Raw genomic sequence first — 115,343 nt, 5'->3', positions numbered from 1 at the left:
CGGGACAGACCCCCACCACGCCGCCGTTCAGTCGGGACGAACTCGTCGAGTTGGACGAGGCACTGACCGCGGCAAGCGAGAAGGCGCTCGTCCGGTTTTCGGTCTACATCGGCGATCTCGGTGCCGATCCGGTGGCCGACGCGCGAGCCGTGCTGGCCAAGGCGCCCGAGCCGGCCCACGGTGCCCTCATCGCGGTGTCGCCGAATACGCACGACGTCGTCGTGGTGTCGGGTAGCGCCGTGGCCGATCGAGTCAACGACCGGGTTGCCGGACTCGGCGTCACCGCTGCCATCTCCAGCATCCGCCAGGGCGAGCTCATCGATGGACTGGTGTCCGCGCTGCACGTGATGGCCACCGCCGCCGCCGCGATCTGAACCGCTCAACCTTTTCGCTCGCTGGTTGAGCCCTCCGCTCGCTGGTCGAGCGCGTCCGCCCGCTGGTTGAGCCGTCCGCCCCGCTGGTTGAGCTTGTCGAAACCACCGCTGGTCGAGCGCCTCCACCCGCTGGTTGAGCTTGTCGAAACCACCGCTGGTCGAGCGCGTCCGCCCCGCTGGTTGAGCTTGTCGAAACCACCCGGGCACGCTCGACGCGGTTTTGGGCACGCTCGACAGGGATCTCCGCCCGCTGGTTGAGCGCGTCCGCCCCGCTGGTTGAGTTTGTCGAAACCACCCGGGCACGCTCGACGCGGTTTTGGGCACGCTCGACAGGGTTCTCCGCCCGCTGGTTGAGCGCGACCGCCCCGCTGGTTGAGCTTGTCGAAACCACCCGGGCACGCTCGACGCGATTCTGGGCACGCCCGACGCGATTTTGGGCACGCTCGACGCGACGGAGCGGCGCCTCGCGGGATGAGGTTCCCCGCGCGACGCCGCTCCATTCAGCAGCCCGCCGGGTTCAGCTCGCGTCGAACTCGCGTGCGGCCAGCGACCTTTCCACTCCGGCTCGGCCTTCGGAGATCAATCGTTTGAGGGCGGGGGCGTGGTCACCATCCAGGAACTCGTCGGCCTTCGTCAACGCCTCGCTGCTGATATCCCACGAGGGGTACAGCCCCACCACCACGGTCTGGGCGACCTCGCTGGAGCGGCGCGCCCAAATGCCGGGCACCGCGTCGAAATACTTGTCGACGTAGGGCGCGAGCAGTTCGCCCTGACCGGGGCGATCGAAGCCGGCCACCACCGCGCGGGTGTAGATGTTCGAGCGGGTGTCGTCCTCCACGGCCTGCGCCCAGGCATCGGCCTTGGCCTCCGCCAGCGGTCGCGCGGCCCGGGCCGTCGCCGCCTGCCGTGCGCCCGCGGCCGTGTTGTCGCGTTTGGCCTCCGCGTCGATCACCGGTGTGTCGTCGGCGTCGCGATCGATCGCGCCCGCGGTGGCCAACGCCTGCACCAGCTTCCACCGCAGGTCGGTGTCGACGGTCAGGCCGCCCAGACCGTAGTCGGCCGGATCGTCGCCGTCCAGGATCGACTGCAGCATCTGGGTCTGATCCTCGTTGACCGCGCCCGAGAGCAGGGTGCTGACGAACGCGAGCTGGTGATCGGAGCCCTCATCGGCCTGCTGTGCGAGCTCGAGCAGGCGTGCGCTGAACGCGGGCCGGCCGGTGCTCGCCGCCCACACCGGGTCGGCGTAGGCGTTGATCGCGGTGGTGGCCTGCAGCAGAACTCGTTGCACCACACCGATTTCGGTTTCGGCGGCGATGCCGCGCGACACCAGTTCCACGAAGTCGCGGGCCTTCATCTCGGCTTGGCGCGTCATCTCCCAGGCCGCCGACCACACCAGGGTGCGTGGCATCGATTCGGTGATATCGCCGAGCCGTGTGGTGGCCGTCGACAGCGAATCGGGATCGAGCCGGACCGAGGCGTAGGTGAGGTCGTCGTCGTTGATCAGGATGAGCTTGCCACGTGCGACGCCGACCAGGTCGGCGACATCGGTGCGGTCACCGGAGACGTCGAGTTCCACGGTGTGCGTGCGAGTCAGCTTCCCGGAATCGTCGTCGTCGTAGACACCCACCCGCAACCGGTGGACACGGGTGTCGCCGGCACCCGGTGTGGCGCCCTCCTGCACGATCGTGAAACGGGTGAACGCGCCCGAATCGTCGAGGTCGAAATCGGGCCGCAACACGTTGATGCCGGTGGTCTTGAGCCACTGGCTGCCCCAGTCCGACAGGTCGCGGCCAGACGACTTCTCCAGCGCGGCAAGCAGATCGGAGAATGTGGCATTGCCGAAACGGTGCGATTCGAAGTAGTCGCGCAGGCCTGAGAGAAAGTCCTCGAGGCCGACGTAGGCGACCAACTGCTTGAGGACCGACGCACCCTTGGCGTAGGTGATGCCGTCGAAATTGACTTCGACGGCGGCGATGTCGGGGATGTCGGCAGCCACCGGATGGGTCGAGGGCAGCTGATCCTGCCGGTAGGCCCACGACTTCTCGACATTGGCGAAGGTGGTCCACGCGGTGGTGTATTCGGTGGCCTCCGACTGGCACAGTACCGATGCGAAGGTGGCGAAGGATTCGTTGAGCCACAGGTCATCCCACCACTTCATGGTGACCAGATCACCGAACCACATGTGTGCCATCTCGTGCAGCACCGTCTCGGCGCGGCGTTCGTAGTTGTACTTGGTGACGCGCGAGCGGAATACGTAGTCCTCGAGGAAGGTGACCGCGCCCGCGTTCTCCATGGCGCCCGCGTTGAACTCCGGCACGAACAGCTGGTCGTACTTGCCGAAAGCGTAGGGGATGCCGAAGTTCTCGTGATAGAAGCCGAAACCCTGTTTGGTCTCGGTGAAGAGCCGGTCGGCATCCATGAACTCGGCCAGCGACGCACGGCAGTAGATGCCGAGGGGAATCGTGCCGTGATCGTCGGAGTAGGAATCGGTCCACTCGGCGTACGGGCCGGCGATCAGTGCCACGAGATACGTGCTCATCACCGGGGTCGTCTCGAATCGGTGCACACCTTCGGTGATCGACTCGGTGGGCGCGTTCGAGATCACCTTCCAGTCCTCCGGCGCGGTGACGGTGAGGGCATAGGTGGCCTTGAGATCGGGCTGGTCGAAGCACGCGAACATCCGCTTGGCATCGGCCGTCTCGAACTGCGAGTACAGGTAGACCGAGTCGTCGGTGGGATCGACGAAGCGGTGCAGCCCCTCGCCGCTGTTGGAGTACGCGCAGTCGGCCACCACGGTCAAGGTGTTCTCCGCGGCCAGATCCGGCAGGGCGATGCCGACCGACTCGTCGAAACCGGTGACGTCGAGTTCGGTGCCGTTGAGGGTCACCGAGGTCAGGGTCGGCGCGACGAGATCGATGAAGGTCTCGGTGCCCGGGGTGGCGGTGAAGGTCACGGTGGTGGCCGACCGGAACGTCTTGACGCCCGCGGCGCCATTGCCGTCGGTCAGGTCGAGCTCGATGTCGTAGTGGGACACGTTTACGGTCGCCGCGCGTTGGGCGGCCTGGTCTCTGGTGAGGTTCGGAGCAGTCACAGTTGCCAGCTTAACGCCGCACGATGAGGCGGAATCCTTTGATGGCGGCGCTGGTTGAATGAGCCGAAGGGGACGAACAGAGTCCCGATCCGTTGCGGCGCGAGAGTCGATTGTGACCCCGACGCGCCGGACTACCGAGAGGATGAACACATGTCGGGAAATCGCGTGGACTTCTGGTTCGACCCGCTCTGCCCCTGGTGCTGGATCACGTCTCGTTGGATCCTCGAGGCCGAACAGGTCCGCGACATCGACGTCAACTTCCACATCATGAGTCTGGCCGTGCTCAACGAGGGCAAGGACATCCCTGACGACTATCGGGAAGGCCTCAAGGATGCGTGGCGTCCCGTGCGCGTGCTGGCTGCGGCCGCAGCGCAGAAGGGCGATGACATCCTGCTTCCCCTCTACACCGCGATGGGCACGCGTATTCACAACCAGGGCAACAAGGATTTCGACGACGTTATCGCCGCCGCACTGGCCGAGGTGGGTCTCGACCCCGCGCTGGCGAAGGCCGCCGACAGCACCGAATTCGACGAGGAGATCCGCCGCAGCCATCACGAAGGTATGGACAAGGTGGGCGAGGACGTCGGTACCCCGACCATCCACGTCAACGGCGTCGCCTTCTTCGGTCCGGTGCTCTCCCGGATTCCGCGCGGGGAGACTGCGGGCATGGTGTGGGACGGCGCGGTGGCGATGGCCTCCTACCCGCACTTCTTCGAGCTCAAGCGCGGCCGCGACGAAGACCCCGCATTCGACTGATGCCAACCGATCCGGGCGGCCGGCACCGCGCGGTGCCGGCGCGCCGGGTCAGATCCGTGGGGGTGGTTCGAGTCCGTTGGGCAGCCATCCCGCCGGCACCGCCGACGGGGGCGGCGGCGTGGTGATCGGTGTGGTGTTGCCGCTGCCCGCACCGCGCACGACCGTGCGGGGCCGGAAGAAGAGGGCGCCGGCGCGAGTGCGGTCGCGCAGCGCCGCGGCCCGCCACGTGAGCACCGGATGCGTCGACAACAGATTCACCACCCACACGAAGGGGCCCTTCTCGTGGGTGGCGCGGTCGGCGAACTCATCGAAGTCCACGGCCGAGAGCATGTACTTGCCCGCCGAGAGCACACCGATGGCACCCGGCGCTCCCGACGGCTGGGTGTAGTACCCGAAATTGTCGGCGGTGTACTCCTGGGCGCGTGAGAGCGCCGATCCGAGCACGGGGATGCGCATGGCCACGCCGGTGGCCAGCAGTCGCCAATAGGACACGTGGCCGGCGGCGATATGGCCCACCTCGTGTCCGATGACGAAACGCAGCGCGTCGGGATCACGGGATCGCCCGCCGATCTCGAACAGGTCGGAGTTCACCACCACGAACCGGCGGAAACCGTGCCCGGAGGCGAATGCGTTGATCGCGCCGTTGCCGAGCACCACGTAGGCGTCGGGTACGTACTCGAGTCCGTAGCGCGCAGCCGCGTCGACCACCATGCGGTAGCCCTCGGGGAACTGCGTCGGAGTCATCTGCACGCCGTTGACCCGCGGCGAGGCGTAGGTGATGCCACGGATGAGGAACAACAGCAGCGGCAGGGCCAGCACCAGCAGCACGTACTGACTGAGGCTGCCCTGCATGACCAGCAACACGATCACCGCGTATCCCACGACGGTCAACAGGATCAACAGCACCAGCAGCGGGATCTCCCACGGGTGCAACCGCGGTTTCGACGCGTAGCGGGCAGGTGCGAGCCACCGTCGGTTCGGGTCGAACGGCGGCGCGGCCGGGTCGTCGGCGTCGGCCACACCGGGCACATTGGGGATCGGCGAGGAGGCGTCCACGCCACCAATCTATAGTGACGCCATGCGCGTCTATCTCGGTGGAGATCATGCCGGTTTCGAACTCAAGGCCCAGATCGCCGACCATCTCACCCGTTCGGGTCACGAGGTGATCGACTGCGGCGCCCACGTCTACGACGCCCTCGACGACTATCCGGCGTTCTGCATTGCGGCCGCACAACGGACTGTCGACGATCCGGGCAGTCTGGGAATCGTGCTGGGCGGCAGCGGGAATGGTGAACAGATCGCGGCCAACAAGGTCAAGGGTGCGCGCTGCGCACTCGCGTGGAGCGTGGAGACCGCACAGCTCGCGCGCCAGCACAACAACGCACAGCTGATCGGCATCGGCGGCCGTATGCACACCACCGAGGAGGCGCTCGCCATCGTCGATGCCTTCGTGACCACGCCGTGGTCGGAGGAGGCGCGTCACCAGCGGCGCATCGACATCCTCGCCGATTACGAGAAGACCGGGGTCGCACCCGCCCTTCCGGAATCCTGACCGGCGGTCTGATCCGCCCGGGTTTGATCCGCCACCGTGCCCGAAGGTCACACCCTGCACCGCATCGCGCGGCGCCAGCAGCGGTTGTTCGGGGGTCGACGGGTGCGCACGAGCAGCCCTCAGGGACGGTTCGCCGACGGCGCCGCCCTCATCGACGGGATGATCTTCGCCGGCGCTGATGCGTGGGGCAAGCACCTCGTGCAGCGTTACCGGGACGGGCGCCGGCACCAGTTGGTGCACGTGCACCTCGGTCTGTACGGCACGTTCACGGAGGTGCCGGTGCCGATGCCCGACCCCGTCGGTGCGGTGCGGCTACGCATCGAGGGAGATGAGTACGGCGTCGACCTGCGGGGCCCGACCGCTTGCGAGCTCTACACGCCCGCCGACCTCGACGCACTCACCGCGCGCCTGGGACCCGACCCGTTGCGCAGCGACGCGGACCCGGAGCGCGCCTGGCAGGAGATCGCCCGGTCACGACGCCCGGTCGGTGCGCTGCTCATGGATCAGAAGGTGATCGCCGGCGTCGGCAACGTCTACCGCGCCGAGGTGCTCTTCCGCGCGGGTATCGACCCGATGCGACCGGGCCGCACAATCGCTCGCGACGAGTTCGATGCGATCTGGTGCGATCTCGTCGAACTCATGCGGGTGGGCGTGCGTCGCGGACGCATTCATGTGGTGCGACCCGAGGACGACCACGGTCCGGGTTCGTATGCGCCGAACCGGCCGCGTACCTACGTGTACCGGAGGGCGGGGGAGCCGTGCCGCATCTGCGGCACGCCCGTGGCCGTCGCCGATCTCGAGGGGCGCAACCTGTACTGGTGCCCGGTCTGCCAGCGATGAACGCGGCGCCGTTGCGCCGAAGGTGAGGTCAGTGGCTCTCGGCGCGCTGCGCCATGATGAGCAACTCGTCGCGCTGAGTGCCGGCCGGGAGACGGTTGATGCGGCTGTAGAGGTGGCGGCGCTGGAGTGCGGAGGGAATGAGGCGTGCACGGATGCGTGCGAAAGACATGGGTACTGCTGCTTTCTCGGTTTCGTTCGTCTTGCTGTGTCGAGGTCCCGCTAGTGGAACCCCGTCTCAATCCATTGTTCGCGTTACATTTGTGTTAATCAACCTGGTCGGATGTGATTCGGCCAACGTTTTGTTGCGTGCTGAGCGCGCATTCGGCGCAGATCACAGCCAACGTTCAGCGTTGTGCGCGGGCGCTCTCATCCGCGCCCACCCACAATGGGCTCATGCCCACGGACTCCGCCCCGATCACCGTGCTCGCCGTGGGCGGCACCGGCGAGTCGTTCGACGCGGACACCCGCACCGAGGTGACCGGTATGCTCGAGTCGGTGACCGCCGACCTCGATGAGCGGTTCGTCGCACGCTGGGTCGGATACCCCGCCAGTTACGGGCCGGCGCCGCAACGCGTCGGGATCAGTTACGCACGCAGCGTCGAGATCGGCGTGAGTCGGCTGGCGGATGCCTTCGCCGCGACCGAGGGGCCGGTGGTGCTGATCGGATACTCCCAGGTTGCGGTGGTGGTGCGCACCTTCGCGCACAACCTGTCCGCACGTGCCGACCCTGGCCTGCACAGGCTGTGCGCCTTCGGATTCGTGGCCGACCCCCACCAGCCCCCTGGCGTGGTACCGGGATGTGATGGATGGGGCGTGGCCGGCGCGGGACCGTCGCTGCCGTCGACGGTGCCGGCCTGGTGGGTGGGTACCGCCGACGACATGATCTGCAATGCAGAACCCGACTCACTCATCCGCGACGTCGCCGATCTGACCGGGGCAATGGAATTCCACAGTCCGGTCGCGTGGCTTCGCCACATGTGGCAGACGCTGCGCGACAACGCTTTTCAGAACGCCGCTCGAACCTCGATCTCGCCGGCCCAGTGGCGTCGCGACGCCACCAGACTGCGTGCGGCCTATTGGTCCGCGCGCCGGTATCTGCCCGCGCTGATCGTCTGGCGCAGTCTGGTGATACGCAATCCGTCCGGCGGACGGCACACCTCCTATCGGTCCGAGCCGTATCGGCGGTCGGTGACCGATCCCGACACCACGGGCTGTCAGGCGCTTGCGCGCTGGTTGCAGGTGATCGCGACGTTCGACGGATATTCGCGTCTCGAGTCGTGCGAAACTCCCCGCTGAGCGACACTGATCTAGGCCCGATGGGCGGCCATCGGTGAACTCCAGCGGAAAGACGTGCACGTGGATCATTTCGACATCGTTGTCATCGGGTCCGGACCGGCCGGGCAGAAGGCGGCCATCGCTGCCGCGAAGCTCGGCAAGAGGGCGGCGATCGTGGAACGTCGCGACATGGTGGGCGGGGTGTGTATCAATACCGGCACCATCCCGTCGAAGACGCTCCGGGAGGCCGTGCTGTATCTGACCGGCCTCAATCAGCGGGATATGTACGGGCAGTCGTACCGGGTGAAGTCCGACATCACGGTCGGTGACCTGTCGGCGCGGACCATGCACGTGGTCGGCAAGGAAATCGACATCATCCAGAATCAGTTGGCGCGCAACAACGTCACCATGCTCATCGGCAGTGCGTTCTTCGTCGATCCGCACGAGATCGCGATCGAGGACGCGACCGGCGACCTCAAACGTGTCCGCGCCGACAAGTTCGTCGTGGCGGTGGGAACCCGGCCCGCCCGGCCCTCGACCGTCGAGTTCGACGGTGTCACGGTGGTCGATTCCGACCAGATTCTCGATCTCGACCGCGTACCGAGTTCGATGGTGGTGGTGGGGGCCGGTGTGATCGGCATCGAATACGCCTCCATGTTTGCCGCGCTGGGCACCAAGGTGACCGTGATCGAACAGCGTCCGGCAATGCTCGACTTCTGCGACCGGGAGATCGTGGAGGCGCTGCAGTATCAGCTACGTGAGCGCGGGGTGACCTTCCGCTTCGGCGAGCAGGTCAACACCGTGGAGACCCATCCCTCCGGGACGCTGACCATCTTGGCGTCGGGCAAGAAGATCCCCGCCGACACGGTGCTGTATTCGGCTGGGCGACAAGGTGTTTCCGACGAACTCAAGGTCGAGGCCGCCGGTCTGGTGGCCGACAAGCGCGGTCGGCTCAGCGTCGACGAGAACTTCCGCACCGACGTGGAGCACATCTATGCCGTCGGCGACATCATCGGTTTTCCGGCGCTGGCGGCGACGTCGATGGAGCAGGGGCGGCGCGCCGCCTACCATGCCTTCGGCGAACCGGTGGGGGACACCGACATGACGATGCAGCCGATCGGCATCTACGCGATCCCCGAGATCAGTTTCGTGGGCCGCACCGAGGATCAGCTCACCGCCGACAACATCCCGTTTGAGGTGGGCGTCGCCCGCTACCGTGAACTTGCCCGCGGCGCGATCATGGGCGACTCCTACGGCATGCTCAAGCTGCTCGTGCACGCCGAGGACCGCACGCTCCTCGGTGTGCACGCCTTCGGCAGCAATGCCGCCGAACTCGTCCACATCGGTCAGACCGTGATGGGCCTGGGCGGCACCGTCGACTACCTGGTGGATGCGGTGTTCAACTATCCCACCCTGGCGGAGGGTTACAAGGTGGCCGCCCTCGACGCGTCGAACAAGATGCGGGCGATCGCGCGGGTACGCGCCGAGGGCAAGCAACTGGGTCTCGACGCCGGGGCGCCGGTCTAGCGGCCCTGTTCTACAGGGTCACGTTCATCGGAGTGACATTCCAGATGTCCGTGCAGTACTCGGCGATGGCACGATCCGACGAGAACTTGCCGCTGCGCGCCGAATTGAGGATCGACATCCTCGACCAGCGGTCGTGGTCGAGCCAGGCCTCGCCGACCGCGGCCTGGGACTCCATGTAGGAGCGGTAGTCGGCGAGCACCAGGAACGGGTCGTCGAAGACGAGGTTGTCGACGACGGGGCGCAGGATCTCGGTGTCGCCGTGGGTGAAGTGACCCGAGGCGATCAACTCGAGTACCGACGCCAGTTCGGGATCGCTCTCGATGTACGACATCGGCCGATACCCGTCGCGCTTGACGCTCTCCACCTGATCCTCGGTCAGCCCGAACAGGAAGAAGTTCTCCGCGCCGGCTTCCTCACGGATCTCCACGTTGGCACCGTCGAGCGTGCCGATGGTCAGTGCGCCGTTGATCATGAACTTCATGTTGCCGGTGCCCGAGGCCTCCTTACCTGCCGTGGAGATCTGTTCGGACAGGTTGGCGGCCGGGTAGACGAGGTGGGCGTTCTGCACGTTGAAGTTGGGTAGGAACACCACCTTCATGTACCTGTTCACCACCGGATCGGAGTTCACGGTGTCGCCGATGGCGGTGATCAACTTGATCATCCGCTTCGCGAAGAAGTATCCCGGTGCCGCTTTGCCGCCGAAGATGTACACCCGCGGCGGGATCGTCATGCCCGGGTTGTTCTTGAGCTGCTGATACATGCTGACGATGTGCAGCGCGTTGAGGTGCTGTCGTTTGTACTCGTGGATGCGCTTGACCTGGACGTCGAACATCCAGGTGGGATCGAGCTCGATGCCGGTGACACCGTGGACGTACTCGGCCAGCCGCCCCTTGTTGTCGCGCTTCACCGCACGCCAACGCTCGCGGAACGACGGATCGTCGGCATGGGTTTCGAGACCGCGCAGCCGATCCAGGTCGGTCAGCCAGCCCTCGCCGATGGTCTCGTCGAGCAGTTCACGCAGACCCGGGTTCGACAGGGCCAGGAATCGCCGCGGCGTCACGCCGTTGGTGACGTTGCCGAACCGCTCGGGCCACATCTCGTAGAAGTCGTGAAGAACGCTCTGCTTGAGCAGCTCCGAATGCAACTCTGCGACCCCGTTGACCGCATGACTGCCGACGGTGGCCAGATGCGCCATCCGGACGCTCTTGCCGCCCTCTTCGCCGATCAGCGACATCCGGCGGACCCTGTCCTCGTCGTCGGGGAACCTCTCGCGGACCTCGGCGAGGAACCGGTCGTTGATCTCGTAGATCAGTTCCAGATGTCGCGGCAACGCCTCGGCGAAGATCCGCAGCGACCAGGTTTCCAATGCCTCCGGCAACAGCGTGTGGTTGGTGTAGCCGAAGGTGGCGACGGTCAGATCCCAGGCCTCGTCCCACGGCAGTTTGTGCTCATCGATGAGCAGTCGCATCAGCTCGGCCACCGCGATCGACGGGTGGGTGTCGTTGAGCTGGATGGCCCACTTGTTCGGAAGGTCGGCGAGGGTGAGGTGAGCACGTTCGATGTGGATGCGCAGAATGTCCTGCAGCGAGCACGTCACGAAGAAGTACTGCTGCAACAGCCGGAGCCGTTTACCCGCCTCGGGTTCGTCGTTGGGGTAGAGCACCTTCGAGACGGTCTCCGACACCACCTCGTCGTCGACGGCCTTGTAGAAGTCGCCGGTGTTGAAGGCGTCGAGGGCGAAGGATTCGACGGCGCGGGCACTCCACAGGGTGAGGGTGTTGCACGTGTTGACGCCGTAGCCCTGTACCGGAGTGTCGAACGAAGTGCCTTTGAGCACGCGCCCGGGCACCCAGCGCACCCGGAGCTTGCCCGACACATCTTCGTACTGCTCGGTGTGCCCACCCCAGTTGACGAAGTAGCTGGCATCGGGTTTCTCGATCTCCCAGGGGTTACCGTGCGCCAGCCAGTTGTCGGTCTTCTCGATCTGCCAGCCGTCGCTGATCTCCTGCTTGAAGATGCCGAACTCATAGCGGATGCCGTAGCCGATGGACGGCCGTTCCAGCGTGGCCAGTGAATCGAGATAGCAGGCGGCCAGCCGACCGAGGCCGCCGTTACCCAGCCCGGGCTCGGGTTCGCAGGCGATCACCTCGTCGAGGTCCTGGCCGAGATCGGCCAGCGCCGCCCGGGCTTCGTCCTCGATGTTGAGGTTGAGGAGGTTGTTGCCGAGCTGCGGACCCATCAGGAACTCCGCCGACAGGTAGCAGGTCACCTTGTTCGACAGGTCGAGCCAGTCCTGCGTTGTCGACATCCACCGCTGCTGCATGCGATCGCGAACCGCGAGTGACAAAGCGCGGTAATAGTGTTCGGGGCCGAGGACCGCCGCGGGGCGGGCGATGGAGTAGGTGAGGTGATCGGAAACGGCGGCTTTGAGCGCCGCCACCGTCATTCCGGTGCGCGTCTGACCGGTCGGGCCGGTCACGGTGGCGTCCTCGGCAATGGGGCGAGCGGTGTCGGTCACTGGCATCTCCTGGTCGCGGGCCGACCCGACGTGGGTCTGCGGACAGGCAAGTTTGTCACTCTCGTATTACAGGCGGCGTGCGGTCGGCGTCGCCGACGTTAACTGCAACCGAATGTGTGGATACCGGCAGCTCACACAGTGAATCCGGGGTGATGTGCGACCCCTGGACAGGGGACAGAAAGGCGTCACCCCGCCGGCCGAATCGGCCGACGGGGTGACGTCGAATGTGCGGAGGCGTCAGTTGCCGTCGTACCGACCGCCGACCGTGCCGCGCACCACGATCGGGCTGCCCTGCGGGATGGTGTTGTACACCCACTGGCCGTTCTCGGTGCTGACGTTGATGCAGCCGTGGCTCACGTTGCTCTTACCCTGCTGGGCCACCGACCACGGTGCGGCATGGATGAAGATGCCGTCCGACGACATGCGGGTCGCCCAGTAGACGTCGGTGCGATAACCCTCGGGGGAATCAACCGGCACGCCGTAGGTGGAGGAGTCCATCACGATGTGCTGGTACTTCTCGCGGGTGTAGTAGACGCCGTTGGGGGTCGGATGCGCATCGGAGCCCATCGAGATCGGCATCGACTTGACGAACTTGCCGTCCTTCCACCAGTAGATGGTGTGGTCCTTGTCGGAGGCCAGCGCGATCCAGCCGGTCGAGGTCTTGACGTTCGGGATCGCCGGGACGCCCGGGGTCTCCTCGGTGGTGGCCGGCGGCTGCGGCTTCGGCGTCGGCTTGGGGGTCGTCGGCGGGGTCGGGGTGGGCGGGGTCGGCAGACCCGGCACGTTGGGCACCTCGACGGGGGGCAGACCCGGGATGACGGTGACCGGAGTGGCCTGGGCGATGGCGGGCAGCGCCAGTGCGACGGCCACAACGCTGATCACGGTCGCGACGAAACGACGGGCGATCCCACGACGGTTGCGGTGTGACGGGTTGATGTTCAGCACGGAAGTTCTCGGACCTTCGCTGTCGGGACAAGGAGGCTGTCGGGACATTAGCGGGCGCGCGCTCATGCTGCGCCGCGATCCCATCGTTACACAACCGTTGCCTTCGGTCCAAAGACCGGGAGTCCTCTCGCGGAGATCGCTGTCGCACATCGGCGCTGCGGAATCTCAAAACCAAAGGTGGCGTCGTGTATCGCGAATTGATGTGACAACCGTCACAGTGGAATCGATGAACCCGGTGATCTCGTCGCGGCGTGACCGCCACTCATGCGGGTTGCGGATGCTCCGTGCGGAGGTGGACCGCGGGTTCGGCGCACGACTCGTCGCGACAGACGAGCATCACGTCGATCCGCTGGTGTCCTTCATCGGATCGCACGACGTCCTTGCGGACGAACATGTGGGCGCCGCAGGTCGGGCACTTGCGCTGACTCTTGATGTGACTTGACGACATGACCCGAGATTACGCCGATTGTGGCCTGGATCACACCACCGTGGGATGTGGGTCGCGTCAGTACTGCGCGCAGAGGCTCACCTGTGTGTTGCCACCCGCCCCGGTCAGGTCCCACCGCAGGTAGGACGCATCCGAGGCGGTGGTACGCAGTGAGAGCCAATGGCCGGGGATGACCAGGCCCTTCCACTGTTCAACCCAGTAGCAGTCGTGCCCGCCGATGCAGAACGGTCCCACGCACACGCACTCCCACATGCTGACGGTGAAGGTCGCGTTCCGTGTTCCCTCCGAACCGACCATGGCGATACCGGTGGCGGCGTTGACCCCCCACTGCGTTCCGCACACAGCCCAGTCCCAGCCCTGAACGCACGACTGCGAACCGTTGCAGAAGGTGTTGCGAAACCACTGCTGTTCGCCGGAAGTGAAGACGCCGATGCCGTCACCGTCGCTGCCCGTGCGTTCGCCTGCCTCCTCGGATGCCACGTCTGTCGGAGGGGCGATCTGGCTCGGCCGTGCCGGGATCTGTTCGACGGCCTGCCCCATCTCCACGGTGGCCCGCATCCCCGAATCGAACTCGAGGAGTTGCAGGGCGTGGCCCGTGCCGAATTCCATCGACGCGCGCACCCGTGGTGCCCGGGTACGACGTTTGATCCCGCTGCTCATGATCGACTCCTTGCGTGTTCGACGAATCGGATTCGACACGATGGTCGGCCCCGATGGCGGTCTCATACACGAGTGGATCTCTACTCGATGTGGCGCGGAGCGAGCCCGCAGGCCGGCGTCCGGTACTCGCGTGGCGGGTGAGGAGAAGATCGGCAACCGGGGCCGGAATCGAAAACGCCAGGCCGAGAAGGATTCTCTGGCCTGGCGTCCCGAGCGAGCGGGTGACGGGAATCGAACCCGCGTAGCTAGTTTGGAAGACTAGGGCTCTACCATTGAGCTACACCCGCGTGCGCGCCTCGCGGCGCAGCGCATGTGACTGTACCCGGTGAGTGCGTCGGATCCGAAATCGCTGCCGCGGCCGTTTCGCGGGATCGGGCCGGTGAAACGGCGGAGGCGAATTCGGTGGTACGGGCGCCGCCACGTACTATCGTTCGTTGGCCCTGTTCGTGCGCTGATCTCGACGCGCTCGGAGACCTGGTGGGCCCGCCGGGATGTGGCGCAGCTTGGTAGCGCATCCGCTTTGGGAGCGGAGGGTCGCAGGTTCAAATCCTGTCATCCCGACTAGAGATGGAAAGCCGTCCGTACGTCACGGGATCGCGCGGGCGTCTGACGACACTCGGACACCGTAGACGTCACGACAAGCAGATATAAGGAGCATTCAGGCGTGAAGAGCACCGTCGAGCAACTGAGCCCGACCCGGGTGAAGCTCAATGTCGAGGTCCCCTTCGACGAACTTTCGGGCGATTTCGACCGGGCGTACCGGTCGCTGGCCCAGCAGATCCGGATTCCGGGTTTCCGCCCGGGCAAGGCTCCGGCAAAACTGATCGAGGCCCGGGTGGGGCGCGATTCGATCCTCGCCCAGGTTGTCAACGAGGCGCTGCCGGGTAAGTACTCGGAGGCCGTCGCCGAAACCGACACCAAGGCGATCGGTCAGCCCGAGATCGACCTCTCCGAGCTCAAGTACGGCGAGAGCATCACCTTCACCGCAGAGGTCGACGTCCGGCCCGAGATCGAGCTTCCCGACTATTCGACGCTCGCCGTCGAGGTGGACGCGCTGGCCGATGACGAGACCGCCATCGACGAGCAACTCGAGGGGCTGCGCGCCCGGTTCGGCACCCTCACCGGTGTCGAACGCGGCGCGCAGGACGGCGACCATGTCTCCATCGACCTCGCCGCCAGCGTCGACGGCGAACCCGTCGAGGAGGCGTCGACCGAGGGGTTGTCGCACGAGGTGGGCTCCGGACAGCTCATCGACGGCCTCGATGAGGCGCTGGTCGGCATGACCACCGGCGACACCAAGGTGTTCAGCACCAAGCTCGTCGCGGGGGACCACGCCGGCGAGGACGCCGACGTCACCGTCACGGTGAACTCGGTCAAGGAGCGCGAGCTGCCCGACCTCGACGACGAGTTCGCCCAGATGGCCAGCGAGTTCGACACCGTCGACGAACTGCGCGAGTCGATCGCCGAGCGTGTCGAGCAGTCGAAGAAGGCCGAGCAGGCCAACGCGATCCGTGACGCCGTGCTCGAGAAGCTGCTCGACACCGTCGACATCCCGCTGCCCGAGAACGTCGTCGCCGCCGAGGTCGACGGTCAGCTCGAACAGGTGCTGCACAGCATCGGCCACGACGAGGCCGTGCTCGCCCAGCTCCTCGAGGCCCAGGGCACCACCCGCGAGAAGTTCGAGGCCGATGCGCGCGAGTCCGCGGAGAAGTCGGTACGCACCCAACTGCTGCTCGATGCGATCGCCGAACAGCAGGACACCGAGGTCAGCCAGGATGAGCTCACCCAGCAGATCCTGTTCCAGGCGCAGCGCTACGGGATGGCACCGCAGGAGTTCATCCAGCAGCTCACCCAGGCCAATCAGGTGGGCGCGGTGTACGCCGACGTCCGGCGCGGCAAGGCGCTCGCGAGCATCGTCGGCGAGGTGACCGTCACCGACTCCAACGGTGACCCCGTCTCGACCACCGAGTTCTTCGGTACCGCCGACGAGGTCGACGCCGACGAGGCCGCCGAGGCCGACACGGACACCGACGACAGCAAGGACGCCTGACCCCGGGCATCGCGAAGGACACCTCAGCACAGCCGGATCCGGGCCCCCCCGGGTCCGGCTGTTCTGCTCTCAGCGAAGCAGCGTGTCCTCGGGAGTGTCTGCCGCGACCGATTGGTTAGTGTCGGTGAGGACAAGACGACGACCACAGACAAGGCGGGAACCGTGAGCAAGCCGACCATCCACACACCCTCGATGAGTTCAGGAGTCGCCGGGCTGAACCTGAGCGACTCGGTGTTCGAGCGGCTGCTGCGTGAACGCATCATCTTCCTCGGCACCCAGGTCGACGACGACATCGCCAACCGGTTGTGCGCACAGATCCTGCTGCTGTCGGCCGAAGACCCGACCCGCGACATCAACCTCTACATCAACTCGCCGGGCGGATCGGTCACCGCGGGCATGGCCATCTTCGACACGATGGAACTCGCCGAATGCGATGTGGCGACTTTCGCGATGGGCATGGCCGCGTCGATGGGACAGTTCCTGCTGGCCGCCGGAGCCCCGGGTAAGCGTCACGCGTTGCCGCACGCGCGCATCATGATGCACCAGCCGTCGGCGGGTATCGGCGGCACCGCAGCCGACATCGCCATCCAGGCCGAGCAGTTCGCGGCCACCAAGAAGGAGATGAACCGGCTCAACGCCGAACACACCGGCCAGCCGCTGGAGAAGATCGAGGCCGACGCCGACCGCGACAAGTGGTTCACCGCGGCCGAGGCGAAGGACTACGGGATCGTCGATCACGTGATCACACGTCCGACGGCGGTGACCCCCGCGTGATGCGTGAACCCGCCCGGTCGTCCGTTGTCCCCGCTCGCACCAACCTCACGGAGCATGCCATGACCCCCGCCAGCTTCCTCAACTCGCTGCCCGCCGACGTCGCCGCCGGAATCCCCGCGGCCGCCCTCGCGGTCAAGGGGATCGAGGCCCGCTACATCCTTCCCCAATTCATCGAGCACACCCCGAACGGTCAGCGCCAGTACGACCCGTACGCGAAGCTGTTCGAAGAGCGCATCGTCTTCGTCGGCACCCCGATCGATCAGACCGTCGCCAACGACGTCATGGCGCAGCTGCTGGTGCTCGAGTCGCAGGACCCCGACCGTGACATCACCATGTACATCAACTCGCCCGGCGGCAGCGTGCCCGACATGCTCGCCATCTACGACACGATGCAGTACGTGCACTGCGACATCGTGACGGTGTGCCTGGGTGAGGCCGCGTCGGCCGCCGCGATCCTGCTGGCCGGTGGCACTCCGGGCAAGCGTGCGGCGCTGCCCAACGCCACCATCCTGATCCATCAGCCACGCACCGGCGGGGCCTATCAGGGACAGGTGTCCGACCTGGAGATCCAGGCCGCCGAGATCGAGCGGATCCGCAATCGGCTCGACGAGATCCTGGCCCATCACACGGGACAGGCGCCGGACAAGATCCGCAAGGACACCGACCGCGACAACATTCTCACCGCCGACGCCGCCAAGGAATACGGCATCGTGGACGAGGTGTTCGAGTATCGGAAGAAGTCGCTCAAGAAATAGGCGACACGCCCGCGACATTTGTCTTTACCGGTCGAAGTTCTCCCGACGCCCGGGTACCGTCGGACTATCGGTCGTGTCACATACGGGTGAGTTCGCCTTGTCCGTCAGCCCGCCGAAGGCTTCTGTTGCGGCGACGTCCGGGTGACCACAACGGAAACACGACACAACGAGGAAGTAGGTACAGCACGAGATGGCGCGAATCGGAGACGGTGGCGATCTGCTCAAGTGCTCGTTCTGCGGTAAGAGCCAGAAGCAGGTCAAGAAGCTCATCGCCGGTCCCGGCGTGTACATCTGCGACGAGTGCATCGACCTGTGCAACGAGATCATCGAGGAAGAGCTCGCCGAGAACGGCGATGTGAAGCTCGACGAACTCCCGAAGCCCGCGGAGATCCGCGACTTCCTCGAGAACTACGTGATCGGACAGGACACCGCCAAGCGGACACTCGCGGTGGCGGTCTACAACCACTACAAGCGGATTCAGGCCGGGGAGAAGAAGGACTCGCGGACCGGCGAGACTGTCGAACTCGCGAAGTCGAACATCCTGATGCTCGGCCCCACCGGCTGCGGCAAGACCTACCTGGCGCAGACCCTCGCCAAGATGCTCAACGTGCCGTTCGCGATCGCCGACGCCACCGCCCTCACCGAGGCCGGTTACGTCGGCGAGGATGTGGAGAACATCCTGCTGAAGCTGATCCAGGCCGCCGACTACGACGTGAAACGCGCCGAGACCGGCATCATCTACATCGACGAGGTCGACAAGATCGCCCGGAAGAGCGAGAACCCGTCGATCACGCGCGACGTGTCGGGCGAGGGTGTGCAGCAGGCGCTGCTGAAGATCCTCGAGGGCACCCAGGCGTCGGTGCCGCCGCAGGGTGGGCGCAAGCATCCGCATCAGGAGTTCATCCAGATCGACACCACCAACGTGCTGTTCATCGTGGCCGGTGCGTTCGCGGGCCTCGAGAAGATCATCTCCGAACGAATCGGCAAGCGCGGCATCGGTTTCGGCAACGAGGTCGCCAGCCGCGACGACGTGGACACCACCGACCACTTCGCCGACGTGATGCCCGAGGACCTGATCAAGTTCGGGTTGATCCCCGAGTTCATCGGCCGCCTGCCGGTGGTGGCCTCGGTGACCAACCTGGACAAGGAGTCGCTGGTCAGCATCCTGTCCACGCCCAAGAATGCGCTGGTGAAGCAGTACACCAAGCTGTTCGAGATGGACAACGTGGAACTCGAGTTCTCCCACGACGCACTCGAGGCGATCGCCGACCAGGCCATCCACCGCGGTACCGGTGCACGCGGGCTGCGCGCCATCATGGAAGAGGTTCTGCTGCCGGTGATGTACGACATCCCGAGCCGCGACGACGTCGAGAAGGTCGTGGTGACGGCCGAGACCGTCAACGACAATGTGTTGCCGACCATCGTGCCGCGCACCGACAGTTCCAGCGAGCGCCGCGACAAGAGCGCCTGAGCGGCGCCCACGCCGGATTTCGTCAACCCGACGCCCCGATGCGGTGCTGTCACCGACACTGGTCGTATGACTGACACACACGGGCAGATGGCGGGAATCGTGCTGGCGGGCGGGCGTTCGCGCCGCATGGGCTCCGACAAGGCGGCAATGGACTGGGACGGCGAACCGATGCTCGCCCGAATCGTCGGAGTACTCGCCCAGCGCTGTGATCCCGTCTTCGTGGTGGCTGCCGAATCGTCGCCCGCCTACCGATTGCTGAAGGGGACCGGTGGGCCCGAGGCGATCTGGGTCACCGACGAGGAACTGGGCGCCGGCCCGCTGGCCGGGCTCGCCGCGGGGCTGCACGCAGCCCACGGTGCCGGTCGGGCACTGGCGTTCGTCTGCGCCACCGACATGCCGCTGATCTCCCCGGAACTCATCGACGAACTCGCTCGCGGGGTCACCGAGTCCACCGGAGTGGTGGTGGCACGTGAGGCCGGCCGGGACCATCCGATGGCCGGCATCTACCGCACCTCGGATGCGTCCGTGGTCACGCGATTGGTGGACTCCGGCGAGCGCCGGATGACCGCGGCACTCGATGCGCTGGCCACCCACCGGGTCGCGGTGAGTGAGCCGGACTGGCTGACCAACGTCAACGCCCCCGAGGACGTCCACCGGCTACGGGTCGCGGCACCGGCGTTCCCTAAGATTGTGGGGTGATCACTCCCGACTCGACCTCGTCGCTGCCGAAGTCCTGGGATCCGGCCGAACACGAATCCCGGTTGTATCAGGACTGGGTGGACGCGGGTTACTTCACCGCCGACGCCACCAGCGACAAACCCGCATTCTCGATCGTCATCCCGCCGCCGAACGTCAACGGTTCGCTGCACATGGGGCACGCCTACGAGCACGTCCTGATGGACACCCTCAGCCGGCGCGCCCGTATGCGGGGATTCGAGGTGCTGTGGCTGCCCGGCATGGACCACGCCGCGATCGCGATGCAGACGATGGTGGAGCGCAAGCTGGCCGACGAGGGTCTCACCCGCGACGACCTCGGCCGTGACGCGTTCATCGAGCGGGTGTGGACCGAGAAGGCCGAGATCAGCGGCAACATCGGTGAACAGATGCGGCGCCTCGGCGACAGCGTCGACTGGACCCGCGAACGCTTCACCATGGACGAGGGCCTCTCCCGTGCGGTGCAGACCGTGTTCAAACAGCTCTACGACGAGGGCCTGATCTATCGGGCCGAACGACTCGTGAACTGGTCGCCGGTGCTGAAGACTGCGGTGAGCGACATCGAGGTCAGCTACGCCGATGTCGAAGGTGAACTGGTCAGCTTCCGCTACGGTTCGCTCGACGACGCGCAACCGCACATCGTGGTGGCCACCACCCGGCTCGAGACGATGCTCGGCGACACCGCGATCGCCGTCCACCCCGACGACGAGCGCTATGCGCACCTGATCGGCACCGAACTCGACCATCCCTTCGTCGACCGCACGATCCCGGTCATCGCCGACGACTACGTCGACCCCGAGTTCGGCAGCGGAGCGGTCAAGATCACGCCCGCCCACGACCCCAATGACTTCGCGATCGGTCAGCGGCACGGACTGGCGATGCCCACGATCCTCGACGAGTCGGCGCGCATCGCCGGCACCGGCACCGTGTTCGACGGTATGGACCGCTTCGAGGCGCGCGTCAAGATCCGTGAGGCGCTGGCCGAGCAGGGGCGGATCGTCAAGGAGATCCGGCCCTACCTGCACAGCGTCGGACATTCCGAGCGCACCGGTGAACCGATCGAACCCCGCCTCTCGATGCAGTGGTGGGTGCAGGTGGAGTCACTGGCGAAGGCCGCAGGCGATGCGGTGCGCGACGGATCGACCGTCATCCACCCCACGTCGATGGAACCGCGCTGGTTCGCGTGGGTCGACGACATGCACGACTGGTGCATCTCGCGACAGTTGTGGTGGGGACACCGCATCCCCATCTGGTACGGCCCCGACGGTGAGGTGGTGTGCCTGGGCCCCGGCGAGGAAGCGCCCGCCGGGTACACGCAGGAAACCGACGTGCTCGACACGTGGTTCTCCTCGGGACTGTGGCCGTTCTCCACGCTCGGCTGGCCGGATGAGACCCCCGACCTCGAAAAGTTCTATCCCACATCGGTTCTCGTCACCGGCTACGACATCCTGTTCTTCTGGGTGGCGCGCATGATGATGTTCGGCACCTTCGTCGGCAAGCGGATGGCACCGGGCAATGAGGTCCCGTTCCACAATTTGCTCCTGCACGGCCTCGTGCGTGACGAACACGGACGCAAGATGTCGAAATCGCGGGGCAACGGCATCGACCCGCTCGACTGGGTCGAGCGCTTCGGGGCCGACGCGTTGCGCTTCACCCTGGCCCGCGGCGCGAACCCGGGCGCCGACCTCTCGGTGGGCGAGGACCACGCCTCGTCGTCACGCAACTTCGCGACCAAGCTGTTCAACGCCACCCGCTTCGCGATGATGAACGGCGCCACCACCGGGGAGTTGCCGCAGGCGGCCGAACTCACCGTGGCCGACCGCTGGATTCTGCAGCGCCTCGACGAGGTGCTCGCCGAGGTGGATGCGGGTTTCGACTCCTACGAATTCTCCAAGGCATGCGAGGCGCTCTACCACTTCGCTTGGGACGAGTTCTGTGACTGGTATCTCGAACTGGCCAAGGTGCAGTTCGCCGAGGATGACGAAACACGTGCGCACACAACACGACTCGTTCTCGGTGCGGTGCTCGATCCGCTGCTGCGGGCGCTTTCGCCGGTGATGCCGTTCGTCACGGAGGTGCTGTGGAAGGCGTTGACCGGCGGTGAGTCGCTGGTGATCGCCGCCTGGCCGCAACCCTCGGGTGTGCGCGCCGATCCCGCCGCCGTCACCCACATCGACGACCTGCAGCGGCTCGTCACCGAGGTGCGCCGGTTCCGCAGCGATCAGGGGCTGCGTCCCGGCCAGCGGGTCAGCGCCGAGATCGACGGCCTCGAGGCCGCCGGACTCACCGCGTCGAGGGCATACCTGGATTCGCTGGCGCGCCTCGACCCGGCGGGCGAGGGGTTTGCGGCAACCGCCACCGTCGACGTCCGGTTGTCGGCGGCGACGGTGACCGTCCGCATCGACACCTCCGGCAGTGTGGATGTGGAGGCCGAACGCAAACGCGCCGCCAAGGATCTCGCCGCCGCGGAGAAGGAACTCGCGCAGACCACCGCGAAGCTCGGTAACGAGCAGTTCCTGGCCAAGGCGCCCGATCAGGTGGTCGCCAAGATTCGTGACCGCCAGCAGGTCGCGACCGAAGAGGTCGAACGGCTCGGTGCCAAGCTGGCCGCGTTGGGCGGATCGTGACCGACGACAACACCGACAACGATCGGGACTTCTCCGATCCGGACGACGACGACGGGCCGATCTTCACCGCCGAGGACATCGCCGGGTTCGAGGGCAACGACGTGGAGCCCGATCCGATGGATCTGGCCTCGCTGCTGACCGACGACGACCCGCAAGGCGAGCCGCCCCTGCTGGTGACCGACGGTCCGGCCGATCTGGCCGAACTCGCCGACCTCGAGGCCGAACTCGACACGCGGTGGCCCGAGACGCGCATCGAACCGTCACTCACCCGAATCTCGGCGCTCATGGATCTGCTCGGATCGCCGCAGCACGCCTACCCGGCCATTCACGTGGCCGGCACCAACGGCAAGACCTCGGTCACCCGGATGATCGACGCCCTGCTGACCGCGCTGCATCGGCGCACCGGCCGATACACCAGTCCGCATCTGCAACGCGTCACCGAGCGGATCGCGGTGGACGGCCATCCGATCGGCGCGCGGGCCTACGTCGACACCTATCGTGACCTCGAGCCGTACATCACGATGGTCGACGATTCGTCGACGGCCGCGGGCGGACCGCGGATGAGCAAGTTCGAAGTGCTCACCGCGATCGCCTACGCCTACTTCGCCGAGGCCCCGGTCGACGTGGCCGTGGTCGAGACCGGGATGGGTGGACGCTGGGACGCCACCAACGTGGTTGACGCGACGGTGGCCGTGATCACCCCGATCGCCATGGACCACGCCGATTATCTGGGTGATTCGCTGGCCGCCATCGCGGGGGAGAAGGCCGGGATCATCAAGCGCGCCAAGGACGATCTGGTGGTGACCGACCCGGTGACCATCCTGGCGCCGCAGCCGCCCGCGGTGATGGATGTACTGCTGCGCGAAACCGTCGACAAGGGCACCATCGTCGCGCGCGCGGATTCGGAGTTCGCGGTTCTCGACACGATCACCGCGGTCGGTGGACAACTGCTACGCATCCAGGGACTCGGCGGCGTGTACGACGAGATCTTCCTTCCGTTGCACGGCGAGCACCAGGCGGCCAATGCCGCGCTCGCGCTGGCCGCGGTGGAGGCGTTCTTCGGCGCCGGACCCGACCGGCAACTCGACGTCGATGCGGTGCGCACGGGATTTGCATCGGTCACCAGTCCGGGGCGCCTCGAACGGGTGCGCAGCGCCCCGTCGGTGTTCGTCGACGCCGCGCACAATCCGCACGGTGCCCGCGCGTTGGCGCGGGCACTCGCGGAGGAATTCGACTTCCGCCGGCTTGTCGGGGTGGTCGGTGTACTCGGCGACAAGGACGCCGAGGGCGTGCTCGCCGAACTCGAACCGGTGCTCGACCAGGTGGTCATCACCAACAACGGGTCGCCGCGCGCACTGGACACCGAGACGCTGGCCGAGATCGCCCGAGAGGTGTTCGGTGAGGAGCGGGTCGCGGTGGAACCGTTCCTGCCCGATGCGGTGGCGACCGCGATCGGCCTGGCCGAGGAATCCGACGGCGAACCGGTGTCGGGTGCGGGCGTGGTGATCACCGGTTCGGTGGTGACCGCCGGTGCCGGGCGCACCCTGTTCGGGAAGGACCCCGCATGAGCTCTCCCGACGAGAACGCCACGGCGCCACAGCGATTCACCCCGCCGGTCAACGACCCGTGGAAAGGTTTGCGCGGCGTGATGGCCGGCACCCTGATCCTCGAGGTCATCGTGATGATCCTGACGTTTCCCATCGTGGCGCGGGTGGGCAACGGCATCACCTGGGTGTCGGGAAGCTACCTCGCCGTGGTGACCGTGCTGCTGATCCTCGCGGCCGGGCGGCAGGGCCGGCCGGGAGCGCTGCGACTCGACCTCGGCCTACAGATCCTGGTGATCGCCGGGGGAGTGTTCCACTGGTCCATCGCGGTGATCGGTGTGATCTTCCTGTTCGTCTGGCTCTACATCCGCTACATCAAGATCGACGTGGAACGGCGGATCGAGCGCGGCCAGTTACCCGGACAGCAACCCATCGACGGCTGAGCGTGCCGGTTTTGCCCGGCAACATGCGGTTTGTCGGAGTTCATGCGGCACAACGGGATTCGCTACAGTGGCGGGCGTGATCGCGAGTCGAGTAGCCGTATGAGTGACCTCACCTATCCGCAGGCGGTGGTGATGGGCCTGCTGCAGGGCGTCACCGAACTGTTCCCCGTGTCCAGTCTCGGTCACTCGATTCTCGTTCCGGCGTGGCTCGGGGGGAACTGGGAACGACTCGTCACCGAGTCCGCCACTGCCGGTCACACGCCGTTCCTGGCGTTCGTCGTGGCGTTGCACGTGGCCACGGCCGTTGCGCTGATCATCTTCTACTGGCGCGACTGGGTGCGGATCGTCACCGGGCTGATCTCATCGGTGCGCCGCCGGCGCGTCGACACCGACGACGCGCGGCTGGCCTGGCTCATCATCGCGGGCACCATCCCCGTGGGGATCGTGGGTCTTCTCGCGGAGAAACCCCTTCGGGTGCTGTTCGCCACGCCGCTCGCGGCATCGGTGTTCCTGTTCCTCAACGGACTCGTACTGCTGACCGCTGAGTTGCTGCGCCGCCGCAGATCGGCGGCGGGTCGGCACTCGCTCTCGGACAACGACCGGGCCGCAACGGATCTGACGATGGCCGAAGGCGCGGGTATCGGCAGCGCGCAGATCCTCGCCCTCTTCCCGGGCATCTCGCGCTCGGGTGTCACGATCTCGGCGGGCCTGTTGCGTCGACTCGATCACGAAGATGCCGCGCGATTCGCCTTTCTCCTCGCCACGCCGGTGATCCTCGCTGCCGGTGTGCTCAAGATCCCCGAACTGTTCGGCCCCGAGGGTCAGGGCATCGGCGGGCAGGTCCTCGTCGGATCGCTGTGCGCGTTCCTGGCCGCACTGGCCGCCGTCGCGTTTCTGGCGAAGTACTTCCACACCCGGACGCTCTATCCGTTCGTCGTCTACTGCCTCATCGCAGGCGGGATCAGCATCGTTCATTTCGCCTGAGCGCGAGTTGCCGCCATCGAAGATCCGGTGCGCAACCGTTACCCGTGGGGGATTCCCCGCCGGGCCGGAGTCTGTGACAATACGCACACCCGGGGGTCGTATTTGTCTGTGTTCTCGGGTTCACCGATGCCGATCCCGAGGAGCCGTGTGAGCGCCGCGATTGCCGTTCGTCAGCCCAGCCGAGGCACAATTCGCCGCCTGCCGGCTCTGCTCGTGATCGCGGCCGCGTGGTCCGCCGCGCTGTTCGTCGGCGTCGGCGCTACGGAAGCAGCGCCCCCGGCGCCGACGGTGTCCGAAGGTCCCGAGGTGGGTGTTCCGATGCCGACGCCACCGGGCGGGTACAGCTACCTCGCCACGCGCGGCATCACCGAGCGGGTGGCGACGATGAAGATGCCCGAGGCCGTCGCCGCGCTGCCCGTTCCGGCCACCTACCGGGCGGCCAACCTGGCGTTCGCGGCGCAGTTCGATCGGGCGACGGCGGCAGCGGTGGCCACTCCGGGCGCATGTCTTCAGGTGGTCGTCAGCCCGCAGACCACGCCGGGCAACCTGTTCGACTACGGATTCTTTCCGGTCGCGGAACAGTACTGCCCTCGATGATCGATTCAACCCGCGCCGTCGTAGCCCGGCGCGGTGAACGAGTCGATACAGTGTGCTCGTGACTGAACGGACTCTCGTACTCATCAAGCCGGACGGCGTCGCCCGAGCCCTGGTCGGAGACATCATCAGCCGGATCGAACGCAAGGGCCTCACCCTGGTGGCCATGGAACTCAAGACGGCAAGCGACGACGTCGCGCGCGGCCACTACGCCGAGCATGAAGGCAAGCCCTTCTATCCCGCGTTGCTGGAGTTCATCACCTCGGGACCGTTGGTTGCGGCGGTTCTCGAGGGGCCGCGCGCCGTCGCGGCATTCCGGCAGATCGCCGGTGGCACCGACCCCGTCGAGAAGGCCGTCCCCGGGACGATCCGCGGCGACTTCGCGTTGAGTACGCAGAACAACCTGGTGCACGGCTCGGATTCGCCGGAATCGGCCGAGCGCGAAATCGCCCTCTGGTTCCCCGCGCTCGAGCGCTGACCGACTCGGGACACCGCTCGCGCGGCGGCACCCGAACGCCGCCGCCGCGCGCAATCACGCATAGCTTGCGGGAAGCAACCCGCGGTGTGGGATACTTGTCCAGTTATCGCGAACACACTTTGTTCGCGAGGACACCGATGGAGCCCGGTATCCGGGGCGAGGTCGCCGACAACATCGGCATTCGCCACGGTACGCAGCCTTCCCCATCGATGCCGATGAGTCGACGTCGTCGGCGAGCTCAGTGCTCGTCGGGCCGCGACCACCGGAGATGGCGTGGACGGTGAAACGGACCCCGTCACCCAGCAAGAGCGCTTCGCAGTCGCAGATCACCGAGCGGCGAGGGCGCGCAGACCACACAACACCGGTCCGCACGGACCGGGACACACGACAGACCCTCGCGTGGCCGCGGAGATTGACGCGCCCGGGGGTTCGAGGAGACACGAGTGACCGACAACGGGTCGCCGGCTGACGCGAACGCAGCGTCGGATCCGGCACAAGATTTTCCCAGCAAGCTCCGTGTGCACGCGCTCGCCCGCGTCCTGGGGCTGACCAGCAGGCAGGTGCTCGCCCACCTCGCCGAACTCGGCTGGCACTCACGCAGCCCGCAGTCGAGCGTCGAACGCGACGTCGCGCAGGCGGTGGCTGCCCGGGTGCGCGACCACGTCGAGGTCGATGAATCGGCCGTCGCGGTGGAAGAGGCTCCTGCGCGGGCAGATTCCGACGCACCAGCGCAGCCAGATTCCGATGCACCAGCGCACACATCTTCCCCGGCGTCACCCGCGGGGGACGCCTCAACAGAGGTGTCGCCGGCAGATGGTGGGGAAACATCCACCCCGCAGACCGCCGACGCGCCGTCGCTGTTCTCGGCGATCGAGGTGCCCGAACCGGTGCCACCGCAGGCGTTCGAAGATGCCGCGGCGAGCCCGTTGTTCCTGCAACCGACCGCTGCCGAGGTGGCTGCGGCCACCAAGCCCGCCGCGAAGCCGGACCAGCAGAAGCCGGACCAGCAGAAACCCGATCAGCAGAAGCCCAATCAGCAGAAGGCAGAGTCCCAGGACAGGGCGCCACAGGAGAAGCCGTCGCAACAGAAGGCGACGGTCGAGGGCGACGAGGCGGAATCCGCGGCGGAGAACACCGACACCGACGATGACTCGTCGGGCAATGGCCGCAACCGCAAACGTCGCCGGGGACGCCGGGGTCGCGGGCGCGGGCGCGGGGACCAGAACGAGCGCACCGACTCCGGCGACGACCAGGAGAGTGACGCGGGCGAGCAGAGCGGCGCCGACTCGTCGGACAATGAGCGCGACGAGAGCAGCGATTCGCCTGCGCGACCGTCGGGCAAGCGACGCAAGAAGCCGTCGAAGGCGGGCGCCGACGCGGACTCCGCCGACACCGACGATGAGCAGAGCGATTCGTCGGACACCAATGAAGACGGCTCGGCAGACGGTAATGAGGCCGATGGGGAGGGCTCGTCGTCGAAGCGTCGTCGCCGCAGGCGTCGCCGCAAGGGCGGTGCCGAGGCCGAAGAGGGCTCGCCCGACGATCCGCCGAACACCGTGGTGCACGAGCGCGAACCCCGGAGCAAGCGCGCCAGGGACGAGGTTCAGGGCATTTCCGGTTCCACACGTCTCGAGGCCAAGCGTCAGCGCCGCCGCGACGGCCGTGACGCCGGACGTCGCCGCCCGCCGATCCTGAGCGAGTCGGAGTTCCTGGCCCGTCGCGAGGCCGTCGACCGCGTGATGGTGGTGCGCGAACGCAGCGCCAACAACCTTCTCGCCCAGCCGTCCGGCGACGGTCATGCCCACGCCACCCCGATCGAGGACTACACCCAGGTGGCTGTGCTCGAGGACGGGATTCTCGTCGAGCATTTCGTCACCACCGAGACGTCGTCGTCGATGGTCGGCAACATCTACCTCGGCCGCGTGCAGAACGTTCTCCCGGGCATGGAGGCCGCCTTCGTCGACATCGGCCGCGGCCGCAACGGGGTGCTCTACGCCGGCGAGGTCAACTGGGACGCGGCCGGACTCGACGGCGGCTCCCGCAAGATCGAGCAGGCACTCAAGCCGGGCGACAACGTGCTCGTCCAGGTGAGCAAGGACCCGGTGGGTCACAAGGGTGCCCGGCTGACCACTCAGATCTCGCTGGCCGGGCGGTATCTGGTCTACGTGCCGGGTGGTTCGTCGACCGGCATCAGCCGCAAGCTTCCCGACGTCGAACGCAAACGGCTCAAGCAGGTGCTGGCGAAGCTGGTGCCCGAGGATGCCGGGGTGATCATCCGTACCGCATCCGAGGGCGTGAGCGCCGAGGATCTCGGTGCCGACATCGAGCGCCTGGAAAACCAATGGAAGTCCATCGACGACGCTTTCCAGAAGGTGAAGAAGGGCTCCGGCTCTGTGTCGCCGCGCGCGCTCTACGAAGAACCCGACCTGCTGGTGCGGGTGGTCCGCGACATGTTCAACGAGGACTTCAAGAAACTCGTCGTCGAGGGTGACAAGGCGTGGAACCTGGTCGAGGGCTACGTCAGTTCCGTGGCGCCCGACCTGATGGACCGCGTGCAGCGATTCGAGCGTCCGCACGCCGACGCCCCGGACTCGTTCGTGGTGCACCGCATCGACGAACAACTCGCCAAGGCGCTCGATCGCAAGGTGTGGCTGCCCTCGGGCGGCACGCTGATCATCGAGCACACCGAGGCCATGACGGTGGTGGACGTCAACACCGGCAAGTTCACCGGATCGGGCGGCAACCTCGAAGAGACCGTCACCCGCAACAATCTCGAGGCGGCCGAAGAGATCGTCCGGCAGATGCGGCTGCGTGATATCGGCGGAATGATCATCGTCGACTTCATCGACATGGTGCTCGAGTCGAACCGCGACCTGGTGTTGCGTCGCCTGACCGAGGCGCTCGCCCGGGACCGCACCCGCCATCAGGTGTCGGAGGTCACCTCCCTCGGGCTGGTGCAGATGACGCGCAAGCGGTTGGGCACCGGCCTGCTGGAGGCGTTCTCGACCACCTGCACCACCTGCGGTGGCCGCGGGATCATCGTTCATTCGAGTCCCGTGGAGATCCGGACCGAGGACACCGACCGTGCCGATGGTTCGGGGTCCAAGCGGTCGCGGCGCGGCAAGAAGAAGAACGATCAGCCCGAGCCCAAACCCGCCCCCACGCACAACCCGTCCGAACACCCGATGTTCCGGGCGATGGCCGCCCACTCCCACGACACCGACTCGAGCGTGCCCGAAACGGAGTCGAGCGTGCCCGACACCGCATCGAGCGTGCCCGACACCGGGTCGAGCGTGCCCGACACCGGGTCGAGCGTGCCCGACACCGGGTCGAGCGTGCCCGAAACCGGGTCGAGCGTGCCCGAAACCGGGTCGAGCGTGCCCGACACCGCGTCGAGCGTGCCCGACACCGGGTCGAGCGTGCCCGACACCGGCGCGGTGAAACGCCGTCGGCGGGCAGTGCGACGTGCCGCGTCTCCGACCACGACGTCCCCCGAAGTGGTTTCGGTGACCAGTCCGGCGCCCGCCCAGCCGCTCACCACTTTCGGCCCGGTCTCGACCGAGACGGCGCCGGTGGCGGTGCGGCGGCGTCCACGGCGACGCACCGCAGGGCGGCCCGCGGGTCCTCCGGTGGAGGATTGACCAGCCAGGACATGGTGGGAGCGAGTTTGACCCGACGGCGACCGGTCCCGTAATCTTGTTTGGTCGCCTTCCGCGGCGGGTTCGAGCTGTGCCGGTAACGATGCACGGTTCTCGAGACCAGCGGACAGGCCCTCTGGTGTGAACCGTGAGCATCCCGGGCTGAACAGCTCGATGCCGTGCGGCCCACACCGGGACGCACACACCCACAACGCTCGTGCGCGACAACCGCGCCACGAGCCCGAGATGATGAGTAAGAGGACAGCTTCGATGGCAACGTACGCGATCGTCAAGACCGGCGGTAAGCAGTACAAGGTCGCTGAGGGCGACATTGTGAAGGTCGAGAAGATCGACAGCGAGCCCGGCAGCACCGTGAGCCTGCCCGTGGCCCTGGTCGTCGACGGGTCGACGCTCACCACCGACGCGGACAAGCTGGCCCAGATCGTTGTCACCGGCGAAGTGGTCGAGCACGTCAAGGGCCCCAAGATCCGCATCCACAAGTTCAAGAACAAGACCGGCTACCACAAGCGCCAGGGTCATCGTCAGAAGCTGACGGTCCTCAAGGTCACCGGTATCAAGTAGTTTCCGACTTTTTCAGGAGGACTGACACATGGCACACAAGAAGGGCGCGTCCAGCTCGCGCAACGGTCGTGATTCCAACGCCCAGCGGCTCGGTGTGAAGCGCTTCGGCGGACAGCAGGTCAGCGCCGGCGAGATCCTCGTTCGTCAGCGCGGCACCAAGTTCCATCCCGGCGTCAACGTCGGCCGTGGCGGCGACGACACCCTGTTCGCCCTCGAGGCGGGCGCGGTGGAGTTCGGCACCAAGCGTGGTCGCAAGACCGTCAACATCGTTCCGGAGACCGCTCAGGCCTGACCGAGCGGACCTTCGAGAGCATGAGCTCTCATCACAGGGCGGGCAGGGGCATACGCACCCGGCCCGCCCTGTTGCTATTGGTCGGGTAATTCTGACCACAACGTGGTCGCCGCAGGCGGCCGGGAAGTAGGACGTCATGTCGCGGTTCGTCGACCGGGTGACCATTCACGTCGCCGCGGGCAACGGGGGCCACGGCTGTTCGTCGGTGCACCGGGAGAAGTTCAAGCCGCTCGGCGGACCCGACGGCGGCAACGGAGGCAACGGCGGATCGGTGCGCCTCGTCGTCGACCCGCAGGTGCACACCTTGCTCGACTTCCACTTCCGCCCGCACGCCAAAGGCGGCAACGGTAAACCCGGAATGGGCGACAACCGCGACGGTGCCAACGGAGAAGACCTGGTGCTCGCCGTACCCGACGGCACCGTGGTACTCGACGCGGACGGCACCATCCTCGCCGATCTGGTGGGGGAGGGAACGACGTTCGACGCCGCGCAGGGCGGTCGCGGCGGACTGGGCAACGCCGCGCTGGCATCGCGGGCGCGCAAGGCGCCGGGCTTCGCGCTGCTCGGCGAGGAGGGGCAGCACCGCGACCTGGTGCTCGAACTGAAATCGGTTGCCGACGTGGGGCTCGTGGGATTCCCGTCGGCGGGCAAGTCGTCGCTGGTGTCGGTGCTCTCGGCGGCCAAACCCAAGATCGCCGACTACCCGTTCACCACGCTCGCCCCCAATCTGGGTGTGGTGCAGACACCTGGTGGGGTCTTCACCATCGCCGACGTGCCCGGCCTGATCCCCGGCGCGTCCACCGGCCGCGGACTCGGTCTGGAGTTCCTGCGCCATCTCGAACGCTGTGCCGTGCTCGCGCACGTGGTCGACTGCGCCACACTCGAACCCGGCCGCGACCCCGTCTCCGACATCGACGCGCTCGAGGCGGAACTCGCCGCCTACCAGCCCGCCCTCGACACCGATCACGGACTCGGCGATCTCGCCGAACGGCCACGTGTGATCATCCTCAACAAGATCGACGTGCCCGATGCGGCCGAACTCGCCGATCTGGTGGAACCCGAACTCGCCGCACGCGGCTGGCCGGTGTTCCGCATTTCTGCGGTCACCCACCAGGGGCTCAAAGAGCTGACCAATGCGCTGTTCGCGATGGTGTCGGAATACCGTGCGGCACATCCGAAACCCGCTGCGCGACGCGCCGTCATCAGGCCCAAGGCGGTCGACGACTCCGGCTTCACGGTGGTCCCCGATCCGGCCACCCCCGGCGGGTTCATCGTTCGCGGTACCCGACCCGAGCGCTGGATTGCGCAGACGCAGTTCGAGAACGACGAGGCCGTCGGCTATCTGGCGGACCGGCTCAATCGACTCGGCGTGGAGGACGAACTGGTCCGTCTGGGCGCGCAGCCCGGCGCGCCGGTCACCATCGGCGAGATGACCTTCGATTGGGAGCCGACCACTCCGATGGGCGACGACGTCCCGATCACCGGACGCGGCACCGACATTCGCCTCGACTGCTCCGAGCGGGTGGGCGCGGCAGAGCGCAAGGAGGCCCGTCGGGTGCGACGCGGCCTGCACGAGGACCCCGAAAGCGACGAGCTGTGAGCGACGTCCGCGAATCGATCGCCGGTGCCCGCAGCATCGTCGTCAAGATCGGCTCGTCGGCCCTCACCGACCTCGATCACGGCCTCGACCGCGACCGTCTCGACCGGCTGGCCGATGCGCTCGAAGCGCGGATGCGGGCCGGAACCGACGTGATCGTGGTGTCCTCCGGCGCGATCGGCGCAGGCATCGCACCGCTGGGACTCAAAAGGCGCCCGACCGATCTGGCCACTAAGCAGGCGGCGGCGAGCGTCGGGCAGCTCGCGCTCGCGCACGCCTGGGGCACCTCGTTCCACCGCTACGGACGCACGGTGGGCCAGGTGCTGCTCACCGCCGACGACATCTCCAATCGCGCACACCACGCCAACGCGCAGCGGACCCTGGACCGGTTGCGCACCCTGCACGCGGTTGCCGTGGTCAACGAGAACGACACGGTGGCCACCAACGAGATCCGCTTCGGCGACAACGATCGCCTCGCCGCGCTGGTGGCGCACCTGGCGGGAGCCGACGCACTGGTGTTGTTGTCGGATGTCACGGGCCTCTACGACGGCGATCCCCGCACGGTCGGTCCCGACGGCCGGCGCGCGCGGCTGATCCCTGAGGTCACCGGACCCGACGACCTCGACGGTGTGATCGCCGGATCCGGTGGCGTACTGGGCACCGGCGGTATGGCGTCCAAGCTTGCCGCGGCACGGCTTTCGGCCGATGCGGGCGTGCCGGTGCTACTCGCCGCGGCGTCCGACGCCGACAAGGCGCTCGCCGACGCCTCGGTGGGCACGGTGTTCGCCGCCAGGGCAGAACGATTGTCGGCCAGGCGGTTCTGGGTTCGGCACGCCGCCGACGCGCGTGGGCAGATCATGCTGGACGAGGGTGCGGTGACCGCGGTGTCGCGCAGGCGCCGCTCTCTGCTCGGCGCAGGGGTGGTGGGTGTGCGCGGACCGTTCTACGACGGCGATGTGGTCGAATTGGTCGACACCGGCGGCGTGGTCCGCGCCCGGGGCGTCAGCAGCTACGATTCCTCCGACGTGGCCCGGATGGTCGGTCGATCCACGTCGGAACTGCCACCGGAACTACATCGGCCGGTGATTCACGCCGACGACCTGGTGGCGCTGTAGTCCTCGGTCACCTGCGTGAGCCGAGAACTCCATGCGGGCAACACCGTTGCGCAATAGTGGTCGATCTTGAGTTCGGCGATGTCGTCGGCGCGGGTGGCGCCGCGATTGATGACGACCAGCGGTTTACCCGTGCGGTGCGCGTGTCGGGCGAAACGAAGACCGGACATCACCGTGAGCGACGACCCGATCACGAGAACTGCGTCGGCCTCGTCGACGACGGAAAATGCCTGCTGAACAACGTCTTTCGACGCGTTCTCGCCGAAGTACACGATGTCGGGTTTGAGGACACCGCCACACACTGCGCAGTCGGCGACGACGAATTCGCTGGTGTCGGTGAGGGTCACGTCGGCGTCGGGGGCCACTTCGATGGCACCGCGACCGGCCACTCGGTCGGCGAATCCGGGATTGAGCACCTCGAGCACCTCGGCGAGACGCCGGCGGGACATCACCGCGCCGCAGTCGAGGCACCGCACCCGCCCGTAGCATCCGTGCAGTTCGATCACTCCGCGGGTGCCGGCCTTTGTGTGCAGCATGTCGACGTTCTGGGTGATCACGGTGCTCAGGCGACCATTGTGCTGCAGGTCGGTGAGCGCAAGGTGCGACGCATTGGGGCGGGCGGCATCCATGTGCCGCCACCCCAGATGATTACGTGCCCAGTAGTGACGCCGGAACTGCGGCGACGACAAGAACATCTCCAAGGTCATCGGCGTGCGGACCGGGGCGCCGGGACTGCGGTAGTCGGGGATGCCCGAGTCGGTGGAGATGCCCGCGCCGGTCAATGCGACGATCCGGCGTCCGTCGAGCACACGCCGCAGTCGCTCGATCCGGTCGTCGAGATCCGGGTCGAGCGGGGTCGGTTCGGCCGGTGTCCAGCCGATCTGTAACCGCGTGCGCACCCTTTCCAGGGTAGGGCAGAATGCCGTGCCGCCGTGGCGCGCTCAGGCTTCCGCGTGCCTGCCGTTGGGCTGTTCGGGCACGGTGACCAGCGGATACACGCCGTTCTCGTCGTGTACCTCGGTCCCCACGACGGGCGGATTGAACACACACAGCATGCGCATCTGTGTCTCGGCGGTCACCGTGTGCCGCTCGTGACCGTTGAGCAGGTACATGGTGCCCGGACCGAGGGGATAGGTCTCGCCGCTCTCCCGGTCCAGAAGTGTCCCCTCGCCTTCGACGAGCCACACCGCCTCGACGTGGTTGGCGTAGTGGAACTCGTTGACGCTGCCGGCGTTGATGGTGGTCTCGTGGAACGAGAATCCCACGCGGTCGCCCCCGAGCACGATGCGCTTGGACACCCAATTCCCCTTGGGGTCGGCGACTTCTCGCTCCGTGCCGGTGATCTCGTCGGTGGTGCGAACGATCATGCGATCACCGCCTCCACGGAATCGACCAGAATGCCGAGTCCGCGATCGAGTTCTTCGGTTGAGATGGTCAGTGGCGGAAGGAGTTTGACGACTTCGTCGGATGGTCCGGACGTCTCGGCGAGCAGTCCCGAGCCGAAGGCATGCGCGCAGACCTTGGCCGCCGACGTCGCCTCGTCGAACACCAGTCCCCGAACCATGCCCCGGCCGCGGGTCGACAGACCCTGGTGCCGCGCGGCGAGGGTGGAGAACACCTCGTCGATCTGACGGCCCTTGCGGTGGACGTCGCGGGTCAGCGCGTCGTCCGACCAGAACTGGTCGATGGCCGCGGTCGCGGTGACGAAAGCCGGGTTGTTGCCGCGGAACGTTCCGTTGTGTTCGCCCGGCGCCCAGACGTCGAGGTCACGGCGGATCAGGACCAGGGCCATCGGCAGGCCGTACCCACTGATCGACTTGGACAGCGTGACGATGTCGGGCGTGATGCCGGCCTCCTCGAACGAGAAGAACTCGCCCGTCCGGCCGCAGCCCATCTGCACGTCGTCGACGATGAGCAGGATGTCGCGGCGGCGGCACAGATCGGCCAGACCCCGCAACCATTGCGCGCGCGCGACGTTCACGCCACCCTCGCCCTGCACGGTCTCGACGATCACCGCCGCCGGCGTGTTGAGGCCGCTGCCGGAGTCGTCGAGCACCCGCTCGAACCAGCTGAAGTCCTCGACCGTGCCGTCGAGATAGTGGTCGAACGGCATCGGAGTCGAATGCACCAGCGGCACACCGGCTCCGGCGCGTTTCATCGAGTTGCCGGTCACCGACAACGATCCCAGCGTCATGCCGTGAAAGGCGTTGGTGAAGCTGACGATCGACTCACGTCCGGTCACCTTGCGGGCGAGCTTCAGTGCCGATTCGACGGCATTGGTCCCGGTCGGGCCGGGGAACTGCACCTTGTAGTCGAGATTTCGCGGAGCCAGGATCTTGTCCCGGAACGTCTCGAGGAACCGGCCCTTGGCCACGGTCGCCATGTCCAGGCCGTGAGTGATGCCGTCGCCGGAAATGTATTCCAGGAGCGCCTCTTTGAGGATGGGGTTGTTGTGCCCGTAGTTGAGTGCTCCGGCACCGGCGAAGAAGTCGAGGTACTCGCGTCCCTCGATGTCGGTGATCCAGGAGCCGCGTGCGCGGCCGAACACCGTCGGCCAGTTGCGGCAGTAGCTGCGAACCTCGGATTCGTTGTCGGTGAACGTCGAGTCGTCGATCGTTGTGGTGATTGACTTCATGGAGAATCCTCCGATGTGGAAGTTTGGTGCTGAAGGAACTCGGTGCCGCGCAGACGTTGAGCGGCGGCCGGCGTGGTGACCGACCCGTCAGCGTGCGACGGTCACCGGTTCGAGCAGATACAGGTCTTCGCGCTCGTGCGAGTCGGGGAAGTCGCTCGCGCCGAACAGTTCGCGCCGCGTGAGTCGGAGTCCCCGGTCACGTGCGACGGACGCGAAAAGACGTTGTGAGCCAACGTTGTCAGGACTGATCGTGGTGTGCAGTGCCGTCATCCAGCTGCTCTCGACGTGGTCGAGGAGCTGGTGCAGCATCGTTGCGGCGATGCCGTGTCCGCGGTGGGAATCGTCGACGGCCACCTGCCAGACCATGAGTGTCGACGGTTCGGAGGGCCGGCGATAGCCGGTGACGAAACCGATTGGGCGGCCATCGACTTCGGCCACGATGGAGGTGGCCGCGAAGTCGTGACACCACAGCACATAGGAGTAGCTCGAGTTGACGTCGAGAACCGCTGAGTCCGCGGCGATCTCCCAGAGTCGGGTGGCATCGCTGCGTGCGGGCATGCGGCAACTGACGGTGAGGGCGGGCGAGGACATGCTGGCGAGAGACGGGCTCATAACGTTTGCGACGTTAACAACGCGTTTCGGCGGAGTCACCCGGCTGGGCAAATCGGACATCAATATGCGGCGCTTTGCCCAGTTCAGTCCACTATTGTGACACGCATCACGTCAGCCTGCGGCCGGGCGTCGATGCGGGTCACGTTCGGCGGCGGTGCCGGGGCCCGACGATCACACCGCCGAGCACAATGGTCCGAATGACGAGGATCATCGCCGGAGAGCACGGGGGACGTCGGCTGCGTGTGCCCGATGCGGGAACGCGCCCCACGTCGGATCGGGTTCGCGAATCGCTGTTCAACGTGCTGACCGCACGGACCGATCTCACCGGCGACCGTGTCCTCGACCTCTACGCGGGATCGGGGGCACTCGGCCTCGAAGCGCTCTCCCGCGGTGCGGCGTCGGCCACCTTCGTCGACAACCGGCGGCAGGCGACACGCGTGGTCACCGGCAACCTGCGCGATCTCGGCCTCGTCGGCCGCGGACGCGTGGTCACCGGCGCGGTGTCGGCATTCCTGGCCACCGCACCGTCGTCGGACGAACGCATCGACCTCGTCTTCTCCGATCCGCCGTATGCACTCGGCGCGCCCGAGGTCGACGACGACCTGCGTCGCCTCGCGGCGGGCTGGCTGGCACCGGACGCGCTGGTGGTGGTGGAGCGCGGTGTGCGCGGCGACGCGGTCACCTGGCCCGACGTGTACGAGCAGGTGCTGTCGCGAACCTATGGGGACACCCGCGTGGACGTGGGTAGGTTTACGCCATGACAACGGCCGCGATTCCCGGTTCCTTCGATCCGTTCACGCGGGGACACCGATACGTCGTCGAACGCGCCGCAGGCTGCTTCGACGACGTGGTGATCACCGTGGTGGTCAATCCCAACAAGCGCGGCCTGTTCGGCGTGGACGAACGTATCGCGCTGATCGAGCAGGACTGCGCCGACCTGCCGAACGTGCGGGTGGACCGGTGGACCGGGCTGCTGGTGGACTACCTGACCCACGAGAACATCCATGTGCTGGTCAAGGGACTGCGCTCGGCGATCGACTTCGACTACGAAACGCCGATGGCGCAGATGAACAGGGAACTCGCCGACGTCGAAACCGTCTTTCTGCTGACCGATCCACGCTTCGCACACGTGTCGAGTTCGCTGGTGAAAGAGGTGGCCAAACTCGGTGGCGACGCGTCTCCGTATCTGTCGCCGCACATCCATGAACGGCTGCTGGCCAACCTGGGCGGCGAACGCAACGCCTGACACAAGAGTCACGCGCGACACGCCCAACTCATCATCCTCCTCAATCACAGCGACCTCATTCGGCACAATGGTCACATCAGTTTCAGATGGGACAAGAGTCCCGCACACGAGCAGATGGCAGGCGCCGGATTGGGGTAGCTGTGTACCGGGTATTTGAGGCTCTCGATGAACTCGTGGCGATTGTGGAGGAGGCTCGCAGCGTCCCGATGACCGCGGGCTGTGTGGTGCCGCGGGGTGACGTGCTCGAGCTGCTCGACGACATCAAGGACTCGATCCCCGGTGAACTCGACGACGCCCAAGACGTGCTCGACCAGCGGGAGACGCTGATCGGTGACGCGCGGGACCACGCCGACACCGTCATCACCAAGGCCGATTCGGAATCCGAGGCCGTGCTCGCACACGCTCGTGCCGAGGCCGACCGCATCCTGGCCGACGCCAAGGCCCAGGCCGACCGGATGGTCGATGAGGCGTCGTCGCACGGAAAGTCTCTGGTGGACGACGCCACCGGTGAGGCCCACCGCCTGTCGACGAGTGCGGCGCGTGAATTCGAGGCCGTCACCGGTCGCGCGCGTGCCGAGGCCCAGCGCACCGTCGACGCCGCCAACAGCACCTACGACAAGTCGGTGGCCGACGGCATCGCCGAGCAGCAGCGACTCGTCTCCGAGACCGAGGTGGTCGCGGCCGCGAAGTCGGAGGCCGAACGGATCATCGACGCCGCCCACGCCGAGGCCGACCGCCTGCGCGGCGATTGCGACGTCTACGTCGACGAGAAGCTCGCCGACTTCGAGGAGATCCTGACCGGCACCCTCCGTTCGGTGAACCGTGGGCGTCATCAGCTTCGCACCGGCGCGGGAATGCACGACTACGTCGAGTATCCGCGCAGCGTCGACGAGGAAGCCGCAGGCCGCCGCACCCACGGCGACCAGGCACGGGGCGCCGGATACACCCGCGACCAGGGTTCGCCGCTGGCCGTGTGATCGGCCGCTCGACGGGCGTGTCGCGACACCGGACGAATCGGCAACCCGGGCGTATCGTGCAGATGTGGCCGAGAATGCAGTGAATCCTGGTGCGCCGGCATCGCAGCGCGATCCCTTCGTCCTCGACATCCGATCGCTGGGGCGCCGGCCCGGAACGATGTCGGAGGTGCATCGCACCGTCGTCACTCCCGAGCGCATCGGTGTCGAGATGATCGGCATTCCCGCAGGTTCGGAGGTCGATCTCGACATGCGGCTCGAGGCGGTGTCCGAGGGCGTCCTGGTCACCGGGACCGTCTCCGGTGACACCGACGGACAATGCGCACGGTGCCTCGAACCGATCGACGGCACCGTGACGGTGTTCCTCACCGAACTGTTCGCCTATCCCGACAGCGAGACCGAACAGACCTCCGACGCCGAGGACATCCACCGCATCTCCGACGACCGCATCGATCTCGAACAGTCGGTGATCGACGCGGTGGCGCTCGAGCTGCCCATGTCGCCACTGTGCAGCGACGATTGCCCCGGCCTGTGCACGGTGTGTGGCGTGCGACTGGCCGTCGCCGAACCCGGGCACGGACACGAGCTGATCGATCCCCGGTGGGCGGCGCTGACCGAGAGGTTTGGCACGTCCGCCGACGGCGCGTCACAGTCTCCCGGTTCCGACACCGACCGGGTGGCCGGAGAGGCAGAGTCGCGGGGCCCGGAGTGACCGACGCCGCCGATCTGCTCGACGCCGTGGGCGCCACGATTCCCGACGATCTGCTCACGCTGGCCCTGACCCACCGTTCCTATGCGTACGAGAACGGCGGACTGCCCACCAACGAGCGTCTGGAGTTCCTCGGTGACTCCGTGCTCGGCGTGGTGATCACCGAACGCCTCTACCTGCGCTATCCCGACCGCGCCGAAGGCGAACTCGCCAAGATCCGGGCGAGCGTGGTCAACATGCACGCGCTTGCCGACGTGGCCCGGGGGTTGGGGCCCGGCGGCCTCGGCCGTCACCTCTTTCTGGGGCGGGGCGAGGAGATGACGGGCGGACGTGACAAGGACTCGATACTCGCCGACGGCCTGGAATCGCTGTTCGGTGCGATCTATTTGGCGCACGGTCTGGAGGTGTCCCAGCGGATCATCCTCGCGCTGTTCGATCCGGTGCTCGACAGGGCCGGCGACCTCGGTGCGGGCCTCGACTGGAAGACCTCGCTGCAGGAGCTGGCCGCCGAGCGTGGCTACGGGCCGCCGCAGTATCAGATCTCGTCCACCGGACCCGACCACAACAAGGAGTTCACGGCGCATGCCGTGGTGGCCGGCGAACAAGTGGGCGACGGTGTGGGCCGCACCAAGAAAGAGGCCGAGCAGAAAGCCGCTGCGCTGGCCTGGCAGACACTCACCGAGCGTGCCTCGGCTCCCGGTGCCTGAACCAGCAGATGCCTGAACTGCCGGAGGTCGAGACTGTCCGTGCCGGCCTCGAACAGCACGTCACCGGCCGTCGCATCACCGGCGTCGAGGTGTTGCATCCGCGCGCGGTGCGACGTCAGGTCGGGGGCGCACCCGACCTGGTCGGCAGGGTGACGGGCATGACCATCGGTGCCGCCCGGCGCCGCGGGAAGTACCTGTGGCTCGACCTGGTGACCCCCGACGGCCGCGACCACGAGGCTCTGGTGGTCCACCTCGGGATGAGCGGGCAGATGCTCATCGCGAAGGTGGGCGCGCCCGATCACACCCATCTGCGGATACGGGCGACGCTCGACGACGGCAACGAGTTGCGGTTCGTCGATCAGCGCACCTTCGGCGGGTGGCATGTGGACGACTACGCGCCGGCCGACGACATGCTTCCCGGCGAGTCGGACGCAATGCCCGCCTCCATCGCCCACATCGCACCCGACCCGTTCGATCCCGCCTTCGATCGCGATGCCGTGGTCGGCCGTATCCGGGCCAAGCACACCGAGATCAAACGTGCCCTCCTCGACCAGTCGCTGATCTCCGGTGTGGGCAACATCTACGCCGACGAGGCGCTGTGGCGTGCGCGCCTGCACGGCGCCCGCCTCACCGACGGAATCTCCCGGGCCAAACTCGCCGAACTGATCGACGACGCCACCGCGGTCATGACCGATGCGCTCGCCGCGGGCGGAACCTCGTTCGACTCGCTCTACGTCAACGTCAACGGGAGGTCGGGCTACTTCGAACGGTCCCTGAACGCCTACGGCCGCGCCGGGGCCCCCTGCCGTCGATGCGGATACCCGATGCGGCGCGAGGAGTTCATGAACCGGAGCTCCTACTATTGTCCGCGATGCCAGCGGCGGCCCGCCGGACACTGAGCGGGGCGACCTGCCGGACACTGAGCGGGGCGACCTGCCGGACACTGAGCGGGGCGACCTGCCGGAACAATCCGGCCCTGTCCGCGTTGGTTGCAGAAGCAGGTGGCCCGCACGCCCACCGCCTTGTCGAGACCGAGACGAAGGAGTCGTCGCCACGATGACCACCGACCCGACCGCAACAGCCACCGCCCCCGCCGTCGAGGCCGCGCACACCGACCTGTGGGTGCAGCGCACCGGGACCCGGCGTTACACCGGCAAGAGTTCGCGGGGGGCCGAGGTACTCATCGGTTCGCAGGATGTCGAAGGCGTCTTCACGCCCGGGGAACTGCTCAAGATCGCGCTCGCCGCGTGCACCGGAATGTCGTCGGACCGGCCCCTGGCCCGTCGCCTCGGCGACGACTACGACGCCACCATCAGGGTGTCCGGTGACGCCGACCGCGACAACGAGGTGTATCCGCATCTCGACGAGGTGCTCGAGGTGGATCTGTCCGAACTCGATCCCGCCGCCGCCCAGCGGCTGCTGGTGGTGGTGGAACGCGCGGTCGATCAGGTGTGCACCGTCGGCCGCACGCTCAAGGCGGGGACCAGCGTGGATCTGCGGATCGAGTCCGAGTGACATGAGCGGTCAACAGGCCCCGACCCGGCTCACCGCCTACGTGCACGGACACGTGCAGGGGGTGGGCTTCCGGTGGTGGACGCGATCGCGTGCCCTCGAACTCGGGTTGGTGGGATCGGCCACCAACCTGTCCGACGGCCGGGTCCTGGTGGTGGCCGAGGGGTCCCGGGACGCCGTCGAAGCCCTGCTGAGTTGGTTGCGGTCCGCCGACACCCCTGGTCGGGTCGATCTCGTCGTGGAGCGATTCGACCCGGCGCGTGGTGATCTGCACGGATTCGCCGAACGCTGAGACTCACCCCCGCCGGAGGCGGATTGATCAGCCGCAGCGGGCAGCGGATCCGCTCCGGTGAGTAGTCTGTACGGTCGTGCACCTCAAGAGCCTGACCCTGAAGGGCTTCAAGTCCTTCGCGTCGGCGACAACGCTGCGGTTCGAGCCCGGGATCACCTGTGTGGTGGGCCCCAACGGCTCGGGCAAGTCCAACGTCGTCGATGCGCTGACCTGGGTCATGGGTGAGCAGGGGGCCAAGGCGCTGCGTGGCGGCAAGATGGAAGACGTCATCTTCGCCGGAACCTCCGGCCGGCCGCCACTGGGACGTGCCGAGGTCACCCTCACGATCGACAATGCCGACGGGGCATTGCCGATCGAGTACTCCGAGGTGTCGATCACCCGGCGCATGTTCCGCGACGGCGCCGGGGAATACGAGATCAACGGCAACTCGTGCCGGCTGATGGATGTACAGGAACTGCTGTCGGATTCGGGCATCGGTCGCGAGATGCATGTCATCGTCGGTCAGGGCAGGCTCGCCGCCATCCTGGAGTCGCGCCCGGAGGACCGTCGTGCCTTCATCGAAGAGGCCGCAGGCGTGCTCAAACACCGTAAGCGCAAGGAAAAGGCGGTCCGCAAGCTCGAGTCGATGCAGGCGAACCTCGACCGGCTCGGTGACCTCACCGCCGAGCTGCGTCGTCAGCTCAAACCGCTGGGCCGGCAGGCCGAGGTGGCCCGCCGCGCGCAAACCGTGCAGGCGGACCTGCGCGACGCCCGGTTGCGCCTGGCAGCCGACGATCTGGTGACGCGTCGGACGGAGATGGCCGAGCACACCGCCGTCGAGGACGAGATCCGCACCCGCCAGGACGAGGTGACCGCCGAACTCGACGCGGTCAACGCCGAGCTGGCCGCCCACTCCGACCACCTCGCACAGGTGACCCCAGCCGCCGCGGAGGCAGGGCAGGCATGGTTCCGGCTCTCGGCCCTCGCCGAGCGCGTGGACGCCACCGGTCGGGTGGCCGCCGAACGCAGCCGCTACCTCGACGAGCCGACCGTGACCTCCAGCGGCCCCGACCCGGAGGACCTCGAGCGGCAGGCCGAGGAGGCTGCGCTGACCGAGGCCGAACTCGCCGAGGCGACGACCTACGCCGCCGAACACCTCGAGGGGGCCAAACTCGAACTCGAGGAATGCGAACAGGTGGCCGCCGAGGCGGAACGAGCGCACCTGGCCGCGGTCCGGGCAGTGGCCGACCGCCGCGAGGGACTCGCCCGGCTCGAAGGTCAGGTGGAGAGCCTGCAGACCAAGGCCGACGGGATCGAGGCCGAGGCCGCTCGGCTGACCGCGGCGATCGCGGCGGCCGCTGAGCGATCGGAAAAAGCTCAGGCGCAACAGGATTCGGTGACAACGTCGCTGGGTGAACTCGAGGCGTCCGAACAGGGTCTCGACGAGCACCACGAACGCTGCGTGACGGCGCTGAACCTCTCGAACGAGCGGGTGGCCACCCTGCAGACAACCGAACGAGAGGCCGAACAGCAGATCGCGTCACTGACCGCACGCATCGAGGCGCTGTCGGTGGGACTCGAACGCAACGACGGCGGCGCCTGGCTGATCGAGCACGCGCCGGACGGTCTGCTCGGACCGATGTCGGAACTGCTCACCGTCGAGCCGGGTTTCGAGACCGCGATCGCGGGTGCGCTCGGTCCGGCCGTCGATGCCATCGCCACCGTCGACGGACTCGCCGCGGTGCGGGCACTCGAAGCGCTCAAGAGCGGCGACGGCGGTCGCGCCTCGCTGATCCTCGGCGGGTTGCCGGACACGCCGGCCACTCCAGAGGTCACGTTGCCCGACGGCGCCCGATGGGCTGCGACGGTGGTGTCGTGCGCCTCGTCGGTCCGCGGGGCCGTCGATCTCGTGCTGGCCGACACCGTGATCGTCGATGACGCCGCCACGGGTTTGCGTCTGGCCGGCGAACACCGGGTGCGCACGGTCACCCGCGACGGGGACCGGATCGGTCCCGCCTCGGTGGAGGGTGGTTCGTCGCGACGTCCCTCGATGCTGGAGGTGCAGTCGGCCATCGACGCGGCGACCGCCGACCTCGCTGCGGCGCGCCGGAACAGCGAACAGACCGCGGCGGCCCTCGAGGGAGCCCTGGTGGAGCAGCGCGAACGCCGCGAAGCCGCCGAGGAGGCGCTCGCCGCGCTGCACGAGTCCGACGCCACCGTGGGCACGGCCTATGAACACCTTGCCCGGTTGGGCCAGGAGATCCGCGCCGCCGAGGCCGAGGGCGAACGCCTGACGCGACAGCGCGACAAGGCCGAAGAAGGCCGGGCCGACATGCTCGACACCCTCGCGCAGCTACGTGAGCGGCTTCGTCTGGACCGCGACGAGACAGCGACCGCTGCGGGCACCGGCACCGACGCCGACGACGCCGGGCATGCGAACGAGCGGACGGCCGCCGCTGCGGCGGTGGCCGCGGCCCGCACCGGCGAGATGGAGGCGCGGCTGGCGCTTCGTACCGCAGAAGAGCGACTGACGTCGGTGCGCGGTCGCGCCGACTCGCTGCGCCGGGCGGCACAACGCGAGCGGGATGCGCGAGAGCGCGCCCGCCGCCAGGACGAGGCGCGTCGTGCCGCCGCCGCGGTGGCGGCCGATGTCGCGGCGGCTGCGGCGGAAGTCTCCGAGCGTCTCGTGCGGGCCGTGGCCACCGCGCAGGCCGGGCGCGACGAGCTCGAACGGATCAAGGGTGAGCGTTCCCGGACGGTGGAGGGACTCACCGAACGGGCCACGCACCTCACCCAAGAACTCAACGTGCTGCGTGACGCGGTGCATCGCGACGAAGTGGCCCGCGCGCAATCGGCGCTGCGCATCCAGCAACTGGAGGAACAGGTCCTCGAGAACTTCGCGATGTCGCCGGACGACCTCATCGCCGAGTACGGCCCGGAGGTCCCGATGCCGCCGTCGGCCCTCGAGGTGGCCGAGTACGAACAGGCGAAGGCCCGCGGAGACCTCGTGGTGGCGCCCGCACCGATGCCCTACGACCGTGCCACCCAGGAGGCGCGGGCCCGCAAGGCGCAGAAGGACCTCAACACCCTGGGCAAGGTGAACCCGCTGGCGCTCGAGGAGTTCGCCGCCCTTGAGGAGCGCTACAACTTCCTGTCGGCGCAACTCGAGGACATCAAGGCGGCACGCAAGGATCTCCTCGCGGTGGTCGAGGAGGTCGACGCCCGCATCCTGCAGGTGTTCACCGAGGCCTACGCCGACGTGGAGCGCGAATTCGAGCAGGTGTTCGCCACCCTGTTCCCCGGCGGCGAGGGTCGACTGGTGCTCACCGAACCCGGCGACATGCTCACCACCGGTGTGGAGGTGGAGGCGCGGCCGCCCGGCAAGAAGGTCAAACGCCTCTCACTGCTCTCCGGTGGGGAGAAGTCACTGACCGCGGTCGCCATGCTGGTGGCGATCTTCCGCGCCCGCCCGTCCCCGTTCTACGTCATGGACGAGGTGGAGGCCGCGCTCGACGACACCAACCTGCGCCGACTCATCAGTCTCTTCGCGCAGCTGCGCGAGCGGTCACAGTTGATCGTTATCACGCATCAGAAGCCGACGATGGAAGTGGCCGACGCCCTCTACGGCGTCAGCATGCGTGGCGACGGGATCACCACGGTCATCTCGCAACGGTTGCGCGGGCAGGACATCCCCGTCGCGGTGTCGGAAACCGACGGGTCGGAGGGTTCGACGCCCCAGACGAGGACGGCGCCGACGAGGACTGCCCCGACGAGGACTGCGCCGACGAGGACTGCCCCGACGAGGACTGTGCCGACGAGCGAGGAATCTTCCAGAACCAACGAGGACAGGGACTGAATCAGTGAACACCGGAATCATCATCGCGATCGTCGTCGCGGTCGTCGTCATCCTCGCGCTGATCGTGGTGGGCCTCGTGGTGTCACGGCGGCGGCGCGTCTCGTTGCACGATGACGCCGGCAGCGCCGCCACCGACACCCAAGTGGTCGACGGCAGCAAACCCCAGGTCGACCGGTCGGGGGGATATCGGGCCGGATCGGGCTTCACCTTCAGTCAGGGCGGAACCGGCACGGTCGAGCCACCCGCACCGGTGCGACCGCCCGGTGAGCGGACCGATGTCGACGGTCAGCCCGCCGTGGGCGATGACGCGTCGGTGCCGCGGGATTCACCCACGCGTGGGATCACCGACATCTCACTGCCGGACTACGCCGCACCGGAGACGGCCGAACCCGAGACCGCAGAACCGGAGACCGCTGCACCGGAGACCGCTGCACCGGAGACCTCTGCACCGGAGACCGCCGCACCGGAGACCCCCGCACCGGAGGTCGCGGAACCCGAGACCGCCGCACCGGCGGTCGCGGAACCCGAGACCGCTAAACCCGAGACCGCCGTACCGGAGACCGCAGAGCAGGGCACGGATGCCGCGGCCGTCGATGTCCCGTCGGATGCGTCCGGAGCGGTGGCGGCTCCGCCGCGCGAAGAGATCGCGCCCACCGCCGGCCGTCTGGGGCGGCTGCGTGGGCGTCTGTCGCGGTCGCAAGGGGCCATCGGCAAGAGCGTGCTCGGTTTGCTCGGTGCGGGTGATCTCGACGAGGAGAGCTGGGAGGAGATCGAAGACACCCTCGTGATGGCCGACCTCGGCTCGGCGTCCACCACAGCGGTGGTCGAGCGTCTGCGCACCGAACTCGCCACGAATCCGGTGCGCACCGCCGCCGACGCCCGCGCCCTGTTGCGGCGGGTGCTGGTCGAGCAACTGCACCCCGAGCTCGACCGATCGGTGCGCGCGCTGCCCCACGCGCAGTCCCCGGCGGTGGTGCTCGTCGTCGGCGTCAACGGCACCGGAAAGACCACCACCACCGGCAAACTGGCGCGCGTGCTGGTCGCAGATGGACGACGTGTGCTGCTCGGTGCCGCCGACACATTTCGTGCCGCTGCCGCCGACCAGCTCCAGGCGTGGGGTGAACGGGTGGGCGCCGACATCGTGCGAGGCAAGGAACAGGCCGATCCGGCATCGGTGGCCTTCGACGCGGTCGCGAGGGGAGTCGAGGACGGCGTGGACGTCGTGCTCATCGACACCGCCGGCCGTCTGCACACCAAGACCGGACTGATGGACGAACTCGGCAAGGTCAAGCGGGTCGTCGAGAAGAAGGCACCCGTCGACGAGGTGCTGTTGGTTCTCGACGCCACCGTCGGTCAGAACGGTCTCACCCAGGCACGCGTCTTCGCCGACGTGGTCGACATCACCGGCGTGGTGCTGACCAAGCTCGACGGAACGGCCAAGGGCGGCATCGTGTTCCATGTCCAGGACGAGCTCGGTGTGCCGGTCAAGCTTGTCGGGCTCGGTGAGGGTGCCGACGACCTCGCGCCCTTCGAGCCGGAGGCGTTCGTCGACGCGCTGCTGTAAGTGGCACCGCACAGAGTGCGGAGTAGATATTCGGCAGCGCGCATAGGTGCGCCCGGGGTCCGGCAAAACCTTTCCTCGCCACCTGCGGTGTTACCGCCACGAAATATAAACCGGGCGTTGGTTCACATGCCTGAAACCTGTAATCGGCATCGTTGAAACAAACACAAAGCACCCTTCTCTCCAGGTCAAGCGCCGTGCGTCGTCACGGTGGGATTAGGAGGGATAGTTGTGGCGGATTTCCCCACGATGGGTGTGCCCGATACCGGTGACACCGCCTGGATGCTGGCCAGCTCCGCGCTGGTCTTGTGTATGACCCTGCCAGGTTTGGCGTTCTTCTACGGCGGCATGGTCCGCTCCAAGAACGTCCTCAACACCATCATGATGAGCGCCGTCTCCATGGGCGTCGTGACGGTGCTCTGGTCGATTTACGGATACTCGCTGGCCTTCGGCAACGACAAGGGCGGTGTGGTCGGCGACCCGAGTGAGTTCTTCGGACTCAAGGGATTGATCTCGGGTAACGGCTCTGCCGCCGTGGCCGCGGACGCGGCGACGGGAACCGAGGCAGCCGACGCGGTGAACATCCCGCTGGTCGGCACTCTTCCCGCTCTGGTCTTCGTGGCCTTCCAATTGATGTTCGCGATCATCACCGTCGCCCTGGTCTCGGGCGCGGTGGCCGACCGCATGAAGTTCAGCGCGTGGTTCGCTTTCACCATCATCTGGTCGACCATCGTCTACTTCCCGGTGGCACACTGGGTGTTCTCCTTCGACGGTGTCACCGCGGAGAAGGGCGGCTGGATCGCCAACAGTCTCAAGGCCATCGACTTCGCCGGTGGTACTGCCGTGCACATCAACTCCGGTGTGGCGGGCCTGATACTCGTGCTGTTCCTCGGCAAGCGCAAGGGCTGGCCGGGCACCCCGATGCGGCCGCACAACCTGCCGTTCACCATGCTCGGCGCGGGACTGTTGTGGTTCGGCTGGTACGGCTTCAACGCCGGTTCGGCCACGTCGGCAAACGGAATCGCGGCCTCGACCTTCATGACCACGACCATCGCGACCGGCACGGCCATGCTGGGCTGGCTGCTCACCGAACGAATCCGTGACGGACACGCCACGAGCCTCGGTGCGGCGTCGGGTATCGTCGCCGGGCTCGTCGCGATCACCCCGTCCTGTTCCTCGGTGAACGTCCTGGGCGCACTGATCATCGGCGCGCTGGCCGGCATCGTCTGCGCGCTGGCGGTCGGCCTCAAGTACAAGCTGGGTTACGACGACGCACTCGACGTCGTCGGCGTCCACATGGTCGGCGGTCTGCTGGGAACCCTGCTGATCGGTTTCCTGGCCACCGATTCCGCACCGGCAGCCGTGTCCGGTCTGTTCTACGGCGGCGGTTGGGACCAGTTGTGGCGCCAGGCCGTGGGCGCGTTCGCGGTCCTCGGTTACTCGGCCGTCGCGACTGCCATAATTGCGCTTGTGCTGAAGTTCACCATCGGCCTGCGCGCAGAGCCGCAGGATGAGGCTGCCGGCCTCGACGAGTCGCAGCACGCAGAGTCCGCATACGATTTCGCACCGATCGGTACCGGAAGCGCTCTCAGCCAGTCCGGTGTCGCCCTCGGCAAGGAGGCATGATCCAAGTGAAGCTCATCACCGCAATCGTCAAGCCGTTCACGCTCGAGGATGTCAAGGCAGGTCTCGAGCAGGCCGGAATCCTCGGCATGACCGTCAGTGAGGTCCAGGGCTACGGCCGCCAGAAGGGTCACACCGAGGTGTATCGCGGCGCCGAATACTCGGTCGACTTCGTGCCGAAGGTGCGGGTCGAGGTCGTGGTCGACGACGCCTCGGTCGACAAGGTGGTCGACGTCATCGTGGAAGCCGCGCGTACCGGCAAGATCGGTGACGGAAAGGTGTGGGTCTCGCCCGTCGATACGGTCGTGCGCGTCCGAACCGGCGAGCGCGGCGGCGACGCGCTCTGACGAGGTCCCGTGCCCTTCGTGAATCCTGAGCGTGGCCCCGCCCCTGACGACAAGTCGGGCGCGGGGCCACACTCTTCCTCCGTGCCACCGGCGGCCCCCGTGGCCGCGACGGACCTCGCACGTACGCGCCGGCAACTCACCGACGCCTCCGGGAGTGGGCGTCTAGATGCCGCGGGACTGCGTCAGGTCCTGGTGGATCTCCACGAGTTCTGGCTGACCAGCAAGGGAGCCGAACTCGGCATTCGACCCGACAGTGGGCTCGCCATCGTCGCGGTGGGTGGTCTCGGTCGCGGTGAACTCCTGCCGTACTCCGACCTCGACCTCATCCTGCTGCACGACGACCTCCCGCCCGAACGTGTGTCGGAGGTGGCCGATGGCCTCTGGTATCCGTTGTGGGACGCCAACATCGCCCTCGATCACAGCGTGCGCACGGTGCCGCAGGCGCTGCAGGTCGCGGCCACCGACATCACCGCTGCCCTCGGTCTGCTCGAGGCCAGGCACATCGCCGGCGACGAGGACCTGTCGTCGCTGCTGATCGGCGGCATCCGCCAGCAGTGGCGCAACGACATCCGGCATCGGTTCGCGGAACTCGTCACCGGTGCGCAGGACCGGTGGCGTCGCGCCGGGGATATCGCGCACCGGGCCGAGCCCGACCTCAAGAACGGCCGCGGCGGTCTGCGCGACGTACAACTGTTGGGCGCGTTGGCAATTGCGCAACTCACCGACGGCATGGCCAGCCTGCGACCGGATTCACCCGGCGCGGGTCCACAGATCGCCTACGGTCGATTGCTGGATATCCGTACCGAACTGCATCGGATCGCCGGCCGGCCACGTGAACAGGTCCAGGCGCAGGATGCCGACGAGATCGGTGCCGCGCTGCAGATCGGTGACCGCTTCGACCTCGCCCGCGTGATCAGCGACGCCGCCCGCACCATCAGCTATTCCACCGACGTCGGCCTGCGCACCGCCGGAAACGCGCTGCCCCGACGCGGGCTCGCGCGCCTTCGCCGGTCACCCATCCGTCGACCCCTCGACGAGGGAGTGGTCGAGCACAACGGGGAGATCGTGTTGGCGCGCAACGCGATTCCGAGCAAGGATCCCGGTCTCATACTGCGCGTCGCCTCGGCGTCGGCGCGCACCGGCCTGCCGATCAGCGCCGCAACCCTCTCACGTCTGGCCGACTACGCACCCGAACTGCGTGAACCGTGGCCCGCGGAGGCGCTCAGCGACCTGCTGGTGCTACTCGGCGCGGGCCACCACATGATCGCCCCCATCGAGGCGCTCGACCGTACCGGCCTGTGGGGGCGCTTGTTGCCCGAGTGGGGCGCGGTGCGCGACCTCCCGCCCCGCGACGCCATCCACACCTGGACCGTGGACCGTCACATGGTGGAGGCGGCCGCCTACGCCAGCTCGATGACCACCCGGGTGTCGCGGCCCGACCTGCTCGTTCTCGGCGCGCTGATCCACGACCTCGGCAAGGGTCGCGGCGCCGACCACAGCATCGTCGGCGCCGACCTCGCGATCCAGGTGGGCAACCGATTCGGTCTGTGGCCCGACGATGTCGCGACGCTGTCGCAGATGGTGCGTCACCATTTGTTGCTGCCGACGGTCGCCACCCGGCGTGACCTCGACGATCCGGCCACGGCGCGCGAACTCGTCGAGACCCTGGGCCACGACCGGGTGCTGCTGGAGCTGCTCGCCACCCTCGCCGAGGCGGACTCGCTGGCCACCGGTCCCGGGGTGTGGGGGGAGTGGAAGGCGTCGCTGATCAGCGAGTTGGTGCGGCGCGCGATGCGGCTCATCGACGGCGGAGAGCTTGCCGTCCCGGACCCGCTGAGCCCCGAAGCGATCGACCTCGCCGAGACCGACCGGTTCGCGGTTCGGCTGACGCAGGGCGACGGGCCGCACACCTTCACCCTCGTCATGGTGGCACCCGACCGTCCCGGACTGCTGTCGAAGATGGCAGGCGTGGTCGCGCTCAACGGACTGCGGTCGCATTCGGCAACCGTGCAGAGCCACCTCGCCGCGGACGGGGAAACCCGGGCGGTCAACACCTTCGTGGTGGTGCCCATGTTCGGTGATCCCCCCGAGTCGGGGCTGATCCGTCAGCAGCTGATCGCGGCGGTGGAGGGAAAGATCGACGTGCTCGATCGCCTCGACACCCGCGAACGCAATTCCCCGATCCCGACCATCGGCACCGTCGCCACCACGCCGGGTTCGGATGCGTCGAACACTCCCGAAGACGCCGACCCCGACTTCGCCGGCACGGGGCAGACCCGCAATGCCGTACCAGCGCTGTTCGCGATCGCTCCGCCCCGGGTGCTGTGGGCCGAGGCACCCGGCGACGGGGATGTGCTCATGGAGTTGCGTACCGACGATCGTCTCGGCCTGCTCAGCCGGGTCAGCGCGGTGATCGAGCGGCACGGAGCCGACATCAGGTGGGCGAAGGTCACCACGCTCGGTGGCACCGTGGTGGACAGTTTCTGCCTGCGGTTGCCCGATGACACACCCGAGGCACGCACCCGGCTCGCCGACGACGTCATCGCGGTGTGTCCGCCCCCGCAGCCACGCAGCGACGATTCCGGCGACGGTCCGGGTCCGGCGAGTTTCGGCGGTACCGGACGTTCGGGTGTGCCGATCAGCTGACGGCCCGGATTGCCCACCGACCGGACGGGAGACCATGGGCCGCGACGTGGGACACTGGGGGAATGTTCGATTCCCTCTCCGATCGGTTGACCGGTGCGCTGAAGGACCTGCGCGGTAAAGGACGCCTCTCCGACGCCGACATCGACCGCACCGCCCGTGAGATCCGCCTCGCGCTGCTCGAGGCCGACGTATCGCTGCCCGTCGTCCGCGCATTCATCTCCCGGGTCAAGGAGCGGGCGAAGGGCGCCGAGGTGTCGGGGGCGCTCAACCCGGCCCAGCAGGTCGTCAAGATCGTCAACGACGAACTCGTCGGGATTCTCGGCGGGGAGACCCGGCGTATCCGGTTCGCCAAGACCCCGCCGACGGTCATCATGCTCGCGGGTCTGCAGGGCGCCGGAAAGACGACGCTCGCGGGCAAGCTCGGACACTGGCTCAAGCAGCAGGGACACACCCCGTTGCTGGTTGCCTGCGACCTGCAGCGCCCCGGCGCCGTCACCCAGCTCCAGATCGTCGGTGAGCGGGCCGGTGTACCGGTGTACGCACCCGACCCGGGCACCAGCATCGGGCAGACCGGTGAACTCGGCACCGTGAGCCACGGCGATCCGGTCGCGGTGGCCCGCAGCGGTGTGCAGCAGGCGCGCGATCAGCACTACGACGTTGTGGTGATCGACACCGCCGGCCGGTTGGGCATCGATGCCGAGCTGATGAGCCAGGCCGCCGACATCCGAGACGCGACCGCACCCGACGAGGTGCTCTTCGTCGTGGACGCCATGATCGGACAGGATGCGGTCACCACCGCAGAGGCCTTCGCCGAGGGCGTCGGATTCACCGGCGTGGTGCTGACCAAACTCGACGGTGATGCCCGCGGTGGTGCGGCGCTCTCGGTACGAGAGGTCACCGGTCAGCCCATCATGTTCGCGTCGTCGGGCGAGAAGCTCGAGGACTTCGACGTTTTCCACCCCGACCGGATGGCCAGTCGCATCCTCGGCATGGGCGATGTGCTCAGCCTCATCGAGCAGGCCGAGCAGCACTGGGACGCCCAGCAGGCCGAGGCTGCCGCGCAGAAGATCAGCCAGGGGGAGTTGACCCTCGAGGATTTCCTCGAGCAGATGCAGATGCTGCGGCGGATGGGCCCCATCGGCAACATCCTGGGCATGCTGCCCGGTGCCAACCAGATGAAGGACGCGCTCTCGCAGGTCGACGACAAACAACTCGACCGGGTGCAGGCCATCATCCGCGGTATGACCCCGGCCGAACGGGACAACCCGAAGATCATCAACGCCTCGCGGCGGCTGCGGATCGCCAACGGCTCGGGGGTGACGGTCAGCGAGGTCAACCAGCTCGTCGACCGGTTCTTCGAGGCCCGCAAGATGATGGCGCAGATGTCCGGACGGATGGGCATGGGCGGCGGCCGCAAGAACAACCGCAAGAAGGGCAAGGGCAAGAAGGGCAAGGGACGTGGTCCCACTCCGCCGAAGGTCCGGGGCGGATTCCCCGGCATGCCGGGCGGCTTCCCCGATCTGTCGGGTATGCCCGCGGGCCTCGACCAGCTGCCACCGGGCCTCGAAGGCATCGACGTCTCGCAGTTCCAGCAACCGAAGAAGAAGTAGCCGGCACCGGTGCCAGTCTCTTCGCGGCTCGAGCCGACCGATTCCGACGTGCGCCACTACCGCGGACGCGATCCGCTGACCGACGAATCCGTCGAGCTGTGGGTGGTGGGTGAACGGATCTCACGGGAACCGGTGGCCCATGCCACCACGGTGTGCGCTGACGGCTGGATCATTCCCGGATTGGTCGACGCCCACAATCATGTCGGCATCGCACCGGGTCTCGGCGTCGACATCGAGCGGGCGCGGCGATTCGCGCAGGCCGACGTGCGCGCCGGCGCCCTACTGATCCGCGAGGTCGGCTCGCCGCTGGACACCCATCCGCTCGACGCCGATCCCACCTGCCCCAAGTTCATCAGGGCGGGCAAACACATCGCACGGCCGAAACGCTACCTGCGCGATTACGGCGTCGACCTCACCGATCCCGACGAGTTGCCCGCGGAGGTGTCCCGCCAGGCTGCCGCCGGGGATGGCTGGGTGAAGATCGTCGGCGACTGGATCGATCGGGAGGTGGGAGATCTCGCGCCGCTGTGGACCCGAACCCAACTCGATGCCGCGGTCGCCGCAGCGCATCGCGCCGGCGCACGGATCACCGCGCACGTGTTCGGCGGTGACGCCCTCGATGACCTGATCGACGCCGGGGTCGACTGTATCGAGCACGGGACGGGACTGAGCCCCGACCACCTCGACGCCATGGCGTCGAGGTCGATCGCGTTGGTGCCCACGCTGATCCAGGTGGACAACTTTCCGGAGATCGCCGCCGGCGCCGATCGTTTCCCGACCTATGCCGCGCACATGCGCAAGCTCTACGACACCGCCGCGGACACCTTCGCCGCCGCCCGGGAGGCCGGCGTCGCGATCTTCGCGGGTACCGATGCGGGAGGGTTCGTCGCGCACGGTCGCATCGTCGATGAAGTGGAACGACTCGCGCAGATCGGATTCGGGATGAGCGGTGCGCTCGCAGCCGCCACGGTGGCGCCGCGACGATGGCTCGGCGCCGGACTGCTCGAGCATGGCGATCCGGCCGACTTCCTTGTCCTCGACGCCGACCCGCGGTGCGAACCCGCCACCTTGCGCCGACCGCGTCACGTGGTGTGCTCGGGTCACCCGATCGAATGAGTGCCGCGTCACCCAAGGATGTGACCCACGCCACTTCCATGGGATTGGTCGCGCAAGTTACCCAGTAGTAAGGTGTCATTTGCGTTGCACTCGCATCTGCGGGTGGCGACTGGGAGTGACGGTCGGCGTGGGTTGCCTTTCGTGGGGTGGGGCAACCCATGCCGACCGAGCCCCGGCTCGCGGTTCAATGCCGGGGCCGATCGCCGCGGGATTTCCGTCGCGGCCCGCCCATCTGGCAGAATGGGCTGTCGGTTCGTCGGACCCGGTTACGTACCGACCGACGGTCACACCGAACAACGTCGCAAAACCGGGCCCACCATCTCTGGGTGGGCCGCCGAATTGCGCAGTGACCAATGGAAAGTTGAAGTACCTCATGGCTGTCAAGATCAAACTCACGCGGCTCGGCAAGATCCGCAACCCGCAGTACCGCATCGTCGTCGCCGACTCGCGCACCCGCCGCAACGGCCGGGTCATCGAGACCATCGGCAAGTACCACCCGAAGGAAGAGCCCAGCCTGATCGAGGTGGACTCCGACCGTGCCCAGTACTGGCTCGGTGTCGGCGCCCAGCCCACCGAACCGGTCGCGGCCATCCTGAAGGTCACCGGTGACTGGCAGAAGTTCAAGGGACTGCCCGGTGCCGAGGGCACCCTGAAGGCGCGCGAGCCCAAGCCGTCGAAGCTCGATCTGTTCAACGCGGCCCTGGCCGCCGCCGACAGCGAGCCGGTCGCCGAGGCGACCACCCCGAAGAAGAAGGCCACCAAGAAGGCCGACGCACCCGCCGAGGCCACCCCGGTCGTCGACGAAGCGCCGGCGGAGCCCGAGTCGAAGGCGGTCGCCGAGGCGGTCGCCGAGGACCAGGCGTGAGCGCAGTCGTCGCCGACGCCGTCGAACACCTCGTCCGCGGGATCGTCGCCAACCCCGACGACGTGCGAGTGGAGCTGATCACCGGCCGTCGCGGGCGCCTCGTCGAGGTGCACGTCAACCCCGAGGATCTCGGCAAGGTGATCGGCCGCAACGGCCGCACCGCCACCGCACTGCGCACCCTCGTCGCCGGTATCGGCGGCCGGGGCATGCGCGTGGACATCGTCGACACCGACCGCTGAGCCACACTCCCACGATGGATCTCGTGGTAGGACGTGTCGCGAAATCGCACGGCGTGCGCGGCGAGATGGTCGTCGACGTCCGTACCGACGAACCGGCGCAACGCTTCGCGGTGGGTACCGTGCTGCGTGCCCGTGCACCGCGCGGCGACGACGCCGACCGATCCTTCACCGTGACGGCCGCCCGGAATCACTCCGGGCGGCTGTTGCTGTCTCTGGCCGAGGTGTCCGACCGCGCGGCTGCCGACGCCCTGCGCGGCACCCTGTTCGTGATCGACAGCGACAGCGTGGACTCGGGTGGCAATCCCGACGAGTTCTACGACCACGAGCTCGAGGGGCTCGAGGTGCGCACGGTTGGCGGCGACCCGGTGGGCCGGGTGTCGTCGGTGCTGCATCTGCCCGCCCACGACGTGCTGGCCGTGCGCACCGAGGAGGGGCGCGAGGTGCTGGTCCCGTTCGTGCGTGAGATCGTGCCGACGGTGGGCGCCGACGGCATCGTCATCGATCCGCCTGCCGGACTGCTCGACGAGCAGACGCAATGACGGCATCGGCAGATGCGGCGGGACCGATGCGCATCGACGTCGTGTCCATCTTTCCCGAGTACCTCGAACCTCTGCGAATTGCCCTGCTGGGCAAGGCCATCGACAGGGGTGCCATCGAACTGTCGGTACACGACCTGCGTGACTGGACCCACGACGTGCACCGCGCCGTCGACGACTCGCCGTACGGCGGGGGACCGGGCATGGTGATGAAGCCGCAGGTGTGGGGGCCCTGCCTCGATGACGTGTGTGATGAGCAGACCCTGCTGGTGGTGCCGTCTCCCGCCGGGGTGCCGTTTCGGCAGGCAACTGCGCACCGCTGGAGTACCGAACGCCACCTCGTCTTCGCCTGCGGACGGTACGAGGGCATCGATCAGCGGGTCTTCGACGACGCCGCCCGCCGGATGCGGGTCGAAGAGGTGTCCCTCGGCGACTTCGTTCTCATCGGCGGTGAGGCCGCGGCCATGGCGATGATCGAGGCAACCGTCCGCCTGATCCCCGGCGTGCTGGGCAATCCGCGCTCCCACCAAGAGGATTCATTCTCCGACGGGCTGCTGGAGGGCCCGAGCTACACGCGGCCCGAGCAGTGGCGGGGCCTGCGGGTGCCCTCGGTGCTGCTCAGCGGCGACCACGCGCGGATCGCGGCCTGGCGTCATGACGAGGCGGTCGCACGCACTCGAGCCCGACGTCCCGATCTGTTGGGGGAGGAGACCGACCGATCTCCGGGGTGTTGATGAGTGAGTTCCGGCCGCCGCCGCACCGGATATGATCTTGTCCACTTCGGGGAGGGAGCGACGCAGGTATGGATCGCTGGACACGGATGCTCGACGACCTCCGCCGGCAACGCGCCGAACTCACGCGGGTCAACGCCGAACTGGCCCGTCTCACCGCCACCGCGACGAGCGCCGACCGCTTGATCTCGGTGACCGTCAATGCGCGCGGACTGCTCATCGATCTCACGGTGACTCCGGCCGCCGTGCGCCGCTACCGCGCCGACACGTTGTCGGAGACCATCACCGGCCTCGTCGCCGAGGCGGACGCGGGCCTGCGTGAACGTCGTGACCGGCTGCGAGAGGACATCGGGCACCTCGGCCCGCAGATCGCCGACATCCACCCGACCGATCGCTCGCGCACCGAAAAGGTGCGCCGGGATGCGTGAGGAACGCCCGGCGACCGGGCCCGCGATGGAGATGAACCTGCACGACACCACCGAGCTGCTGCGCGGCCTGACCACCGCGGAGGACCGCCTCACCGATGTCGCCGACGAGGTGGCACAACTGCTCGCCACGGCCGACGCCGCGCTCGGCGACGGGCCGGCTGCCGCGGCGTTCCGCGCCGGGTTCGGTGTCACGGCCGCCGGCTGCCTGCGTGGTGTGGATGATGCCGCGCAACTGCTGGGGCAGCACTCGGCCCGCATACGCCGGGCGTCGACGTCGATCTGCGACGCCGACGAGCGTTCGGCGCTCGATTTCGGGGGCGATGATGACCGCTGAGCGTGCCCGCATCCCGACCCCGCCGACGCTTGCGGTCCCCGACGAGCTGAGCCGTCTGGTCCGGACGCTGGCGCCCGATGTGTGGCCCACCGCCGATGTCGGATCGCTGCTCGACTGCGCGCACGGGTTGCGTGCGCGGGCATCGGAACTGGGTGCAATAGCCGCCGACATCGTCACCGCCCACCACGGCGTCGAGGGGGCCGGGCGATTTCACGACGAGATGGTCACGGCCGGAAGTCATCTCGGTTCCGACGCCGGTGCCGTGCGTGCGGCGGCCATTCGGCTCGCGGCAGCTGCTGACGCGCTCGAGACGTACGCGGCTGCGAGTACCGCCGCGCACAACGAGATGTCGGTGATCACCGCGATCGCCGACCGCGACCGACTCGTGGGTGAGGTGTCGGCGGCGCTGGGCGACGACTCTGCCGCCGTGATGGCGGCGAGCACCGGTCGCTATGCACTCAGCGCAGCCGGCGACGGATACGTCGAGCAGGCGCGCGACGCCGGGCGTCCCGGCGAACATCACTCCGACGACCCGCAGGGTCAGGCGGCCACCAGCGGCTACATGCCGATGGGAGCCATGGGCGGACTGGGCGCGATGGGCGGCGCCGCACTCGGTGGCGCGCTGGGGTCGGGGGCCCGCGGGACAATCGGCACGGGGGCCGGTGGCGCCGGGACCGTCGACCCGCGGCACCTCGTCGCGCGCGCCATCGCGCTGCACGCATCGTTGCCCACTCCGGTCCGCGACTGGCTGCGGGTGGCGGTGGGCGTGGGCGAGAAGGTCGGGGGTGACCGGCAGATCGTGGTCGCCACGAGCGATCCCCAGCCCTATCAGCGGCCCGGGTTCGCCATCGGCGCACACGAAGGCCTCACCGCCGACGGACAGGAACCCGAACTCGCGGTGGTGGCCCATTTCGAAGCGTCGGCGGTGGCGACGCTGGCGATCGGCGCGTCGACGCCGATGCCACCGCATGTGCGGTCGGTGTTGGCCGCCGACGGTATCGACGCCGACGCACCCCATCCGGCGCGCGCCTGACCTGGCTGCATCCGCGCCCCGCAATTATCCTGATCACATGCACCACTGGCTCTCGCACCGAGCCTCGGAGTGGATGACCAACGACATCATCGATCGCGGGCGACTGCCGTTGCTGGTGTTCTTCTGCGGACTCATCATCGGATTCGTCGGCATCCGTGTCAGCGTGCGCCTGATCCGGGCACGTGTGCGGTGGTGGTTCTCGAATGTGACCACCGGTGACGTCCACATCCACCACATGGTGTTCGGCGTGCTGCTCACCCTGCTGTCGGGGCTGGGACTCATCGCGGTGTCGGTCACCGGTGACCAGGCCGTGTTGTCGGTGTTGGCCGGACTGTTCGGTGTCGGCGCGGCACTCGTCCTCGACGAGTTCGCGCTGATCTTCTACCTACGCGACGTGTACTGGAGTCGCGAAGGGCGGACCTCGGTGGACGCGGTGTTCATCGCGATCGCGGCCACCGGCATGCTCGTGATGGGGTTTCGGCCCCTCGACCTCTACTTCGATGCGGTCAGTGACGTACGGGGGCATTCTCCACTGGTGGTCGACCTGCTCTCCGGTGCGCTCAACCTGGCGCTCGCGCTGATCGTGATGCTCAAGGGCAAGGTGTGGACGGGTCTGATCGGCATCTTCGCCTGGCCGCTGCTGGTGGTCGGCGTGCTCCGGTTGGCCAGGCCCGATTCGCCGTGGGCGCGCTGGCGCTACACGTCCAATCCGCGCAAGATGGAACGCGCGTTGCTCCGGGAAAGACGCCTGCGTCGGCCCTTCGTGCGCACTCTCGTGTTCGTGCAGGACCTCGTCGCTGGACGGCCGGAAAGCCTCCCGCATGTGCGCGCCGCCACCGAGGATCGCCTCGACCAGATGGTGCACCCGGCGCCGCCGCCACCAGCGATTTCGCCGCGCCGGGGTCTGTCTGGCACAATAGTGGGGTTGCCTGGCGACGGCGCCGCATTGGCGCCCACGCACGACGGCACACACAACGACTCGGAGCATGAACCGGTCGAACCCCACGCCTGAGCTGTCGGGACATCCCTGGCGGCCTGGTTGCGGGGCCGCCAGGTTCCTCTGTTCACGTTAACCAGACAAGGACCACCACCATGAACACCCTCGACTTCCTCGACAAGCAGTCGCTGCGCGACGACATCCCCGACTTCGGCCCCGGCGACACCCTCGACGTTCACGTCAAGGTGATCGAGGGCTCCAAGGAGCGTGTCCAGGTGTTCAAGGGTGTTGTCATCCGCCGCCAGGGCGGTGGCATCCGCGAGACCTTCACGGTGCGCAAGGTGTCCTTCGGCGTCGGCGTGGAGCGCACCTTCCCGGTGCACAGCCCCACCATCGCCAAGATCGACGTGATCACCCGCGGTGACGTCCGTCGCGCCAAGCTGTACTACCTGCGCGACCTGCGCGGCAAGGCGGCCAAGATCAAGGAAAAGCGCTGACGCGTCTAATCTGACGACGTGGCACCCGACAACCCCGGCGACGAATCCGAGACCGCGGATCGGTCCGACACCCCAGACCGGTCCGACACCACGAACGACGCGGAGACCGGGTCGAGCGATCGACCGTGGCGGAGCAAGGACGACGAACCCGAGAGAAAACGCGGTTCGCTGCTGCGGGAAACCGTCATCATCCTCGCCTGCGTCCTGCTGGTCACGTGGATTCTGCAGACCTTCATCGCCCGGCAGTACGTCATCCCGTCGGAGTCGATGGAACCCACCCTGATCGGCTGTCAGGGCTGCACCAACGACCGCATCGTCATCGACAAACTCGCGTATCGCTTCGGTGATCCACAGCCCGGCGACGTCGTCGTTTTCAAGGCGCCCACCTCGTCGTGGGACGGCGACTGGCAGTCCCCACGCTCGGACAATCCCGCGATCCGCTCCCTGCAGAACGGGCTCTCGTGGTTCGGTTTCGCGCCGCCCGATGAGAACGATCTGGTCAAGCGTGTGATCGCGACCGGCGGTCAGACCGTGGAGTGCCGCAACTCCGAGGGTGTCGGCGTGAAGGTCGACGGCAAGCCCCTGCACGAGCCGTACATCGACAAGTCGCTGCAGGCCCGCGATGTCGCGGACGGCGAGTCGGCATCTCCCGACGGTCAGGTGACGAGCTGCTACGGCGAGGATTTCGGCCCCATCAAGGTGCCCGACGGCAACGTCTGGGTGATGGGGGACAACCGTGAGTACTCTGCGGATTCCCGCTATCACGTGGGCGACGAGTATCAGGGCACGGTGCCGGTCAGCGACATCCGCGGTCGGGTGCTGTGGGTGATCTATCCGTTCTCCCGGATCGGCGGTGTCGGCTCGGTCAACCCGCAACGGTGACGGGACGGCTCGGATGAGTCAGGCTCGGAAGAGTCGGTCTGGGTCGAGTCCGTCTGGGACGACTCGGACGTCTCGATGGCCACCGCGGTTCCCGGTGCGGCGCGCGGCAAGTCTGCGCACCTATGAATTCGCGCTCGACCGCAGCGGACTGGGACCTGTCGCCGGTGTCGACGAGGCGGGCAGGGGCGCATGTGCGGGCCCCCTCGTGGTGGCCGCCTGCGTCCTCAAACCCACCCAACTCGTGTCGCTCGCCGATCTCGATGACTCCAAACGTCTGTCCGAACAGACCAGGGAGACCTTGTATCGGGCGATCACCAAGTACGCGCTGAGCTGGTCGGTGGTGATCATCGAGGCAGCCGAGATCGACCGGATCGGCATCCACGTCGCCAATATCGAGGGCATGCGGCGTGCCGTCGCACGCCTCGACATGACGCCCGGCTACGTGCTGTCCGACGGATTCGTCGTGCCGGGGCTCACCGTGCCCTCGCTGCCAGTGATCGGCGGCGACGGATCGGCGGCCTGTATCGCCGCGGCCAGCATCCTCGCGAAGGTCACCCGCGACCGCATCATGGTGGCCATGGACGCCGAGCTGCCCGGGTACGATTTCGCGATTCACAAGGGGTACAGCACCGCGCACCACATGACGTGCATCGACGCGCACGGACCGTCCTCCCAACACCGCATGTCGTACCGCAACGTCGCTTCCCGGCGCCGTGACGGCGCACCCACCAGCACAAACCTGACCGCGATAGGCTTACCGAATGAGCGCTGAAGATCTCGAGAAGTACGAAACCGAGATGGAGTTGTCCCTGTACCGCGAATACAAGGACATCGTCGGCCAGTTCACCTATGTGGTGGAGACCGAGCGGCGCTTCTATCTGGCGAACGCGGTGGAGATGGTGCCCCGCAACACCGACGGCGAAGTCTATTTCGAACTCCGGATGAGCGACGCCTGGGTGTGGGACATGTACCGGCCGGCCCGGTTCGTCAAGCAGGTGCGGGTGATCACCTTCAAGGACGTCAACATCGAGGAACTCGAGAAGCCCGAACTGCGGCTACCCGACGAGCCGTAGGCCGTTCGTCCGAACCCGGTCCGCGGTGGGCGGTGCCGGCCGTACACTCCCGACGGTGACCACTCCCGAACCTGTGCAGACGCTGCAGGAGTTGCTGCGCCTGCGCGCCGACTCCGACCGGCCCGCCGTGATCACCGCCGACCGTGAACTCTCGTGGCGCGCGTATGTCGAGGAGGCGTCGCGCTGGGCGTCGGCGCTGCTCTCGTCGGCCGACGATGTTCGCCGTGTGCATGTCGGGGTGATGTTGGGCAACACCGCCGACATGCTCGTCGCCATGGCCGCGGCCGCGCTCGGCGGATTCGTGCTGTGCGGGATCAACACGACGCGGCGCGGCAGCGCGCTGGCCCGTGACATCACGCTCGCCGACGTCACGATTCTGCTCGTCAACGCCGAGGGACGCGGGCTGCTCGACGGACTCGACCTGCCCGGGGTGTCGGTGATCGATGTCGACGACCCCGAAACCGGTTGGCGTGAAACGTGTATCGGCGCACCGCCGTTGACACCGCGGTGCGAGGTGAGTCCCACCGACACCTTCATGCTGATCTTCACCTCCGGCACCAGCGGCGACCCGAAGGCCGTCCGGGTGGCGCACATGATGCCCTTGATGGGAGCGCAGGTGATCGCCGGCAAGCTCGGTGTCACCGCCGACGACGTGTGCTACCTGTCGATGCCGCTGTTCCATTCGAATGCGGTGGCCGCCGGTTGGGCGGTTGCCGCGGTCGCCGGCGCGGCAATGGTGCCGGCCGCGTTCTCCGCGTCCCGATTCATCGACGACGTACGCCGCTTCGGCATCACCTACATGAACTACGTCGGCAAACCGCTGGCCTATATCCTCGCCACCGAACGGCGACCCGACGACGCCGACAATTCGCTGCGTGTCGCGTTCGGCAACGAGGCATCCGACCGGGACATCGCCGAGTTCGCCGAGCGCTTCGGGGTGTTCGTGCTCGACGCGTTCGGGTCCACCGAGAATGCCATCGTGGTGCGCCGGGAACCCGGCACGCCACCCGGATCGATCGGCCTCGGACTGCCCGGAGTGGCCGTCTACCATGCGGAGACGATGACCGAATGTGCGCCCGCCGTCTTCGATTCCCATGGGGCGCTGAGCAATCCCGAGGATGCGATCGGCGAGTTGGTCAACACCCACGGTGCGGGTGTGTTCGCAGGCTACTACAACGACGACGCGGCGACCGCCGAGCGGATGCACGACGGGATGTACTGGTCGGGCGATCTGGCCTACCGCGACACCGACGGGTGGATCTATCTGGCCGGACGCACCGCCGACTGGATGCGCATCGACGGTGAGAACATCGCCGCAGGCCCGGTGGAGCGAGTCCTGATGCGTCATCCCGCGGTGAGCCGGGTCGCGGTCTACGCCGTGCCCGACCGGCGGGTCGGCGACGCGATGGTCGCCGCTCTGGTGCCGCGCGACCCCGGTGGGCTCGATCCGGCCGGCTTCGCCGAATTCCTTGCCGACCAGGAGGATCTGTCGACCAAGGCGTGGCCGAAATGGGTTCGGGTGGAATCGGATCTGCCGACCACCGCCACCAACAAGATCCTCAAACGGGAGCTCGCCGCGGACGGCCTGCGCAGCGCGTCGCAGCTGTGGGAACGCGCCGATCGTGGTCGCAGCTACACACGGCGCGCCGACGGTGCCGTGAGCTCAGGGTCGGTGTCCGCGCCCGGCTGATTGCTCCACAGACAGTGGTGGGTCCACAGCAGCGGCGTTGACGGCGGACTGAGCGGGCCTCATCGGTGGCTCGATCGGTCATCGTGGGGGCATGAGAAGCAAGCCATCACAGCAGAACCGTCGGGCGCACATCGCGAAGCTAGGTGAGGACCTGGCCGCGGAGTTCGTGCGTGGCCTGGGATGGTCGGTGCTGGAACGCAATTGGCGGTGCCGCTACGGGGAGCTGGATCTGATCGCGGCGGTACCTCCGGCGCCGACGTCGGGCGAGCCGCTGCTGGTGGTGGTCGAGGTGAAGACCCGCGCCAGCCATACGTATTCCGATCCGGTGGCCGCGGTCACGCCCGACAAGCTCTCGCGGATGCGTCGGCTGGCCCGGCTGTGGCTGGCCTCGGAGGACACGTTCTGGCCCGCGATCCGGTTCGATGTGGTGTCGGTGCAACTCGATACGAAGTATCCCGATCGCGTCGAGTTCGCCGCGGTGCGTCATCACGTCGGCGTGTTCGAGTAGGCGGTCATCGATGTCGTTGGGGAAGGCGCAGTCGGTGGGGCTCAACGCGTTCGAGGCCAAGGTGATCGAGGTGCAGGCGAGCCTGGGTCAGGGTCTACCGGGATTCGCGATCTCGGGCAGTGTCGATTCGTCGCTGCGGGAGGCGCGGGAACGGGTGCGGGCAGCGATTTCCAACTCGGGCAAGACCTTTCCGGATAAGAGGGTCACCGTGAACATGGCGCCGGCGCAGTTGCCCAAGAGTGGTTCGGGGCACGATCTGGCCCTCGCGGTGTCGGTGCTGGCGGCAATGGGTGAGGTGGAGACGGCGAAGCTGCCGGCGACGGTGTTCATGGGCGAGTTGGCCCTCGACGGCCGGTTGCGGCCGGTGCGTGGCGTGTTGCCCGCGCTGATCGAGGCACGCCGGGCGGGCTTCGCTCGGGCGGTGGTACCCATCGAGTCGGTGGGCGAGGCGTCGCTGGTCACCGACCTCGATGTCGGCGGTGCCCACACTCTGGGCGAGGTGATGAGCTGGCTGGCCGGCCACGCGGTGCTCGACACGGTGTGCGACGCCGACAACACCGTCGCCGACCCGGTTGCCGACATGGCCGACGTCGTCGGCCAGACCGAGGCCCGGCACGCACTCGAGATCGCTGCTGCCGGAGCACATCACGTGTTCATGACCGGCCCACCGGGCATCGGCAAGACGATGCTCGCCCGACGGCTGCCCGGCATCCTCCCGCCGCTGACCGATGAGGAGTCGTTGGAGGTCACCGCGATCCACTCGATCGCCGGGCGCCTGCAGCCGGGGACTCCGTTGGTCACCGCGCCGCCTTTCGTCGCGCCGCACCACAGCACGTCGACCACCGCGCTGCTCGGCGGCGGCACCGGGATGGCCCGCCCGGGCGCGGTGTCGCTGGCCCACCGCGGCGTCTTGTTCCTCGACGAGTGCGCCGAGATGGGGCCCAAGGTGCTCGACGGACTGCGTCAGCCGCTCGAAGAGGGCGAGGTACGGGTGAGCAGGCGCGACGGGGTGGCCCGGTACCCGGCCAGGTTCCAACTCGTCCTGGCCGCCAACCCGTGTGCCTGTGCGCCCGCCCACGACGTCGACTGCCGGTGCACCGCCATCGAGCGACGCCGCTATCTCGGCAAGCTGTCGGGACCACTGATGGACCGTGTGGATCTGCGTATCGCGATGGAACCGCCGGGAAACGCCGCGTTGATGACGCCGTCGGAGGAATCGAGTGCGGACATCGGTTTGCGGGTTGCCGCCGCCCGCGCCGCCGCGATGGCGCGATGGCGTGACCACGGCTGGCATACGAACGCGGAGGTGCCGGGACCTGCTCTGCGGCAACGCTTCCGGCTCGCTCCGCAGGCGCTGCGGCCGGTCGAGATCTATCTGCGTGAGGGTCGGGTGACTGCGCGCGGGGCAGATCGGGCGCTGCGGGTCGCCTGGACGATCAACGACCTGCACGGGGGCACGAGCCCCACCGAAGCCGAGGTGGCGCAAGCGCTGCTGTACCGAGATCGGGGGAGATATCGATGAATACGCTGTCGGACGGCTCAAGGGAGTCGACGGTCGACGACGGTGACCGGCGGGCGTGGGCATACCTGGCCGCGGTGGCCGAGCCGCCGTGCGAGCCGCTGCGCGACCTCGTCACGGCGATCGGGCCGCGGGCCGCTGCCGCTGCGGTGCGCGCCCGGCAGGTGCCCGCCGGTCACGAGTCGGTTCTCGAGCTGACCGCGGCACGCGCTGGAACCGACACCGCCGCAGCCGATCTGGAGACTGCCGACCGTCTCGGTGCGCGCCTGGTGACACCCGACGACGCCGAGTGGCCCGGTTGGTCGCTGTTGTCGCTGTCGCAGGCCGAGACAGCGGCACGCGAGGGAGAGCCCTTGGCCCTGTGGGTTCGTGGTCCGGCACGTCTCGATGACATCGGAGCGGCATCGATCGCACTGGTCGGCTCCCGTGCGGCGTCCTCCTACGGCGAACACGTCGCCGCCCGGTTCGCCGCCGAGTTGTGCACCGGGGGATGGGCTGTCATCTCCGGGGGCGCCTACGGGATAGACGGCGCCGCACACCGCTCGGCGCTCGCCGCGCAGGGCTCCACGCTCGCGGTGATGGCGTGTGGGATCGATCGCGACTACCCGGCGGGCCACGCTCGCCTGTTGGCCGAGATCGCCGAAAGGGGTGCGGTGGTCAGCGAATATGCGCCCGGCACCACCGCGGCCAAGCACCGATTCCTCACTCGCAACAGGCTCGTCGCGGCGCTCTCCTCGGCGGTGATCGTGGTGGAGGCCGGCCGTCGGTCGGGCGCCGCGAACACCGCGGCATGGGCCCGTCGGCTCGGTAGGCCGGTCGGTGCGGTCCCCGGATCGATCACCTCGGCCACCTCGGTGGGGTGCCACCGGCTGATCGCCGACGACCTGGCCGTGCTCGTCGCGAGTAGCGAGGCCGTGATCTCGCTCGCCGTACCCGACGGCGGCGGTGACCCCGGCCGGGGACCCGATCGTGTGACCGACGCCCTCACCGAACGCCAGCAGCGCGTCCACGACGCCATCCCCGGCCGCGGTAGCGCGACCATCGGCGAGATCGCCTACTCGGCGGCACTCGAGGTTCCCGAGGTGCGTGCCGAACTGGCAGCGATGGAGATCGAAGGTCTCGTCGTCGGCGACGCAGCGGGCTGGCGGCTCAGCAGGCGGACATGACCACGAGAGGATCAGAACACCTTCCGGTGTCCGTTCGCACCTCGAACGAGCCGGTTCATTAGGTGACCCTAATTCGCGGGCGTATGCTCGTGGCGAAGGAGGTTTCATGGCCAGACGCGTGAATTCGATGAGGGTGCTGCGGCGAGAGCAGATCACGCCGCACATGGTGCGGCTCTACCTCGGCGGGGAGGGATTCGACGACTTCGCCGCCGCCCTGCCGCCGGCGGCCGACCGCGACACCGACATGTACGTCAAGATCATCTTCATGCCCGACGGTGCCGATGTCCCCGAGGACTTCGACCCGCGGGCATCGCGTTCGCTTCCCCCCGAGCAGCAGCCGGTCCTGCGGACCTACACCGTCCGCCGGATCGACACCGACGCTTCAGAACTCGCCATCGACTTCGTCGTGCACGGCGACGAGGGCCTGGCCGGTCCGTGGGCGGCGTCCGTCGAACCCGGCACTCCGGTGTCGTTCCTCGGTCCGGGCAGCGGATACCGCCCGGCGTCCGGCGTGCCGTGGCATCTGCTCGCCGCGGATGAGGCCGGTCTGCCGGCCCTGGCGGCCGCGGTCGAGGCCCTGCCCGCCGACGCGGTGGCGAAGGTGTTCATCGAGGTCGCGGGCCCCGAAGACGAGGTGCCGCTGCAGGCGCCCGCGGGTGCCGACATCACCTGGGTGCATCGCGGCGGGCCGGCGGGCGAGGTCGGCGACGACCGCGCCGGCGACAACGCCCCGATCATCGCCGCGGTCCGTGGCGCCGACTGGCTCGACGGTGAACCCCAAGTCTTCATCCACGGTGAGGCGCAGGCGGTCATGCACAATCTGCGCGCCTACGTCCGCAAGGAACGGGGCGTGAGTGCGGCCAACGCATCCATCTCGGGCTACTGGCGTCGCGGCCGCACCGAGGAGGGCTTCCGACAGTGGAAGGCCGACCTGCGGGCCGCTGAGGAAGGCGCGGGCGTCGCCGGCTGAGCATGTCGTGACGGCGGAATCGGTTCGGGGACGATCCGGCAACGGCGGGCGTGTGCGGTTGCACTGTCGCCCAGCGTCGATTGTGCTCGGGACATGAGTCCGACGGTCCTCGACGACTTCGCGGTGTACTTGCGTCACGAACGCGGTCGCAGCGAGCACACCATCCGCGCCTACGCGGGTGACGTGCGTGGACTGATCGCCTTCGCCGGTGCGCGTGGCCGTCGCGTCGACGAACTCGATCTGCCGTTGCTGCGTGCCTGGCTCGCCGAACACACCCGACGCGGCGCAGCCCGCACCACGATCGCTCGGCAGGTGTCGTCGGTGAAGACCTTCTGCGCCTGGGCCACCCGAGAGGGCGTATTGGCCGCAGATCCCGCCGCCCGGTTGCAGGCTCCTAAGGCCCACCGCACGCTGCCGCCCGTTCTCGACCCCGGCGAGGCGGCCGCGGCGATCGACGCCGCGGTACGTCTTCGACAGCCCGGGACCGGCGGGGCCGAGGAATCGGGGGCAGTACCCCCCAGCGCGGACCCACTGGTCCTGCGCGACGTGGTGATCCTGGAACTGTTGTACGCCACCGGAATTCGTGTGGGTGAGCTCTGTGGTCTCGACATGGCCGATCTCGACGGCGCACGCCGGGTGGTGCGGGTGATCGGCAAGGGTGACAAGGAACGTGCGGTGCCCTACGGCGCGCCGGCCGCCGCCGCGGTCGACGACTGGCTGCGGCGCGGTCGCCCGGCGCTGGCGACGGCCCGGTCGGGCGACGCGCTGCTGCTCGGCGCACGGGGCGGACGGCTCGATCAGCGTATGGCCCGCACGGTGGTCCACCGCGCGGTGGAGGCCGCGGGCGGCCCGTCCATGGGGCCCCACGGTTTACGTCACAGCGCGGCCACCCACCTGCTCGAGGGCGGTGCCGACCTGCGGGTGGTGCAAGAGTTTCTCGGGCACTCCTCCCTGGCCACCACGCAGATCTACACCCACGTCAGTGTCGAACGACTCCGTGCCGTACACCGGCAGGCACATCCGCGCGCCTGATCCGCGCGGTCGCATCCGCTCAACATCACACCTCGCGCCCCTCAACCGCCGAGCGGCTTGAGCCGCACCCGGACCGCACCGAGCAGCCCCAGCGGATCGGTGTAGGCGGCGGCATGGCCGGAACCGCGCCGGGCCCCCCAGTGCAGACATGCCGCCACCGGGCATCCCGGATGCCCGGCCAGCACCGTACCGATCCGATCGCCCCTCATCACGCGGGCGCCCACCTGCACACTCGCGCGGACCGGCTCGTAGCTGGTGATCAGACCGTTCGGATGCATCACCGACACCGACGGCTTGCCGCCCACCACACCGGCGAACCGGATCACCCCATCTCCGGCGGCCAGCACCTCGGTACCGGGAGCGGCCGCGAAATCGACCCCGCGGTGCCCGGAGAGCCACCGTTGCTCGGGTGGGTCGTATGCGCGCACAACGGTCGGTCTCGGTGGCAACGGTGCGGAGAAGTCGGGCGAACGCGCACTCACCGCCGAGGGCACCACCCACAGCAACAAGGCGGCGACCAGCAACTCACCCAGAGTGATCAGCATCCACCGGCGGCCGTCGAATCCGGCGTCGTCTTCGCTCACCGTCCTTGGACGCACCGACGAGCCTTTCGGCTCCGCACACTCTCGCCGACCATTCGCGCACGACAAGGAGCGTTTTGGTTCCCACCGGCGCCCGGCGTATCGTAGGAGGGCATCTCATCGACAGATGGGGTGACTTCGCGCGCCTGCATCCGGGTGCGCGCCGCGGCCCTTCGCAGGCTCGGCGCGTCACCGACACACTCCGCGCGGGCGGTCCCGGACCCCGGGTTCCGCGCGAGCGCAGGCGCCAGGGTCGTCATCAACCCGGTGACGACGTCAACTGCACACAAAGGATTGATCACTCATGGCTGTCGTGACCATGAAGCAGCTGCTGGACAGCGGCGCACACTTCGGGCACCAGACCCGCCGGTGGAACCCGAAGATGAAGCGATTCATCTTCACCGACCGCAACGGCATCTACATCATCGACCTCCAGCAGACGCTGACCTACATCGACAAGGCGTACGAGTTCGTCAAGGAGACCGTCGCCCACGGCGGCACCATCCTGTTCGTCGGTACCAAGAAGCAGGCGCAGGAGTCGATCGCCGCCGAGGCCACCCGCGTCGGCATGCCGTATGTCAACCAGCGCTGGCTCGGTGGCATGCTCACCAACTTCCAGACCGTGCACAAGCGCCTGCAGCGTCTCAAGGAACTCGAGACCATGGAGCAGACCGGTGGCTTCGAGGGTCGCACCAAGAAGGAAATCCTGATGCTGACCCGCGAGAAGAACAAGCTCGAGCGGACACTCGGCGGTATCCGGGATATGGCCAAGGTGCCGTCTGCCATTTGGGTGGTGGACACCAACAAGGAGCACATTGCTGTCGGTGAGGCACGCAAGCTCAACATCCCGGTCATCGCGATCCTGGACACCAACTGCGATCCCGACCTCGTCGACTACCCGATCCCGGGCAACGACGACGCCATCCGTAGCGCCGCCCTGCTCACCCGTGTCATCGCCTCCGCGGTGGCCGAGGGCGTGCAGGCACGCGCCGGGCAGTCCACCGACGACTCCAAGCCGGAGGCCGGTGGCGGGGAACCGCTCGCCGAGTGGGAGCAGGAACTGCTGACCCAGGCGGCGTCCGGCACCGAGGTCGCCGCGTCGGCCGGCGCCGCGACCGAGCCGCCCGCCACCAACTGACACTGCTCACCGGTAGCGGGACTCACCCAGCCGACCGGACGCGCGGCGCACACGCCACACAGTGCGAGTGCGCCGCGCATCCGGACCACGAATTCATTTCAAAGGAGGCTCGCCAACGATGGCGAACTACACCGCAGCCGATGTGAAGCGTCTCCGCGAGCTCACCGGCTCTGGCATGTTGGACTGCAAGAAGGCGCTCGAGAACAACGACGGCGACTTCGACAAGGCCGTCGAGGAACTGCGCATCAAGGGCGCGAAGGACGTCGGCAAGCGCGCCGAGCGCTCCACCGCCGAGGGTCTCGTCGCGGCCAAGGACGGCGCGATGATCGAACTCAACTCCGAGACCGACTTCGTCGCGAAGAACGCCGAGTTCCAGGAACTCGCCGACAAGGTGGTCGCGGCCGCAGCAGCCGCGAAGACCAGCGATGTCGACGAGCTCAAGGCCGCACCGCTCGGCGACGGCACCGTCGCCGACGCCGTGGCTGCCCTCTCGGCCAAGATCGGCGAGAAGCTCGAACTGCGCCGCGTCGCCTACTACGACGGTCCGGTGGCGGTCTACCTGCACAAGCGCGCGTCCGACCTGCCGCCGGCGGTGGGTGTGCTGGTGGCCTACACCGGTGAGGGCGACGACGCGGCCGAGGCCGCGCGCAACGCCGCCCAGCAGGTGGCCGCGCTCAAGGCTCGCTTCGCGTCGCGCGACGAGGTCCCCGCGGATGTCGTCGAGAACGAGCGCCGCATCGCCGAGGAGACCGCCAAGGCCGAGGGCAAGCCGGAGAAGGCGCTGCCCAAGATCGTCGAGGGTCGTCTCAACGGGTTCTACAAGGACGCCGTGCTCATCGACCAGCCGTTCGTGAAGGACTCGAAGAAGACCGTCAAGAACATCCTCGACGAGGCCGGAGCCACCGTGAAGGCCTTCACCCGTTTCGAGGTCGGCCAGTCCTGACCAGTGATGTCAGGGCCGTCGTCGGCCCATGATCGATGCACGACCCCGCGTCCGCTTCCGGACGCGGGGTCGTGTCATATCCGGGAGGTCCGTAGCGCCAGCGTGAACGCGGCGATCACCACGCCGAGACCTGCCAGTACCCACAGCGTGGTCTGGAAGGCGCCGAGGAAACTCTGCGCGGCCACCTGCCGCCCGGCCACACGCAGTTCGGGTGCAGCCTTCTTCGCCAGCGTTGCGGCCAGCCCCGACTGTCCCCGGGTGCCCGGCGCGCATCCCGGCGCGGGTTGCTCGGGATGAGCCGAGGACAGCTGCGCCGAGGCGCACTGCGCGAAGCGGTCGGCGATCGCCCCCTGGAACATCGGCTCCACCGTCGTCTCTGTGAGGGTCGTCGCCAGGTCGGCGCGCGCCGCGGGCACCGCCGTCGCCGACTGCTGCGAGACCTGGGCGAAGAAGAAGATCGTGACCACGGCCAGTCCGATCGACGCGCCGATCTGCTGCACCGTCGGCACACTGCCCGACGCCGATCCGACATTCTCGGGGTTGGTGTCGGACAGGATGGTGGTCTGCAGCGGGGCGATGAACATCCCGGTCCCGACGCCGCCGGCGATCAGTGGTGCCAGTACTGCCGGAATCGACAACGCCGCGGTATCAGGGTGCAGGCTTGCGCCGAGCCACGCCAGGCCCCCGGAGAGCACGAGGATGCCCGCACACAGGGTGCGGGCCGCCCCGAAACGCCGTACCACGATCGGGGACAGTATCGAGCCGCACGCCGCCCCGACGGCGAAGGGCAACGCCAGCAATCCGGTCCGCAACGCGGAGTAGCCGAGGCCGAACTGTGTGGCCACGGACACCGTGAAGAAGAAGCCCGCGAACACGCTGAAAAACAGCAGCGACAACAGCAGTCCCACCGAGAACCGGCGCGACGCGAACAGGTCCATCCGCAGCAGCGGCGCGCCGCCACGGCTCAACAACCGCCGTTCGGCCACGACGAAGGAGATGAGCAGAACCACCGCGCCGCCCATCATCACGAACAGTCGCGGCGGCCAGCCCTGCTCGCGTCCCACCGCCAGCGGATACAGCAACAGAAACAGCCCCGACGTCGACAACGCCACGCCCACCAGATCGAGGCGGGGCGGGTCGATCTCGCGTAATTGCGGCAGGCGCGTCGCGGCCAGCACGCACGCGATCACACCCAGCGGCACGTTGACGAAGAAGATCGACCGCCATCCCCAGCCGAATAGGTCGGACGTGACCAGCAGGCCACCGATCACCGGCCCGAGCATCGCGGCCAGACCGGCGACGGCGCCGTAGACACCGAAAACCATGCCGTGACGCGATTTCGGGAAGAGTGCGGCGATCAACGCGAGTGTCTGCGCCGACATCAACGCCGCGCTCATGCCCTGGGCGGCGCGACATGCGATGAGCTCCACCGGATTCTGCGCGAGCCCACATAGCACCGACGTCACCGTGAACGCCACCATGGCGAAGATGAACACGCGTCGTCGGCCCATCCGGCCGCCGAGTGTGGCGGCGGTCAGCAGCGTGCACGCGAATGCCAGTGTGTAGACACTGAGTACGAAGATCTGCTCGGCGACCGACGCTCCGAGATCGACGGTCAGATCGGGCAGCGCGATGTTGACGATGGTGGTGTCGAGCATCTGCATGAACAGCCCGAGCAGGCACCCGGCCAGAGCAACCCACGCGGCGCGTGACGGTGTCGGCTCGGTGGTGGTCGGATACGACTGTGCGGCATCCGCTTTCGTCATATCAGGACCGATGTCAGGTCATTGCGGGCACGACGGGATGGTAGTTCCCTTGTGTCGCAACGGTGTTCATGATCGATGTGAGTTTCTGAACATAGGTCTGCACCGACTTGTGAGCGATCTCGGTGTCGGGGAACAACAAGGTGATGGAGGTGTGGTCCTTGAAGCGATTGATCCACAGGAACACCTCCTCGCTGCTGCCGCGATTCCCGAACAGACATCCGTTGATGGCGTCGAACATGTCCACCCCGGGGAGTTTCCGGACGTCGATGTAGGAGACCATCGGCACCGACCAGCCTTCGGGCACGTCGATCCCGTCCTCGGGTTCCACGAGTTGCAGGACCCGGTGGAAGGAGACGTGGGTGAGTTCTTTGCCTGCGTTGTAACTCTTGGCTGCCGTCGTGGCCAAGGAGGCGAAGGTGTCGTCGGCGTGGATGTGGATCGGCACCGGAATCAGGTTGGTGAACCAGCCGACCGAATTGAGTTCGTCGCCCGGCGCGCGCGTGCTCTTGGGTGTCATGCCGAGGTAGTCGGATTTTCCGGTGAACTCGGTGGATGCGATCGCGGCGACGGCGAGCACGCTCGCCGTCATGTTCGCTCCGTGCTCACGGCCGGCGGCGTCGAACTTCTGCGCCATGTCCTCGTCGAAGACCGTTGCGGTGTAGAGCGCACTGCGGGTGTATCCCTCGGCTTCCTTGTCGAGGGGCATCGGAAACGTGGGTAGCCGGCCGCCGTTCTCCTGCACGAGCCGGATCCAGGTACGGAAGGTCTCCGACTCGCGCGTCACCTCACGCGACACCGCGCGCTCGTGCTCGCAGAACCGCAGATAACTGCCGACCGGGGGAAGTTGGGTATTCAGGCCGAAGGCCTCGTTCAGATACAGCGTGATGATCTCGGAGCACGTGAGCGCCTGCGAGATTCCGTCGGTATTGAGATGGTCGACGGCACCGTACACGGTGAAGCCGCCTTCCCATTCGATTGCACCGAAAGTGAAGCAGTCCCAGTTGAACGGCCCGGGCGTCTCCTCCTGGACGTGATGCCTGATCGCTTCGGGCGTGTCCATCTCGCCGTGCTGTGTCGGCACCATCGTCAGCAGTTCGGAATCCACGACGTGACGAGCGATCGTGCCGTCGGGTTCGGCCGAGAACCACGACCGGAAGGTGTCGTGTCGCCGGAGGTAGGTGTTGAGCGCTCGGGTCAGTGCGTCGACGTTGAGAACGCCCTCGAAATCGAAGGCTTCCAAGCAAAGTCGCGAGAATCGGAATCCTGCTTCGGTATTGCGCAGGGCAGCCCTGAGGTATTCCTCCTGTTGGTGGGACGGCGGCACGACATCGATCGGTGCTTCTGCTGCAGCGGCGAGACTTTCGCGAGCCATGGTCCACGTGGTCACGCGTCCGGGTCGCGGTGTCCATTCGTCTATCAGGCCGAAATTGACCACCAGGAATACCTCTACTTTGATCGGGTGGAAATGGAGCTGCCCCGACTCCTCCCACTGTCCACGACGGCGGTGTCACACCTAAGCGTTGGTGACCGACGCTAGCGTAACCACGGGTGGGTCGCAATCGGACCCTGATTCACAGCGCGTCGAAATTCATTGCCGGTCACAGAGATTAACGTCGCGTTGCGCATTGAGTGGGTCATTGGTCCAGGTTTGCGAAATCGACCCCAGTGGTGGACAGCGGTGGTGTGGTGCGGCACACTTCGTGCCATCGGGGGCGCCAGAATCCGCTGTTCGCGGGAGCCGAAGTAACGCGGCGGATACCGCAGACGACCACATGGGGGAGCAGTCATTTGAGCAGGGCGTCAAGGCGTGTGGGGACAGGTGTGCATCCCGGAGGTAGGGGATTGGCAGTGCGGCCGGGAGTGCTGGCCCTGGCTGCGGTTGCGTGCGCCGTGGTCGCCGGACTGTTGGTGCCGGCGAGCGCGTATGCCGCTCCGAGCGGGCCGCATATCGTCGACCGCCAGCGCGTGGCGCCGCGGGAGGTCGATTTCGGGGTGTGGTCGCCCGCCATGAAACAGGTGGTGCCGGTGAAGATGATCCCGGCCGCCGGCGGTGGCCCTGCGCCCACCCTGTATCTGCTCAACGGTGCGGCCGGCGGCGACGGCGGCAGCAGCTGGTTCGATCAGACCGACATCATCTCCTTCTTCGCGAACGAGAATGTGAACGTGGTGGTCCCCATGGGAGGCGCGGCGAGCTATTTCACCGATTGGCGCCGGCCCGACCCGAAGCTCGGCGTGCAGAAATGGGCCACCTTTCTCGCCGACGAACTGCCGACCTTGATCGACAAGAATTTCAACGGGACCGGCCGCAACGCCGTCGCGGGCATCTCGATGGCTGGGACGTCCGTGTTCCAGCTGTCGTTGCACGCACCGAAGCGCTATCAGGCGATCGGGTCGTTCAGTGGCTGCGCACAGACCAGCGACCCCGCCGGGCAGACCGTGGTCAAGCTTGTGGTGGAGGGCCGTGGCGGCGGGAACACCCTGAACATGTGGGGGCCATCGACAGATCCGGCCTGGGCGGCCAACGACCCGTACCTGCATGTCGACGAGTTCCGCGGAAAGTCCATCTACGTGTCCAACGGATCGGGCGCCCCCGGCAAGTACGACACCCTCGACGGCCCGGGAATCAACGGCAACGGCAGCAAACTGTTCGATCAGCTGGCAGTGGGTGCCGTGATCGAAACCGCGACCAACCAGTGTTCACACAATCTGCAGCAGCGGATGGCCGAACGCGGGGTACCGGCGACCTTCCACTTCTACGAGGGTGGCACCCACGCCTGGCCGTACTGGCAGGACGAGTTGCACCGGGCGTGGCCACAGTTCCGCGAGGCGCTGGCGTCGTGACGATCGCGTCCATGGAGGGTGCGGCCACCTGGCTCGAGACCAACACGTGGCACCGGCCCGACTGGTCGGTGACCGAACTGATCGAGGCCAAGGGTTCCCGGACGGTGTCGGTGGTACTGCCCGCGCTCGACGAGGAGGCGACCGTCGGCGCGGTGGTGGCGAGCGTGATGCCCCTGCTGAACACCCTCGTCGACGAGATCGTGGTGATCGACTCCGGGTCGACCGATGCGACCGCGGCACGGGCGGCGGCGGCAGGCGCGCGGGTCGAGTCGCGTGAATCTGCGTTGCCGGGCGTGCCGGTCGTCCCCGGTAAGGGTGAGGTGTTGTGGCGCTCGCTCGCGGCGACTTCCGGCGACATCGTGGTCTTCATGGACAGCGACGTGATCGACCCCGATCCGCGCTACGTCCCCGCCCTGCTGGGGCCGTTGCTGATGAACCCGGAACTGCACCTGGTCAAGGGCTACTACCGTCGGCCGTTGATCAACGCCGACGGAGTCGATGCCGCCGGTGGCGGACGGGTCACCGAACTGACCGTCCGTCCGCTGCTGGCCGCGCTGCGACCGGAGTTGAGTGGTGTCATCCAACCACTGGCCGGTGAGTACGCCGGAACCCGGGAACTGTTCACGTCCATCCCGTTCGCAGCCGGTTACGGCGTCGAGATCGGTGTGCTTCTCGACACCGCCGATCGGTACGGCATCGACGCGATCGGGCAGGTCGACCTCGGCTCCCGGGTTCACCGCAACCGTCCGCTGCACGAACTCGGTCCGATGTCACGGCAGATCGTCGCCACACTGTTCGGCCGCCTCGGGATCGACGACCGTGGTGCTCCGCTGACGGCGTTCGTTCTCGGCGATGGCGGCCCCGCGCTGCGGCGTGCCTATCCGGTGCTCGACGACCGGCCGCCGCTACGGACGCTGCTCGCGGGCGCGGTGGCCGGACATCCCCGCTGAATCGCCGGCCGGCCGGTACCGCGCCCGCGCCCCGCGCTCGCCGGCTCGGTCCGCACGCCCCACCACCGGGTGGCGCCGCCACGCGCGGACCATAGGATGGGGTGGCGGACCGAGCAGTGAGGATGCTGATGAGCCAAACCCCCGACAGCCACGAGAGCGAGCGATCCGGTTATCACCGGGTACTCCTGAAGCTCGGCGGTGAGATGTTCGGAGGTGGACAGGTGGGGCTGGATCCCGACGTACTGGGGACGGTGGCCGACCAGATCGCCGACGTGGTGAACTCCGGGGTGCAGATCGCGGTGGTGATCGGCGGCGGCAACTTCTTCCGCGGTGCGGAATTGCAGCAGCGTGGACTCGACCGAGCGCGTTCGGACTATATGGGCATGCTCGGAACCGTCATGAACTGTCTTGCGCTGCAAGACTTCCTGGAGAAGCGCGGGATCACCACCCGGGTCCAAACCGCGATCGCGATGGGGCAGGTGGCCGAACCATACCTCCCGCTTCGAGCGGTACGGCACCTCGAGAAGGGCCGTGTGGTGATCTTCGGGGCGGGCATGGGAATGCCGTACTTCTCCACCGACACCACCGCCGCGCAGCGGGCGCTGGAGATCAAGGCCGAGGTGGTGTTGATGGCCAAGGCGGTCGACGGCGTCTACAGCGCCGACCCCCGCACCGACCCGAATGCCACCCTCTACCGCGAGATCACCCACCGCGAAGCGCTCGACAAGGAACTCAAGGTGGCCGACGCGACGGCGTTCAGCCTCTGTATGGACAACAAAATGCCCATGTTGGTGTTCAATCTCCTGGAGGAGGGCAACATCGCGCGCGCGGTCGCGGGCGAGCGGATCGGCACTCTGGTGCGCACATGATCGCGGCCGACCACATGACCTACTCCGCCCACGACACGACCCAGAATCAGGACGAAGGATGATTGACGACGCACTGCTCGACGCCGAGGAGAAGATGGAAAAGGCGGTGAGCGTGGCCAAGGACGACATGGGTTCGATCCGCACCGGCCGAGCCAACCCGTCGATGTTCAACAAGATCCACATCGAGTACTACGGCGCGATCACCCCCATCACGCAGGTGGCCTCGATCACGACGCCGGAGGCCAGGCTCGTCGTGATCAAACCGTACGAGCCGTCGAATCTGCGCGACATCGAAACCGCGATCCGCAATTCCGACCTCGGGGTCAACCCCACGAACGACGGCAACCTCATCCGCGTGGCGATCCCGCAGCTCACCGAGGACCGTCGCAAGGAACTCGTCAAGCAGGCCAAGGCGAAGGGCGAGGATGCCAAGGTCGCCATCCGCAACGTCCGGCGCAAGGCCGTCGACGAACTCAAGCGCATCCAGAAGGACGGCGAGGCCGGCGAAGACGAGGTGGTTCGCGCCGAGAAGGAGATCGACAAGACCACCGCTGATTACGTGCATCAGGTCGACGAACTCGTGAAGCACAAGGAAAACGAACTGCTGGAGGTGTGAGCACCGAGCAGCCCGACCGTCAGGACATCTCCGACACCATGGCCACCGATTCGCCGCCCAATCCGACTCCTTCGGGAGGCTCGGACGGCGAGCCGGTGACCGGGACGGGCGGCGACGCGTCGGCTCCGGTGCAGAAGAAGCCGGCACCGGCGAAGAAGTCGCGGGCCGGCCGCGACCTGCCCGCCGCGATCGGTGTCGGCGTCGCCCTGGGCGTGTCGATCATCCTCATCCTGCTGTTTGCGCCCAAGGTCTGGTACGGCGTGGTGTCGGTCGCCTTCGCCATTGCCACCTGGGAGGTCGCCAAGCGGCTGCGCTCGGGCGGTTACGACGTCGCGCTGTGGCCACTGCTGGTCGGCGGGCAGGCGATCATCTGGTCGGGCTGGCCGTGGGGGACCACCGGGATCCTCGTCGCCTTCGTGTCCACCGTCCTCGTGTGCATGGTGTGGATGCTGCTCGCGCAGGGCATCGCGCACGCGCCGCAGAACTACTTGCCCAATCTGTCGGTGACGGTGTTCGTGCTCGCCTGGCTGCCGTTGCTGGCGTCCTTCGGTGCGCTGCTGGTCATCGCCGATCACGGTGCGGCGCGTGTGGCCACCCTCATGATCGTCGTGGTGTGCTCCGACGTCGGCGGCTACGCGGCGGGAGTCCTCTTCGGCAAGCATCCGATGGCACCGGCGATCAGCCCCAAGAAGTCGTGGGAGGGACTCGGTGGGTCGCTGGTCGTCGGCACCGTCGGCGCGGTCTGCTCGGTGGTGTTCCTCATCGACAGCGTCTGGTGGATCGGACTGGTGCTCGGGCCGGTCCTCGTCATCTGCGCCACCCTGGGCGATCTGGTGGAATCGCAGGTCAAACGCGATCTCGGGATCAAGGACATGGGCACCCTGCTACCCGGGCACGGCGGCATCATGGACAGGCTCGACTCGCTGCTGCCGTCGGCCTTCATCGTCTGGGCGGTACTGACCGCGCTGCTGTGATCGCCCTCCCGACGGGTGCGGGAATGCGCATTCACCCGCGTCACTCGGGTGGCGTGCCTGCGTTCGCCCTTTTCAGCGCGCGGCTGAGCTGAAGGGTTCGGGCGCCGCCCGCGATCGCCACGATCAGGGCGCCGGCGATGGCCGCGATCAGCACGCTCACACCCACCGGGAGATTGACCTCCCAGAAGAACAGCTCGATCTTCTGTGACTTCAGGTTCTGCAGGATGAACACCAGCAGCAGGATCAGGATCACCGCGCCGATGACCATTCCGGCGAAGGTCGCCCGCGTCCGCGTGTGTTTCACCTTGTCGACGGTGGCGCGCAACTCTGCGCGCTCGGCGAGCAACGCCTGATGCTGTGCGGGGTCGATCGCCGGCTCGTCGGCCGGCATGTCGGGGCGCTCATCGGGATTGGTCATACACACATCATGACATGCGACAATGGGCCAATGACCTCATTGCCGCTTGTGTTCGACGCGCCACGCAGAGGACTTCCGCCGACACATTTCGCCGACCTCGATCAGGCCGGCCGCGTGGCGGCGCTGGCCGAACTCGGTCTGCCGAGATTCCGCGCCGACCAGCTCGCCCGTCAGTACTACGGTCGGCTCACCGGTGACGTCGAGGAGATGACCGACCTGCCCGCGTCGGCCCGCGACGTGGTCGGCGACGCACTGTTCCCGACGCTGCTCACACCGATCCGGCACATCTCCTGCGACGACGGCAGCACCCGGAAAACGCTGTGGGGGTTGCACGACGGCACGCTGCTCGAGAGCGTGCTCATGCGCTATCCCGACCGCAACACATTGTGCATCTCCAGCCAGGCGGGCTGCGGCATGGCTTGCCCGTTCTGCGCCACCGGACAGGGCGGCCTCGACCGCAACCTGTCGACGGCCGAGATCGTCGACCAGGTGCGTGCCGCCGCCCGCGCCCTGCGCGACGGCGAGTTCGGTGAGCCCGGACGGCTGTCGAACGTGGTGTTCATGGGCATGGGCGAACCGCTCGCCAACTACAAGCGGGTGGTGTCGGCGGTGCGCCAGATCACCTCACCCGCCCCGCAGGGACTGGGGATCTCGGCGCGATCGGTGACGGTGTCCACCGTGGGTCTGGCCCCGGCCATCCGCCGCCTCGCCGACGAGGCTCTCGCGGTGACGCTGGCGGTCTCGCTGCACACCCCCGACGACGAACTGCGCGACACCCTGGTGCCGGTGAACAACCGATGGTCGGTGTCGGAGGTACTCGAGGCCGCGCGCTATTACGCCGAGACCAGTGGTCGCCGGGTGTCGATCGAGTACGCGCTCATCCGCGACGTGAACGACCAGCCGTGGCGGGCCGACATGCTCGGCGACAAACTTCACCGTGCCCTCGGGTCGCTGGTCCACGTCAACCTGATCCCGCTCAACCCGACCCCGGGTTCGCAGTGGGACGCCAGTCCCAAGGATGTGGAGCGCGAATTCGTGCGGCGGGTGCGCGCGCAGGGGGTGTCGTGCACCGTGCGTGACACACGGGGGCAGGAGATCGCCGCCGCGTGCGGTCAGCTCGCCGCGGAGGAGACCGGCGTCTAGCCGGTCAGCTCCACTTCTTCTTCTGGAACATCTTGTAGAGCAGCACTAGCGCGAGAACCAGGGCGATCGCGATCAGGTAGATGTCCTCGACGTGGCCCACCTGGTTGCCGATCAGCATGAACAGCAGTGCCGCCACACAGAACCACCCGGCGATGATCGCCGGTGTCCGCGGAATGCCGAACCATCCGAAGCGCGCCGACGGCGCGTCGGCGGGTTCGCGCCGCCACCCGGTGTCGATCTCCCCCGAGTGAGTATCGCTGCTGTGCTCGACCTCGGTGCTTGCCACGGTGGCTCCTCACTGCGCGGGCGTCAGAAGAGTCTGACGATCGGTAGTAGTTCAGGACGAGCATAGCGGCACCCGAACTCCGCTGTCGCACGGCACGCGCCAAGCCGTACGGCGCCGATGCCGCCAAGCCGTATGACGCCGATGCCGCCAAGCCGTATGACGCCAATGCTGACAGAATGCCGCCATGCTCTCTTCCACGCGTTCTCTCGCCGACTACCGAGCCGAGGACTATCCCCGCGACATGGTCGGGTACGGCGCGAATCCCCCCCACCCGCACTGGCCCGGCGACGCCCGGATCGCGGTGCAGTTCGTCCTCAACTACGAGGAGGGTTCGGAGAACAACGTCCTCGAAAACGACCGGGGCAGTGAGACCTTCCTCTCGGAGATGGTCGGTGCGCAATCATTTCCCAACCGCCACATGAGCATGGAGTCGCTCTACGAGTACGGGTCACGCGCCGGGGTGTGGCGCATCCTGCGAGCCTTCGAACGGCGCGGTCTGCCGCTGACCGTCTTCGCCGTGGCACAGGCGATGGCCCGCAACCCGGAGGCGGCCGCGGCGTTCGTCGAGCGGGGCGACGAGATCGCGTGCCACGGCTACCGGTGGTTGAGCTATCAGATGGTCGACGAACACGTGGAACGCGAGCACATGCGCGCCGCCGTCGAGTTGCTCACCGAGATCACCGGCAGCCGTCCGCTGGGCTGGTACACCGGCCGCGACTCACCGCGCACGCGCGACCTGGTGGTCGAGTACGGCGGTTTCGTCTACGACTCCGATAGTTACGCCGACGACCTTCCGTACTGGGTTCGGGTGCCGCGAACGGTCGGCGCGGTCACCGAGCAGGTCGATCATCTCGTCGTGCCCTACACCCTGGACACCAACGACATGCGTTTCGCCTCGCCCGGCGGGTTCCCGTCGGGCGAGCAGTTCTTCGCCCACCTGCGCGACGCGTTCGACGTTCTCTACCGCGAGGGTGCCGAAGGAGCGCCCAAAATGCTCTCGGTGGGACTGCACTGCCGGCTCGCCGGCAGGCCGGCGCGGTTGGCGAGTCTCGAACGCTTCCTCGACCACATCGGCGGTCACGACGGTGTCTGGATCGCCCGGCGTATCGACATCGCCGAGCACTGGCGCTCGGTGCATCCACCAGCCTGAGTCACAATGGTCGGCGTGAGGACACGCGTACTGATCCTGGGTTCCACCGGATCGATCGGGGTGCAGGCCCTCGAGGTCATCGCCGACAACCCCGACCTGTTCGAGGTCGTCGGGCTCGGCGCGGGCGGCGCATCCCTCGACACGCTCGGCGCCCAGGTCCGCGACCACGGGCTGCGATCGGATCGCGTGGCCGTGGCCGACCCGGAAGCGGCCGAGAAACTCGCCGCCGACATCGGCGACGGTGTGCTCGGCGGGCCCGACGCGATGTGCCGGCTGGTGGAGACCGTCGAGGCCGACGTGGTGCTCAACGCCGTGGTCGGCTCGATCGGATTGCGGCCGAGTCTCGCAGTGCTCGAATCCGGGGCGCGGCTGGCACTCGCGAACAAGGAGTCACTGGTGGCCGGTGGATCGCTGGTCCTCGACGCGGCGGCTCCGGGGCAGATCGTGCCGGTCGATTCCGAGCATTCCGCGATCGCGCAGTGCCTGCGCGCCGGCTCGGAGGCCGAGGTGGACCGGCTGGTGCTCACCGCGTCCGGCGGACCGTTCCGGGGGTGGAGTCGCGCCGATCTCGAGCACGTCACGCCCGAGCAGGCCGGAAAACATCCCACCTGGTCGATGGGTCCGCTGATCACGCTGAACTCGGCCACCCTGGTGAACAAGGCGCTGGAGGTCATCGAGGCGCACCTGCTCTTCGGCGTCGACTACGACCGCATCGACGTCACCGTGCACCCACAGTCGATCGTGCATTCCATGGTGACCTTCGTCGACGGTGCCACCATCGCCAAGGCGTCGCCGCCGTCGATGAAGCTGCCCATCGCTCTGGCCCTGCACTGGCCGCACCGGGTGCCCGGGGCGTCGGGTGCCTGCGACTTCTCCACCGCATCGGCGTGGACGTTCGAACCCGTCGACAACGAGGTGTTCCCGGCGATCGATCTCGCCCGGCAGGCCGGGCGCGCCGGCGGCAGCCTCACCGCGGTGTTCAACGCCGCCAACGAGGCGGCCGCCGACGGTTTCTTCCGCGGTGCGATCAGATTCCCGCGGATCGTCGAGATCGTCGGCGAGGTGCTTTCCGACGCCGACGAGTGGCGCGTGGCGCCGGGTACTGTGGATGAGGTCCTGGCCGCCGACCGGTGGGCCCGCATGAGGGCGGCGGAGCTGGTCGAGCGGGACCCGCGGTGAGCGTCGGCCCCGGACACAGCCGTCGAATGGAGTGATAGGTGAGTTTCGCGATCGGCGTGGTGCTGTTTGCGCTGGCGCTGGTGATCTCGGTCGCGTGGCACGAATGCGGCCACATGTGGGCCGCTCAGGCCACCGGAATGAAGGTCCGCCGCTATTTCGTCGGCTTCGGCCCCACCCTCTGGTCCACCCGTCGCGGGGAGACCGAGTACGGCATCAAGGCGCTGCCGCTCGGCGGATTCTGCGACATCGCCGGGATGACGCCCTACGAGGAACTCACCGACGACGAACGCGACCGTGCGATGTACCTGCAGAAGCCGTGGAAACGGCTGGTGGTGCTCGCCGCCGGACCCGCCCAGAACATCCTGCTGGGACTGGTGCTGGTCTTCATCGTGGCCGTCGGATGGGGGCTGCCCAAGATCGGCCCGGACGCCGACCACGCCGCGGTGTACGTCGACCGCGCCACCTGCATTGCGGCGACGACCGACGCCAAGGGCGAGCCGGTGGCGTGCACCGGCGACAGTCCCGCCGCGGCCGCCGGGTTACGGCCCGGCGACCAGATCGTCGCGATCAACGGCCACCCGGTGGTCAACAACGCCGACCTCATCACCACCACCTGGAAGACGACGGGCACCGCGCAGCTCGAGGTGAAGCGTGGTGACACCACCCAGACGCTCGACGTGCCGGTCACCCAGGTGCAACGGATGCAGAAGCAGCCCGACGGATCGCTCAAGCCTGTCACGGTCGGCGCCATCGGCGTGCAACTCGACGCGCCCCCGGAGCCGGTCACGCACTACACCGCGCTCAGTGCGGTTCCGGGCACCTTCGTGTTCACCGGCCAACTGCTGGTGGAGACCTTCAAGGCACTGATCTCGCTGCCGTCCAAGGTCGGTGGACTGTGGACCGCGGTCACCGGTGGCGAGCGTGCCGCCGACACCCCGGTGAGCGTCTACGGTGCGTCGGTGATGGGCGGGCAGACCGTCGAGCACGGGCAGTGGAGTGTGTTCCTGCTGCTGCTGATCAGCATCAACTTCTTCCTCGGCTTGTTCAACCTGGTGCCGCTACTACCCTTGGATGGCGGGCACATGGCGATCGTCGGTTACCAGAAGGGCCGCGACACGCTTAGGCGGTGGCGTGGACGCGCTGCCGGCGGTCCCGTGGACTACTACAAGCTGATGCCCATCACCTACGCCGTCGTGGTGGTGATGGCCGGATTCATGGTGTTGACACTCACCGCCGATATCGTCAATCCCATCAAGATCTTCTGATGGTCCCGAGTCTTTCGAAGTTCCGAGGAGCCTGACATGAACGCACCCACCACCGGCGGCCCCGTCGCCATCGGATTGGGGATGCCCGAGGCGCCGCCGCCGGTGCTCGCCCCGCGTCGCAAGACCCGCCAGATCCACGTCGGCTCGGTCGGCGTGGGCAGCCACTACCCGGTGTCGGTGCAGTCGATGACCACCACCAAGACACACGACATCAACGCCACCCTGCAGCAGATCGCGGAGCTCACCGCGTCCGGCTGCGACATCGTGCGAGTCGCGTGTCCCCGCCAGGAGGACGCCGACGCGCTGCCGATCATCGCCAAGAAGTCGAAGATCCCGGTGATCGCCGACATCCACTTCCAGCCCAAGTACATCTTCGCCGCGATCGACGCCGGATGCGCCGCGGTGCGGGTCAACCCCGGCAACATCAAGGAGTTCGACGGCCGGGTGAAGGAGGTCGCCAAGGCCGCCGGCGAAGCGGGAATCCCGATTCGGATCGGGGTCAACGCGGGCTCGCTCGACAAACGCATCATGCAGAAGTACGGCAAGGCCACCCCCGAGGCGCTCGTGGAGTCCGCGCTGTGGGAGGCGGGTCTGTTCGAGGAGCACGGCTTCGGCGACATCAAGATCTCGGTGAAGCACAACGACCCGGTGATCATGGTGGAGGCCTACCGCCAGCTTGCCGCCCAGTGCGATTACCCGCTGCATCTCGGTGTCACCGAGGCGGGGCCCGCCTTCCAGGGCACCATCAAGTCGTCGGTGGCCTTCGGTTCGCTGCTCAGCCAGGGCATCGGCGACACCATCCGGGTGTCGCTGTCGGCGCCACCGGCCGAGGAGATCAAGGTCGGCGACGCCATCCTGCAGTCGCTCAACCTGCGCCCCCGCAAGCTCGAAATCGTGTCGTGTCCCTCATGTGGGCGTGCGCAGGTGGACGTCTACAAACTCGCCGACGCGGTGACCGCCGGGCTTGAGGGCATGGAGGTGCCGTTGCGCGTGGCGGTGATGGGCTGCGTCGTCAACGGTCCCGGCGAGGCCCGTGAGGCCGACCTCGGGGTGGCATCGGGTAATGGCAAGGGCCAGATCTTCGTCAAGGGCGAGGTGATCAAGACCGTTCCCGAGGCCGAAATAGTCGAGACGCTGATAGACGAAGCGCTGCGAATTGCGGAACAATCAGGGGAGACTGGACAAGGACAGGTCGGATCTCCTGTCGTGACCGTCTCCTAGCGTCGCATCGGTGGCGCCCGGCGCGGTCGACACTCGGTTCGGTGCGACGGAGGAGCGCGGGTGCTGAAGCTGTTGGGCGATAGGCCGCTCGGTGCGCGCGATGCGCCGACGGTGGCCCGTGTGCTCGCCTCCGATCCGGTTGCCATGTGCATGGTCGCGGCCAGATTCGAGACGCATGGGATCGATCCCCGGCTGCTCGGTGGCGAGTTGTGGACCGCCGACCATCCGTCGACCTCGCTGTGCTTCTCCGGTGCCAACCTGATCCCACTGCTCGGCGATGCCTCCGCGATGGAGTATTTCGCCGACCGCGCCATGTCGGGACCCAGGGTCTGCTCGTCGGTGGTCGGTGACGCCGACATGGTGCTCGCCGCGTGGGAGCGCCTCTGCCCCGGCTGGGGTCCGGCCCGGGAGGTGCGACCGGTGCAGCCTCTGCTCGCACTCGCCGGGCCGCCGCAGGTGGCGCCGGACCCGCTGGTCAGACAGGTCACCCTCGACGACCTCGACGCCTACCTGCCCGCCGCGATCGAGATGTTCATCGGGGAGGTGGGGGTCGATCCGCGTGCCGGCGACGGTGGCCGCTCCTACCGCCGACGGTTGGCATCGCTCATCTCGGCGCAGCGCGTGTTCGCCCGATTCGATCACGGCAGGGTCGTGTTCAAGGCCGAGATCGGCTCGCTCTCGCGCCGCGTCGGGCAGATTCAGGGCGTGTGGGTGGACCCGTGTGTGCGTGGGCAGGGCGTGGGTGCCGCGGGCACCGCCGCGGTCGCTGCGGCCGTCGCCGCGCAGGGCCGGACGCCGAGCCTGTACGTCAACAGCTTCAATCTGCCCGCCCGCGCCGTCTACGAACGTGTGGGGTTCACCGAGGTGGGCACGTTCGCCACGGTGCTCGTCGACTGAAACGCCTGCGAGCCTCCCCGGCCCGGGGCCCGATGCCCCCTAGTATTTCGTTCGATGGTGCATGTGAGGCGTCGTGTGGTTCCCGTGGTGGGTGTGGCGGTCAGTGCTGTGCTGTTGACCGGCGTGACCGCGTGCGCCACCGCCGACGACGGACCACGCCAGGCCGTCGAGAAGTTCATGTCCGCCTACAGTCGCAACGACGTCGCTGCCGCCGCCGGTTTCACCGACAATCCCGATCAGGCCACCAAAGGTCTGGCGTCGGCGTGGAATGGTCTGTCGGCCAAGGGTTTCACCTACACCACCGGCAAAGCGGACATCAACGGGGACACCGCCGACATCGACGTCACCTACCACTGGGAACTGCCGCGCGGGCGGGAGTGGACCTACCCCGCGACGGTGAAGATGGGCCGCTCGGATGCGGGCTGGACGGTCCGCTGGACATCGACCGACATCCATCCCGACCTCGGCGCCAACCAGCGGCTCTCGATGCGGATCGTCGAGGCGCCGCGGGCCACCGTGAACGAGGCCGACGGGTCGGAGGTCATGGCCAACGGGTCGGTGGTCGGTATCAACTTCGACGCCCAGAAGGCTGCGGCGGGAGGTTCGGTGGCCGATTCGGTCACCCGACTGGTGTCGGTGCTACGGCCCTTCGAACCGTCGCTGGACGCGCAGAAGATCGCCGAGGAATCCACCGCCACCGACGGCGAGTACCCCATCACGCGGCTCAGCCACGCCGACTTCGACCGTCTGCGTGACCAATTGGCGACTCCCGGGGTGGTCCACAACGAGCAGGCCGAACTCGTGCCGACCGATCCCGGTTTCGCGCCCGCACTGCTCACCCAGGTTCGCAAGGTGGTCGACGACGAGGTCGACGGCCGGGTCGGGTGGCGCATCGTCACCGTCAACCCCAACGGCCTCGACGCCGACGTCCTCACCGACCATGCGGCGTCACCCGCCCCGTCGATCTCGTTGAGTCTGTCCCGCACCGTGCAGCAGGCCGCGCAACGAGCGGTCAACGCCACCAACCGATTCCAGATCGCCATGGTCGTCGTGCAGCCCTCCACCGGGCACATCCTCGCGGTGGCCCAGAATTCCGCCGCCGACAGCCAGGGACCGATCGCGACCACCGGCCTCTACCCGCCGGGCTCGACCTTCAAGATGGTCACCGCGGCCACCGCGATCCGCCGCGACCTCGCGCACCCCGACAGCATGGTGCCGTGTCCCGGCGAGATCCAGATCGGTCCGCGCCTGATCCCCAACTACGATTCGTTCTCGCTGGGCACCGTGCCGATGCTGACCGCCTTCGCCGACTCGTGCAACACCACGTTCGCCCATCTCGCCAGCCAGATGGGTCCGTCGGACCTGGCGAACACCGCCGCCGCCATGGGCGTGGGCCAGCAGTACGCGATCGCCGGACTCGACGCGGTGTCCGGGTCGGTGCCCATCGCGAACGATCTGGTGGCCCGCAGTGAGGACGGGTTCGGGCAGGGCAAGGTGCTGGTGAGTCCACTCGGCCTGTCGCTGGTTGCCGCCACCGTCGCCAACAATGGCAAAGCTCCTGTGCCGCAACTCATTCTGGGTAAGAAGACACAGGTCACCGGTCCCACGCCCACGCTCGAACCGGGTGTGATCGCACAGCTACGGCCGATGATGCGTGCCGTGGTGACCAGCGGTACCGGAACCACCATCGCCGACGAGGGCGAGATCTACGGCAAGACCGGTGAGGCCGAGTTCAATGGCGGATCACACGCCTGGTTCGCCGGCTACCGCGGTGATCTCGCCTTCGCCACCCTCGTCGTGCGCGGCGGGGATTCGAACAACGCGGTCGGCGTCACCCGGGACTTCTTCAACTTCCTGCCGCCCGGATACGCGGCGTCGCCGCGTCCCTGAGCGGCCGGTGCGCGCGATCGGCACCACCGATCAGCTTCGGCGCGGGATGATGATCGGTGCTCCGGTGAGCGGGTGGTCGAGGACCTCCACGGGATGGCCGTACGTCGCCGAGAGACGTTCCGCGGTCATCACCTCCCGGACGGTTCCCACCCCGAGCAGCGTGCCGTCCTTCATCAGCGCCACCCGGTCGGCATATGCGGCCGCCAGGGAGAGGTCGTGCACGACGAGCAGGATGGCGGCGCCACGATCCCGGTGGCCGCGCAGAATGTCGAGCACCGTCTCCTGATGGTGAATGTCGAGGGCCGCGGTCGGTTCGTCGAGCAGCATCACCGGGGTGTTCTGGGCCAGCGCGCGACCCAGTGAGACGCGCGCCTGCTGTCCGCCGGAGAGTTGTCCGAAGGGCCGATCGGCGATCTCGTCGAGCTCGCACAGCCGCATCGATTCGGCGATCACCGTCGGCGAATCGGCGGCCTGCGGAGTGCGCAGCCACGGGTAGCGGCCCATCTGCACCACCTCGGCAACGGTGAACGGGGTGTCGGTCCGGTTCTGCTGGGTGACCATCGACCGCAGCCGGGCCAGCTCCCGAGGCGCGGTGGCGCCCACGTCGTGCCCGGCGATGACGATGCGGCCCGCGGTGGGCCGCCGCAACCCCGCCAGCGTCGTCAGCAGAGTGGACTTGCCGCATCCGTTGGGCCCGACGAGCACCACGAGTTCGCCGGGGGCGACGTGCAACGACACGTCGTGCACCACCGGGCGACCGTCCAGGGTCACCGACACACCGTCAGCGGACAGGCCCGCGTGTGCCGTCACCAGCCGGCTCCCGCGTTGCGGGCGCGGCGCAGCAGGACGAAGAACACGGGTCCGCCGACCAGCGAGGTGAACACGCCGAGCGGCAGGCTCGCGGGCGGCATCACGGTACGGGCGGCGAGGTCGGCCGCCGCCAGGACGAGAGCGCCGCCGATCACGCTGGCCGGCAACAGGACCGCGTGACGCGGTCCCACGACAAGGCGCATCAGGTGCGGCACGATCAGCCCGACGAACATGACGATCCCGGTGAACGCGACCGCCGCGGCGGTGAGGATGGCCACCAGTACGATCACCTGGCGTCGCACCACCTCGACGTTGACGCCCAGTGAGGCGGCCGAGATCTCGCCGAGTCCCAGTAGATCCAGTTTGTGCACGAGCAGAAACGATGCCGCGACCGCCGCCACCACGAGAGGCAACGCCACCCACACCTGCGCCCACCCGACGCCTTCGAGCGATCCCAGCTGCCAGAACACGATCTGTTCGCGGGCGGTGGTGGACGCGATGAACGTGAGATAGGCGATGATCCCGAGGGCAAACGCATTCACCGCGATCCCGGTGAGGACCAGCATGATCGCCGAGGACGATCCATCCCGCAGCGAGAGCACGTACACCGCGGCGGCCGTGCCGAGCGCGAACACGAAGGCCGCCCCCGCCAGTGCCCAGCCGTTGACGCCCACACCGCCGATCACGATCATCAGTGCCGCACCCACGGCGGCGCCCGCGGACACGCCGACCACGCCGGGTTCGGCGAGCGGATTGCCCAGCACGCCCTGCATGAGGCAGCCGCCGGCGCCGAGGGCGGCTCCCACGACCAGGCCCATCACGATGCGCGGGAATCGCACATTCCACAGCGTGTACTCACCGAGCGGGTTCGCGGGCAGCGGCCCCCACGGCAGATGGAAGTGGTGGGCAAGGCTGCCCAGGACCTCCGCGGGCGATATGTGGACCTGACCGACGGCGGCCGAGATGACCACCACCAGCAGCGTCGACACCACCAGCACAGCCATGACGACGGGACCGGACACCCGAGCGCCACGGACCCGTCCTGCACGCCGGGGCCGTTCGGTTCGCGGTGGTGTCGCCGGTGGCTGCCCGGTCACACGTGTCCCATCACCGGTAGATGGCCCGGCTCAGGGCGGCGATCACGTTGCCGGTGTCCGGGCCGAAGGCGAGTATCTCGGTCTCGTCCATCTCGACCACGCGGCGGGCCTTACCCGCGTTGGTCTGCGACACACCCGGCAGTGACAGCACGCCGTCGATGCCGCCGACCGAATCGGCGCCCTGCGTCATCACCAGGATCACGTCGGGATTCGCGGCGAGCAGCGCCTCGGTGGTGATCTGGGTGAACGCAGCGGTCAGCCCGGCGGCCGTTCCGGCGTCCCGTCCGCCGAGTGCGGCGATGAGATCGTCGGCACCCGAATCCGGCCCCGACAACAGCACCAGGCGCGGCCCGCGAATGTAGAGGAACGCCATGCGGGGATCACCCGACGGACGGGGCACGGTGGCCTCGGCCGCGGCGATCTCACGCTCGGTGCGGGTGACGAGCTGTGCGCCGGCGGGTACCACTCCCAGGCTCGCCGCCACCGCGCGGATCAGCGTTGGGGTGTTCGCGATAGTCCGCTGCGAGGTGAATGCGACGACGGGGATGCCCGCGGCGCGGATCTGATCGACGGCACCCGGCGGCGTGGTCGATTCGTCGACGAGCACCACCGTCGGGTTCAGCGCGAGGACCGCCTCGGCGCTCAGCGTGTGCCCGTTCGTGGTGACCAGCGGGAGTTTCGCGGCGGCCGGGAAGGCGGTGGAGGTGTCGCGGCCCACCACTTTCGGTCCCAATCCCAGCGAGAACACGATGTTGCCGAGGGTGCCGTTGCGGTCGACCGCGATGATGCGGCTGGTGTCGGTGACGGTGACCGTGCCGTGGCCCACCGAGTCGACGGTCGCAGGAAGGGTGATCGCGGGGTCGGTGGTCACCGGCACGACGTCGGCGGTCGGCAGGGTGGCCGTCGACGGCCCGTTGCGCAGATGGGCGGTGGCGGCCACGGAACCGCCGGATTGGTCGATCGGCGCCGTGGTGCATCCGGCGAGGCCGAGTGCCACGACCAGTACCGCGATCGTCGCGGAGATTGTCATCCCCCGCATCCGTGTCACCGCCTGTATCCCTCCGCATCCGTGAGCACGGCGACCGGATACCCGGCACGAAGTGCCTTAGTGTCACCTTACTCAGGGGCCGATCGCCCCGGGGTGCCGGGGGAGCGGGGATCGCAGACGGGTGGCGTGGCGCCCTAAGCTGGATGGCATGAGTGTGCGCGAAGCCCTGCGACCCGGGACGATGTCCCCGATTCGTCACGTGCCCGACTCGATCGAGCGGCCGGAATACGTGTGGAAACCGAAGGTCAACGAGGGACACGAACCCTGGGTGCAGACGCCCGAGGTCATCGAGAAGGTGCGGGTGGCGAGCAAGATCGCGGCCAACGCACTCGCCGAGGCCGGTAAGGCCGTCGCGCCCGGCGTGACCACCGACGAACTCGACCGCATCGCGCACGACTACATGATCGACCACGGTGCCTATCCGTCGACGCTCGGTTACAAGGACTTCCCGAAGTCGTGCTGCACGTCGCTGAACGAGGTGATCTGCCACGGCATCCCGGACTCCACCGTGATCGCCGACGGTGACATCGTCAACATCGACGTCACCGCGTATATCGACGGGGCCCACGGTGACACCAACGCCACCTTCCTCGCCGGTGACGTGTCGCAGGAGGCGCGGGATCTGGTGGAGCGCACCCGGATCGCCACCGAACGCGCGATCAAGGCGGTCAAGCCGGGGCGCGAACTCAATGTGATCGGACGGGTCATCGAGGCGTACGCGAACCGCTTCGGGTACAGCGTCGTTCGCGATTTCACCGGTCACGGGATCGGGGAGACCTTCCACAACGGCCTGGTGGTGCTCCACTACGACCAGCCCAACGTGGACACCGTGATCGAACCCGGCATGGTGTTCACCATCGAACCGATGATCAATCTCGGTGATCTCCCCTGGGAGATGTGGGACGACGGCTGGACGGTGGTCACCGCCGACAAGAAGTGGACCGCCCAGTTCGAGCACACCATCCTGGTGACCGACAGCGGCGCGGAGATTCTCACCGTCCCCGACAACTGACCCGTCGAGCGTGCCCCGATCCCCGTCGAGCGTGCCCAGATTCCCGTCGAGCGTGCCCAGATTCCCGTCGAGCGTGCCCACCTGGGCCCTCTCGACCTCGGTTTGGGCACGCTCGACGGAGTTTTGGGCACGCTCGACGGACGCGGCTATGCGCTGCGCGCACCGCCTTCGACGTGGATCGTCTCGCCCGAGACGAACCCGGCGGTGAGCAGCCATTCGGCGGCGTCGACGATGTCGTGGACCGAGCCGACGCGACCGGCCAGATTACCTTCGGCGACGCCGTCGAAGAACGCCTGCCGATCGGCTTGGGGCATGGCGTCCCATGTACCGGAGTCGACGATGCCCGGCGAGATCGCATTCACCCGGATGGGCGCGAGTTCACGCGCGAGATGACTGGCCGCGAACGACACGGCCCCATTGGTGATCCCCATGACCGCGTAGCCGGGTTCGGGCTTCCACGCCGCGACGCCGGAGAACAGGACGATCGATCCGGTCGGTGACAGTTTCGGCGCGAAGTGCTTGGCCAGCAGCATCGGACCGATCACCTTGGCCTCGAACGCGGTCACCACCTTGCGGTGCTCGAGATCGGTGACCGGCACATTGTGGTGCGCGGCGGCAGTGGACACCAGATGATCGATCGGCCCCACCTCGGCGGCGGCGGCGCGGATCGACTCCTCGTCGGTCACGTCGAGCGCGATGGCGCGCCCGCGCGACAGTTCCGTGGCCGCCTTCTCGGCCGCCGGCAGCTCCCGGGCGGCGACGATGACCGAGGCGCCCGCCTCGTCGGCGCGGTGCGCGATGGCAAGACCGAGCGTGCGTGCCCCGCCCACGACGAGGACCGTGCTTCCCGACAGCGATCCACTCATGACCTTGGATCCACTCATGACCCTGCTCCCTTCACGATGCGTACGATGAACACCGGCAACGGTATGGATTTGATACCGGTATCTTCAACGAAACCGTCTCCCACCTGAAGGAATGACCGAACCGGAGGAACCACGATGTCCAAGGCGTACGACGTGATGGCGCCGACGTGTCCGAGCCGGATGGTGCTGCACCGCATCGGAGCACGCTGGACGGTGTTCGTGGTCACCGCGCTGTCCGGCGGGCCGATGAGGTTCACCGCGCTCAAGACACATATCGACGGCATCACCCCGAAGGTGCTCACCGAGACGTTGCGCGCGCTCGAATACGACGGTCTCGTCGACCGCATCGATCACGGCGGGTCGCCACCGCACGTGGAGTACGCGCTGACGTCGCTGGGACTCTCGCTGCTGGAACCGCTCGCGGCGGTACGTGCGTGGGCCGAGGATCACGTACCCGAAGTCGAGGCCGCCAATCGTCGCCATCGCGACCGGTAGGGTCGCGGGGTGGCCGACTTACGCGGTGCGCTGCTGATCGGCGGTACCAGTTCCGACGCGGGCAAGAGTCTGGTGGTGGCCGGTCTGTGCCGGGTGCTGGCCCGCCGCGGTGTGCGGGTGGCGCCGTTCAAGGCGCAGAACATGTCGAACAACTCGGTGGTCACCCTCGACGGCGGTGAGATCGGCCGTGCGCAGGCGTTGCAAGCGGCCGCATGTGGACTCGAGCCGTCGACGAGGTTCAATCCGGTGCTGCTCAAGCCCGGTGCCGATTCGCGCTCGCATGTGGTGGTGCGGGGTGCTCCCGCCGGCGATGTCGGCGCCATCGACTACGCCTCGCGGCGACGCGAGTTGCGCGACGTGGTGATCGCCGAATTCGAGTCGCTACGTGCCGATTTCGATGTCGTCGTCGCCGAGGGTGCCGGGTCGGTGGCCGAGATCAACCTACGCGGTTCCGACATCGCCAACATGGGGTTCGCCCGGGCGGCGGGTATCCCGGTGCTGCTGGTGTCCGACATCGACCGCGGCGGCTCGCTGGCGCATCTCTTCGGTACCACCGCGATCCTCGACGCGGCCGATCAGGCTCTCGTCGCCGGGTACGTGATCAACAAGTTCCGCGGTGCCCGCGCCATTCTCGACCCCGGCCTCGACGCGTTGCGTAGGCTCACCGGGCGCCCGACCCTGGGCGTGCTGCCCTACGCCGACGACCTGTGGATCGACGCGGAGGATTCGCTGGCGGTCCCGGTGGGGCGGCGTGTGGGGCCGACGTCACGGCCGCACACCGACCCGTCGGGTCTGCGTCTCGACGTCGCCGCGATCCGACTGCCCCGCATCTCCAATTCCACCGATGTCGAGGCGCTGGCGTGCGAACCCGGTGTCGACGTCACCTGGGTCGACGACCCCGGGTCGGTGTATGCGGCCGACCTCGTCGTGCTGCCCGGTACCCGGGCCACCGTCTCCGACCTGGCGTGGTTGCGGCGGCGCGGGCTGTACGTCGCACTGGCCGATCGTGCCGCCCGGGGTGCCCCGGTCCTCGGTGTGTGCGGCGGGTTTCAGATGCTCGCACGGCATATCGAGGATGCGGTGGAGTCACCTCACGGTGGCGCGACGGGGCTGGGACTGCTCGACGTCGACATCCGGTTCGACAAACGCAAGATCCTGCGCAGGACACGGGGAGTCGTTGCCGCACAACCGGTCACCGGGTATGAGATCCATCACGGACGAGTGGTGGCACCGGCCCGACACACGTGGCTCGTCGACGACGAGCACGGACCGGAGGGCGCGGTCTCGGGGAGCGTGTGGGGAACCCACTGGCACGGACTTCTGGCCAACGACGGATTCCGTCGGGAGTTTCTGCGCGACGTGGCCGTCGAGGCGGGCAAGGCCGCATTCCGGGTGGCCCCCGACACCGATGTGTCCGCGATCCGGGAATCGCAACTCGATCTGATCGCCGATCTGATCAGCACCCATCTGGATATGGACGCCGTCCTCGACATCCTGGCCGCGGGCGCCGATCGGTGCCTCCCCACGATCACGCACGGATTGGTCGACGGTCACTGATCTCACCGATGTCGGGGTGGTCTCTTCGCGAGACTTTCACGTACTCGATCCGTTCGGGCCCGGCTACGCTTGCAGGCGTGGACATGGAGCGGCGTGAGATCACCGTCGGCGACCTCACCTTCACGGTGCACGTCGGGGGACCGGACCAGGGACCGTGGGTGTTGTTGTTGCACGGATTCCCGGTCAACAGCATGTGTTATCGCGACGTGGTTCCGCGGCTGCACGAGTCGGGGCTGCGCACCGTCGTGTTCGATCAGCGCGGCTACAGTGCCGGCGCTCGACCGGACGGCGTCGAGCCCTATCGGTTGTCCGCCCTCGTCGACGACGCCCTCGGAATTCTCGATGCACTCGAGATCCCGTACGCGATCCTGGTGGGCCACGACTGGGGAGGCATCGTCGCGTGGCATCTCGCGGGAAAGCACCCCGATCGGTTCACCGCGCTGATCGCGGCGAGCACAGGTCACCCCTCGGCCATGCGCGACGCACTGCAGAATGGCGACCAGCGGGAGAAATCGGCCTACATCAAGGACTTCATCGCCGACGGCGCGGAGAAGAACCTGTTGGCGCGCAACGGTGTGCTGCTCCGCCGGGCCGGGGTGACCGCCGAGGAGTTCGCGCCGCTCACATCGCCCGGCGCGATGACCGCCGCCCTGAACTGGTATCGCGCCAACTTCACCGGCGACATCGCGGCCACCCTGGCGTGCCCGCCCGTGGAGATCCCCACCACGCTGCTGTGGAGCGCCGCCGACACCGCGTTGGGACGCGACCAGGCCGAGGGGACCGGCCGCTACGTGTACGGCGAGTACCGCCTGTGCGAACTCGCCGACATCGACCACTGGATACCGCAGCACGCCCCCAAAGAACTCGCGAGCGAGATCGCGCTGCGTTCGGCGGTGTTCTGAGGGTCAGAGGTCGAGCCCGAGCAGCGCGTTCTCCAGCACCTCGGGCATTGCCGGGTGAATCCAGTACTGGCCGCGTGCCATCTCCGAGACCCCGAGCCCGAAGGACATCGCCTGAATCGCGGGCTGGATCACCGTGGGTGCCTGCGGCCCCACGATATGCACGCCCACCAGCTGTCCGGTCGCGCGATCGGCGATCACCTTGCACAACCCGGTGCTGTCCTCCATCGCCCACCCGTAGGCCACGTCGCCGTAGGCCTGGATCTTCACCGCGACATCGAGACCGGCGTCGACGGCCTGTGCCTCGGTCAGTCCCACGGCGGCGATCTGCGGGTGGGTGAACACCGCGGCCGGCACGAAGCGATGGTCGAAGGAGTCCAGATCGGTTGCGTCCCAACCCTTGAGCAGGTTGGCCTGGACCACACGTTCCTCGTGGTTGGCGACATGTTTGAGCTGGTAGGGCGAACTGACGTCGCCCAACGTCCACACGCCGGGTGCCGCGGTGCGGCCGTGGCGGTCGCAGATCACCCGTCCCATGTCGTCGAGATCGATGCCCACCGATCCGAGGTTGAGCCGATCGCCGTTGGGTTGGCGTCCCACCGCCACCAGCAGCACCTCGGCATCGACGTGCGTGCCGTCGGCGAGGGTGACCCGTACACCCCCGTCCGGCAGATCCGTGGCCTCGGCGATGTGGGCGCACAAGCGCACGTCCCACTGGGCCCGCGCCGCGTCGGTGAAGCGTGCCGAGATGTCGCGGTCGAGCTTGCGCAGCAACGTGTCGCCGCGGGCGAGCACGGTCACCCGGGTTCCCAGGGCCGCGAACACATGCGCGAATTCGGCTGCGATGTAACCACTTCCGACGATCACCATGCTGCGTGGCAGTGTGTCCAGGCGCATCACGTCGTTGTTGGTGTGGTAGGTCACCCCGGCGGTGCGGATCGATGCCGGGATGATCGGTCGGGATCCGGCCGCGAGGACCACCTCACGAGCACGTACCACCGTGCTCGCGGTGACGAGCCGGTAGAGGCCGTCGGGATCACGGCCGTCGAACTCGACGTGCTGTGGGTAGACGGTGATGTGCTCGCTGGCGGTGCGATAGGCGAGGCCACCGGCCGATATCGGGTCGATGCGGCGGAACACGCGGTCGCGAATGGCCGGCCAATCCACCTTGTCGACGTGGGCGTGCACGCCGAATCGGTCACTGTCGGAGGCGATTGCGGCGACATCGGCGGCGTACACGAACATCTTTGTCGGGATGCAGCCCACGTTGAGGCAGGTTCCGCCGTAGGTGCCCTCCTCGAAGATCGCGATGGACCTGGTGGAGAAGCGGTGGTCGGGAATGGAGTTACCGCTGCCGGATCCGATGATCGCCAGATCGACGGTCTGTGCGGGGCTCACCGGGCGGTGCCCGCCGGTGCCGCGGCGGAAACGGTCGTCGCGGGCGCGCCGCCGTCGATGACGGTGTCCAGCCAGGTGTCGAGCGCGCGGTAGGCGGCGTCGCGGGCCGCCGGAACCGAGAGGAACACGTCGTGGCGGGCATCGGGGATCGGCGTGACGGTCACATGGTTGCCCAGACACCCGCTCCAACGGGCGACCTGCGTGACGTCGAGGACGGCATCGGCGACATCGATCGCCGGCGAGTAGGTGCGGGCGAATGTGGTCTTGTCCGAGCGCAGCACCAACGACGGCACACCGGTGTCGATGCCGCGGTGCAGACGACGTTGCCCGCTGCGCACGGCGTCGAGGAATCCGAAGGTCACCGGGAACCCGCCGAGCGGCTTGGCCGTGAGGTCGTAGCTCCACTCGCCGTACGACTCGGCATGCAGGCTCTCGCCGTAGGCCGCCGACAACTCACGGGGAATCACCCGCTTGGGCGCCACGGTTGCGACCGACTTGATGAACATGCTCACCGGATAGGTGCGCAGCGACGGCGAGCCCTGCAGATCCAGCCACGGACTGTTGAGGATCAGTCCGTCGATGCGGGCGTGACGGTCGGGGTCGGTGCGTCGCAGCCGGTCGAGCCACAGCGCCGTGACGAGCCCGCCGGTGGAGTGCGCGGCCGCCAGCACCGGGGTTTCGGTACCCAGTTCGGCGCCGATCGCGTCGAGGGCCAGCCGCAGTTCCGTGTCGTAGCGGGCCAGGTCGGTGGTGAAGTGCGGGGTGTGCTGCGGCTGCCGCGACCGGCCACATTTGCGCAGGTCGATGGCATAGAACGCGTAGCCGCGGTGGTGGAAATGATCGGCGAGCGGCTCGTGGAAGAAGTAGTCGGTGAACCCGTGTACGTAGAGCACCGCGCCCCGGATCACGCCGCGGGTGGCGTTCGGCTTGCGGATGAGGGTGGAGGTGATCTCTCCTTCACCGTCCGGGTCGACGCCAAGGTCGAAGGTGCGCAGTTCGTAGTGGTCGAGGAAATGGTCGGGTTGCCATCCGGTTCGGGAAACCCTTGAGTCGTCGGCATCAGGAGAGTCGTCGGCATCAGGAGAAGAGCCGTCGGCATCCGGCGAGCGGGACACAGTCACGGCACCGAGTCTAGTGACCGTGCCGCGTGATCGCCGTGCTGCCCGGTGATGCGGGGAGGGTGTCGGCGGAGCACGCTCAGCACCACTGCGGACCTCGTCAAGTGTCATCCGGACCACAGTTGACGGAGGCGATTCCGGTCCACCGGCCAGGATGGGCAACAATGGAAGAACAACGGGTGACGAGCGCCCGGGCAGCCACAACGGTGCTGTTGTCAACGGAGTCTTGAAGTGGGGACCAGGTGTCTGAATCGGTGATCGAGACGGATGTGGCGTTAGTCGGCGCGGGCATCATGAGTGCCACGCTCGGGACGTTGCTGCGGCAGTTGCAGCCGGACTGGTCCATCAGCCTGTTCGAACGGCTCGACGCGGCCGCCTCGGAGAGCAGCGATCCGTGGAACAACGCCGGCACGGGGCACTCGGCGCTGTGTGAACTGAACTACACGCCCAAAACCGCCGACGGCGGCGTCGACATCACCAAGGCGCTCGCGATCAACGAGCAGTTCCAGGTGTCCCGGCAGTTCTGGGCCCACGCGGTGGACAACGGTGTCATCTCCTCGCCCGACGAGTTCATCAACCCGATCCCGCACGTGAGCTTCACCCACGGTGAGGCGGGCGTCGACTACCTGCGCAAGCGTCACGAGGCGCTCTCGTCGCAGACCCTGTTCGAGGGGATGGAGTTCATCAGCGATCCGGCCGAGTTCAGTGCGCGGCTGCCGCTGATGTCGGCCGGGCGTGACTTCGATGACCCCGTCGCCCTCAACTGGTTCACCGAGGGCACCGACGTCGACTTCGGGGCGCTCACCCAGAAACTGCTCAACTACGTGGGGTCCACCGGCGGCGACATCTACTTCGGTCACGCCGTGACCAACCTGTCCAAGCAGTCCGACGGCAGCTGGATCGTGAAGGTCCGCAACCTGCGCACCGGCGAGAAGCGCTCGGTGCACGCCAAATTCGTCTTCGTCGGTGCAGGCGGCGGCGCGCTGCATCTGCTGCAGAAGTCCGGTATCGCCGAGGCGAAGGGCTTCGGCGGGTTCCCGGTGTCGGGAGAGTTCTTCCGCTGCACCAACCCCGAACTCATCGCCGAGCATCAGGCCAAGGTCTACGGGCAGGCCGCGGTGGGTGCGCCGCCGATGTCGGTGCCCCACCTCGACACCCGGGTGATCAACCACAAGCCCGGACTGCTCTTCGGCCCGTACGCGGGATGGTCGCCGAAGTTCCTCAAGAGCGGCAGGATGACCGACCTGATCGAGTCGGTCACGCCCAGCAACATGTTGCCGATGCTGTCGGTGGCGCCGCAGGAGTTCGGTCTGCTCAAGTACCTGATCAGCGAGCTCGCCGCGAGCCGCGACGACCGCGTCGACACGTTGCGGGAGTTCGTGCCGCGGGCCGTCGGCGACGATTGGGAGCTCATCACCGCCGGCCAGCGAGTCCAGGTGATCCGCAAGACCGGTGTCGGCGGCAAGCTCGAGTTCGGCACCGCGGTGGTGGCAGCGGGCGACGGCACGATGGCCGGTCTGCTCGGCGCCTCGCCGGGTGCGTCGACCGCGGTGCCCGCGATGTTGTCGGTGCTCGAACAGTGCTTCCCCCGCGATTACGAGCGGTGGACGCCCAAACTCGTCGAGATGATCCCGTCGTTCGGCAAGAAGCTGTCCGACGATCGTGACCTGTTCCGACAGGTGTGGGACTGGACGAGTAACAGCCTGAATCTGCGCCGCGACGTGACCGAGAGCGCGACGCCCGACCTCGAGCCGGTGTCTGCGGGTTGATCTCGAGCTGTCGCCGGATGCCGGGGCGTGAAAACTCGTGTTCGGTGTGATAGTGACGACATCATGATGGGTGGTGTGCAGCTTCACCGGCGTTGGTCCACCGACGTCGATCCGACCACGCTCTACGGCATTCTGCGGCTGCGCGTCGACGTCTTCGTGGTCGAACAGTCGTGCCCGTATCCCGAACTCGACGGGCGCGACCTGGAGCTCACCACCAGGCATCTGTGGGTGAGCGACGAGGACGGAACCGTCGTCGCCACGCTGCGGCTGCTCGAGGACGAGCCCTCCGCCGACGACACGCCGCTGTTCCGCATCGGGCGTGTGTGCACCGCGCGCGGCCACCGGGGCGAGGGACTGGCCGCACGACTGCTCGAGACCGCGCTGGCCGAGGTCGGGGAGCATCCCTGCCGGATCGAGGCGCAGAGCTATCTCACCGAGATGTACGCACAGTTCGGGTTCGTCGTCGACAGCGACGAGTACCTCGAAGACGGAATCCCGCACGTCTCGATGCTGCGTGTGGGGCCGCGCGCGCATCCGGAGCTGCCATGACCACCGTCGAGGTCACCGGCGAGACCGCCGCCCCCGTCCGGTTCCCGTTCACCGCCGTCGTCGGCCAGGAGCAGCTGAAACTGGCACTCATCCTGTGCGCGGTGTCGCCCGGGATCGGCGGAGTGCTCATCCGCGGGGAGAAGGGCACCGCGAAATCGACGATCGTGCGTGCCCTGGGGCCGCTGCTCGCGGTCGGCGACGACGATGCGCACACCGGTCGCGTCGTCGAGCTACCGATCGGGGCCACCGAGGACCGTGTGGTGGGTTCGCTCGACCTCACCGCGGTGCTGCGGGACGGCCGCGCCGAGTTCACGCCCGGCCTGCTCGCGCGGGCCGACGGCGGGGTGCTCTACATCGACGAGGTCAATCTGCTCGCCGATCATCTCGTCGACGTGCTGCTCGACGCCGCTGCCAGCGGACGCGTCACGATCGAACGCGACGGCATCTCGCACACTCAGTCCGCCGATTTCGTGCTGGTGGGGACGATGAATCCCGAGGAGGGTGAACTGCGTCCCCAGTTGCTCGACCGGTTCGGCCTCGCCGTCGATGTCACGGCCGGCCACGATGTGGACGAGCGAGTCGAGATCATCCGTCGCCGTATGGATTTCGACGCGGACCCGGCGGGTTTCGCCGCCCGTCACGCCACGGCCGAGGCGGAGCTGGCCGAACGCATCGCGCGGGCGCGCCTGCGGGTGACGTCGGTGGATCTGCCGGTACCCGAGCTGCGCCGAATCGCAGCCATCTGCGCGCATCTGGAAGTCGACGGGCTCCGCGGCGACATCGTGGTTGCCCGCGCCGCGGCGGCGCACGCCGCGCTGTGCGGGCGTGACGCGGTGTGCGCCGACGACGTGCGGGTGGGCGTGGAACTGGCGCTGCCGCATCGCCGCCGCCGCAACCCCTTCGACGAGTCGGGCCTCACCGACGACGAACTCGACGACGCTCTCGCCGCAGGCGACCAAGCTGCCGAACACACACCGCCGCAACCGGATCCGGACGGCGGACCCGGCCGTGGGACGACGCCGGAACAAGAAACCCCGAGAAACGCAACGGAGGGCGGCGGTACCCCGGGACCTGATGCGCCCGGTACCTCCGCGCGCGATGCCGCGTCGAATGAATCCGCGGACACGGCCCCGGCGCCCGACGACGCCGACGGTGACACGCGAGAACGGTCGGCGGGCACGTCGGGCCCGATGCTCGGGGCGTCCGCGGCGGCAACCGGTACCCGACTGCGGCCGCTGCGTGTCGAGGGCATCGGCGACGGCGACCCCGGTCGCCGGTCGCGGGCGCGTAGTCGTCGTGGACACACGGTGGCGGCGGTCGACTTCACTCCCGGGGCGCCGCTGCACCTGTTCGGCACCGTTCTGCAGGCCGCCGGACGGTCCACCGCACCGGCCGTGCCCGTGCGCGTCGGCTCCGCCGATCTGCGTGGTGCCCAACGCATCGGGCAGGAGAGCAATCTGGTGGTGTTCCTCGTCGACCTGAGCGGGTCGATGACCGCACGGCGACGGCTGGGCGTCGTCAGCGCCGTCTGCGTGGACCTGCTGCGTGACTCCTACACCCGTCGTGACCGGGTTGCCGTCGTGGTGGCCCGCGGGTCACGCGCCGAGGTCGCCGTGCCGCCCACCCGGTCGGTGGACATCGCCGTGCGCCGCCTGGCCGCGCAACGCACCGGCGGTCGGACGCCGCTCGCGGAAGGCCTGATCGCGGCGACGGAGCTGATCGAACGTGCGCGTCGCGCCGACCCGCATCGCAGGCCGCTGCTCGTCGTGCTCACCGACGGTCGCGCCACGTCGGGACCGGATGCCGCCGCACGGGCCGACGCCGCCGCGAGCGCCGTGCGCGAGCGTGGCATCGACGCCGTGGTGGTCGATTGCGAACAGGGGATGATCCGGCTGGGTCTCGCCGCGCGTCTCGCCGCTCGGCTCGGCGCCTCCTACCTGCCCATGTCGCAGCTGTCGGCCGCAGTCCTGACCGGCGATGCGCCAACCCCCTCACGGCCCGGCCACCGCCACCCGGCGGCCTGAGGTCGATCAGGAGAAGTACTGTGCCGCAAGGAGTTCCGACGACGGTGCCGGACGACGGGCTGACCACCCGGCAGCGTCGCCGACAGCCGGTGCTCGCTGTGTACACCGGCGACGGAAAAGGCAAATCCACCGCAGCCTTCGGGATGGCGATGCGCGCGTGGAACGCCGGCCTCAGTGTGGTGGTCTTCCAGTTCGTCAAGAGCGCCAAATGGCGGGTCGGGGAGGAGTCGGCGATGCTGGCGCTCGGCGCGGAGCACGAACGCAGCGGAGTCGGCGGCCCCGTCGAATGGCACAAGATGGGGCAGGGCTGGTCGTGGCTGCGATCCAACGCCGAAGCCGGCGACGACCACGCCGCAGCCGCCCGCGCCGGATGGGCGGAGATCACCCGACGCCTTTCGTCCGAGCAGCACGACTTCTATGTGCTCGACGAGTTCACCTACCCGCTCGACTGGGGGTGGGTGGACACCGCCGAGGTGGTGGATGTGCTGAACTCGCGACCCGGACGCCAGCACGTGGTGATCACCGGACGCCGCGCGCCCGATCGTCTGGTCGACGCCGCCGACCTGGTCACCGAGATGCGCAAGGTCGCTCATCCGATGGACGTCGGACGCAAGGGCCAGCAGGGTATCGAATGGTGACCCGGTGGCCGTGAATCGCGTTCCCACCGTGGTTCTCGCCGCACCGGCCTCCGGAAGCGGCAAGACCACCGTGAGCACCGGTTTGATGGGTGCGCTGCGCCGGGCCGGGCACCGGGTGGCGCCGTTCAAGGTGGGGCCCGACTACATCGACCCCGGCTATCACGGGCTTGCCGCGGGCCGTCTGGGACGCAATCTCGATCCCAATCTGACCGGCGCCGGCCTGATCGCACCGCTCTTCGACGCCGGGTGCGCAGGCGCCGACATCGCCGTGGTGGAGGGCGTGATGGGGCTCTTCGACGGCAGGATCACCGGCATCACACCGCCGGCCGGGGACGGCCCCGACAGCGCGCTATCCGATCTCGCCGACACCGACCCCGTGGGGATCGGGTCCACCGCGCACGTCGCGACGATCCTCGGTGCGCCGATCGTGCTGATCGTCGACACCGCCGGACACAGCCAGTCGCTGGCGGCGCTGCTGCACGGATTCGCGGCCTACGAGCCGTCGGTGCCGATCGCGGGGGTGATCCTCAACAGGGTCGGTTCGGCGCGTCACGAGGCGGTCCTGCGGCAGGCGTGCGCCCGTGCCGGTCTGCCCGTGCTCGGTGTGCTGCGTCGTGATGCGCGTCTGCAGGTGCCGTCGCGTCATCTGGGTCTGATCCCGGCCGCCGAACGCTCTGCCGATGCGATCGCGGCGGTGGAGGCGATGGCCGACATCGTCGGTGCGGCACTCGATCTGCCGGCGATCGTCGACATCGCCCGGCGACGCACGGGCCTCCCGGTGGCACCGTGGTCGGCGGCCGACGCGATCGCCGCGATGCGCACCGATGCCGCGCCGGGTAGCCGCGCTGCGACTGCTGCTCGCCCGGTGGTTGCCGTCGCGGGCGGCGCCGCCTTCACCTTCGGCTACGCCGAACACACCGAACTGCTCCGCGCCGCGGGCGCCGACGTCGTCGGCTTCGACCCCCTTGTCGACCGCTTGCCCGACGGCACCGCCGCGCTCGTCGTCGGCGGGGGCTTTCCCGAGGAACACGCCGAACGCCTGGCCGCCAACGTGGCACTACGGTCCGATATCGCCGACCATGCCCGTGCCGGACGGCCCATTCACGCGGAGTGTGCCGGATTGCTCTATCTGGCAACAGAACTCGACGGTCACCCGATGGCCGGCGTACTCGATGCGGTCGGCCGGTTCGGTCCCACCCTCACCCTGGGTTACCGGGATGCCGTGGCCGCATCGGACTCGGTGCTCTACCGGTCCGGCGAACGGGTCACCGGTCATGAATTCCACCGCAGCGACGTCGAATACGGATGCGCCACCCCGCCGGCGTGGGCGTGGCAGGATCATCGGGGGCGTGCCGGAGTGCACGGCGTGGCTCACGGCGCGATCCACGCGTCGTACCTGCACGTGCACCCCGCCGCGGTTCCGGGCGCCGTCGAGCGATTCGTCGCCGCAGCCGGCGCCGGGAGAGGAACTCCATGATGCCGTCGCAAGGACTCGGCGAGGCGCTCGACGCCCTCCAGGAGTACGGGGTCGACGACCCCGAGATTCTGCGCGAACTACTCGAGGCCGTCCTCGTGGTGGGTCACGGGCTCGAACTCGACCAGGCGCTGCAACGCATCGTGGAGGTCGCCGTCGGAGTGGTCGACGCGCGCTACGGGGCGCTGGGCGTACGTGGCCCCCACGGCGGGCTCAGTGCCTTCGTCTACACCGGCATCTCGGCCGAACAACGCGCCCGCATGGGCGAGCTCCCGGTGGGCCGGGGGGTGCTCGGCGTCCTCATGGACGACCCGCACATCCTCCGCATCCCCGACCTCGCCGATCATCCGGCATCGGTCGGTTTCCCTCCACATCACCCGCCCATGACCACTTTCCTGGGCGCTCCGGTGATCATCCGCGGCGCGATCTTCGGGCGGATCTACCTCACCGAGAAGCGGTCGGCGACCGAGTTCTCCCAGCTCGATGAAACACTGATCGCGGTCCTCGCGGTGGCCGCCGGAATCGCCGTCGACAATGCGCAGCTGTTCGAACGCGCTCGCACACGGCACCGCTGGATGCAGATCCTGGTGCGCCGCGGTTCCGAGCCGCTGGCCGGAATCGCGTTGGAGGACACCCTCAATCGCATGTGCACCGACGTCGCCGAACTCGTCGGACCCGCCGACGTGCTCATCGTCACCGACGTCACCGGCGACCGGCAACTGCGCGGGAACACCGGTGCCGACATCGACCCGAACGCGCTGCGCCTGCCCTCGGGCACCGACATGACCGTCGTGCCCACCGCCGACATCTCAGCCGAACTCGCGCGCGGCGGATCCACCTGGACCACCGTGCAACCGCTGCACCGTGCCGCCGGGGCCTTCGGCTGGGTGCTCATCACCCATCACCGACGCCCCGCGTGGGAACCCGAGGAGGTTTCCGGGCTTGCCGGTGTGGCCGAGGTGGTGTCGCTGGCGGTGGTGTATGCGGAGCAGCAGGAGGTGGCCCGCGACCTCGAAGTGCTCGAAGACCGTCACCGCATCGCGCGGGACCTGCACGATCACGTCATCCAGCGGCTGTTCGCGATCGGCATGTCCATCCAGACGATGCTCGCCGCGCAGGCCCGGCCCGGTTCGGCAGCCGCCGATGCCGCCGTCGCCGAGCGGCTCGAACAGGTGATGACCGACCTCGACCGCACCATCGCGCAGATCCGCACATCGATCTTCGACCTGCAGACCGTGGCGGGCCACCACGACACCTCGACCCTTCGGCGCCGCGTGCTCGACATCGTCTCCGAACTGTCGGTGCATGCCCCGATCGCGCCGAGCGTGCAGTTCGAGGGGCCGGTGGACACCGTGGTGCCCGATACGCTGGGCCCGCACATCGACGCCGTGCTGCGCGAGGGACTCTCCAATGCGCTGCGCCACGCGCACGCCGAACACATTGCGGTGTCGGTCAGCGCCGACGACGTCCTCTCGGTGGAGATCACCGACGACGGGGTGGGCATCGGCACCGACGTGACCTACCGCGGATTGGAGAACCTCACCCGTCGCGCCGAGGACTGCGACGGCACCTTCACCGTGGTGACCAATCCGAAAGTGCGCGGCGCGAAGTCGTCGGGGACCACCCTGACCTGGTCGGTTCCGCTGGCCTAGCCGGCTGGTGAACACTGCAACCGGACGGCAAGTCAGCCTGCGGCGACCTCGACGGATTTCGCAAACTGGCTGAATGTTGGGCGCTGCACTTCGGCCAGAGAGTTAATCAATCCTGTAAAGATAGGGACGGTTTGTCTGATTCCCTCGTTTGAAATTCTGTTGCGCACGAAAGCTCCATCTAATTGCTTGGACAACGAGAGGATAACGTTAAGAACTGGATCCCATATCTTCGTAGCGTCAATTGGTGACAGGTTTGCCTTGAAATGGACGTCAAATCGGTTTGCGATTCTTCGCCCCAGAATAGTTTCAATCGTCTGGGAGATGCAGTAAACTATCAAGAAAGGTGCGCCCTTTTTGCTGAGAAACTCGAGCTGCACCTTCTCCTGCTCAGTCAGTGAGTCGGGTTCCTCTCGCTGCTTGCCGGTTAGATCGATCTTACGTTGGTTGATGGTATCAAGAAGTGAGTAACAGAATACGATGTGGCGCGCAGTGGTCCGTTCGGTGAAAAATTGGCGGTATAACTTCTCGCTCGTCCAGATGTCCGACTTCTTGTTGTACGCAGTTACTGGATCTCCGTGGAAAGCGGCTAGCGCTTGGCCTACAGTGTACGAAGGCAGTGCGTTCTTGCTTCGTTTAATAGCATCGCTCGCGCCTCCACGGCGTCCACCCTCATACTCGGCGTCCGGTATTGCCTGGAACTGGCGCCGAAGGGCTTCTTGAATTGAGTCTGTGCTACGAAAGTCAGCGGCCTGAATCTTGTTCTGCGAGTTATTGAACCGCACGACGTTCTCCATTAGAGTCTCATCAGTGGACTTAATGAACCGTATTGGTACGTCAAGGGAGTTGTCGGGTCTCGAGGGTAGACTTCCTAGTGATCCTGTGGTTTGTGCGCCATTGACGATCGAGATCCCTGTTATCGAAAGATTGCGCCTTCCGCGTTGACGCCGCCCGAGCGTATAGTCGAGAACCAATGCTGTAACGCCATTGTTATAAACGTAGAAGTCTCCGGGACTCAGCTCCGCGCTCTTCTTTATCCCGTTGTTGATGTTTGAATCCGACTCCCGGGAGCCGAGGTAGCCGCGGACATTAGCGGAGAATAGATCTCGCCCGTACTTGGCAAACAAATCGAATAGCCAAGTGCCTTTTACTGTCGTGACTACAGATGCCCAGTTTTTACCCTCGAGTTCCACCGCATCGGGAACCACGGTCTGCAAGGAGTCGGTAACTATTACGGTGCGTTCTGCTTGTTGATAGAGATTTTCTAATGTCGAGTTTCCTATTTCGCTCGAGAAAATGTTGATGTCGCGCTGTTCGAGGAGGCGTTGTGCCGTTTGCTCAACAGTTTTGAGTTCTTTCTCGACATTCGACGATTCAGGAAGGTTGTGCACATACCAGATGTGAAATTGTTTGATGTCTCCGTCATCGATCGCGCTGCGTAACTCTTCGGCTCTACCTTGAAGTCCCAGAGGCAGAGTGTCTATATCGGCTCCCAGAATCCACGAAAGTGCGGTATTCAGGTCTGAAGCCTTATTTGCTGGCGCTGAAGATTTTTTCTTTTCGGACGCGTAACACTGTGCAACAACAGCTATCTGACGCTCTCGGTCCACATACAAGACGTCACACTTCTTGTCGTCGCCACCACCTGTGATCGACTCAGCGGCTATGGCCTGAATGTCGTCCAGTCCGAATCTGAGGTTGATGGCAAACACCCCAAGACCGTCAGAACCAAGCTTGAAGTCATGAGACATTGCCTGATAGGCGCTATCCCACGTGGTGTCGTCGGTAGAGGCGTTACCCATTTGGTGCTCCTTCAGCGAATCCGCTCCCAGGCTTGAGCTGTGATTTATACGGTATCGGGGACCACCCTGACACTTCAGTGCCGCTGACCTGGCCGGACACACCGTGGCCGGGCGGGATCTCTCGCAGCGCCGGCGGGCAGCAGCGGGCCGCGCACTCAGGCCTTGCCGTCGCGGATCTTGGTGGCCATCACCGCCACCTGGGTGCGGCGCTGCATATCGAGTTTGGCGAGAATCCGCGAGACGTAGTTCTTGATGGTCTTCTCCGCCAAGAACATCCGCTCGGCGATCTGCCTATTGGTCAAGCCTTCGCCGATGAGGTTGAACACCTCACGTTCCTGATGGGTGAGTTCGGCGAGAGGATCGGCGGTCTGATCCTTGCCGTCCCGCAGTCTCGCGAGCAGTGCCGCGGTGCTGCGGTCGTCGAGCAGCGAGCCGCCACGGCCCACGGTGCGCACGGCGGCGATCAGGTTGTGGCCCAGGATCTGCTTGAGCACGAAGCCGGAGGCTCCCGCCAGCACGGCGGCCAGCAGGGCGTCGTCGTCGGCATAGCTGGTCAGCATCAGGCATCCGATGGCCGGGTCCTCGGCCCGCACATCCCGGCACAACTCCACGCCGTTGCCGTCGGGTAACCGTACGTCGAGCACGGCCACATCGGGTTTGGCCGCGAGGATTCCCACGCGTCCCTCACCCACCGATGCCGCCTCGCCCACCACCTCGATGTCGTCGGCGGTGCTCAACAGGTCGCGCAGACCACGCCGGACGAGTTCGTGATCGTCCACCAGGAACACACGCACCGGTGGCGCTTGGTCGTCCGACGAGGGCTGGGCAGAGGGCAGATCCGCGGGCATACCCATGAAAATACCGGAGCGACGAATCGTTCTCGCGACGTCGGTCCCCCCTGATTCAGGACTTTGGTCTCACTCACGTCACATGCGTCACGCGCAAGGGTGGTAGCTGCCGGGTTCTCAGGGGGAGAGGAAATCCGGCGCCACGGTCGCCACACCGCCACCGCACGGCACGACCGACATCGACATCGAGGAGAATTCGCGTGACAAGCCTTATCGGACCGGCAACCAGCAACACCGGGATGACAGGATCGGATCTACTGCGAGAACTGCTGCCGGTCTGTGAGACCGAGGTCGAGCGGCACATGAAGATGACCAAGGACTGGCATCCGCACGACTACGTGCCGTGGGACGAGGGTCGCAATTTCGCCGCGCTCGGCGGCATCGACTGGGATCCAGAGCAGTCGGAGCTCTCGGAGGTCGCGAAGGCCGCGATGATCACCAATCTGCTCACCGAGGACAACCTGCCGTCCTATCACCGGGTGATCGCCGAGAACTTCAGCCTCGACGACGCCTGGGGCTACTGGGTGGGTCGATGGACCGCCGAGGAAATGCGGCATTCCACCGTGATGCGCGACTACCTGGTGGTGACGCGCGGTGTAGACCCGGTGGAGCTCGAAGAGACCCGCATGATCCACATGATCCACGGGTTCAACCCACTGCCCGATGACGACGGTCAACGCGACCACAGCTTCGACATGCTCTTCGCCGTGAGCTACGTGAGCTTTCAGGAACTGGCCACTCGCGTCAGCCACCGCAACACCGGCAAGGCGTGCGGTGATCCGATCGCCGACCGCATGCTGCAGCGTGTGGCCGCCGACGAGAACCTGCACATGCTGTTCTATCGCAACATCGTCGCCGGGGCGCTCGACCTGGTGCCCGATGAGGCGATGTGCGCCATCTACAGCATCGTGTCGAACTTCCAGATGCCGGGCGCGACGATGCCCAACTTCCGCCGTAACGCCGTGCTGATCGCCAAGGGCGGCATCTACGACCTGCCGCAGCATCTTTCCGAAGTGGTGATGCCGGTGCTGCGCAAGTGGCGGATCTTCGAGCGCGACGACTTCGGTCCGCTCGGCGAGATGTACCGCGAGAAGCTCGCCGAGTACCTCGAAGGCCTCAACGTCAAGGTGGAGAAGTTCGAACGGGCACGCGAACGAGCCCTCGCGCGTGAGGCCGCGAAGGCGGCTGCGGGCGCGTGACCGTCACCGATACGCGGGTGAATCTCATGATCGAGTCGTCGGGAGTCGCCGAGTCCGATGCGCGCGAAGAGTGCTGCGGGTCTCGCGAGCGTCCCGAAGCCGCCGAGAACGGCACGCTGCCGGGGTTCGCCGAGGCGATCGCGATGGCCGAGGCCGCGGTCAACCACAATCCCACCTGGTGGAACGAGATTCGGACCCACTCCCCGGACGCCACGGTGGGGGAGTACTGCAGTTCGGTGCTCTTGGGTGCGTTGCTGCAGTCGTCGGCGCACCGGTTGGGGGTACCCACCGCCGACGTGTGGTCCTACATCCGGCGCACCGGCGAACTGCCGCTCTGACCGGTCGCCGACCATCCGGTCCCGTCGATCCCGCCGACCGGTGGGGTGCGGCGGCGACCGGTAGGGTCGGTTGCCATGCCCGATGACCCGATCCCCGTCGCGCCACCGGTGGGAGTGCCGCCCGATTCCGGTCACTACCTGGCGGGACTGGACCTACGCGGTCGGCGCGTGATGCTGGTCGGCGGTGGGTCGGTGGCGCAACGCCGATTACCGAATCTGGTCTCGGCGGGCGCCGACGTGCACGTGGTGGCGCTCGACCCCACGCCCGCAGTCGAGTCGATGCACGGAATCACGGTGCATCGGCGTGCCTACGTCGACGGCGATCTCGACGGTGCGTGGTACGCGATGGCCTGCACCGACGATCCCGCGGTGAATGAAGCGGTGGTCGCCGAGGCCGAACGGCGCCACACGTTCTGTGTGCGCGCCGACGACGCCCGCAAGGGCACCGCGGTGACCCCCGCCTCGGGTCGGCACCACGACGTGCAGTTCGGCGTGCTCGCCGGCGGCGACCACCGCCTGTCGGCGGCGTTGCGGGCCGCGATCTCGCGGGCGCTCTCGGACGGCAGCCTCGTCGTCGAGCACGCCCCCCACCCTCCGGGGGTCGCGCTGGTCGGCGGTGGACCCGGCGATCCGGACCTCATCACGGTGCGCGGTCTGCGCCTGCTCGCCGACGCCGACGTGGTGGTGGCCGACCGTCTTGCCCCTGCCGAATTGCTGGCCTCGCTGGGACCGCAGGTCGAGATCATCGACGCGGCCAAGGTGCCCTACGGGCGTGCGATGAAACAGGAAGCCATCAACGATGTGCTGGTGTCCAAGGCCGCCGAGGGCAAGTTCGTCGTCCGGCTCAAGGGCGGCGACCCCTACGTGTACGGGCGGGGATTCGAGGAACTCCAGGCCTGCGTCGCCGCCGGGATTCCGGTCACCGTGGTCCCCGGCATCACCAGTCCGATCTCGGTGCCCGCATCCGCGGGCATCCCGGTGACCCATCGCGGCGTGACTCATGAAGTGGTGATCGCGTCGGGCCACGTGCCGCCCGGACATCCCGAGTCGCTCGTCGACTGGTCGGTGATGGCCCGACTGCGGGGCACGCTCGTGCTGATGATGGCCGTCGAGCGGGTGGACGTGTTCGCCGACGCGCTGCTGGACGGGGGCAAACCCGGCGACACGCCCGTCGCGATGATCGAGAACGGGTCGCTGCCCACGCAGCGGTTGATCCGCACCGACCTGGCGCACGCGGGCGAGACCGCACGCCGGGAGAATCTCCGGCCGCCGGCGATCGTGGTGATCGGTGCGGTGGCCGGGTTCACCGACGCAGACGACGTCGCCGATGCCTGATGATCACGAATTTTGCCAACGAGGATTGGCATAGTTGCCTTTTCGGGCGGTAGCGTCGATCGGTATGTCGGTACAGGGTCGAGCCAAGCACGCGGCGGTGATGTCAACCGCGGCGGCTCCCGAGGGTGATCAGTATCGACCGGTGTTCGGGCCTGCAATCCTGGTGCTCTCCGGCATGCAGCTGCTCATGGTGCTCGACGGCACCGTGGCGGCGCTGGCGCTGCCGAGCATCCGGTCGTCGCTGTCGCTGTCGGAGTCGGGTGCCAACTGGGTGATCACCAGCTACATCCTCGCCTTCGGTGGTCTGATGCTGCTGGGCGGACGACTCGGTGACACCTTCGGGCGCAAACGGATGTTCTTGTTCGGCGTGCTCGCCTTCACTGCCACATCGCTGCTGTGCGGTCTGGCCTGGAATGAACCCAGCCTGCTGATCGGTCGGGCGTTGCAGGGCGCGTCGGCGGCCGTCGCGGCTCCCACCGCGATGGCGCTGGTCGCCACCACGTTCGCGCCCGGTAAGCCGCGCAGTCAGGCGTTCGCCATCTACGCCGCGATGACGGGCGTGGGCTCGGTGGCCGGCCTGATCCTGGGTGGGGTGCTCACCCAGATCTCGTGGCGGCTGGTGTTCCTGATCAACGTGCCGATCGGCATCCTGGTCGCGGTCGGCGCGATCTTCGCGTTGCGCGAATCGCAGGGTGAACGCATGGCGCTCGACGTGCCGGGAGCGGTACTCGCGACCCTCGGCTGCACCTTGCTGGTCCTCGCGGTCAGCGACGGCCCCAACGGCTGGGCGCGCCCGCACGTCGTCGGCTCCTTCATTCTCGGCGGTCTGGCGCTGATCGCGTTCGTGATCGTGGAACGGCACGCCAAGAACCCGATCCTGCCGTTCGTGCTGTTCGACAACACCAGCCGGGTGGCCGCGCTGGTGGCGATCTTCCTCGCCAGCATGATCATGACCTGCATGGCCGTGTTCATCTCGCTCTACCTGCAGGGCATACTCGGATATTCGCCCATCCAGAGCGGACTCGCCGTGGTGCCGTTCGCCTTCGGGCTCGGCATCGCCGCGGCGATCGCGTCGAAACTCGCGCTGCGGATTCAGCCGCGTTGGCTCGTGCTGATCGGTGGCGCCGTCATCCTCGTCGGCTGTCTGTACGCATCCCACATCGCCACGCGCGATCCCGCCTACCTTCCGTCGATCGGGCTCACCGTCGTGGTGATCGGCCTCGGCGTCGGGTTCGCGGTCATTCCGCTCACATTGTCGGTGGTGGCCGGGGTGGCACCCACCGAGATCGGGCCGTTGACCGCGCTCGCGCAGGTCGCGCAGAACCTCGGCGGCGCGATCGGGTTGGTCGGCGTCGGCGCGATGGTCACGTCGCGGGCGCTGTCCCTGGGTGGGACCACGGCTCCGGTGGAGACCATGAACGCCACCCAACTCGCGGCCCAGGCCAGCGGTTACGGGCTCGCCTTCGCCTGCTGCGCGGGCATCGCCGTGATCGCGGCCGCCGTGGTGATGTTCATGCGATTCACCCCCGAAGAGGTGGCCGAGGGTCAGGCCGCGCAAGAGGCAGCCAACGCCACCCTCGACCCCGACGCCGCGCAGAGCACCTGACTCTCCGTCGAGCGTGCCCACAATCTCGTCGAGCGTGCCCACAATCTCGTCGAGCGTGCCCACAATCTCGTCGAGCGTGCCCACAATCTTGTCGAGCGTGCCCACAATCTCGTCGAGCGTGCCCACAATCTCGTCGAGCGTGCCGAGTGGGGCACGCTCAACGGAAACGTGGGCACGCT

General features: G+C 67.5%; 107 protein-coding genes, 2 tRNA genes and 2 pseudogenes (1 of these 111 running past the window's edge). 85 read left to right on the top strand and 26 right to left on the bottom strand.

From position 1 onward, the window contains the following. A protein-coding gene (locus ACWDSI_RS13840; protein WP_449747526.1) for a DUF5130 family protein crosses the window boundary here: on the top strand, positions 1-374 show its 3' portion. 124 nt of this gene lie to the left of the window's left edge; 374 of the gene's 498 nt are visible here — the last part of the coding sequence; its start codon lies beyond the left edge, outside the window; its stop codon occupies positions 372-374. Positions 375-891: 517 nt separating this feature from the next. On the opposite strand, the gene pepN is transcribed toward ACWDSI_RS13840, so the two are convergent. Next, positions 892-3,465 carry an aminopeptidase N gene (pepN, locus tag ACWDSI_RS13835; protein ID WP_449756857.1) on the bottom strand — a complete coding sequence of 858 codons (2,574 nt, stop codon included), beginning with the start codon at positions 3,463-3,465 and terminating at the stop codon, positions 892-894. A 150-nt stretch (positions 3,466-3,615) separates the two neighbouring features. On the opposite strand from pepN, the gene ACWDSI_RS13830 reads away from it, so the two are divergent. Next, positions 3,616-4,221 carry a DsbA family oxidoreductase gene (locus tag ACWDSI_RS13830; RefSeq protein ID WP_449747524.1) on the top strand — a complete coding sequence of 202 codons (606 nt, stop codon included), beginning with the start codon at positions 3,616-3,618 and terminating at the stop codon, positions 4,219-4,221. A gap of 48 nt (positions 4,222-4,269) precedes the next feature. Here the strand turns inward: ACWDSI_RS13830 and ACWDSI_RS13825 are convergent, their stop codons facing one another. Next, entirely contained in the window at positions 4,270-5,277 is a 1,008-nt protein-coding gene (locus ACWDSI_RS13825; RefSeq protein ID WP_449747523.1) for a M48 family metallopeptidase, read from the bottom strand. A gap of 22 nt (positions 5,278-5,299) precedes the next feature. On the opposite strand from ACWDSI_RS13825, the gene ACWDSI_RS13820 reads away from it, so the two are divergent. Together ACWDSI_RS13820 and ACWDSI_RS13815 are read left to right on the top strand one after the other, a co-directional pair. Further along, the gene (locus ACWDSI_RS13820) at positions 5,300-5,773 is read left to right on the top strand and encodes a ribose-5-phosphate isomerase (RefSeq protein WP_449756856.1); all 474 of its coding nucleotides are present in this window, start codon (positions 5,300-5,302) and stop codon (positions 5,771-5,773) included. A 36-nt stretch (positions 5,774-5,809) separates the two neighbouring features. Then, entirely contained in the window at positions 5,810-6,613 is an 804-nt protein-coding gene (locus ACWDSI_RS13815; protein WP_449756855.1) for an Fpg/Nei family DNA glycosylase, read from the top strand. 28 nt (positions 6,614-6,641) lie between these two features. On the opposite strand, the gene ACWDSI_RS13810 is transcribed toward ACWDSI_RS13815, so the two are convergent. Further along, positions 6,642-6,782: a hypothetical protein gene (locus ACWDSI_RS13810; protein WP_449747520.1), complete on the bottom strand. Its 141-nt coding sequence runs from the start codon at positions 6,780-6,782 to the stop codon at positions 6,642-6,644. 224 nt (positions 6,783-7,006) lie between these two features. Between ACWDSI_RS13810 and ACWDSI_RS13805 the strand changes: the two genes are divergently transcribed. Further along, a complete protein-coding gene (locus ACWDSI_RS13805) occupies positions 7,007-7,909 on the top strand; it encodes a PE-PPE domain-containing protein (protein ID WP_449756854.1) in 903 nt (300 codons plus the stop codon). Between the two features lie 60 nt (positions 7,910-7,969). Next, a complete protein-coding gene (gene sthA, locus ACWDSI_RS13800; protein ID WP_449747518.1) occupies positions 7,970-9,415 on the top strand; it encodes a Si-specific NAD(P)(+) transhydrogenase in 1,446 nt (481 codons plus the stop codon). Between the two features lie 10 nt (positions 9,416-9,425). On the opposite strand, the gene ACWDSI_RS13795 is transcribed toward sthA, so the two are convergent. Both ACWDSI_RS13795 and ACWDSI_RS13790 read right to left on the bottom strand, forming a co-directional pair. Next, entirely contained in the window at positions 9,426-11,939 is a 2,514-nt protein-coding gene (locus ACWDSI_RS13795; RefSeq protein ID WP_449747517.1) for a glycogen/starch/alpha-glucan phosphorylase, read from the bottom strand. Between the two features lie 231 nt (positions 11,940-12,170). Beyond that, on the bottom strand, positions 12,171-12,878 hold the full coding sequence (locus ACWDSI_RS13790) for a L,D-transpeptidase (RefSeq protein WP_449747516.1): 708 nt from the start codon (positions 12,876-12,878) through the stop codon (positions 12,171-12,173). Between the two features lie 226 nt (positions 12,879-13,104). On the opposite strand from ACWDSI_RS13790, the gene ACWDSI_RS13785 reads away from it, so the two are divergent. After that, positions 13,105-13,320 (top strand): hypothetical protein, encoded by a 216-nt coding sequence (locus ACWDSI_RS13785; RefSeq protein ID WP_449747515.1) that lies wholly within the window; start codon positions 13,105-13,107, stop codon positions 13,318-13,320. Positions 13,321-13,383: 63 nt separating this feature from the next. Here the strand turns inward: ACWDSI_RS13785 and ACWDSI_RS13780 are convergent, their stop codons facing one another. Together ACWDSI_RS13780 and ACWDSI_RS13775 are read right to left on the bottom strand one after the other, a co-directional pair. Next, positions 13,384-13,986 (bottom strand): hypothetical protein, encoded by a 603-nt coding sequence (locus ACWDSI_RS13780; RefSeq protein WP_449747514.1) that lies wholly within the window; start codon positions 13,984-13,986, stop codon positions 13,384-13,386. Positions 13,987-14,202: 216 nt separating this feature from the next. Continuing rightward, positions 14,203-14,273: transfer RNA gene (locus ACWDSI_RS13775), tRNA-Gly, on the bottom strand. Between the two features lie 200 nt (positions 14,274-14,473). Between ACWDSI_RS13775 and ACWDSI_RS13770 the strand changes: the two genes are divergently transcribed. From ACWDSI_RS13770 to ACWDSI_RS13710, 13 genes and pseudogenes are all read left to right on the top strand, one after another. Then, positions 14,474-14,547 (top strand) — tRNA-Pro (locus ACWDSI_RS13770). Between the two features lie 103 nt (positions 14,548-14,650). Then, the gene (gene tig, locus ACWDSI_RS13765; protein ID WP_449756853.1) at positions 14,651-16,036 is read left to right on the top strand and encodes a trigger factor; all 1,386 of its coding nucleotides are present in this window, start codon (positions 14,651-14,653) and stop codon (positions 16,034-16,036) included. Positions 16,037-16,198: 162 nt separating this feature from the next. Then, entirely contained in the window at positions 16,199-16,810 is a 612-nt protein-coding gene (locus ACWDSI_RS13760) for an ATP-dependent Clp protease proteolytic subunit (RefSeq protein WP_449747512.1), read from the top strand. A gap of 59 nt (positions 16,811-16,869) precedes the next feature. Beyond that, positions 16,870-17,565, top strand: a complete 696-nt coding sequence (locus ACWDSI_RS13755) for an ATP-dependent Clp protease proteolytic subunit (RefSeq protein WP_449756852.1) — start codon at positions 16,870-16,872, stop codon at positions 17,563-17,565. 190 nt (positions 17,566-17,755) lie between these two features. Then, entirely contained in the window at positions 17,756-19,036 is a 1,281-nt protein-coding gene (gene clpX / locus ACWDSI_RS13750) for an ATP-dependent Clp protease ATP-binding subunit ClpX (RefSeq protein ID WP_449747510.1), read from the top strand. Between the two features lie 66 nt (positions 19,037-19,102). Next, complete coding sequence (locus ACWDSI_RS13745; protein ID WP_449747509.1) at positions 19,103-19,735, top strand: molybdenum cofactor guanylyltransferase; 633 nt, start codon at positions 19,103-19,105, stop codon at positions 19,733-19,735. Further along, the gene (locus ACWDSI_RS13740) at positions 19,732-22,377 is read left to right on the top strand and encodes a valine--tRNA ligase (protein WP_449756851.1); all 2,646 of its coding nucleotides are present in this window, start codon (positions 19,732-19,734) and stop codon (positions 22,375-22,377) included. Before ACWDSI_RS13745 ends, ACWDSI_RS13740 begins: the two co-directional genes overlap by 4 nt. A gap of 116 nt (positions 22,378-22,493) precedes the next feature. Further along, positions 22,494-23,945 carry a bifunctional tetrahydrofolate synthase/dihydrofolate synthase gene (gene folC, locus ACWDSI_RS13735; protein WP_449756904.1) on the top strand — a complete coding sequence of 484 codons (1,452 nt, stop codon included), beginning with the start codon at positions 22,494-22,496 and terminating at the stop codon, positions 23,943-23,945. After that, the gene (locus tag ACWDSI_RS13730; protein WP_449747507.1) at positions 23,942-24,364 is read left to right on the top strand and encodes a DUF4233 domain-containing protein; all 423 of its coding nucleotides are present in this window, start codon (positions 23,942-23,944) and stop codon (positions 24,362-24,364) included. The genes folC and ACWDSI_RS13730 overlap by 4 nt, the downstream gene beginning before the upstream one ends. 99 nt (positions 24,365-24,463) lie before the next feature. Further along, on the top strand, positions 24,464-25,348 hold the full coding sequence (locus tag ACWDSI_RS13725; RefSeq protein WP_449747506.1) for an undecaprenyl-diphosphate phosphatase: 885 nt from the start codon (positions 24,464-24,466) through the stop codon (positions 25,346-25,348). Between the two features lie 147 nt (positions 25,349-25,495). Beyond that, a complete protein-coding gene (locus tag ACWDSI_RS13720) occupies positions 25,496-25,945 on the top strand; it encodes a hypothetical protein (protein WP_449747505.1) in 450 nt (149 codons plus the stop codon). Between the two features lie 58 nt (positions 25,946-26,003). Further along, positions 26,004-26,420, top strand: coding sequence for a nucleoside-diphosphate kinase (gene ndk, locus ACWDSI_RS13715; RefSeq protein ID WP_449747504.1), 417 nt, complete (start codon positions 26,004-26,006; stop codon positions 26,418-26,420). Positions 26,421-28,159: 1,739 nt separating this feature from the next. Continuing rightward, positions 28,160-29,422 (top strand): annotated as a pseudogene (locus tag ACWDSI_RS13710) (Rne/Rng family ribonuclease); the annotation flags it as partial. A 134-nt stretch (positions 29,423-29,556) separates the two neighbouring features. Here the strand turns inward: ACWDSI_RS13710 and ACWDSI_RS13705 are convergent. Further along, positions 29,557-30,390, bottom strand: coding sequence for a hypothetical protein (locus ACWDSI_RS13705; RefSeq protein WP_449756903.1), 834 nt, complete (start codon positions 30,388-30,390; stop codon positions 29,557-29,559). Between ACWDSI_RS13705 and rplU the strand changes: the two genes are divergently transcribed. The 4 genes from rplU to proB all read left to right on the top strand — a co-directional run bounded on the left by rplU (position 30,329) and on the right by proB (position 33,644). Beyond that, positions 30,329-30,640: a 50S ribosomal protein L21 gene (gene rplU / locus ACWDSI_RS13700; RefSeq protein WP_449756850.1), complete on the top strand. Its 312-nt coding sequence runs from the start codon at positions 30,329-30,331 to the stop codon at positions 30,638-30,640. The genes ACWDSI_RS13705 and rplU overlap by 62 nt on opposite strands. Positions 30,641-30,668: 28 nt before the next feature. Then, entirely contained in the window at positions 30,669-30,932 is a 264-nt protein-coding gene (rpmA, locus tag ACWDSI_RS13695) for a 50S ribosomal protein L27 (RefSeq protein ID WP_449747501.1), read from the top strand. A 136-nt stretch (positions 30,933-31,068) separates the two neighbouring features. Beyond that, positions 31,069-32,532 (top strand): GTPase ObgE, encoded by a 1,464-nt coding sequence (gene obgE / locus ACWDSI_RS13690; protein WP_449756849.1) that lies wholly within the window; start codon positions 31,069-31,071, stop codon positions 32,530-32,532. After that, positions 32,529-33,644, top strand: a complete 1,116-nt coding sequence (gene proB, locus ACWDSI_RS13685) for a glutamate 5-kinase (RefSeq protein WP_449756848.1) — start codon at positions 32,529-32,531, stop codon at positions 33,642-33,644. Before obgE ends, proB begins: the two co-directional genes overlap by 4 nt. Here the strand turns inward: proB and ACWDSI_RS13680 are convergent. The 4 genes from ACWDSI_RS13680 to ectA form a co-directional block, all read right to left on the bottom strand. After that, the gene (locus ACWDSI_RS13680; RefSeq protein ID WP_449756847.1) at positions 33,617-34,540 is read right to left on the bottom strand and encodes an NAD-dependent protein deacetylase; all 924 of its coding nucleotides are present in this window, start codon (positions 34,538-34,540) and stop codon (positions 33,617-33,619) included. The genes proB and ACWDSI_RS13680 overlap by 28 nt on opposite strands. Before the next feature lie 42 nt (positions 34,541-34,582). Then, positions 34,583-35,008, bottom strand: a complete 426-nt coding sequence (locus ACWDSI_RS13675) for an ectoine synthase (RefSeq protein WP_449747497.1) — start codon at positions 35,006-35,008, stop codon at positions 34,583-34,585. Continuing rightward, complete coding sequence (gene ectB / locus ACWDSI_RS13670; protein ID WP_449747496.1) at positions 35,005-36,276, bottom strand: diaminobutyrate--2-oxoglutarate transaminase; 1,272 nt, start codon at positions 36,274-36,276, stop codon at positions 35,005-35,007. The genes ACWDSI_RS13675 and ectB overlap by 4 nt, the downstream gene beginning before the upstream one ends. A gap of 87 nt (positions 36,277-36,363) precedes the next feature. Then, positions 36,364-36,888 carry a diaminobutyrate acetyltransferase gene (ectA, locus tag ACWDSI_RS13665; protein WP_449756846.1) on the bottom strand — a complete coding sequence of 175 codons (525 nt, stop codon included), beginning with the start codon at positions 36,886-36,888 and terminating at the stop codon, positions 36,364-36,366. Positions 36,889-37,085: 197 nt separating this feature from the next. Between ectA and rsmD the strand changes: the two genes are divergently transcribed. From rsmD to smc, 9 genes and pseudogenes are all read left to right on the top strand, one after another. Then, positions 37,086-37,649, top strand: a complete 564-nt coding sequence (rsmD, locus tag ACWDSI_RS13660; RefSeq protein ID WP_449747494.1) for a 16S rRNA (guanine(966)-N(2))-methyltransferase RsmD — start codon at positions 37,086-37,088, stop codon at positions 37,647-37,649. Further along, on the top strand, positions 37,646-38,134 hold the full coding sequence (gene coaD / locus ACWDSI_RS13655) for a pantetheine-phosphate adenylyltransferase (RefSeq protein WP_449747493.1): 489 nt from the start codon (positions 37,646-37,648) through the stop codon (positions 38,132-38,134). The genes rsmD and coaD overlap by 4 nt, the downstream gene beginning before the upstream one ends. 140 nt (positions 38,135-38,274) lie before the next feature. Continuing rightward, positions 38,275-39,111 carry a DivIVA domain-containing protein gene (locus ACWDSI_RS13650; RefSeq protein WP_449747492.1) on the top strand — a complete coding sequence of 279 codons (837 nt, stop codon included), beginning with the start codon at positions 38,275-38,277 and terminating at the stop codon, positions 39,109-39,111. Between the two features lie 64 nt (positions 39,112-39,175). Then, positions 39,176-39,820, top strand: a complete 645-nt coding sequence (locus ACWDSI_RS13645; RefSeq protein ID WP_449756845.1) for a YceD family protein — start codon at positions 39,176-39,178, stop codon at positions 39,818-39,820. Further along, on the top strand, positions 39,817-40,524 hold the full coding sequence (gene rnc / locus ACWDSI_RS13640) for a ribonuclease III (RefSeq protein WP_449747490.1): 708 nt from the start codon (positions 39,817-39,819) through the stop codon (positions 40,522-40,524). Before ACWDSI_RS13645 ends, rnc begins: the two co-directional genes overlap by 4 nt. Positions 40,525-40,532: 8 nt before the next feature. After that, a complete protein-coding gene (mutM, locus tag ACWDSI_RS13635) occupies positions 40,533-41,423 on the top strand; it encodes a bifunctional DNA-formamidopyrimidine glycosylase/DNA-(apurinic or apyrimidinic site) lyase (RefSeq protein ID WP_449747489.1) in 891 nt (296 codons plus the stop codon). Positions 41,424-41,580: 157 nt separating this feature from the next. Continuing rightward, entirely contained in the window at positions 41,581-42,039 is a 459-nt protein-coding gene (locus ACWDSI_RS13630; protein ID WP_449747488.1) for an OsmC family protein, read from the top strand. A 1-nt stretch (position 42,040) separates the two neighbouring features. Then, entirely contained in the window at positions 42,041-42,328 is a 288-nt protein-coding gene (locus ACWDSI_RS13625; protein ID WP_449747487.1) for an acylphosphatase, read from the top strand. 76 nt (positions 42,329-42,404) lie between these two features. Next, a pseudogene (gene smc, locus ACWDSI_RS13620) lies at positions 42,405-46,016 on the top strand (chromosome segregation protein SMC); the annotation flags it as partial. Here the strand turns inward: smc and ACWDSI_RS13615 are convergent. Continuing rightward, entirely contained in the window at positions 45,929-46,147 is a 219-nt protein-coding gene (locus ACWDSI_RS13615; RefSeq protein WP_449747570.1) for a pentapeptide repeat-containing protein, read from the bottom strand. The pseudogene smc and the gene ACWDSI_RS13615 sit on opposite strands and share 88 nt — an antisense overlap. Before the next feature lie 20 nt (positions 46,148-46,167). Here ACWDSI_RS13615 and ftsY point away from each other — a divergent pair, with 20 nt between their 5' ends. From ftsY to ACWDSI_RS13495, 24 genes are all read left to right on the top strand, one after another. Continuing rightward, entirely contained in the window at positions 46,168-47,727 is a 1,560-nt protein-coding gene (ftsY, locus tag ACWDSI_RS13610; protein WP_449756844.1) for a signal recognition particle-docking protein FtsY, read from the top strand. A 246-nt stretch (positions 47,728-47,973) separates the two neighbouring features. Next, a complete protein-coding gene (locus ACWDSI_RS13605; RefSeq protein WP_449747569.1) occupies positions 47,974-49,350 on the top strand; it encodes an ammonium transporter in 1,377 nt (458 codons plus the stop codon). A 5-nt stretch (positions 49,351-49,355) separates the two neighbouring features. Continuing rightward, entirely contained in the window at positions 49,356-49,694 is a 339-nt protein-coding gene (locus ACWDSI_RS13600; protein WP_449747568.1) for a P-II family nitrogen regulator, read from the top strand. 9 nt (positions 49,695-49,703) lie between these two features. Continuing rightward, positions 49,704-52,340 carry a [protein-PII] uridylyltransferase gene (locus ACWDSI_RS13595; protein ID WP_449756843.1) on the top strand — a complete coding sequence of 879 codons (2,637 nt, stop codon included), beginning with the start codon at positions 49,704-49,706 and terminating at the stop codon, positions 52,338-52,340. Positions 52,341-52,402: 62 nt separating this feature from the next. Further along, the gene (gene ffh / locus ACWDSI_RS13590) at positions 52,403-53,950 is read left to right on the top strand and encodes a signal recognition particle protein (protein WP_449747484.1); all 1,548 of its coding nucleotides are present in this window, start codon (positions 52,403-52,405) and stop codon (positions 53,948-53,950) included. Positions 53,951-53,959: 9 nt separating this feature from the next. Next, positions 53,960-55,066 (top strand): amidohydrolase family protein, encoded by a 1,107-nt coding sequence (locus ACWDSI_RS13585; protein WP_449747483.1) that lies wholly within the window; start codon positions 53,960-53,962, stop codon positions 55,064-55,066. 373 nt (positions 55,067-55,439) lie between these two features. Beyond that, positions 55,440-55,931: a 30S ribosomal protein S16 gene (gene rpsP, locus ACWDSI_RS13580; protein ID WP_449756842.1), complete on the top strand. Its 492-nt coding sequence runs from the start codon at positions 55,440-55,442 to the stop codon at positions 55,929-55,931. Further along, a complete protein-coding gene (locus ACWDSI_RS13575; RefSeq protein WP_449739274.1) occupies positions 55,928-56,170 on the top strand; it encodes an RNA-binding protein in 243 nt (80 codons plus the stop codon). The genes rpsP and ACWDSI_RS13575 overlap by 4 nt, the downstream gene beginning before the upstream one ends. Before the next feature lie 14 nt (positions 56,171-56,184). Further along, the gene (gene rimM, locus ACWDSI_RS13570; protein ID WP_449747480.1) at positions 56,185-56,709 is read left to right on the top strand and encodes a ribosome maturation factor RimM; all 525 of its coding nucleotides are present in this window, start codon (positions 56,185-56,187) and stop codon (positions 56,707-56,709) included. Positions 56,710-56,735: 26 nt separating this feature from the next. Then, positions 56,736-57,440 (top strand): tRNA (guanosine(37)-N1)-methyltransferase TrmD, encoded by a 705-nt coding sequence (gene trmD, locus ACWDSI_RS13565; RefSeq protein ID WP_449756902.1) that lies wholly within the window; start codon positions 56,736-56,738, stop codon positions 57,438-57,440. Positions 57,441-57,508: 68 nt separating this feature from the next. After that, entirely contained in the window at positions 57,509-57,865 is a 357-nt protein-coding gene (locus tag ACWDSI_RS13560) for a YbaB/EbfC family nucleoid-associated protein (protein ID WP_449747479.1), read from the top strand. Next, the gene (locus tag ACWDSI_RS13555; RefSeq protein ID WP_449747478.1) at positions 57,858-58,199 is read left to right on the top strand and encodes a hypothetical protein; all 342 of its coding nucleotides are present in this window, start codon (positions 57,858-57,860) and stop codon (positions 58,197-58,199) included. Before ACWDSI_RS13560 ends, ACWDSI_RS13555 begins: the two co-directional genes overlap by 8 nt. Further along, positions 58,189-59,232 (top strand): hypothetical protein, encoded by a 1,044-nt coding sequence (locus tag ACWDSI_RS13550; RefSeq protein ID WP_449747477.1) that lies wholly within the window; start codon positions 58,189-58,191, stop codon positions 59,230-59,232. The genes ACWDSI_RS13555 and ACWDSI_RS13550 overlap by 11 nt, the downstream gene beginning before the upstream one ends. A 73-nt stretch (positions 59,233-59,305) precedes the next feature. Then, positions 59,306-60,244, top strand: a complete 939-nt coding sequence (locus tag ACWDSI_RS13545; RefSeq protein WP_449756841.1) for a hypothetical protein — start codon at positions 59,306-59,308, stop codon at positions 60,242-60,244. An 80-nt stretch (positions 60,245-60,324) separates the two neighbouring features. After that, the gene (gene rplS / locus ACWDSI_RS13540; RefSeq protein WP_449747475.1) at positions 60,325-60,666 is read left to right on the top strand and encodes a 50S ribosomal protein L19; all 342 of its coding nucleotides are present in this window, start codon (positions 60,325-60,327) and stop codon (positions 60,664-60,666) included. 18 nt (positions 60,667-60,684) lie between these two features. Continuing rightward, a complete protein-coding gene (gene lepB, locus ACWDSI_RS13535; protein ID WP_449747474.1) occupies positions 60,685-61,548 on the top strand; it encodes a signal peptidase I in 864 nt (287 codons plus the stop codon). Between the two features lie 13 nt (positions 61,549-61,561). Further along, a complete protein-coding gene (locus ACWDSI_RS13530) occupies positions 61,562-62,320 on the top strand; it encodes a ribonuclease HII (protein WP_449747473.1) in 759 nt (252 codons plus the stop codon). Continuing rightward, the gene (locus ACWDSI_RS13525; RefSeq protein ID WP_005176689.1) at positions 62,310-62,621 is read left to right on the top strand and encodes a DUF2469 domain-containing protein; all 312 of its coding nucleotides are present in this window, start codon (positions 62,310-62,312) and stop codon (positions 62,619-62,621) included. Before ACWDSI_RS13530 ends, ACWDSI_RS13525 begins: the two co-directional genes overlap by 11 nt. Positions 62,622-62,676: 55 nt before the next feature. Further along, complete coding sequence (fadD1, locus tag ACWDSI_RS13520) at positions 62,677-64,311, top strand: fatty-acid--CoA ligase FadD1 (protein WP_449747472.1); 1,635 nt, start codon at positions 62,677-62,679, stop codon at positions 64,309-64,311. 91 nt (positions 64,312-64,402) lie between these two features. Continuing rightward, the gene (locus tag ACWDSI_RS13515) at positions 64,403-64,819 is read left to right on the top strand and encodes a YraN family protein (protein WP_449756840.1); all 417 of its coding nucleotides are present in this window, start codon (positions 64,403-64,405) and stop codon (positions 64,817-64,819) included. A 10-nt stretch (positions 64,820-64,829) separates the two neighbouring features. After that, a complete protein-coding gene (locus ACWDSI_RS13510) occupies positions 64,830-66,341 on the top strand; it encodes a YifB family Mg chelatase-like AAA ATPase (RefSeq protein ID WP_449747470.1) in 1,512 nt (503 codons plus the stop codon). Beyond that, on the top strand, positions 66,338-67,504 hold the full coding sequence (dprA, locus tag ACWDSI_RS13505) for a DNA-processing protein DprA (RefSeq protein WP_449747469.1): 1,167 nt from the start codon (positions 66,338-66,340) through the stop codon (positions 67,502-67,504). The genes ACWDSI_RS13510 and dprA overlap by 4 nt, the downstream gene beginning before the upstream one ends. Before the next feature lie 106 nt (positions 67,505-67,610). Beyond that, positions 67,611-68,474: a siderophore-interacting protein gene (locus tag ACWDSI_RS13500; protein WP_449747468.1), complete on the top strand. Its 864-nt coding sequence runs from the start codon at positions 67,611-67,613 to the stop codon at positions 68,472-68,474. Positions 68,475-68,567: 93 nt separating this feature from the next. After that, positions 68,568-69,506, top strand: coding sequence for a tyrosine recombinase XerC (locus ACWDSI_RS13495; RefSeq protein WP_449747467.1), 939 nt, complete (start codon positions 68,568-68,570; stop codon positions 69,504-69,506). Positions 69,507-69,547: 41 nt separating this feature from the next. Here ACWDSI_RS13495 and ACWDSI_RS13490 read toward each other — a convergent pair whose 3' ends face one another. After that, positions 69,548-70,051, bottom strand: a complete 504-nt coding sequence (locus ACWDSI_RS13490) for a M23 family metallopeptidase (protein ID WP_449747566.1) — start codon at positions 70,049-70,051, stop codon at positions 69,548-69,550. A gap of 340 nt (positions 70,052-70,391) precedes the next feature. Here ACWDSI_RS13490 and rpsB point away from each other — a divergent pair, with 340 nt between their 5' ends. Next, positions 70,392-71,225, top strand: a complete 834-nt coding sequence (rpsB, locus tag ACWDSI_RS13485; RefSeq protein WP_449747466.1) for a 30S ribosomal protein S2 — start codon at positions 70,392-70,394, stop codon at positions 71,223-71,225. A gap of 118 nt (positions 71,226-71,343) precedes the next feature. After that, positions 71,344-72,168: a translation elongation factor Ts gene (tsf, locus tag ACWDSI_RS13480; protein WP_449747465.1), complete on the top strand. Its 825-nt coding sequence runs from the start codon at positions 71,344-71,346 to the stop codon at positions 72,166-72,168. A gap of 74 nt (positions 72,169-72,242) precedes the next feature. Here tsf and ACWDSI_RS13475 read toward each other — a convergent pair whose 3' ends face one another. Both ACWDSI_RS13475 and ACWDSI_RS13470 read right to left on the bottom strand, forming a co-directional pair. Continuing rightward, a complete protein-coding gene (locus ACWDSI_RS13475; RefSeq protein WP_449756839.1) occupies positions 72,243-73,934 on the bottom strand; it encodes an MFS transporter in 1,692 nt (563 codons plus the stop codon). 13 nt (positions 73,935-73,947) lie between these two features. Next, entirely contained in the window at positions 73,948-75,369 is a 1,422-nt protein-coding gene (locus ACWDSI_RS13470) for a condensation domain-containing protein (protein WP_449747463.1), read from the bottom strand. Positions 75,370-75,776: 407 nt separating this feature from the next. Here ACWDSI_RS13470 and ACWDSI_RS13465 point away from each other — a divergent pair, with 407 nt between their 5' ends. The 5 genes from ACWDSI_RS13465 to ACWDSI_RS13445 all read left to right on the top strand — a co-directional run bounded on the left by ACWDSI_RS13465 (position 75,777) and on the right by ACWDSI_RS13445 (position 80,184). Then, positions 75,777-76,775, top strand: a complete 999-nt coding sequence (locus ACWDSI_RS13465) for an alpha/beta hydrolase (RefSeq protein WP_449747462.1) — start codon at positions 75,777-75,779, stop codon at positions 76,773-76,775. Between the two features lie 11 nt (positions 76,776-76,786). Next, positions 76,787-77,725 (top strand): glucosyl-3-phosphoglycerate synthase, encoded by a 939-nt coding sequence (locus ACWDSI_RS13460; RefSeq protein ID WP_449747565.1) that lies wholly within the window; start codon positions 76,787-76,789, stop codon positions 77,723-77,725. A 128-nt stretch (positions 77,726-77,853) separates the two neighbouring features. Beyond that, the gene (pyrH, locus tag ACWDSI_RS13455) at positions 77,854-78,594 is read left to right on the top strand and encodes a UMP kinase (protein ID WP_449747461.1); all 741 of its coding nucleotides are present in this window, start codon (positions 77,854-77,856) and stop codon (positions 78,592-78,594) included. Positions 78,595-78,652: 58 nt separating this feature from the next. Continuing rightward, positions 78,653-79,210 (top strand): ribosome recycling factor, encoded by a 558-nt coding sequence (gene frr, locus ACWDSI_RS13450; RefSeq protein ID WP_449756838.1) that lies wholly within the window; start codon positions 78,653-78,655, stop codon positions 79,208-79,210. A gap of 38 nt (positions 79,211-79,248) precedes the next feature. After that, the gene (locus tag ACWDSI_RS13445) at positions 79,249-80,184 is read left to right on the top strand and encodes a phosphatidate cytidylyltransferase (RefSeq protein ID WP_449756901.1); all 936 of its coding nucleotides are present in this window, start codon (positions 79,249-79,251) and stop codon (positions 80,182-80,184) included. A gap of 40 nt (positions 80,185-80,224) precedes the next feature. Here ACWDSI_RS13445 and ACWDSI_RS13440 read toward each other — a convergent pair whose 3' ends face one another. Beyond that, complete coding sequence (locus ACWDSI_RS13440) at positions 80,225-80,602, bottom strand: lipopolysaccharide assembly protein LapA domain-containing protein (protein ID WP_449747459.1); 378 nt, start codon at positions 80,600-80,602, stop codon at positions 80,225-80,227. 30 nt (positions 80,603-80,632) lie between these two features. Here ACWDSI_RS13440 and rlmN point away from each other — a divergent pair, with 30 nt between their 5' ends. Then, positions 80,633-81,745, top strand: a complete 1,113-nt coding sequence (rlmN, locus tag ACWDSI_RS13435) for a 23S rRNA (adenine(2503)-C(2))-methyltransferase RlmN (protein ID WP_449747458.1) — start codon at positions 80,633-80,635, stop codon at positions 81,743-81,745. A gap of 4 nt (positions 81,746-81,749) precedes the next feature. On the opposite strand, the gene ACWDSI_RS13430 is transcribed toward rlmN, so the two are convergent. Continuing rightward, positions 81,750-82,031 carry a DUF2631 domain-containing protein gene (locus ACWDSI_RS13430; protein ID WP_449747457.1) on the bottom strand — a complete coding sequence of 94 codons (282 nt, stop codon included), beginning with the start codon at positions 82,029-82,031 and terminating at the stop codon, positions 81,750-81,752. Between the two features lie 184 nt (positions 82,032-82,215). On the opposite strand from ACWDSI_RS13430, the gene puuE reads away from it, so the two are divergent. Genes puuE through ACWDSI_RS13400 form a run of 6 tightly spaced genes read left to right on the top strand, consistent with a single transcriptional unit; the run spans position 82,216 to position 89,633 of the window. Beyond that, positions 82,216-83,181 carry an allantoinase PuuE gene (gene puuE, locus ACWDSI_RS13425; protein WP_449747456.1) on the top strand — a complete coding sequence of 322 codons (966 nt, stop codon included), beginning with the start codon at positions 82,216-82,218 and terminating at the stop codon, positions 83,179-83,181. Positions 83,182-83,187: 6 nt separating this feature from the next. Then, entirely contained in the window at positions 83,188-84,360 is a 1,173-nt protein-coding gene (gene dxr / locus ACWDSI_RS13420) for a 1-deoxy-D-xylulose-5-phosphate reductoisomerase (protein WP_449756837.1), read from the top strand. 38 nt (positions 84,361-84,398) lie between these two features. Continuing rightward, on the top strand, positions 84,399-85,625 hold the full coding sequence (locus ACWDSI_RS13415; protein ID WP_449747454.1) for a M50 family metallopeptidase: 1,227 nt from the start codon (positions 84,399-84,401) through the stop codon (positions 85,623-85,625). 36 nt (positions 85,626-85,661) lie between these two features. Next, on the top strand, positions 85,662-86,846 hold the full coding sequence (gene ispG, locus ACWDSI_RS13410) for a flavodoxin-dependent (E)-4-hydroxy-3-methylbut-2-enyl-diphosphate synthase (protein WP_449747453.1): 1,185 nt from the start codon (positions 85,662-85,664) through the stop codon (positions 86,844-86,846). A 60-nt stretch (positions 86,847-86,906) separates the two neighbouring features. Continuing rightward, entirely contained in the window at positions 86,907-87,743 is an 837-nt protein-coding gene (locus ACWDSI_RS13405; RefSeq protein WP_449747452.1) for a GNAT family N-acetyltransferase, read from the top strand. 54 nt (positions 87,744-87,797) lie between these two features. Then, entirely contained in the window at positions 87,798-89,633 is a 1,836-nt protein-coding gene (locus ACWDSI_RS13400; protein ID WP_449756836.1) for a penicillin-binding transpeptidase domain-containing protein, read from the top strand. A gap of 30 nt (positions 89,634-89,663) precedes the next feature. On the opposite strand, the gene ACWDSI_RS13395 is transcribed toward ACWDSI_RS13400, so the two are convergent. The 3 genes from ACWDSI_RS13395 to ACWDSI_RS13385 all read right to left on the bottom strand — a co-directional run bounded on the left by ACWDSI_RS13395 (position 89,664) and on the right by ACWDSI_RS13385 (position 92,570). After that, positions 89,664-90,443 (bottom strand): heme ABC transporter ATP-binding protein, encoded by a 780-nt coding sequence (locus ACWDSI_RS13395; RefSeq protein WP_449747450.1) that lies wholly within the window; start codon positions 90,441-90,443, stop codon positions 89,664-89,666. After that, positions 90,440-91,447 carry a FecCD family ABC transporter permease gene (locus ACWDSI_RS13390; RefSeq protein WP_449756900.1) on the bottom strand — a complete coding sequence of 336 codons (1,008 nt, stop codon included), beginning with the start codon at positions 91,445-91,447 and terminating at the stop codon, positions 90,440-90,442. The genes ACWDSI_RS13395 and ACWDSI_RS13390 overlap by 4 nt, the downstream gene beginning before the upstream one ends. A 103-nt stretch (positions 91,448-91,550) precedes the next feature. After that, a complete protein-coding gene (locus tag ACWDSI_RS13385) occupies positions 91,551-92,570 on the bottom strand; it encodes a heme/hemin ABC transporter substrate-binding protein (RefSeq protein ID WP_449756835.1) in 1,020 nt (339 codons plus the stop codon). A 166-nt stretch (positions 92,571-92,736) separates the two neighbouring features. On the opposite strand from ACWDSI_RS13385, the gene map reads away from it, so the two are divergent. Beyond that, positions 92,737-93,600, top strand: coding sequence for a type I methionyl aminopeptidase (map, locus tag ACWDSI_RS13380; RefSeq protein WP_449747448.1), 864 nt, complete (start codon positions 92,737-92,739; stop codon positions 93,598-93,600). Between the two features lie 146 nt (positions 93,601-93,746). Here the strand turns inward: map and ACWDSI_RS13375 are convergent, their stop codons facing one another. After that, positions 93,747-94,484 carry an SDR family oxidoreductase gene (locus tag ACWDSI_RS13375; RefSeq protein ID WP_449756834.1) on the bottom strand — a complete coding sequence of 246 codons (738 nt, stop codon included), beginning with the start codon at positions 94,482-94,484 and terminating at the stop codon, positions 93,747-93,749. A 117-nt stretch (positions 94,485-94,601) separates the two neighbouring features. Between ACWDSI_RS13375 and ACWDSI_RS13370 the strand changes: the two genes are divergently transcribed. The 3 genes from ACWDSI_RS13370 (at position 94,602) to ACWDSI_RS13360 (ending at position 97,420) form a co-directional block, all read left to right on the top strand. Next, positions 94,602-94,961 carry a winged helix-turn-helix transcriptional regulator gene (locus tag ACWDSI_RS13370; RefSeq protein ID WP_449756833.1) on the top strand — a complete coding sequence of 120 codons (360 nt, stop codon included), beginning with the start codon at positions 94,602-94,604 and terminating at the stop codon, positions 94,959-94,961. Positions 94,962-94,970: 9 nt separating this feature from the next. Next, positions 94,971-96,518 carry a cobyric acid synthase gene (locus ACWDSI_RS13365; RefSeq protein ID WP_449756832.1) on the top strand — a complete coding sequence of 516 codons (1,548 nt, stop codon included), beginning with the start codon at positions 94,971-94,973 and terminating at the stop codon, positions 96,516-96,518. Between the two features lie 83 nt (positions 96,519-96,601). Then, positions 96,602-97,420 carry an alpha/beta fold hydrolase gene (locus ACWDSI_RS13360; RefSeq protein WP_449756899.1) on the top strand — a complete coding sequence of 273 codons (819 nt, stop codon included), beginning with the start codon at positions 96,602-96,604 and terminating at the stop codon, positions 97,418-97,420. 3 nt (positions 97,421-97,423) lie between these two features. Here ACWDSI_RS13360 and ACWDSI_RS13355 read toward each other — a convergent pair whose 3' ends face one another. Both ACWDSI_RS13355 and ACWDSI_RS13350 read right to left on the bottom strand, forming a co-directional pair. Beyond that, a complete protein-coding gene (locus ACWDSI_RS13355) occupies positions 97,424-98,815 on the bottom strand; it encodes a mycothione reductase (RefSeq protein WP_449756831.1) in 1,392 nt (463 codons plus the stop codon). Beyond that, positions 98,812-99,810, bottom strand: a complete 999-nt coding sequence (locus tag ACWDSI_RS13350) for an alpha/beta hydrolase (RefSeq protein ID WP_449747560.1) — start codon at positions 99,808-99,810, stop codon at positions 98,812-98,814. The genes ACWDSI_RS13355 and ACWDSI_RS13350 overlap by 4 nt, the downstream gene beginning before the upstream one ends. Before the next feature lie 365 nt (positions 99,811-100,175). Here ACWDSI_RS13350 and mqo point away from each other — a divergent pair, with 365 nt between their 5' ends. The 6 genes from mqo to ACWDSI_RS13320 all read left to right on the top strand — a co-directional run bounded on the left by mqo (position 100,176) and on the right by ACWDSI_RS13320 (position 108,039). Continuing rightward, positions 100,176-101,702 carry a malate dehydrogenase (quinone) gene (gene mqo, locus ACWDSI_RS13345; RefSeq protein ID WP_449747444.1) on the top strand — a complete coding sequence of 509 codons (1,527 nt, stop codon included), beginning with the start codon at positions 100,176-100,178 and terminating at the stop codon, positions 101,700-101,702. 66 nt (positions 101,703-101,768) lie between these two features. Next, positions 101,769-102,251, top strand: coding sequence for a GNAT family N-acetyltransferase (locus ACWDSI_RS13340; protein WP_449747443.1), 483 nt, complete (start codon positions 101,769-101,771; stop codon positions 102,249-102,251). Further along, entirely contained in the window at positions 102,248-104,275 is a 2,028-nt protein-coding gene (locus ACWDSI_RS13335; protein WP_449747442.1) for a VWA domain-containing protein, read from the top strand. The genes ACWDSI_RS13340 and ACWDSI_RS13335 overlap by 4 nt, the downstream gene beginning before the upstream one ends. A 20-nt stretch (positions 104,276-104,295) precedes the next feature. After that, positions 104,296-104,913 (top strand): cob(I)yrinic acid a,c-diamide adenosyltransferase, encoded by a 618-nt coding sequence (gene cobO, locus ACWDSI_RS13330; RefSeq protein ID WP_449747441.1) that lies wholly within the window; start codon positions 104,296-104,298, stop codon positions 104,911-104,913. Positions 104,914-104,923: 10 nt separating this feature from the next. Continuing rightward, positions 104,924-106,390, top strand: a complete 1,467-nt coding sequence (locus ACWDSI_RS13325) for a cobyrinate a,c-diamide synthase (protein ID WP_449747559.1) — start codon at positions 104,924-104,926, stop codon at positions 106,388-106,390. After that, complete coding sequence (locus ACWDSI_RS13320) at positions 106,390-108,039, top strand: GAF domain-containing protein (RefSeq protein WP_449747558.1); 1,650 nt, start codon at positions 106,390-106,392, stop codon at positions 108,037-108,039. Before ACWDSI_RS13325 ends, ACWDSI_RS13320 begins: the two co-directional genes overlap by 1 nt. 32 nt (positions 108,040-108,071) lie before the next feature. On the opposite strand, the gene ACWDSI_RS13315 is transcribed toward ACWDSI_RS13320, so the two are convergent. Then, a complete protein-coding gene (locus ACWDSI_RS13315) occupies positions 108,072-109,838 on the bottom strand; it encodes an AIPR family protein (protein WP_449756830.1) in 1,767 nt (588 codons plus the stop codon). 155 nt (positions 109,839-109,993) lie between these two features. Further along, entirely contained in the window at positions 109,994-110,686 is a 693-nt protein-coding gene (locus ACWDSI_RS13310) for a response regulator transcription factor (RefSeq protein ID WP_449747439.1), read from the bottom strand. Between the two features lie 200 nt (positions 110,687-110,886). Between ACWDSI_RS13310 and ACWDSI_RS13305 the strand changes: the two genes are divergently transcribed. The 4 genes from ACWDSI_RS13305 to ACWDSI_RS13290 all read left to right on the top strand — a co-directional run bounded on the left by ACWDSI_RS13305 (position 110,887) and on the right by ACWDSI_RS13290 (position 115,164). Continuing rightward, positions 110,887-111,885, top strand: coding sequence for an acyl-ACP desaturase (locus ACWDSI_RS13305; protein ID WP_449747438.1), 999 nt, complete (start codon positions 110,887-110,889; stop codon positions 111,883-111,885). Continuing rightward, positions 111,882-112,223 carry a hypothetical protein gene (locus tag ACWDSI_RS13300; protein WP_449747437.1) on the top strand — a complete coding sequence of 114 codons (342 nt, stop codon included), beginning with the start codon at positions 111,882-111,884 and terminating at the stop codon, positions 112,221-112,223. Before ACWDSI_RS13305 ends, ACWDSI_RS13300 begins: the two co-directional genes overlap by 4 nt. Before the next feature lie 75 nt (positions 112,224-112,298). Then, positions 112,299-113,558, top strand: a complete 1,260-nt coding sequence (cobA, locus tag ACWDSI_RS13295) for a uroporphyrinogen-III C-methyltransferase (RefSeq protein WP_449747436.1) — start codon at positions 112,299-112,301, stop codon at positions 113,556-113,558. A 100-nt stretch (positions 113,559-113,658) separates the two neighbouring features. Then, positions 113,659-115,164, top strand: coding sequence for a DHA2 family efflux MFS transporter permease subunit (locus tag ACWDSI_RS13290; RefSeq protein WP_449756898.1), 1,506 nt, complete (start codon positions 113,659-113,661; stop codon positions 115,162-115,164). Positions 115,165-115,343 lie beyond the last annotated feature (179 nt).

This window comes from Gordonia sp. NPDC003429, from assembly GCF_053588575.1.
This window is presented reverse-complemented; position numbering and strand designations above follow the sequence as displayed.

Coding starts and splice junctions, on each gene's coding strand:
- dxr (WP_449756837.1), top strand. CDS start 83,188: ATGGTCGGCGTGAGGACACGCGTACTGATCCTGGGTTCCACCGGATCG.
- ACWDSI_RS13390 (WP_449756900.1), bottom strand. CDS start 91,447: ATGGCTGTGCTGGTGGTGTCGACGCTGCTGGTGGTGGTCATCTCGGCC.
- ACWDSI_RS13445 (WP_449756901.1), top strand. CDS start 79,249: ATGGCCACCGATTCGCCGCCCAATCCGACTCCTTCGGGAGGCTCGGAC.
- ACWDSI_RS13780 (WP_449747514.1), bottom strand. CDS start 13,986: ATGAGCAGCGGGATCAAACGTCGTACCCGGGCACCACGGGTGCGCGCG.
- cobA (WP_449747436.1), top strand. CDS start 112,299: ATGCCCGATGACCCGATCCCCGTCGCGCCACCGGTGGGAGTGCCGCCC.
- ACWDSI_RS13510 (WP_449747470.1), top strand. CDS start 64,830: ATGTCGTTGGGGAAGGCGCAGTCGGTGGGGCTCAACGCGTTCGAGGCC.
- rpsP (WP_449756842.1), top strand. CDS start 55,440: ATGGCTGTCAAGATCAAACTCACGCGGCTCGGCAAGATCCGCAACCCG.
- ACWDSI_RS13460 (WP_449747565.1), top strand. CDS start 76,787: ATGGAGGGTGCGGCCACCTGGCTCGAGACCAACACGTGGCACCGGCCC.
- dprA (WP_449747469.1), top strand. CDS start 66,338: ATGAATACGCTGTCGGACGGCTCAAGGGAGTCGACGGTCGACGACGGT.
- ffh (WP_449747484.1), top strand. CDS start 52,403: ATGTTCGATTCCCTCTCCGATCGGTTGACCGGTGCGCTGAAGGACCTG.
- ACWDSI_RS13730 (WP_449747507.1), top strand. CDS start 23,942: ATGAGCTCTCCCGACGAGAACGCCACGGCGCCACAGCGATTCACCCCG.
- rsmD (WP_449747494.1), top strand. CDS start 37,086: ATGACGAGGATCATCGCCGGAGAGCACGGGGGACGTCGGCTGCGTGTG.
- rimM (WP_449747480.1), top strand. CDS start 56,185: ATGGATCTCGTGGTAGGACGTGTCGCGAAATCGCACGGCGTGCGCGGC.
- coaD (WP_449747493.1), top strand. CDS start 37,646: ATGACAACGGCCGCGATTCCCGGTTCCTTCGATCCGTTCACGCGGGGA.
- ACWDSI_RS13605 (WP_449747569.1), top strand. CDS start 47,974: ATGGGTGTGCCCGATACCGGTGACACCGCCTGGATGCTGGCCAGCTCC.
- ispG (WP_449747453.1), top strand. CDS start 85,662: ATGAACGCACCCACCACCGGCGGCCCCGTCGCCATCGGATTGGGGATG.
- ACWDSI_RS13785 (WP_449747515.1), top strand. CDS start 13,105: ATGAACCCGGTGATCTCGTCGCGGCGTGACCGCCACTCATGCGGGTTG.
- ACWDSI_RS13490 (WP_449747566.1), bottom strand. CDS start 70,051: ATGCTGATCACTCTGGGTGAGTTGCTGGTCGCCGCCTTGTTGCTGTGG.
- ACWDSI_RS13560 (WP_449747479.1), top strand. CDS start 57,509: ATGGATCGCTGGACACGGATGCTCGACGACCTCCGCCGGCAACGCGCC.
- ACWDSI_RS13310 (WP_449747439.1), bottom strand. CDS start 110,686: ATGCCCGCGGATCTGCCCTCTGCCCAGCCCTCGTCGGACGACCAAGCG.
- ACWDSI_RS13340 (WP_449747443.1), top strand. CDS start 101,769: ATGGGTGGTGTGCAGCTTCACCGGCGTTGGTCCACCGACGTCGATCCG.
- ACWDSI_RS13725 (WP_449747506.1), top strand. CDS start 24,464: ATGAGTGACCTCACCTATCCGCAGGCGGTGGTGATGGGCCTGCTGCAG.
- clpX (WP_449747510.1), top strand. CDS start 17,756: ATGGCGCGAATCGGAGACGGTGGCGATCTGCTCAAGTGCTCGTTCTGC.
- rplS (WP_449747475.1), top strand. CDS start 60,325: ATGAACACCCTCGACTTCCTCGACAAGCAGTCGCTGCGCGACGACATC.
- rlmN (WP_449747458.1), top strand. CDS start 80,633: ATGACCTCATTGCCGCTTGTGTTCGACGCGCCACGCAGAGGACTTCCG.
- rplU (WP_449756850.1), top strand. CDS start 30,329: ATGGCAACGTACGCGATCGTCAAGACCGGCGGTAAGCAGTACAAGGTC.
- ACWDSI_RS13745 (WP_449747509.1), top strand. CDS start 19,103: ATGACTGACACACACGGGCAGATGGCGGGAATCGTGCTGGCGGGCGGG.
- ACWDSI_RS13805 (WP_449756854.1), top strand. CDS start 7,007: ATGCCCACGGACTCCGCCCCGATCACCGTGCTCGCCGTGGGCGGCACC.
- ACWDSI_RS13630 (WP_449747488.1), top strand. CDS start 41,581: ATGACCACCGACCCGACCGCAACAGCCACCGCCCCCGCCGTCGAGGCC.
- puuE (WP_449747456.1), top strand. CDS start 82,216: ATGCTCTCTTCCACGCGTTCTCTCGCCGACTACCGAGCCGAGGACTAT.
- ACWDSI_RS13320 (WP_449747558.1), top strand. CDS start 106,390: ATGCCGTCGCAAGGACTCGGCGAGGCGCTCGACGCCCTCCAGGAGTAC.
- obgE (WP_449756849.1), top strand. CDS start 31,069: ATGTCGCGGTTCGTCGACCGGGTGACCATTCACGTCGCCGCGGGCAAC.
- trmD (WP_449756902.1), top strand. CDS start 56,736: ATGCGCATCGACGTCGTGTCCATCTTTCCCGAGTACCTCGAACCTCTG.
- ACWDSI_RS13525 (WP_005176689.1), top strand. CDS start 62,310: ATGAGCGCTGAAGATCTCGAGAAGTACGAAACCGAGATGGAGTTGTCC.
- ACWDSI_RS13755 (WP_449756852.1), top strand. CDS start 16,870: ATGACCCCCGCCAGCTTCCTCAACTCGCTGCCCGCCGACGTCGCCGCC.
- ACWDSI_RS13375 (WP_449756834.1), bottom strand. CDS start 94,484: ATGAGTGGATCCAAGGTCATGAGTGGATCGCTGTCGGGAAGCACGGTC.
- ACWDSI_RS13335 (WP_449747442.1), top strand. CDS start 102,248: ATGACCACCGTCGAGGTCACCGGCGAGACCGCCGCCCCCGTCCGGTTC.
- frr (WP_449756838.1), top strand. CDS start 78,653: ATGATTGACGACGCACTGCTCGACGCCGAGGAGAAGATGGAAAAGGCG.
- ACWDSI_RS13370 (WP_449756833.1), top strand. CDS start 94,602: ATGTCCAAGGCGTACGACGTGATGGCGCCGACGTGTCCGAGCCGGATG.
- ACWDSI_RS13795 (WP_449747517.1), bottom strand. CDS start 11,939: ATGCCAGTGACCGACACCGCTCGCCCCATTGCCGAGGACGCCACCGTG.
- ACWDSI_RS13290 (WP_449756898.1), top strand. CDS start 113,659: ATGTCAACCGCGGCGGCTCCCGAGGGTGATCAGTATCGACCGGTGTTC.
- ACWDSI_RS13360 (WP_449756899.1), top strand. CDS start 96,602: ATGGAGCGGCGTGAGATCACCGTCGGCGACCTCACCTTCACGGTGCAC.
- ectB (WP_449747496.1), bottom strand. CDS start 36,276: ATGAAGTCAATCACCACAACGATCGACGACTCGACGTTCACCGACAAC.
- ACWDSI_RS13530 (WP_449747473.1), top strand. CDS start 61,562: ATGAGTCAGGCTCGGAAGAGTCGGTCTGGGTCGAGTCCGTCTGGGACG.
- rpsB (WP_449747466.1), top strand. CDS start 70,392: ATGGCTGTCGTGACCATGAAGCAGCTGCTGGACAGCGGCGCACACTTC.
- ACWDSI_RS13545 (WP_449756841.1), top strand. CDS start 59,306: ATGACCAACGACATCATCGATCGCGGGCGACTGCCGTTGCTGGTGTTC.
- ACWDSI_RS13440 (WP_449747459.1), bottom strand. CDS start 80,602: ATGACCAATCCCGATGAGCGCCCCGACATGCCGGCCGACGAGCCGGCG.
- ACWDSI_RS13500 (WP_449747468.1), top strand. CDS start 67,611: ATGGCCAGACGCGTGAATTCGATGAGGGTGCTGCGGCGAGAGCAGATC.
- ACWDSI_RS13820 (WP_449756856.1), top strand. CDS start 5,300: ATGCGCGTCTATCTCGGTGGAGATCATGCCGGTTTCGAACTCAAGGCC.
- ACWDSI_RS13400 (WP_449756836.1), top strand. CDS start 87,798: ATGGTGCATGTGAGGCGTCGTGTGGTTCCCGTGGTGGGTGTGGCGGTC.
- mutM (WP_449747489.1), top strand. CDS start 40,533: ATGCCTGAACTGCCGGAGGTCGAGACTGTCCGTGCCGGCCTCGAACAG.
- ACWDSI_RS13385 (WP_449756835.1), bottom strand. CDS start 92,570: ATGACAATCTCCGCGACGATCGCGGTACTGGTCGTGGCACTCGGCCTC.
- ACWDSI_RS13515 (WP_449756840.1), top strand. CDS start 64,403: ATGAGAAGCAAGCCATCACAGCAGAACCGTCGGGCGCACATCGCGAAG.
- ACWDSI_RS13550 (WP_449747477.1), top strand. CDS start 58,189: ATGACCGCTGAGCGTGCCCGCATCCCGACCCCGCCGACGCTTGCGGTC.
- ACWDSI_RS13555 (WP_449747478.1), top strand. CDS start 57,858: ATGCGTGAGGAACGCCCGGCGACCGGGCCCGCGATGGAGATGAACCTG.
- map (WP_449747448.1), top strand. CDS start 92,737: ATGAGTGTGCGCGAAGCCCTGCGACCCGGGACGATGTCCCCGATTCGT.
- ACWDSI_RS13315 (WP_449756830.1), bottom strand. CDS start 109,838: ATGGGTAACGCCTCTACCGACGACACCACGTGGGATAGCGCCTATCAG.
- ACWDSI_RS13810 (WP_449747520.1), bottom strand. CDS start 6,782: ATGTCTTTCGCACGCATCCGTGCACGCCTCATTCCCTCCGCACTCCAG.
- ectA (WP_449756846.1), bottom strand. CDS start 36,888: ATGAGCCCGTCTCTCGCCAGCATGTCCTCGCCCGCCCTCACCGTCAGT.
- ACWDSI_RS13625 (WP_449747487.1), top strand. CDS start 42,041: ATGAGCGGTCAACAGGCCCCGACCCGGCTCACCGCCTACGTGCACGGA.
- ACWDSI_RS13675 (WP_449747497.1), bottom strand. CDS start 35,008: ATGATCGTTCGCACCACCGACGAGATCACCGGCACGGAGCGAGAAGTC.
- folC (WP_449756904.1), top strand. CDS start 22,494: ATGGATCTGGCCTCGCTGCTGACCGACGACGACCCGCAAGGCGAGCCG.
- ACWDSI_RS13830 (WP_449747524.1), top strand. CDS start 3,616: ATGTCGGGAAATCGCGTGGACTTCTGGTTCGACCCGCTCTGCCCCTGG.
- rpmA (WP_449747501.1), top strand. CDS start 30,669: ATGGCACACAAGAAGGGCGCGTCCAGCTCGCGCAACGGTCGTGATTCC.
- tsf (WP_449747465.1), top strand. CDS start 71,344: ATGGCGAACTACACCGCAGCCGATGTGAAGCGTCTCCGCGAGCTCACC.
- ACWDSI_RS13475 (WP_449756839.1), bottom strand. CDS start 73,934: ATGACGAAAGCGGATGCCGCACAGTCGTATCCGACCACCACCGAGCCG.
- pyrH (WP_449747461.1), top strand. CDS start 77,854: ATGAGCCAAACCCCCGACAGCCACGAGAGCGAGCGATCCGGTTATCAC.
- ACWDSI_RS13495 (WP_449747467.1), top strand. CDS start 68,568: ATGAGTCCGACGGTCCTCGACGACTTCGCGGTGTACTTGCGTCACGAA.
- ACWDSI_RS13705 (WP_449756903.1), bottom strand. CDS start 30,390: ATGTCGCCCTCAGCGACCTTGTACTGCTTACCGCCGGTCTTGACGATC.